102 protein-coding genes, 5 tRNA genes, 2 pseudogenes and 3 other annotated features (1 of these 112 running past the window's edge) are annotated in these 115,343 nt (G+C 28.5%); of the genes and pseudogenes, 20 read left to right on the forward strand and 89 right to left on the reverse strand.

Annotated elements, in window-relative coordinates; genetic code table 11:
* Positions 1-35 precede the first annotated feature (35 nt).
* The 24 genes from ACTNAO_RS01040 to purR form a co-directional block, all read right to left on the reverse strand.
* Positions 36-111 (reverse strand) — tRNA-Met (locus ACTNAO_RS01040).
* 45 nt (positions 112-156) lie between these two features.
* A tRNA-Leu gene (locus ACTNAO_RS01045) sits at positions 157-245 on the reverse strand.
* Positions 246-248: 3 nt separating this feature from the next.
* Positions 249-325: transfer RNA gene (locus ACTNAO_RS01050), tRNA-Met, on the reverse strand.
* A gap of 6 nt (positions 326-331) precedes the next feature.
* Positions 332-407 (reverse strand) — tRNA-Met (locus ACTNAO_RS01055).
* 44 nt (positions 408-451) lie between these two features.
* Positions 452-540: transfer RNA gene (locus ACTNAO_RS01060), tRNA-Leu, on the reverse strand.
* A 154-nt stretch (positions 541-694) separates the two neighbouring features.
* Positions 695-1,099: a S1 domain-containing RNA-binding protein gene (locus ACTNAO_RS01065; protein ID WP_441025677.1), complete on the reverse strand. Its 405-nt coding sequence runs from the start codon at positions 1,097-1,099 to the stop codon at positions 695-697.
* 70 nt (positions 1,100-1,169) lie between these two features.
* Positions 1,170-1,445 carry an FtsB family cell division protein gene (locus tag ACTNAO_RS01070; RefSeq protein ID WP_441025674.1) on the reverse strand — a complete coding sequence of 92 codons (276 nt, stop codon included), beginning with the start codon at positions 1,443-1,445 and terminating at the stop codon, positions 1,170-1,172.
* Positions 1,446-1,523: 78 nt separating this feature from the next.
* Positions 1,524-1,913 carry a spore cortex biosynthesis protein YabQ gene (gene yabQ, locus ACTNAO_RS01075; protein ID WP_441025672.1) on the reverse strand — a complete coding sequence of 130 codons (390 nt, stop codon included), beginning with the start codon at positions 1,911-1,913 and terminating at the stop codon, positions 1,524-1,526.
* A 9-nt stretch (positions 1,914-1,922) separates the two neighbouring features.
* Positions 1,923-2,195, reverse strand: a complete 273-nt coding sequence (yabP, locus tag ACTNAO_RS01080; RefSeq protein ID WP_441025669.1) for a sporulation protein YabP — start codon at positions 2,193-2,195, stop codon at positions 1,923-1,925.
* 51 nt (positions 2,196-2,246) lie between these two features.
* Positions 2,247-2,507, reverse strand: coding sequence for an RNA-binding S4 domain-containing protein (locus ACTNAO_RS01085; RefSeq protein ID WP_441025666.1), 261 nt, complete (start codon positions 2,505-2,507; stop codon positions 2,247-2,249).
* A gap of 59 nt (positions 2,508-2,566) precedes the next feature.
* Positions 2,567-2,842 carry an HU family DNA-binding protein gene (locus ACTNAO_RS01090; RefSeq protein ID WP_441025663.1) on the reverse strand — a complete coding sequence of 92 codons (276 nt, stop codon included), beginning with the start codon at positions 2,840-2,842 and terminating at the stop codon, positions 2,567-2,569.
* Positions 2,843-3,023: 181 nt separating this feature from the next.
* A complete protein-coding gene (gene mazG / locus ACTNAO_RS01095) occupies positions 3,024-4,466 on the reverse strand; it encodes a nucleoside triphosphate pyrophosphohydrolase (RefSeq protein ID WP_441025660.1) in 1,443 nt (480 codons plus the stop codon).
* 22 nt (positions 4,467-4,488) lie between these two features.
* Positions 4,489-6,021, reverse strand: a complete 1,533-nt coding sequence (locus ACTNAO_RS01100; RefSeq protein ID WP_441025657.1) for a putative polysaccharide biosynthesis protein — start codon at positions 6,019-6,021, stop codon at positions 4,489-4,491.
* A 67-nt stretch (positions 6,022-6,088) separates the two neighbouring features.
* Positions 6,089-6,640, reverse strand: a complete 552-nt coding sequence (spoVT, locus tag ACTNAO_RS01105) for a stage V sporulation protein T (RefSeq protein ID WP_441025654.1) — start codon at positions 6,638-6,640, stop codon at positions 6,089-6,091.
* 141 nt (positions 6,641-6,781) lie between these two features.
* Positions 6,782-7,783, reverse strand: coding sequence for a SurA N-terminal domain-containing protein (locus tag ACTNAO_RS01110; protein ID WP_441025652.1), 1,002 nt, complete (start codon positions 7,781-7,783; stop codon positions 6,782-6,784).
* Positions 7,784-7,897: 114 nt separating this feature from the next.
* A complete protein-coding gene (gene mfd, locus ACTNAO_RS01115) occupies positions 7,898-11,404 on the reverse strand; it encodes a transcription-repair coupling factor (protein WP_441025649.1) in 3,507 nt (1,168 codons plus the stop codon).
* A gap of 14 nt (positions 11,405-11,418) precedes the next feature.
* On the reverse strand, positions 11,419-11,997 hold the full coding sequence (pth, locus tag ACTNAO_RS01120; RefSeq protein ID WP_441025646.1) for an aminoacyl-tRNA hydrolase: 579 nt from the start codon (positions 11,995-11,997) through the stop codon (positions 11,419-11,421).
* 17 nt (positions 11,998-12,014) lie between these two features.
* A complete protein-coding gene (locus ACTNAO_RS01125) occupies positions 12,015-13,121 on the reverse strand; it encodes a S1C family serine protease (RefSeq protein WP_441025643.1) in 1,107 nt (368 codons plus the stop codon).
* 23 nt (positions 13,122-13,144) lie between these two features.
* Entirely contained in the window at positions 13,145-14,557 is a 1,413-nt protein-coding gene (locus ACTNAO_RS01130; protein ID WP_441025640.1) for a HAMP domain-containing sensor histidine kinase, read from the reverse strand.
* A gap of 1 nt (position 14,558) precedes the next feature.
* Complete coding sequence (locus ACTNAO_RS01135) at positions 14,559-15,245, reverse strand: response regulator (RefSeq protein WP_441025637.1); 687 nt, start codon at positions 15,243-15,245, stop codon at positions 14,559-14,561.
* Positions 15,246-15,404: 159 nt separating this feature from the next.
* Positions 15,405-16,364 (reverse strand): ribose-phosphate diphosphokinase, encoded by a 960-nt coding sequence (locus ACTNAO_RS01140; RefSeq protein ID WP_441025634.1) that lies wholly within the window; start codon positions 16,362-16,364, stop codon positions 15,405-15,407.
* A gap of 109 nt (positions 16,365-16,473) precedes the next feature.
* Positions 16,474-17,841, reverse strand: coding sequence for a bifunctional UDP-N-acetylglucosamine diphosphorylase/glucosamine-1-phosphate N-acetyltransferase GlmU (gene glmU, locus ACTNAO_RS01145; RefSeq protein WP_441025631.1), 1,368 nt, complete (start codon positions 17,839-17,841; stop codon positions 16,474-16,476).
* Between the two features lie 251 nt (positions 17,842-18,092).
* Positions 18,093-18,380 (reverse strand): septation regulator SpoVG, encoded by a 288-nt coding sequence (gene spoVG / locus ACTNAO_RS01150; protein WP_441025628.1) that lies wholly within the window; start codon positions 18,378-18,380, stop codon positions 18,093-18,095.
* A gap of 153 nt (positions 18,381-18,533) precedes the next feature.
* Positions 18,534-19,364, reverse strand: coding sequence for a pur operon repressor (gene purR / locus ACTNAO_RS01155; RefSeq protein WP_441025625.1), 831 nt, complete (start codon positions 19,362-19,364; stop codon positions 18,534-18,536).
* Positions 19,365-19,576: 212 nt separating this feature from the next.
* On the opposite strand from purR, the gene murC reads away from it, so the two are divergent.
* Together murC and ACTNAO_RS01165 are read left to right on the forward strand one after the other, a co-directional pair.
* A complete protein-coding gene (gene murC / locus ACTNAO_RS01160) occupies positions 19,577-20,953 on the forward strand; it encodes a UDP-N-acetylmuramate--L-alanine ligase (RefSeq protein WP_441025622.1) in 1,377 nt (458 codons plus the stop codon).
* Positions 20,954-21,037: 84 nt separating this feature from the next.
* On the forward strand, positions 21,038-21,739 hold the full coding sequence (locus ACTNAO_RS01165) for a metallophosphoesterase family protein (protein ID WP_441025619.1): 702 nt from the start codon (positions 21,038-21,040) through the stop codon (positions 21,737-21,739).
* Here the strand turns inward: ACTNAO_RS01165 and ACTNAO_RS01170 are convergent.
* Positions 21,705-21,905, reverse strand: a complete 201-nt coding sequence (locus ACTNAO_RS01170; protein WP_441025616.1) for a hypothetical protein — start codon at positions 21,903-21,905, stop codon at positions 21,705-21,707. The genes ACTNAO_RS01165 and ACTNAO_RS01170 overlap by 35 nt on opposite strands.
* A 44-nt stretch (positions 21,906-21,949) precedes the next feature.
* Positions 21,950-22,141 carry a hypothetical protein gene (locus tag ACTNAO_RS01175; RefSeq protein WP_441025613.1) on the reverse strand — a complete coding sequence of 64 codons (192 nt, stop codon included), beginning with the start codon at positions 22,139-22,141 and terminating at the stop codon, positions 21,950-21,952.
* Positions 22,142-22,232: 91 nt separating this feature from the next.
* Positions 22,233-22,474, forward strand: a binding site (T-box leader).
* Between the two features lie 61 nt (positions 22,475-22,535).
* Between ACTNAO_RS01175 and asnS the strand changes: the two genes are divergently transcribed.
* Positions 22,536-23,930: an asparagine--tRNA ligase gene (gene asnS / locus ACTNAO_RS01180; protein ID WP_441025610.1), complete on the forward strand. Its 1,395-nt coding sequence runs from the start codon at positions 22,536-22,538 to the stop codon at positions 23,928-23,930.
* A 172-nt stretch (positions 23,931-24,102) separates the two neighbouring features.
* On the opposite strand, the gene ACTNAO_RS01185 is transcribed toward asnS, so the two are convergent.
* From ACTNAO_RS01185 to ACTNAO_RS01225, 9 genes are all read right to left on the reverse strand, one after another.
* Complete coding sequence (locus tag ACTNAO_RS01185; RefSeq protein WP_441025607.1) at positions 24,103-24,567, reverse strand: Hsp20/alpha crystallin family protein; 465 nt, start codon at positions 24,565-24,567, stop codon at positions 24,103-24,105.
* Positions 24,568-25,243: 676 nt separating this feature from the next.
* Complete coding sequence (locus ACTNAO_RS01190; RefSeq protein ID WP_441025604.1) at positions 25,244-26,656, reverse strand: potassium/proton antiporter; 1,413 nt, start codon at positions 26,654-26,656, stop codon at positions 25,244-25,246.
* Between the two features lie 162 nt (positions 26,657-26,818).
* Positions 26,819-26,980 (reverse strand): hypothetical protein, encoded by a 162-nt coding sequence (locus tag ACTNAO_RS01195; RefSeq protein ID WP_441025601.1) that lies wholly within the window; start codon positions 26,978-26,980, stop codon positions 26,819-26,821.
* A 150-nt stretch (positions 26,981-27,130) separates the two neighbouring features.
* Positions 27,131-27,835: an ABC transporter ATP-binding protein gene (locus ACTNAO_RS01200; protein ID WP_441025598.1), complete on the reverse strand. Its 705-nt coding sequence runs from the start codon at positions 27,833-27,835 to the stop codon at positions 27,131-27,133.
* A gap of 15 nt (positions 27,836-27,850) precedes the next feature.
* Entirely contained in the window at positions 27,851-30,334 is a 2,484-nt protein-coding gene (locus ACTNAO_RS01205) for an ABC transporter permease (protein ID WP_441025595.1), read from the reverse strand.
* Positions 30,335-30,465: 131 nt separating this feature from the next.
* Entirely contained in the window at positions 30,466-30,978 is a 513-nt protein-coding gene (nrdG, locus tag ACTNAO_RS01210) for an anaerobic ribonucleoside-triphosphate reductase activating protein (protein WP_441025592.1), read from the reverse strand.
* Between the two features lie 19 nt (positions 30,979-30,997).
* Entirely contained in the window at positions 30,998-32,320 is a 1,323-nt protein-coding gene (locus ACTNAO_RS01215; protein WP_441025589.1) for an ATP-binding protein, read from the reverse strand.
* Positions 32,321-32,539: 219 nt separating this feature from the next.
* Positions 32,540-34,828, reverse strand: a complete 2,289-nt coding sequence (locus ACTNAO_RS01220) for a hydratase (RefSeq protein WP_441025586.1) — start codon at positions 34,826-34,828, stop codon at positions 32,540-32,542.
* Positions 34,829-34,964: 136 nt separating this feature from the next.
* Complete coding sequence (locus tag ACTNAO_RS01225; RefSeq protein WP_441025583.1) at positions 34,965-37,076, reverse strand: anaerobic ribonucleoside triphosphate reductase; 2,112 nt, start codon at positions 37,074-37,076, stop codon at positions 34,965-34,967.
* Positions 37,077-37,421: 345 nt separating this feature from the next.
* Here ACTNAO_RS01225 and ACTNAO_RS01230 point away from each other — a divergent pair, with 345 nt between their 5' ends.
* Positions 37,422-38,264 (forward strand): DegV family protein, encoded by an 843-nt coding sequence (locus ACTNAO_RS01230; protein ID WP_441025580.1) that lies wholly within the window; start codon positions 37,422-37,424, stop codon positions 38,262-38,264.
* 8 nt (positions 38,265-38,272) lie between these two features.
* Entirely contained in the window at positions 38,273-38,722 is a 450-nt protein-coding gene (locus tag ACTNAO_RS01235) for a PadR family transcriptional regulator (protein WP_441025577.1), read from the forward strand.
* 27 nt (positions 38,723-38,749) lie between these two features.
* Here ACTNAO_RS01235 and ACTNAO_RS01240 read toward each other — a convergent pair whose 3' ends face one another.
* The 21 genes from ACTNAO_RS01240 to pdxR form a co-directional block, all read right to left on the reverse strand.
* Complete coding sequence (locus ACTNAO_RS01240) at positions 38,750-40,690, reverse strand: hypothetical protein (RefSeq protein WP_441025574.1); 1,941 nt, start codon at positions 40,688-40,690, stop codon at positions 38,750-38,752.
* Between the two features lie 171 nt (positions 40,691-40,861).
* Positions 40,862-41,050: a ferredoxin gene (locus ACTNAO_RS01245; RefSeq protein ID WP_441025571.1), complete on the reverse strand. Its 189-nt coding sequence runs from the start codon at positions 41,048-41,050 to the stop codon at positions 40,862-40,864.
* Positions 41,051-41,113: 63 nt separating this feature from the next.
* A complete protein-coding gene (locus tag ACTNAO_RS01250; protein WP_441025569.1) occupies positions 41,114-41,968 on the reverse strand; it encodes an Mrp/NBP35 family ATP-binding protein in 855 nt (284 codons plus the stop codon).
* 18 nt (positions 41,969-41,986) lie between these two features.
* The gene (locus tag ACTNAO_RS01255) at positions 41,987-42,823 is read right to left on the reverse strand and encodes a hypothetical protein (RefSeq protein WP_441025566.1); all 837 of its coding nucleotides are present in this window, start codon (positions 42,821-42,823) and stop codon (positions 41,987-41,989) included.
* Positions 42,813-43,583 (reverse strand): prolipoprotein diacylglyceryl transferase, encoded by a 771-nt coding sequence (locus ACTNAO_RS01260; RefSeq protein ID WP_441025563.1) that lies wholly within the window; start codon positions 43,581-43,583, stop codon positions 42,813-42,815. The genes ACTNAO_RS01255 and ACTNAO_RS01260 overlap by 11 nt, the downstream gene beginning before the upstream one ends.
* A 142-nt stretch (positions 43,584-43,725) precedes the next feature.
* Positions 43,726-44,967: a hypothetical protein gene (locus ACTNAO_RS01265; RefSeq protein WP_441025560.1), complete on the reverse strand. Its 1,242-nt coding sequence runs from the start codon at positions 44,965-44,967 to the stop codon at positions 43,726-43,728.
* A gap of 74 nt (positions 44,968-45,041) precedes the next feature.
* Positions 45,042-45,884, reverse strand: coding sequence for a 16S rRNA (adenine(1518)-N(6)/adenine(1519)-N(6))-dimethyltransferase RsmA (rsmA, locus tag ACTNAO_RS01270; RefSeq protein WP_441025557.1), 843 nt, complete (start codon positions 45,882-45,884; stop codon positions 45,042-45,044).
* A gap of 3 nt (positions 45,885-45,887) precedes the next feature.
* A complete protein-coding gene (gene rnmV, locus ACTNAO_RS01275; protein ID WP_441025554.1) occupies positions 45,888-46,436 on the reverse strand; it encodes a ribonuclease M5 in 549 nt (182 codons plus the stop codon).
* 186 nt (positions 46,437-46,622) lie between these two features.
* Complete coding sequence (locus ACTNAO_RS01280; RefSeq protein ID WP_441025551.1) at positions 46,623-47,672, reverse strand: ubiquitin-like domain-containing protein; 1,050 nt, start codon at positions 47,670-47,672, stop codon at positions 46,623-46,625.
* A 185-nt stretch (positions 47,673-47,857) separates the two neighbouring features.
* A complete protein-coding gene (locus tag ACTNAO_RS01285) occupies positions 47,858-48,643 on the reverse strand; it encodes a TatD family hydrolase (RefSeq protein WP_441025548.1) in 786 nt (261 codons plus the stop codon).
* Between the two features lie 22 nt (positions 48,644-48,665).
* Positions 48,666-49,964 carry a histidine--tRNA ligase gene (hisS, locus tag ACTNAO_RS01290; protein ID WP_441025545.1) on the reverse strand — a complete coding sequence of 433 codons (1,299 nt, stop codon included), beginning with the start codon at positions 49,962-49,964 and terminating at the stop codon, positions 48,666-48,668.
* A 167-nt stretch (positions 49,965-50,131) separates the two neighbouring features.
* Positions 50,132-50,596: a DUF2383 domain-containing protein gene (locus ACTNAO_RS01295; RefSeq protein ID WP_441025542.1), complete on the reverse strand. Its 465-nt coding sequence runs from the start codon at positions 50,594-50,596 to the stop codon at positions 50,132-50,134.
* A gap of 372 nt (positions 50,597-50,968) precedes the next feature.
* Entirely contained in the window at positions 50,969-52,903 is a 1,935-nt protein-coding gene (gene metG, locus ACTNAO_RS01300) for a methionine--tRNA ligase (protein WP_441025539.1), read from the reverse strand.
* 51 nt (positions 52,904-52,954) lie between these two features.
* Positions 52,955-53,201 (reverse strand) — a binding site (T-box leader).
* Positions 53,202-53,237: 36 nt separating this feature from the next.
* Positions 53,238-54,842 carry an ABC1 kinase family protein gene (locus ACTNAO_RS01305; protein ID WP_441025536.1) on the reverse strand — a complete coding sequence of 535 codons (1,605 nt, stop codon included), beginning with the start codon at positions 54,840-54,842 and terminating at the stop codon, positions 53,238-53,240.
* A 109-nt stretch (positions 54,843-54,951) separates the two neighbouring features.
* Positions 54,952-55,299 carry a phasin family protein gene (locus ACTNAO_RS01310; RefSeq protein WP_441025533.1) on the reverse strand — a complete coding sequence of 116 codons (348 nt, stop codon included), beginning with the start codon at positions 55,297-55,299 and terminating at the stop codon, positions 54,952-54,954.
* A 15-nt stretch (positions 55,300-55,314) separates the two neighbouring features.
* The gene (locus tag ACTNAO_RS01315; RefSeq protein WP_441025531.1) at positions 55,315-56,571 is read right to left on the reverse strand and encodes an aminopeptidase P family protein; all 1,257 of its coding nucleotides are present in this window, start codon (positions 56,569-56,571) and stop codon (positions 55,315-55,317) included.
* An 18-nt stretch (positions 56,572-56,589) separates the two neighbouring features.
* The gene (locus tag ACTNAO_RS01320; protein ID WP_441025529.1) at positions 56,590-58,224 is read right to left on the reverse strand and encodes a putative ABC transporter permease subunit; all 1,635 of its coding nucleotides are present in this window, start codon (positions 58,222-58,224) and stop codon (positions 56,590-56,592) included.
* Positions 58,217-58,942 (reverse strand): ABC transporter ATP-binding protein, encoded by a 726-nt coding sequence (locus ACTNAO_RS01325; protein WP_441025526.1) that lies wholly within the window; start codon positions 58,940-58,942, stop codon positions 58,217-58,219. The genes ACTNAO_RS01320 and ACTNAO_RS01325 overlap by 8 nt, the downstream gene beginning before the upstream one ends.
* Positions 58,943-59,079: 137 nt before the next feature.
* Complete coding sequence (locus ACTNAO_RS01330) at positions 59,080-60,078, reverse strand: LacI family DNA-binding transcriptional regulator (protein ID WP_441025523.1); 999 nt, start codon at positions 60,076-60,078, stop codon at positions 59,080-59,082.
* 182 nt (positions 60,079-60,260) lie between these two features.
* Complete coding sequence (gene ileS / locus ACTNAO_RS01335) at positions 60,261-63,377, reverse strand: isoleucine--tRNA ligase (RefSeq protein WP_441025520.1); 3,117 nt, start codon at positions 63,375-63,377, stop codon at positions 60,261-60,263.
* A gap of 42 nt (positions 63,378-63,419) precedes the next feature.
* Positions 63,420-63,655: a binding site (T-box leader), on the reverse strand.
* Between the two features lie 50 nt (positions 63,656-63,705).
* Positions 63,706-65,127, reverse strand: a complete 1,422-nt coding sequence (gene pdxR / locus ACTNAO_RS01340) for a MocR-like pyridoxine biosynthesis transcription factor PdxR (protein ID WP_441025517.1) — start codon at positions 65,125-65,127, stop codon at positions 63,706-63,708.
* A gap of 117 nt (positions 65,128-65,244) precedes the next feature.
* On the opposite strand from pdxR, the gene pdxS reads away from it, so the two are divergent.
* The 3 genes from pdxS (at position 65,245) to ACTNAO_RS01355 (ending at position 67,047) form a co-directional block, all read left to right on the forward strand.
* Positions 65,245-66,120: a pyridoxal 5'-phosphate synthase lyase subunit PdxS gene (gene pdxS / locus ACTNAO_RS01345; RefSeq protein WP_441025514.1), complete on the forward strand. Its 876-nt coding sequence runs from the start codon at positions 65,245-65,247 to the stop codon at positions 66,118-66,120.
* A gap of 1 nt (position 66,121) precedes the next feature.
* Complete coding sequence (pdxT, locus tag ACTNAO_RS01350) at positions 66,122-66,694, forward strand: pyridoxal 5'-phosphate synthase glutaminase subunit PdxT (RefSeq protein WP_441025511.1); 573 nt, start codon at positions 66,122-66,124, stop codon at positions 66,692-66,694.
* 149 nt (positions 66,695-66,843) lie between these two features.
* Positions 66,844-67,047 (forward strand): (2Fe-2S)-binding protein, encoded by a 204-nt coding sequence (locus tag ACTNAO_RS01355; protein WP_441025508.1) that lies wholly within the window; start codon positions 66,844-66,846, stop codon positions 67,045-67,047.
* A gap of 33 nt (positions 67,048-67,080) precedes the next feature.
* On the opposite strand, the gene ACTNAO_RS01360 is transcribed toward ACTNAO_RS01355, so the two are convergent.
* The 3 genes from ACTNAO_RS01360 to ACTNAO_RS01370 all read right to left on the reverse strand — a co-directional run bounded on the left by ACTNAO_RS01360 (position 67,081) and on the right by ACTNAO_RS01370 (position 71,605).
* Positions 67,081-67,860, reverse strand: a complete 780-nt coding sequence (locus tag ACTNAO_RS01360) for a nucleotidyltransferase domain-containing protein (RefSeq protein WP_441025506.1) — start codon at positions 67,858-67,860, stop codon at positions 67,081-67,083.
* Positions 67,861-67,910: 50 nt separating this feature from the next.
* A complete protein-coding gene (locus ACTNAO_RS01365; RefSeq protein ID WP_441025503.1) occupies positions 67,911-70,670 on the reverse strand; it encodes an alpha-amylase family glycosyl hydrolase in 2,760 nt (919 codons plus the stop codon).
* A 173-nt stretch (positions 70,671-70,843) separates the two neighbouring features.
* Positions 70,844-71,605, reverse strand: a complete 762-nt coding sequence (locus ACTNAO_RS01370; RefSeq protein ID WP_441025500.1) for a TrmB family transcriptional regulator — start codon at positions 71,603-71,605, stop codon at positions 70,844-70,846.
* A 213-nt stretch (positions 71,606-71,818) separates the two neighbouring features.
* Between ACTNAO_RS01370 and ACTNAO_RS01375 the strand changes: the two genes are divergently transcribed.
* A complete protein-coding gene (locus ACTNAO_RS01375; RefSeq protein ID WP_441025497.1) occupies positions 71,819-72,631 on the forward strand; it encodes an acyltransferase family protein in 813 nt (270 codons plus the stop codon).
* Between the two features lie 92 nt (positions 72,632-72,723).
* Here the strand turns inward: ACTNAO_RS01375 and ACTNAO_RS01380 are convergent, their stop codons facing one another.
* Complete coding sequence (locus tag ACTNAO_RS01380; protein WP_441025494.1) at positions 72,724-74,037, reverse strand: aspartate kinase; 1,314 nt, start codon at positions 74,035-74,037, stop codon at positions 72,724-72,726.
* A gap of 198 nt (positions 74,038-74,235) precedes the next feature.
* Between ACTNAO_RS01380 and ACTNAO_RS01385 the strand changes: the two genes are divergently transcribed.
* Positions 74,236-75,417, forward strand: a complete 1,182-nt coding sequence (locus ACTNAO_RS01385) for a class I SAM-dependent rRNA methyltransferase (protein ID WP_441025491.1) — start codon at positions 74,236-74,238, stop codon at positions 75,415-75,417.
* 136 nt (positions 75,418-75,553) lie between these two features.
* Positions 75,554-76,231: pseudogene (locus ACTNAO_RS01390) on the forward strand (IS3 family transposase).
* A 69-nt stretch (positions 76,232-76,300) separates the two neighbouring features.
* Here ACTNAO_RS01390 and ACTNAO_RS01395 read toward each other — a convergent pair.
* Positions 76,301-76,840: a hypothetical protein gene (locus ACTNAO_RS01395; protein ID WP_441025488.1), complete on the reverse strand. Its 540-nt coding sequence runs from the start codon at positions 76,838-76,840 to the stop codon at positions 76,301-76,303.
* A gap of 149 nt (positions 76,841-76,989) precedes the next feature.
* On the opposite strand from ACTNAO_RS01395, the gene ACTNAO_RS01400 reads away from it, so the two are divergent.
* Positions 76,990-77,880 (forward strand): tetratricopeptide repeat protein, encoded by an 891-nt coding sequence (locus tag ACTNAO_RS01400; RefSeq protein ID WP_441025485.1) that lies wholly within the window; start codon positions 76,990-76,992, stop codon positions 77,878-77,880.
* Position 77,881: 1 nt separating this feature from the next.
* Here ACTNAO_RS01400 and ACTNAO_RS01405 read toward each other — a convergent pair whose 3' ends face one another.
* Positions 77,882-78,808: a TIGR01212 family radical SAM protein gene (locus ACTNAO_RS01405; protein WP_441025482.1), complete on the reverse strand. Its 927-nt coding sequence runs from the start codon at positions 78,806-78,808 to the stop codon at positions 77,882-77,884.
* Between the two features lie 117 nt (positions 78,809-78,925).
* Between ACTNAO_RS01405 and ACTNAO_RS01410 the strand changes: the two genes are divergently transcribed.
* Complete coding sequence (locus ACTNAO_RS01410) at positions 78,926-79,987, forward strand: YkvI family membrane protein (RefSeq protein WP_441025479.1); 1,062 nt, start codon at positions 78,926-78,928, stop codon at positions 79,985-79,987.
* A gap of 1 nt (position 79,988) precedes the next feature.
* On the opposite strand, the gene ACTNAO_RS01415 is transcribed toward ACTNAO_RS01410, so the two are convergent.
* Positions 79,989-80,516, reverse strand: a complete 528-nt coding sequence (locus ACTNAO_RS01415; protein ID WP_441025477.1) for a YczE/YyaS/YitT family protein — start codon at positions 80,514-80,516, stop codon at positions 79,989-79,991.
* A gap of 244 nt (positions 80,517-80,760) precedes the next feature.
* On the opposite strand from ACTNAO_RS01415, the gene ACTNAO_RS01420 reads away from it, so the two are divergent.
* The 3 genes from ACTNAO_RS01420 to ACTNAO_RS01430 are packed head-to-tail and all read left to right on the forward strand — an operon-like array spanning position 80,761 to position 82,129.
* On the forward strand, positions 80,761-81,024 hold the full coding sequence (locus ACTNAO_RS01420; RefSeq protein ID WP_441046063.1) for a Crp/Fnr family transcriptional regulator: 264 nt from the start codon (positions 80,761-80,763) through the stop codon (positions 81,022-81,024).
* 11 nt (positions 81,025-81,035) lie between these two features.
* A complete protein-coding gene (locus tag ACTNAO_RS01425; protein ID WP_441025474.1) occupies positions 81,036-81,209 on the forward strand; it encodes a helix-turn-helix domain-containing protein in 174 nt (57 codons plus the stop codon).
* Positions 81,210-81,223: 14 nt separating this feature from the next.
* Entirely contained in the window at positions 81,224-82,129 is a 906-nt protein-coding gene (locus ACTNAO_RS01430; RefSeq protein ID WP_441025471.1) for a radical SAM protein, read from the forward strand.
* Positions 82,130-82,135: 6 nt separating this feature from the next.
* On the opposite strand, the gene ACTNAO_RS01435 is transcribed toward ACTNAO_RS01430, so the two are convergent.
* The 11 genes and pseudogenes from ACTNAO_RS01435 to murI all read right to left on the reverse strand — a co-directional run bounded on the left by ACTNAO_RS01435 (position 82,136) and on the right by murI (position 94,558).
* Complete coding sequence (locus ACTNAO_RS01435; protein WP_441025468.1) at positions 82,136-83,488, reverse strand: peptidoglycan-binding protein; 1,353 nt, start codon at positions 83,486-83,488, stop codon at positions 82,136-82,138.
* A 313-nt stretch (positions 83,489-83,801) separates the two neighbouring features.
* Positions 83,802-84,017: a hypothetical protein gene (locus ACTNAO_RS01440; protein WP_441025465.1), complete on the reverse strand. Its 216-nt coding sequence runs from the start codon at positions 84,015-84,017 to the stop codon at positions 83,802-83,804.
* A 112-nt stretch (positions 84,018-84,129) separates the two neighbouring features.
* Positions 84,130-87,687 carry a S8 family serine peptidase gene (locus ACTNAO_RS01445; RefSeq protein ID WP_441025462.1) on the reverse strand — a complete coding sequence of 1,186 codons (3,558 nt, stop codon included), beginning with the start codon at positions 87,685-87,687 and terminating at the stop codon, positions 84,130-84,132.
* 169 nt (positions 87,688-87,856) lie between these two features.
* Positions 87,857-88,618, reverse strand: a complete 762-nt coding sequence (locus ACTNAO_RS01450; protein WP_441025459.1) for a DMT family transporter — start codon at positions 88,616-88,618, stop codon at positions 87,857-87,859.
* A gap of 78 nt (positions 88,619-88,696) precedes the next feature.
* The gene (locus ACTNAO_RS01455; RefSeq protein WP_441025456.1) at positions 88,697-89,845 is read right to left on the reverse strand and encodes an iron-containing alcohol dehydrogenase; all 1,149 of its coding nucleotides are present in this window, start codon (positions 89,843-89,845) and stop codon (positions 88,697-88,699) included.
* A gap of 37 nt (positions 89,846-89,882) precedes the next feature.
* Positions 89,883-90,925 (reverse strand): annotated as a pseudogene (locus tag ACTNAO_RS01460) (aminotransferase class III-fold pyridoxal phosphate-dependent enzyme).
* Positions 90,926-91,084: 159 nt separating this feature from the next.
* A complete protein-coding gene (locus ACTNAO_RS01465; protein ID WP_441025453.1) occupies positions 91,085-91,957 on the reverse strand; it encodes a PucR family transcriptional regulator in 873 nt (290 codons plus the stop codon).
* Between the two features lie 136 nt (positions 91,958-92,093).
* Positions 92,094-92,795 carry a helix-turn-helix domain-containing protein gene (locus ACTNAO_RS01470; RefSeq protein WP_441025450.1) on the reverse strand — a complete coding sequence of 234 codons (702 nt, stop codon included), beginning with the start codon at positions 92,793-92,795 and terminating at the stop codon, positions 92,094-92,096.
* A gap of 31 nt (positions 92,796-92,826) precedes the next feature.
* Positions 92,827-93,183, reverse strand: coding sequence for a DUF3783 domain-containing protein (locus ACTNAO_RS01475; RefSeq protein WP_441025448.1), 357 nt, complete (start codon positions 93,181-93,183; stop codon positions 92,827-92,829).
* A gap of 20 nt (positions 93,184-93,203) precedes the next feature.
* Positions 93,204-93,722: a peptidylprolyl isomerase gene (locus ACTNAO_RS01480; RefSeq protein ID WP_441025445.1), complete on the reverse strand. Its 519-nt coding sequence runs from the start codon at positions 93,720-93,722 to the stop codon at positions 93,204-93,206.
* A gap of 59 nt (positions 93,723-93,781) precedes the next feature.
* Complete coding sequence (gene murI, locus ACTNAO_RS01485) at positions 93,782-94,558, reverse strand: glutamate racemase (RefSeq protein WP_441025442.1); 777 nt, start codon at positions 94,556-94,558, stop codon at positions 93,782-93,784.
* A 233-nt stretch (positions 94,559-94,791) separates the two neighbouring features.
* Here murI and ACTNAO_RS01490 point away from each other — a divergent pair, with 233 nt between their 5' ends.
* Entirely contained in the window at positions 94,792-94,917 is a 126-nt protein-coding gene (locus tag ACTNAO_RS01490) for a hypothetical protein (protein ID WP_441025439.1), read from the forward strand.
* A 181-nt stretch (positions 94,918-95,098) separates the two neighbouring features.
* On the opposite strand, the gene ACTNAO_RS01495 is transcribed toward ACTNAO_RS01490, so the two are convergent.
* On the reverse strand, positions 95,099-95,227 hold the full coding sequence (locus ACTNAO_RS01495; protein WP_441025437.1) for a hypothetical protein: 129 nt from the start codon (positions 95,225-95,227) through the stop codon (positions 95,099-95,101).
* A gap of 411 nt (positions 95,228-95,638) precedes the next feature.
* Here ACTNAO_RS01495 and ACTNAO_RS01500 point away from each other — a divergent pair, with 411 nt between their 5' ends.
* Positions 95,639-97,540, forward strand: coding sequence for a glutamine synthetase (locus ACTNAO_RS01500; RefSeq protein WP_441025434.1), 1,902 nt, complete (start codon positions 95,639-95,641; stop codon positions 97,538-97,540).
* Between the two features lie 53 nt (positions 97,541-97,593).
* On the opposite strand, the gene carB is transcribed toward ACTNAO_RS01500, so the two are convergent.
* Complete coding sequence (gene carB / locus ACTNAO_RS01505) at positions 97,594-100,803, reverse strand: carbamoyl-phosphate synthase large subunit (RefSeq protein WP_441025432.1); 3,210 nt, start codon at positions 100,801-100,803, stop codon at positions 97,594-97,596.
* A gap of 13 nt (positions 100,804-100,816) precedes the next feature.
* Positions 100,817-101,866 (reverse strand): carbamoyl phosphate synthase small subunit, encoded by a 1,050-nt coding sequence (locus tag ACTNAO_RS01510; RefSeq protein ID WP_441025430.1) that lies wholly within the window; start codon positions 101,864-101,866, stop codon positions 100,817-100,819.
* A 473-nt stretch (positions 101,867-102,339) separates the two neighbouring features.
* On the opposite strand from ACTNAO_RS01510, the gene ACTNAO_RS01515 reads away from it, so the two are divergent.
* A complete protein-coding gene (locus tag ACTNAO_RS01515) occupies positions 102,340-102,543 on the forward strand; it encodes a large ribosomal subunit protein bL28 (protein ID WP_441025427.1) in 204 nt (67 codons plus the stop codon).
* 80 nt (positions 102,544-102,623) lie between these two features.
* Here ACTNAO_RS01515 and ACTNAO_RS01520 read toward each other — a convergent pair whose 3' ends face one another.
* The 10 genes from ACTNAO_RS01520 to ACTNAO_RS01565 form a co-directional block, all read right to left on the reverse strand.
* Positions 102,624-103,136, reverse strand: a complete 513-nt coding sequence (locus ACTNAO_RS01520; RefSeq protein ID WP_441025424.1) for a putative ABC transporter permease — start codon at positions 103,134-103,136, stop codon at positions 102,624-102,626.
* 75 nt (positions 103,137-103,211) lie between these two features.
* Positions 103,212-103,991 (reverse strand): SDR family NAD(P)-dependent oxidoreductase, encoded by a 780-nt coding sequence (locus tag ACTNAO_RS01525; protein WP_441025421.1) that lies wholly within the window; start codon positions 103,989-103,991, stop codon positions 103,212-103,214.
* A gap of 139 nt (positions 103,992-104,130) precedes the next feature.
* Positions 104,131-106,254, reverse strand: coding sequence for a ferrous iron transport protein B (gene feoB, locus ACTNAO_RS01530; RefSeq protein ID WP_441025418.1), 2,124 nt, complete (start codon positions 106,252-106,254; stop codon positions 104,131-104,133).
* Between the two features lie 9 nt (positions 106,255-106,263).
* Entirely contained in the window at positions 106,264-106,491 is a 228-nt protein-coding gene (locus tag ACTNAO_RS01535; protein WP_441025415.1) for a FeoA family protein, read from the reverse strand.
* 371 nt (positions 106,492-106,862) lie between these two features.
* Complete coding sequence (locus ACTNAO_RS01540; RefSeq protein ID WP_441025413.1) at positions 106,863-107,009, reverse strand: hypothetical protein; 147 nt, start codon at positions 107,007-107,009, stop codon at positions 106,863-106,865.
* 118 nt (positions 107,010-107,127) lie between these two features.
* Positions 107,128-108,372 carry a glutamate-5-semialdehyde dehydrogenase gene (locus ACTNAO_RS01545; protein WP_441025411.1) on the reverse strand — a complete coding sequence of 415 codons (1,245 nt, stop codon included), beginning with the start codon at positions 108,370-108,372 and terminating at the stop codon, positions 107,128-107,130.
* A gap of 15 nt (positions 108,373-108,387) precedes the next feature.
* The gene (proB, locus tag ACTNAO_RS01550; protein WP_441025408.1) at positions 108,388-109,197 is read right to left on the reverse strand and encodes a glutamate 5-kinase; all 810 of its coding nucleotides are present in this window, start codon (positions 109,195-109,197) and stop codon (positions 108,388-108,390) included.
* Between the two features lie 63 nt (positions 109,198-109,260).
* Complete coding sequence (gene deoC / locus ACTNAO_RS01555) at positions 109,261-109,914, reverse strand: deoxyribose-phosphate aldolase (protein WP_441025405.1); 654 nt, start codon at positions 109,912-109,914, stop codon at positions 109,261-109,263.
* Between the two features lie 22 nt (positions 109,915-109,936).
* Entirely contained in the window at positions 109,937-111,640 is a 1,704-nt protein-coding gene (locus tag ACTNAO_RS01560) for an ABC-ATPase domain-containing protein (RefSeq protein WP_441025403.1), read from the reverse strand.
* On the reverse strand, positions 111,641-112,222 hold the full coding sequence (locus ACTNAO_RS01565; RefSeq protein ID WP_441025400.1) for a DUF1836 domain-containing protein: 582 nt from the start codon (positions 112,220-112,222) through the stop codon (positions 111,641-111,643).
* A gap of 209 nt (positions 112,223-112,431) precedes the next feature.
* On the opposite strand from ACTNAO_RS01565, the gene trhA reads away from it, so the two are divergent.
* On the forward strand, positions 112,432-113,079 hold the full coding sequence (trhA, locus tag ACTNAO_RS01570) for a PAQR family membrane homeostasis protein TrhA (protein WP_441025397.1): 648 nt from the start codon (positions 112,432-112,434) through the stop codon (positions 113,077-113,079).
* Positions 113,080-113,190: 111 nt separating this feature from the next.
* Here the strand turns inward: trhA and ACTNAO_RS01575 are convergent, their stop codons facing one another.
* The gene (locus ACTNAO_RS01575) at positions 113,191-113,373 is read right to left on the reverse strand and encodes a hypothetical protein (RefSeq protein WP_441025394.1); all 183 of its coding nucleotides are present in this window, start codon (positions 113,371-113,373) and stop codon (positions 113,191-113,193) included.
* A 63-nt stretch (positions 113,374-113,436) separates the two neighbouring features.
* Positions 113,437-115,343, reverse strand: partial view of a DNA polymerase III subunit alpha gene (gene polC, locus ACTNAO_RS01580; protein WP_441025392.1) — the end only. Its footprint extends 2,461 nt past the window's final position; only the last 1,907 of its 4,368 coding nucleotides appear in the window; its start codon lies off the right edge, out of view; the stop codon is at positions 113,437-113,439.

The following is a 115,343-nucleotide window of genomic DNA, read 5'->3' on the forward strand; positions in this document are numbered from 1 at the left end:
AATGCTCTAGCCAGCTGAGCTATTCCGCCAAATTATGGTTGCGGGGGCAGGACTCGAACCTACGACCTTCGGGTTATGAGCCCGACGAGCTACCAACTGCTCCACCCCGCGTCATTAAATTTTAATTTTGTTTCTAGTGTTTAACAAAATAAACTTTGGTGCCGAAGACCGGAATCGAACCGGTACGGTGTTTAACCACCGCAGGATTTTAAGTCCTGTGCGTCTGCCAGTTCCGCCACTTCGGCACATGGTAGCGGAAATAGGACTTGAACCTACGACCCTTCGGGTATGAACCGAATGCTCTAGCCAGCTGAGCTATTCCGCCAAATTATGGTTGCGGGGGCAGGACTCGAACCTACGACCTTCGGGTTATGAGCCCGACGAGCTACCAACTGCTCCACCCCGCGATATTAAATAATTTTAATATTTATTAAATAAACAAAAAGAAACTTGGTGCCGAAGACCGGAATCGAACCGGTACGGTGTTTAACCACCGCAGGATTTTAAGTCCTGTGCGTCTGCCAGTTCCGCCACTTCGGCAAGTTCTAAATGCTATCACTAGCGACAAAATTTATTATATAGTAACTTTTTTATACTGTCAACATTTTTTTAAAAGAAAATGAAAATTAACATAAAAAAATTACTATACAACATATATTATATAGTAATTTTTGTCATTAGTTAATAAAATTCACTATTTGCTTTTGCTATTTTTACTTTTGAATTCTTGATGTCTTTTAACATCTTGCATTTTTTCTTCACTATCTTTTAAAAACTTAGAAATTTTATCTTCAAAATTCGCTGAAGCTTGAGTTTTATTTTTTTCAATATTCCAATCAAATTCTGCTGGTTTTGCTGATTTTTTGTGCACATTAGCTTGTTTAATTGATAAACTTATTTTTCCATTATCATCAATAGATAAGACTTTTACCTTAACCTTATCTTGTTCTTTTAAGTGCTCCCTTATGTCCTTTACAAATGAATCTGCAACTTCTGAAATATGAACTAATCCTGTTTTTCCTTCTACTTCAACAAAAGCTCCAAAATTCGTTATGTTTACCACTGTTCCTTCTAATATGTTTCCTGCCGCTAAGGTCATTTTTAAACGACTCCTCCTTATATTCCTAAAATATATGTTATTATTATTATAACCAAATAATTTGTTAATTTTATTTACTTGTCTTATTAACAACTGAGAATTCACCATTTTTTATCATGCTAAGCTTCTCTCTTGCAAGTTTTTCAAGATATTCATCTGTTTGCGCTTTATCATTTTCTTCTTTTAATCTTTGAGTGTCTTGTTGTAAATTTTCTAGTTTAATTTCTTGCTGTTGTTTTTCCTTTGCAATCCTATTCATAGTCTTTCCCTGTTTTACAAGGTTAAACACAAAAACAATTGCAATTACTAAAAAAATTATTTTTTTTAGCCTTATGCTTTTATTCATGCTAAACACCCCAAATCAATCTATAAATACATTTTAAACACTATATCAACTTTATTCAAGTAATTTTTTAATCACATATCATTTTTTTGAGTTTATTTTCCACAAAAACAATCTTAATGGGTAAAAAATATTTTTAACTGCTACCCTAAATACTGATATAAACATATTTAATACTCTTCTTATTAATCTATACAAAACCCTACTAATAAATTTAAAATAAATTATTAGAAAAAGGATTATAAATACATAAACATACAACCCAAAATATGCATATCCTGAATATAATAGTAGTGTAAATACCATAATCCCGCATAAAATGAAAAATAAAATATCTTCTATGGCAATAATTATTCTAGGTATTTTTATACCTCTAATTATTCTATAAAAATCAAATAAAATCCCCATAAGAAATCCAGAAATACTTGCATAAAAAATTATTTTAAATTGAACTTCTAAATCTAATGGCATATTTATTACCTACTGAAATAATTTTTTTAATATGCTTTCTTTATTTTTAGTAATTTCCTTATCTATATAGCTTATAGAGATTATTGTTCCAGTTATTATAACATCACCATTTTGAACGTCTAATTTATTCATCTTCATATCATTTCCCTTGATATGTAGGTTCCCTAAGGTAGTAGTTAAAAGTATTTTATCTTCTTCAAAACTAACAACCTCTGTAACACCAGTTAGTGAAAGTTTTTTTCTATCATTAAGTTCTAAGCTGCTTTTTTTAAGCTCATCCATATTTCTACCTCCATATATCTTTATTCACAATATATGAAGTAAAATATAATTTTATTCTTTGTCTTCAGTTCCTTCTAAAATTAGATACATCTCTTTAGCTTCTTCTTTTCTAACATGTGCAGAAATATTTACAACTTTTGCTTTTATAGTTCTATTAGCAAATGAAATTTCAATAATATCATCTTCATTAACTTCAGTAGATGGTTTTGCTACTTTGCCATTAATTATTACTCGTCCACTTTCACAAGCTTCTTTAGCCACTGTTCTTCTTTTTATAATTCTTGATACTTTAAGATACTTATCTAATCTCATAACATATAACCTCGCAAATAATTTTTTTATAAAAGAACCCGAGCAATCTCGGGTTCATATTACTTATTAACTTTTTCTTTAAATTCTTTTCCTGCCTTAAATACTGGTACAGTAGAAGCTGGTATTTGAATTTCTTCTTTAGTTCTAGGATTTCTTCCTGTTCTAGCTGCTCTTTCTCTTGTTTCGAATGTTCCAAATCCTACTAGTTGAACTTTTTCTCCATTTTCTAATGCTTCTTCAACACTTTCTACAAATGCTTTTAATGCTGCTTCTGCATCTTTTTTTGTTAAATTACTTTTTTCTGACATAGTTGTGATTAATTCTGATTTATTCACTATTACATCCTCCTTAATATTAAGTTTATAAAATCTAACTTTTATTATGTACTATACCTACATTCTCCTATTATATAACCACTTTACCCTGTAGTCTACACTTTTATATCATAATTAATGTTGGCTATAGCAACTACATAGACTTATTCTTCAAAAATGATTAAATTCCTTCTTTATGACGCTATTTTTCTATTTTTTTTGCTTTTTCCCACAATACATTCATATAATCTAAAGATACGTTATTAAAATTATTACCCTCTTTGATAATTTGAGATTCTATAAAAGAAAACCTAGCTATAAATTTATCTACACTTTTTCTAAGAGCTTCTTCTGAATCTATCTTTAAAATTCTAGAAATATTAACTACTGAAAATATTAGATCACCTATCTCTTCAGTTATTCTTGCCACATTACCACTATTATATACATCCATGACCTCATTAAGCTCTTCAACAACTTTATTTGCAGCCTCCTTTGCATCTTCAAAATCAAATCCAACCTTACTTACTTTCTTTTGAACTTTTTGAGCTCTAATAAGGGAAGGTAAGTATTTTGCCACAGCATTTATTTCATCTGTTTTGGTATCTAGAGACTTTTCTTTTTTCTTTAATAAGTCCCAATTCTTTAACACTTCCTCTTCATTATCTGCTGATACATTTCCAAATACATGAGGATGCCTATAAACCATCTTATCGTATATACCACTTATTACACTTTGAAAATCAAATGTATGCTTATTACGTTCTAATGATACATGAAATACTATTTGAAAAAGAACATCACCAAGTTCTTCTTCTAAAGCCTTAATATCTTCTTTTTCTATAGCATCTACCACTTCATATGCTTCTTCTATCATAGAATTTTCTATGCTTTTGTGTGTTTGAACTTTATCCCATGGGCAACCACTTTCTCCTCTTAATATTTCTACAAGTTTAAATAAATCATAGATATCTCTAGTTTGTCCCAATTTGTTATTGTCAGCTTTTTTAGGTATATATATACACTCAAAATTGCCGTTAAATTCAAAGGATATATCTCTTAATGATTTTTCACTATAATTATCATTTTTAAAATAATAAACTTTTGTAAATTCACCATAATACCTTTTTAAAGTGCCAATTATAATATTAAAATTATTAATATTTGAAATACCTGTAATTATTGTATTTTCTCTTTTATTAAAAATATATTCATTAATATTATTTTCTTTTATAATGTTAACTCCATGAAGCAAATTATCATCAAATTGAGTAATAACATTATCTAAAAAACTCTCTGCAGAAAACACTTTATATGGTATACCTCTTTGTTTACATTCCTTTATTAAATATACTGCCAAAATATCATCTGACATAGGATTTCCAGCAACTCCATAAATCACATCTTCATTTTTTAGCAAAATTCCATCTATGATATTTTTAGTCAAAATTTCTATAGGCATATTTTTATTTAATTTGTTTACTATTTCATAAAATGAAACAAATTTATGTTTAAATTCAATCATTTTATTAACTATTTCATTATTAAAATTAGTATATATCTTATTACATTTTTTTAATTCCATAATATTTGCATTACTTAAATTATGAATATTACCATTTCCTAAACCTACTATCTTTATCACAATTATCTAACCTTTCATCTTATTAACTATCCATCTTACTTTTAATCTCTTTAATTGAAAAAATTTTTAATACTACAATGGCAAGTATATATATTATACCACCTATTGATATGGACAATAAACACGCTATACCATTACTACCAGTGTAAGTATATAATTGCATATAGCATATTAATACTGTAATTATCATAATAACTGATGCAAATAATGGTTTAATAAAATTGTTGAATATATCTATTCTAATGTTTATTTTTCTTTTGATTCTTATTACATTGAGAATTGCAACTATAACATATGCAACTATTGTAGCTATAACTGCTCCATATATATTAATATTACTTTGCCTAACTAAGACAATTGTTAAAATCATCTTTATAATACACCCAATAATCAAATTAATTACAGGCGAAATATACCTTCCTATTCCTTGTAATATTGATGTAGTAACTTGTGTCACAACAATAAAAGGAATTACAATTGATAAATATTTTAAAATATCAGCTCCATCAGCCCTTCCTGGGAATATAAGATTCATTATCGGAGAAGCCAAGAAAAATAATCCTAGCGTACAAGGAATTGATATTATCTGTGATATTTTAATGGCAGTATTGACCTTTTTTCTTAATTGATCTCTTTTCTTTAATACAAATAATTCAGCTATTATTGGTAATAATGATGTGCAAATTGCAATAGATAGAGTAAATGGAATGTTTATAATTACAGATGCTTTGCCTGTTAATTGAGCATATAAAATAGTGGCATTTTTGCTACTTAATCCTGCCTTAATAAGATTGTTAGGCACTAGTATTGAATCCATTAAATTCATAATACTGCTTGCAGTAGCCCCTAGGGATATAGGAATAGATATTTTTAATATCTTTCCTAACATTTCAGTATTACATTGTATGTTTTTTATTTTATACTGCCTTTTTACCTTAATATATTTAAAATATAAATATATTAGAGCTATTAATCCACCTGCAGCTGCACCAAAAGCTGCTCCTCCTGCAGAATACTCAATTCCTTTTGGAAGCAATAGAACTGCTAAACCCACTCCAAATACTACTCTTCCAATTTGTTCAAGAATTTGTGATATAGCAGGATAAGTCATACTTTGAAATCCTTGAAAAAAACCTCTAAATGCCATTAATAACGATACAATAAGTGGTGCAAAAGAAATGCCCACTAATGAATAATATGCCTTGCTATCCCAATTCAAAAAAACTATTATTGATTTAGAAAAGAAAAACAAAACAAATGATGTTCCGAAACCTAACATAATCATTAATATTATAGTTTCTTTAATAACCTCAAAATTTCCTTTTATGTTATTAATAGCATTATTTTCAGAAATTAATTTTGAAACAGTTATAGGTATTCCAGATGCCATAGCAACAAAAAACATATATAAAGGATATGACATTTGATAATATCCTATTCCCTCATCTCCAATAAGCATAATAAGAGGCCACCTGAAAAATAATCCTAAAAATCTTGTTACTATGCCTGCTATACCTAAAATCAAACTACCTTTTATTAAGGATTGTTTTTTCATTTAATACCTCCAAATTTAATAGTATATTTATTACTATTTTCTATTTAGATGTATTATTACAATAATTTTATTGTTCCATTTGCTTACCTAAAAATGCTGTTGCTGTTTCTGCAAGTTTCATTTCCATATCTCCAAACCTATTTCCTTCTTTTGATAATATTATAAGAGCTCCTATAGCATCGCCTCTTGCTATAATTGGTGAAATTACTTGTGATGAATACTTTTCTTTATATTCATCATCATCCTTATGTAATGATATAACTTCTGAACTACCTGTTAACTTTACTATTTTTCTAGAATCCATTATATTTTCTAAATCATTACTTATTTTTCTTTCTAAATAATCCTTTTTTAAACATCCACTTGCTGAAATAAACTCATCCCTATCGCATATTAATATGATATTTCCAATAACCTGCTGAAGGCTTTCTGCATATTCCTTAGAAAAATTAGTAAGTTCACTAATAGGAGAATACTTTTTTAAAATTATGCCCCCCTCTCTATCTGTAAATATTTCAAGTGGGTCCCCTTCTCTTATTCTTAGAGTTCTTCTTATTTCCTTTGGAATAACTACCCTTCCTAAATCATCTATTCTTCTAACAATACCTGTTGCTTTCATAAAAAACCTCCTAATAAATTAACTAACAATATTATTATTTGATTTATTAGAAATTTTATGCACTATAACCATGACAAATTTAAGCGTAAAAAAGGATATTTGCCAATAGCAAATATCCTCTTTCAATTTATAAAATGTCAATTAAAGCTTATCTTCATAAGTTTTAGTTTTATACTTTTCTTTGTATTCTTCCATTTTATTATTATATTCGTCTTGCTTTTTAGTACTTAATACCTTTTCCTTTACTTCATCTTTTACTTCATCAAGAGTTGGAGTTTTTTCTTCAGTATTAACTTTTGTATTATAAATTATATGCCATCCATAACTTGTTTGTACTGGATCTGATACTTGACCAGCTGGTAATGCTTTAAATGCATTTTCAAATTCTGTAACTAATCCACTGTTTTCAAAGTTTTTATGGCCTAAATCTTCATAAGAACAAACATCTTTAAATTCATCCATCTTAGAAATATCTTCTAAAGACTTACCATCCTTTGCATATTCTTTAGCTTTTTTAGCATTTGCTTCTGCATTATCACCAGTAAATAAAATATGAGTAACATAAGCTCCTGGTTGTTCCTTATATGAATCTATATTATCATTATAATATGTTTCTATTTCATCATCAGTAGCATCTACATCTTCAACCCATTTATCTATAGCTGCTTGAACTATGCATTGCTTTTTAAGATATTCTTTAAATGAATCAACAGTAAATCCTATACTGTCAAGATATTCTTCAAATTGATCTTCATCATCATTATTATATTTTTTATATTTATCCATTTGTTCTTGAACAAATGTATCAATATCACCATCAGATGGTGTAACTCCTAATTCATCTGCTGCTTTTAATAATACCTTTTCTTCTATTAGATAATTTAAATAATTTTGTCTAGCTTCTTTTAATGTGTCCTTTAATGAATCATTACTTTCATAATCATCACCATAATAAGACTTATATTGTTCTAGTACAGCTTTCATTTCTTCATCTAAATCTGCTTTTGTTATTTTATCTCCATCAACTTTAGCAAGTACAGTTTTTCCAATTGATTCTGGAGTTCTTTCAATTATATTACACCCTGCTATTGATAGTGCCATTACTCCTACTAATGCAACTGACATATATTTTTTTATATTCATTAATATTTCCCTCACTTTGTTAATTAATTACTAATAGGTTAATCACAAATACTAGTATAACAACTTTTTACTAAGAATTCAAACATTATATAAAATTTAATGCAATATTTTACATTAGTCTACCATATATTCTAAAACTTCCTTAATTATATTAAGTGTTTTTTCGTTATTAATCTTATTTTTCTTTATTGTAAAAGATGGTTTATTTCCAAATTTTAACACTACTAGTTCTTTATATTTTTTATTAAGTTTTTTCAAACTTTCAATATAATAAACTTCAGAATCAGCAAAATTAAATGCTATTCCAAAATCATCTTCTTTAATTTCTTCAATTCCTATCTTTTGAGCATCCTTTTTCAAATAAGCAATATCCATTAAATTGTATACAGATGGTGGTATAACAGAATATCTGTCTTCTAGTTCTTCTTTAATATCTTCATATTCTTCTTCATTTTCAATAGATGCTATTTTTTTATAAACTTCAATTTTTTGAATCTCATCACTTATATAATCTGATGGAATATATGCATCTATTTTTAAATCCACAGATGTTTCTATTGGTTCTTTAACTTCACTATCACTATTTTTAATAGCTTTAATAGTTTCTTCAAGCATTCGGCAATAAAGATCATATCCTATTGCAGCCATATGTCCATGTTGAGAAGCTCCTACCATATTACCTGCTCCTCTTATTTCTAAATCTCTCATAGCAATTTTAAATCCAGAACCAAGTTCTGTAAAATCTCTTAATGCCTTTAATCTTTTTTCGGCTATTTCTGTTAGTATTTTATCTTTAGTATACATAAGATATGCATATGCTATTTTATTTGACCTTCCAACTCTTCCTCTAAGCTGGTATAATTGCGAAAGTCCCATCTTATCAGCATCATTAACTATTATTGTATTAACATTTTGAATATCCATTCCAGTTTCAATAATTGTTGTGCATACTAGTATATCTGATTCTTTTGCCATAAATGAAAGCATCTGCTTTTCTAGTTGCCTCTCAGACATTTGTCCATGAACAACTGATACTGTACATTCAGGAACAAGTTCTCTTATATAATTTGCCATTTTGTCTATTGTTTCTACTCTATTATATACAAAGTAAACTTGACCATTTCTAGATTTTTCACGAATTATAGCATCCCTTATTAATTGGTCATTTTGCTCTACCACATATGTTTGTATAGGATATCTTTCTTCTGGTGGTGTTTCTATTACTGATATATCTCTTACTCCAGTAAGTGACATGTGAAGAGTTCTTGGAATTGGTGTGGCACTTAAAGTTAATACATCTACGTCCTTCTTTAAATTTTTAATTTTTTCTTTTTGTGCTACTCCAAACCTCTGTTCCTCATCTACTATTAACAATCCTAAATCCTTAAATTGAATATCCTTCGATACTAATCTATGAGTTCCTATAAGAATATCAACATTTCCTTCTTTAACAGCCTTAAGAGTTTCTTTTTGATCCTTAGCAGTTCTAAATCTGCTTATCATATCTATTTTAACAGGAAAATCTGAAAATCTCTTTTTAGCATTCTTGTAATGCTGTTCTGCTAAAATTGTAGTTGGCACTAAAAATGCTACCTGTTTTCCTTCCATAACAGCCTTAAAAGCTGCCCTTAATGCTACTTCTGTCTTTCCATATCCAACATCACCACATAATAATCTATCCATTACTTTTGTAGATTCCATATCCTTCTTTATTTCTTCTAATGAAGAAAGTTGATCTGGTGTTTCTTCAAATGGAAATTCATCTTCAAATTGCCTCTGCCACTGAGTATCCTTTGAAAATTTATGTCCTTTTATAGAAGCTCTAGTAGCATATAATTTTACTAAGTCTTCGGCAATTTCATTTATTGATCTTTTAACCTTTGCTTTAGCCTTTTTCCATTCATTACCTCCAAGTTTATTTACTCTTGGAGTTTTCCCTTCACTTCCAACATATTTTTGTACAATATCAAGTTGGTCAACAGGTACATAAAGCTTATCTCCCTTTTCATATTCAAGATCTAAATAATCTCTCTTATGTCCAGCCACATCAATTTGCTTAATACCTTTGTATATTCCAATTCCATGATTAACATGTACAACGTAATCTCCAACTTTAAGTTCAGCAAAACTTTTTATTTTTGATATGCCCTTTTTCTTGCTTTTTTTGTTCTTAGTTAGTTTTCTTTTAGCTTCACCAAAAACATCCTTATCTGAAATAACACATATCTTTAATTCACTACATTCAAAACCTTTTAACAAATTTCCAAATGTTATTACAACTTCATTTGGTTTAATCTCATCAATTTTATCATTATATCTACTTTCAATATCTCTTTCTCTTAATGTATTTACAAGTCTTTCGCCCCTAACTCTTGTTCCTGATAATATTATTGTTTTATAGCCTAATTCTTTCTTTTGCTTTATATCATCAATAAGAAGTTCAAGCTGCCCTTGATATCCATTTAACTCTTTCGTATCTATTGAAACTTTATTATTAGTTTTTAAATTTTCACTATTAGAAATTAATGATGTTAATACTACATTAGTCTTTTCTTCAAAATAATCTTTAACTTCTTGTTCATTAAAGAGCAAATTTAATTGCCCGGGCAATATATCTCCTCTTTCCAAAAACATAGAATAGTTTTGGCTAAACTCTGTATATATACTTTCAAGTTTTCCAAAAGCCCTGTCTTTTTCAGCTACTATAACAAAATAATTGCTTAAATAGTCAAAAAAACTATTTGCTTTATCATAAAAGAATGGCAAATAACTTTCTATCATTTGAAAAGTACCAAATTCATCAAGATCACTTAAATTTTTTCTTATATTATTTTCTAATTTCTTATTTCTATTCTTGTCTTTGCATTTAGATAAAACTTCATTAAGTTCAATTTGTATATTATCTTTAGCTAATATTTTTGCATTTTCATCTATTATAACTTCTTTAGCCGGAAATATTTCGATCTTATCTACGTTATCAATACTTCTTTGAGATTCGGCATTAAATGTTCTTATTGAATCTATTTCATCTCCAAAAAATTCTATTCTATATGGATATATAGAATCTGGTGGATATACATCTAATATGCCTCCACGTACTGAAAATTCTCCTTTTGATTCTGTCATTTCTGTACGTTCATAACCACTCTCAACCAATAATTTTATAAGATTACTAAAATCTATTTGCTCACCAACTTTTAATACTTTTGTATGTTTTTTAAATAATTCTTTAGGTGCATATCTTGATGCAAATGCATCTATAGATGTTACTATTATATTTTTTCTTTTTGATAATATTTCTTTAATTATCTTTAATCTAGCCCATCTCAAATCACCTGAAATAGCATCTATATTATAAAATACTATTTCCCTCGCTGGGAAATAGTATACATTGCTCATATATAAATTCATATCTTCATATAAATTTTTAGCTTCTAAATCACTATGAGTAACTATTACTATAGATTTATTTAGTACATCATATATGCTACTTATTAGGAAACTTTTTGCAGGTTCCGACAATCCATTAACTTCTATAAGTTTATTATTGTTTATACTTGATTGTATAGATTTAAATTTATCACTAGTAATTAAGGGGTCCATCAATCCCTTCAGTCTCATTTTATGCACCGTCCTTAACTTTTAGATTTACTTGAAATAAAACCATTAAACTTATTCATAGCATCCTTTGTTCCTGATTCAATAATTGTCTCTGTTGCAGAAACAACTGTATCAAGAACATCATCTAATATTTCAAATTCTTCTTTTGGAAATTTACCTAATACATGACTTACCAAATCTCCTTTAGGTTGCCCAACACCAACCTTTATCCTTGAAAATTCATCATTTCCTAAATTTAATATTATATTTTTAATGCCGTTGTGACCACCAGCGCTACCTTTTTCTCTAATTCTAAGCCTTCCAATAGGAAGACTTATATCATCATAAATAACTATTATATCCTTATTAGAAAGCTTATAAAAATCCATAACAGCTTTTACACTTTCACCACTAAGATTCATAAAAGTTAACGGCCTAAGAATCATAACTTTTTCACCTTTTATAATTCCTTCACCATATTCACCCTTAAATTTTTCCCTATTTATACTAATATTATACTTTTCAGCAATACAATTAACACAATTAAAACCGATATTGTGTCTCGTATTCCTATATTCTTGACCTGGATTACCAAGTCCAACTATGAGAATCATTTTCGCTAACTCCTTACTTAAAAATCTATATTAATTTCAATCTGTTGCCTATTTCTTAGTATAACACAAACAACACTGTCTCCCACCTTTTTATCCTTAACAGCCTCATATAAATCACTATTATTCTTTACTTTTTTATCATCTATGCTTATAATAATATCACTTGACTTTATGCCAGCTTTAGCTGCATAACCATCTTGAATTACCGATTCAACATATAATCCAGTAATTGAAGAATCTATCTCAATTTCCTTACCCATTATTCCAAGGGTAGACTTAAGTCCGATTATATTATTTATTACATTTTTTATATTTATTGCACTAACTCCATAAAATAAATTTTGCTTATCATACTTGTCAGTTAAACTCTTGCTGGCAAAGCCTACAAGTTTACCATCCATATTACAAATAGGGCCACCAGTATTCAATTCATTTATTATTGCATTTGTTTGTAAAAAAGTATATTCTACTTCTTCTAATTTCTGCTTTTCAACAGTAGTTATTATACCACTAGTGCATATAGTTGCATAATCCCTTCCATAAACATTTCCAGCAACTAGTATACTATCTCCCATCTTAATTCCATCATCCTGCTCTATTTCAATTGGTTCTAAATTGCTGTAATTGATTTTAAGCACTGCTATATCTGCACCTATGTCTTTTCCTACTATTTCTGCTTCCATGGCAGGAGCACCTTGCGATGGTATTTTTATATATATTTTTTCAAATGATTGAATAGTAGAATAATTAGTCAAAATATAGCCCTTTCCATCTACAACTACCCCAGTAAAATTAGAATCATCATACTGAGATTTTTGAAGATTTTCAGGACTATTTGACACTGTAACTAATGATTTAGATATTTTAGATAATATATTGGAATATTTATTATTTTCTCCATAACTCTTATGATCAACAACATTGTTTGATATATTAATATCTTTTAGATATCTATCTACAATAAATTCTGCTCCTATTGCACCACTCATTAACGATATTGTTACAAGACATAATATCATAACTATATTACGCATTTTAAAATATCTATATCTTCTTTTTATCTTTATTCTCATGTTAGGGTTATTGTTTTTGTTGTTTCTATTAAACTTATGTCCTATTCTCATAACTTGAATACCTCCGGACTATATCATACAATTGTTAATGTAAATGTAAATTCCACCCCATCTTTTACATTTTTAACCCAAATATCCTCTCCATGTTGCGTTAAAATAAGTCTAACTATTGGCAATCCTAGCCCTGTACTTTCTTTGTTAGTACGCGACTTATCTGATTTATAAAATCTATCCCATATTCTTATTATTTGTTCTTCAGACATTTTATTTCCATTATTAAGAATACTAACATAAACTTTATTAGCCTTAACTTTTGTATTGACTTTTATAAATCCACCTTCATCGGTATATTTAACTGCATTATCTAAAAGATTTGTAACTACTTGTATAATTCTATCCATATCGGCAAATACAAATTGATGTTTATTTTCAAGCAAAACTTCAACATGCAAATCCTTACCTGCAATTTTACCTTCTAAATTTGCAAGGCATAATTTAATAACAGCATTTATATCCATTTCAGATTTACTTAGCTTAAATTTTCCTGCTTCCATAGCAGAAATATCTAATAAATCATTAACAAGTCTTGATAACCTACTTATTTCATCATGAACTATTTTTAAATAATAATCTTCTTTATCTTTTTGAATTACTCCATCTAAAATTCCAGAAATAAATCCATTAATAGATGTTATTGGAGATCTTAGTTCATGTGATACATTAGATATAAATTCTCTTCTATTTTTATCTACTTTTTCTAGTGATTCTGCCATCATATTAAATGATTGTGCAAGTTCCCCTATTTCATCCTTTGAATTAATAACAACTTTTTTATCAACATCACCTTTAGCTAACTTTTCTGCTGCAACATTAATTTCATTTATAGGCTCTATAATAAGTTTCTTAGCCACATATGAAATAACAATAGCAGATAATATAACCGCTACCAAAACTGATATCCATATAATTTCATTAACTCTTGTAAGAGCACTTTGAATGTTTTCATCTGATGCAAAAATAATAATTGCACCTCTATAATCATCACCATCAATAATAGGTTTTATATAGGCCCCTCTATCACTATTAATTTTTTCAAGTTTAACATTTTGAAGAGGGTTACCTTTTTTTAATGTATCCTTATCATCATCAGACAATGAAATATCTATAACCTTATCACCTAAATAATTATTTGATGATGCATAGGCAAATTCATTAGAATCTACCACTATAATATCATAATTACAATCATTAGCAATATATGTTATGGTTTCTTGTAACTTTTTAAAATCACCATTATCTGAAGAATCAAGGTATGTTTTTGCTACAAAAGAAATATTTACACATTGACTATTTAATTCTTCCTTTTGCTCATTTTCAAAATATGTTCTAAACCAAAATGATAGCACTACTGCGAGAATAATTAAAATAACAGCTAAGATACCTGAAAATACAATTATAAGCTTATTAACTAAGCTGCCTTTTTTCATTTTATCTCACCTCAAATTTATAGCCTACTCCCCAAACAGTTTCAATTTGCCAGTTTTCCCCACCTGTTAATTTTTCTCTAAGTCTTTTTACATGAACATCTACAGTTCTTGAATCTCCTGGGTAATCATATCCCCATACTTCACATAAAAGTTGTTCTCTAGTAAATACTTTATTTTTATTGCAAGCCAAATAATATACTAATTCAAATTCCTTTGGTGGCATCTTAATTTCTTTACCTTTATAAATAACATTGTAAGAGTTTGCATCTATCACTAAATCACTATAATGCAATACCTCCTTACTTGTTGTATCGACTGTATACCTTCTCATTACAGCTTTAACTCTAGCAAGTAACTCCTTTGGTTCAAAAGGTTTTACAACATAATCATCAGCCCCGAGTTCTAATGCTAAAACTTTGTCAAAAGTATCTCCTTTTGCTGTAAGCATGATTACAGGTGTAGTGCCTTCCTTTCTAATCCATTTCAATACATCTACTCCGTCAATATTAGGTAGCATTACATCTAACAATACTAAATCAGGCTTATACTCCCCAAAAGCATCTTCAGCAGCCCTTCCATCATTTACCACTTTAGTATCATATCCTGAGCTCTGTAAATACATGTTAATTACTTCTGCTATATTTGTATCGTCATCTACTATTAGAACCTTTCCTAAATTTCCTTCCATCTTTTTACACCCCTTTTAACGTCTATAATATAAATTTAACACTTTTTTTATTTTATTTATATACTTTAATAGAAATGTTACAAATTATTCACCTTTATAAAGTCATATTGCAAAAAAGAGCCTCACAAAGTAAGCAAGGCTCTCTTTTTAATATGTAAATTAAACTTCAAATAATTTACTTATAGGTTCATCATCATAAATTCTTCTTATTGCTTCTGCAAATAGTGGAGCAACAGAAATTGATGTAAACTTACTTAAATCAGCACCTTCTGGTAAAGGAATAGTATTAAGAACTGCTAAATCTTCTATGGCAGAACTATTAATTCTTTCAAGAGCTGGTCCTGAAAGTACTCCATGAGTACATCCTGCATATACAGCAGTAGCTCCTAAATCTTTTAATGCATTTGCTGCATTTGTTATAGTTCCTGCAGTATCAATCATATCATCAATTAATATACATCTCTTTCCTTTTACTTCACCAATTATATTCATAATTTCTGAAACATTTGGTTTTGGTCTTCTCTTATCTATAATAGCAATTGGAGCATTTAATCTATCTGCAAATTTTCTTGCTCTTGTAACGCTACCTAAGTCTGGTGAAACTACTACTACATCATCTTGATCAGCTAATCCCTTTTGTTTGAAATGTTCAGCAAGTATTGGAGATCCTAATAAATGATCAACTGGTATATTAAAATATCCTTGGATTTGTGCTGCATGCAAATCCATTGTTAAAACTCTGTCTGCACCTGCTGATGTTAATAAGTCTGCTACTAATTTTGCAGTAATTGGATCTCTTGATTTTGCCTTTCTATCCTGTCTTGCATAACCATAATATGGTATAACAGCTGTTATTCTTCCTGCTGATGCTCTCTTAAAAGCATCTATCATAATTAACAATTCCATTAAATTATTGTTTACTGGAGAATTAGTAGATTGTATTATAAATACATCTGTACCTCTTACAGTTTCTTTAATATTAACAGATATTTCACCATCGCTAAATGTAGATACTGTAGCATCTCCTACTGGAACGCCTAAAATCTCAGCAATTTCATTTGCTAAGGAAGGATTGGAATTACCAGTAAAAATCTTTATACTTTTTCCATGACTTAACATAAATATAAGGACCTCCTTAAATTTTTCAATGATTAAGCAATAATTTAATTGCTTAATCGATTTTTGTAAAATAATTTTAGTCTTTTGGTATAATTTTAGTATATATAAATTATTTCATTAAACCCTTTTTTTCAACCCAACCAGGAATATTTCTTTGTTTTGCTCTAGCTATTGATAAATTGCCTTCTGGAACTTCCTGTGTAATTGTTGAGCCTGCTGCTATATAGGTATTATCTTTAACTTCTACTGGTGATACTAAATTAGTATTACACCCAATAAAACTATGATTTCCTATAATAGTCTTATTTTTAACTTTTCCATCATAATTAACAACTACAGTACCACATCCAAAGTTACATTCTTCACCAACTGTAGCATCTCCTATATATGTCAAATGAGAAACTTTTGTTCCATTTCCTATAGTAGATTTTTTAATTTCTACAAAGTCACCTATTCTAGCATTATTTCCTATTGTTGTTTCTGGTCTAATATATGCAAAAGGACCAACTGTAGTATTTTTCCCTATTTTACTATCTAATATAACTGAAGATTGAACATCTGTACCATCTTCTATTATGCTATCTTTTATTCTTGAATTTTGGTACAAAATACAATTTGAACCTATCTTGGTATTTCCTTCTAATATATTGCCTGGATATACTATAGTATCTTTTCCTATTTCAACATCTATGCCAATGTATGTATTTTGAGGATCAATTATTGTAACTCCATTATCTAAATGCTTGTTATTAATTCTTTTTCTTAAAATACATTCAGCTTCTGCTAGTTGTGCCCTTGAATTTACTCCTATAGTATCTTCATAATCTGTTACTAAAGAACCAACTCTTTTATTTTTTGATTTTAAGATGCCAATAACATCTGTTAAATAATATTCTCCTTGAGCATTATTATTTGATAATTCATCTAATGCTAATAATAACTCATTTATATTGAAACAATACATTCCTGCATTCATTTCGTTTATTTTAAGTTCTTCCTCTGTACAATCTTTATGTTCTACTATCTTTATAACTTCGTCTCCTGATCTTACGATTCTTCCATATCCAGTAGGATCATCAACATATGCAGACATAAGAGTTGCTGAATTTTTCTTTTGTTCATGTTCATTAAATAATTTTTCTATTGTATCAACTTTTGTAAGTGGAGAATCTCCTGTAAAAACAGCTACTACACCATCTTTACCTTTTAAGAATTCTTTGGCAGCCTTTACTGCATCACCTGTTCCAAGTTGCTCTTTTTGCACTGAATAAGTTACATTTCTATCTTTTGTTCCTTCTTTGACAAGTTCAGCACCTTTACCTATAATTACATTAATATCATTTATACCAGCTTTTCTAATGTTATCAATAACATGATTAACCATCTCTTTACCACACACTTTATGTAGTACCTTTGGTATATCAGATTTAATTCTCTTACCTTGACCTGCTGCCAATATTAGTGCACATCTATACACAATACCACCTCTATTAATTTTTAAAATATTATATTCTAAATTTTAAACAAACTATTACAAATTTTAACACAAAATTTAGTCATACCTACTATATTATATTTGATAGCGCATTTCATTTCAACCTTTCCTCCTAATTTTTATTAATAAAAAATTATTTTTACAAATCAATCAATAGAAACAATGTGCTTACTTTTAAATTAGGCAAAAAAATAAAGGGAAAATTATCCCTTCATTTTTTTGATTATTCAAGATTATTCAGTTACAGATTCATTTTCTGTATCTTCAACTTTTGCTTTTTCATAAGCTTCTAAAATTGAAGTTTGAATTTTCTCTCTTGTTTCTGTGTTGATAGGATGAGCTATATCCTTAAACTCTCCATCTGGTGTTTTTCTACTTGGCATTGCAATGAATAATCCATTTTGTCCTTCTATAACTTTAATATCATGCACTACGAATTCATTATCGAAAGTAACAGATACTATGGCTTTCATTTTTCCGTCAGTAGCAATTTTTCTAATTCTAACGTCTGTGATTTGCATTTCACTACACCTCCAGTTGTTTATATTTTATTTATTCTCCACTACTTTCCATAATCCTTCTTTTTCCTTAGAAAAATTTTAGAATTATAACATTTTTTTATATTTTATATCATTTTATCTTATTTTTTTATCTTTTTTGTATTTTTTTATAAGTTAATTAAAGTACTTTGAAGGATGCATTTTAATTTCACATTTTTTGCTTAATGTTTCATATTTTACAGAATTAACTTCTATAATGGAAATATATTCATCTATAAGTTTTTCATGTACTTCATTACTTTCAACTAAAACTCCAATTCCAACAAGTTCACAATCGAACTCCATAAGAAGTTCTTTTATACCTTGAGCTGTTCCCCCACCTTTTAAAAAGTCATCTATAAAAATACTTTTTGTTTTAGGTTTCATAGACTTTTTAGCCAAAGACATTTGTTGCAGTCTTCCATTTGTACCAGATACATAATTAATAGTAACTGTAGAACCTTCCGTTACCATTGCAGATCTTCTTGCAATTACAAGTTCAACTCCTAGGTTTTTTGCCACTTCGTATGCAAGAGGGATGCCTTTAGTTTCAACTGTAATAACATAATCTACATCTATATCCTTAAAATATGAAGAAAGAATAATTCCAGCCTTGTTTATTATAGAAGGACTATACATAATGTCTGTCATATATATATAATTTCCGGCAATGATTCTTGAACCATCACTTAATGTATTGCAAAGTTCTTTTGCAAATTCTAAGCTCTTGTCTTTATCTATAACTGGGACATATTTAACTCCCCCAGCAGCTCCTGTTATAGTTTCTATTTTACCCATTCTTAACCTATCTAAAGATGCTCTTATAATAATTAAATCTTCACTAATTGTAGATTTAGCTGCATTTAGCAAATTGGAAAAATAATTAAGCCCCATTATCTTATTTGGATTTTCCATAAGTATTTTAGTTATAGCGACTATTCTGCTATTCCTAGTTAACTTATTCATTTATTTCACCTACTTTTAATATTTGACAAACATTAAATAACTATTTGGCTTTTAACGTTCATTATTTATTATATATTCTTAGAAATAAATAAACAATTATTCAATGTTTTTTTCCTATATTCTATGTTCATTTTTAAAAAAATGTATATAATTATAGGTATGTATATAATTATAGGTATGTATATTATTAAAATAAAAAGGGGTTGTTTAGCTTGTCATTTGATTTTTTAAAAGATAAACACATGAAAATACATTTTATTGGTATTGGTGGAATAAGTATGAGTGGTCTTGCTGCTGTACTTTTAAATAACGGATACAAAGTATCAGGATCAGATTTCAAAGAATCAAAAATAATAGAAACTTTAAGAAGCAAGGGTGCTGAAATTTACATAGGACATAGTGCTGAAAATTTAAAAGATGTAGATTTAGTAGTTTATACTGCAGCAATTCCTTCAGATAATCCTGAAATTTTAGAAGCCAAAAAAAGGAATCTAATTCTTATGGATAGAGCAGAATTTTTAGGTTCTATAATGAAAGGTCATAAATATAATGTAGCTATATCTGGAACTCATGGTAAAACAACATGTACATCTATGCTTTCTAGCATAACACTAGAAGGTAATCTTGATCCTACTATACTTGTTGGTGGAGAACTTGATTTAATAGGTGGTAATTATAGAATTGGAAAAAGTGATTACTTTATCACTGAAGCATGTGAATACAAGGCCTCATTTTTAAAATTCTTCCCATATGTTGGAGTAATACTTAATATAGATGCTGATCATCTAGATTATTACAAGGATATTAATGATATAAATGATACTTTTACTAAATTTTCAAAACTTGTTCCAAATGATGGATACCTAGTAGGTTATGGAGAAGATAAAAGAGTAAAAAAAATACTAGACGAAGCTTCATGTAATACTATAAGTTATGGTTTTACTAACGAAGATTTAACAGCAACAGACATTTCTTACAATAATAAAGGTTGTGCAACATTTACTGTTTGTGAAAAAGGCACAAAATTATTTAACATAACATTAAATAACCCTGGAAAGCATAATATTTTAAATGCATTAGCAGCAATTGCAGTAGCTTTAATATTCAATGTTCCAAATGATAAGATTATAAATGGTCTTAAAAAATGTAAGGGTGCTCACAAAAGATTTGAATATAAGGGCGAAATAAATGGAATTACAGTAATAGATGATTATGCACATCATCCAACTGAAATTAAAGCAACTTTAAGTACTGCTTCAAAAATTCCACATAAAAAAGTATACTGTGTATTCCAACCACATACTTATACAAGAACAAAAGCATTATTTACTGAATTTAGTGAAGCCTTTAAAGATTGCGATGAACTTATACTAATGGATATATATGCTGCAAGAGAAAAAGACACAGGTCTTGTATCTTCTGATGAACTTGGAGATGCAATAAGAAATAAAGGATATAAATGTACAAATGTACATTCACACGATGAAGCTTGTAATTACTTAAAATCAAAAATCCAAACAGGTGATGTTGTATTAACTGTTGGTGCTGGTGATGTTGTATTAGTTGGAGAAAAACTTCTACAAAAATAGCTTAAAAGGTATGTTTTTCTTTTAAACATACCTTTCTTTTTTACAAAATTATATAAATATTTAACAAAATGGTGGTGTATACTTATGAAAATAGCAATCATTTCAGATATTCATAGCAATGTTTATGCTTTAATGAATGTTTTTGATGACATTGATGACCAAAAAGCAGATTTAATTGTATGTTTAGGAGATTTAGTAGGTTATGGGCCTCATCCTAATGAAACAATTTCATATATAAAAAGAAAAAATGTATTATGTTTAAAAGGAAATTATGATGCTTCTGTAGTAGATAATGATTTTTCTTATATAAGACAAACAGATATAAATTCATTTACTCTTCCATGGACTGTAGCTGAACTTAGAGCAGCTAATAAATATTATTTAAATGGTCTTCCAGAAAATTTAACATTAAATTTTAATAAAAAAAGTATAAAATTTGTACATGGCAGTCCAAATAAAATAAATGAATACTTATTTGAAAATGAAGAAAACACAAAACAAGTTATGGCTGATTTAAAAGAAGATATTTTAATTTGTGCACACACCCATATACCTGCTGTAAAACAATTTGGGAATAAATTATTTATAAATTGTGGAAGTGTAGGCAAACCAAAAATAGGATCTCCTAATTCTACTTACTGTTTATTAGACATTGATCCTTTAGGAAAAGTAACTCCTCAAATAAGGCAAGTTTCCTATGAAGTCAAAAAAATAATTAAGGATATGGAAATGTTAAATTTCCCATCTTCACTTATAAGAAGCTTTGAAGAAGGTCAGGAATATTAAAATGTACAACAATTCTTATGTTAACAATAATGGGCAAAATTCTATGTATAACAATCCTTTCTTTAATATCACTTATATTTAGTATATTAGCTGTATGTGTATTCTTTAGTAAAAGTTCTTCAAGTACACCTATACTTATACTTGATTTTGTAAGTGCTTTTTTCACTTTTAAAAATATGGCATCCAAAACACTTTGGATGCCTTCTTATATCAATCTTTCATATCACCTTCTTCATTATCTTCTTCGTTAATATCTTCTAATACTAATTCTATATCTTCTACTGCTTCCTTAATGTCTTCTACAATATCTTCTTTACTAGTATTCTCATCCCTTGATACAAGCCTGCCTTTCAATATGTTTACTTTTTGTAATTTCTTATTTAAAATTTTTTGACCTTTCATTTAATCCTCCCAAAAAAATATATGTATTAGTATATGATGAAACAGTTGCATTTGCGCTAAAAGTATTGTAAAATCGAATTAATGTTATATTTTATAAACTATGATAAGAAGAGTAAGTTTAGAACTACGTCTTAGCGAATAAGGGATGGTGTAAGCCTTATACAAAGTCTATTCTGAAAAACATCTTTGAGTTTCTAACCGAAAGTTAATATTTTAATTAGTAGGCTTAGACGTAATTGACGCGTTAAGTTATAGGGCATTTAATAAATGCCTGTTTAAGTGGCTTTTTAGCAAATTAGGTGGTACCGCGAATATATATCATTCGTCCTTTTTATAGGATGAATGATTTTTTATTTAAGTAATAAATTTTATATCTGTAAATGGAGGTAAATTAATGGAAAAATCTATATTAGTAAAATCTATATTTAGAGAAACAGAAAAATATGTATCAAAAGAAGTAAGAATATCTGGTTGGGTAAGAACTTTAAGAGCTTCTAATGCATTTGGTTTTATTGAAGTTAATGATGGTTCTTTCTTTAAAAACATTCAAGTTGTATTTGGTAATGAACTTTCAAATTTTAAAGAAATATCAAAACTTGCTATAAGTTCATCTATAACTGTAATAGGTACTTTAGTTGAAACACCAGAAGCTAAACAACCCTTTGAAATTCAAGCAAAAGAAGTTATATTAGAAGGAAATTCAGATTCTGATTATCCTCTTCAAAAGAAAAGACATACTTTTGAATACTTAAGAACTATAGCTCATTTAAGACCTAGAAGTAATGCTTTTTCCGCTACATTTAGAGTTCGTTCAGTAGCTGCTTATGCTATACATAAGTTCTTCCAAGATCAAGGTTTTGTATATACAAATACTCCAATACTTACAGGAAGTGACTGTGAAGGTGCAGGTGAAATGTTCCAAGTAACAACTTTACCTCTTAATAATGCCCCAACTACAGAAGATGGAAATATTGATTACAAACAAGATTTCTTTGGTAAGGAAACAAATCTTACTGTATCAGGTCAATTAAATGCTGAATGTTTTGCATTAGCTTTTAGAAATGTATACACATTTGGTCCAACATTTAGAGCAGAAAATTCAAATACAGCTAGACATGCTGCTGAATTCTGGATGGTTGAACCTGAAATTGCATTTGCAGACCTTGCAGATGATATGGATCTTGCAGAAGCAATGTTAAAGTATGTTATAAAATACGTTATGAATGAATGCCCAGAAGAAATGGAATTTTTCAATAAATTTGTTGATAAGGGCTTACTTGACAGACTAAATCATGTTGTATCTTCAGATTTTGGAAGAGTTACTTATACAGAAGCTGTTGAAATATTAAAGAAAGCTAAAAAAGATTTTGACTATCCAGTTGAATGGGGTATAGACCTTCAAACTGAACACGAAAGATACTTAACTGAAGAACACTTTAAAAAGCCAGTATTTGTTACTGACTATCCAAAGGATATTAAAGCATTCTACATGAGAATAAATGATGACAATAAAACTGTTGCTGCAGCAGACTGTTTAGTTCCAGGAATAGGAGAGATTATTGGAGGAAGCCAAAGAGAAGAGAGACTTGATGTATTAAAGAAAAGAATGGCTGAACTTGGACTTAAAGAAGAGGATTATTGGTGGTATCTAGAACTTAGAAAATACGGAGAAACAAAACATGCTGGATTTGGTCTTGGTTTTGAAAGACTTATTATGTATATAACTGGTATGTCTAACATAAGAGACGTTCTTCCATTCCCAAGAACAACAGGTCAATCAGAATTTTAATAAAAAAAATTGCGAACTAGCTTAAATGCTGAGTTCGCAATTTTTTTATTTGTATATTATTCATAAATATTTTTCTTTTTAGCTTTTGCCTTTGCTTGTTTTTTCTTTAAAGGATGCTTTGGATTTTTATCTGACATATTTATCGCCTCTTTTCTTTTTTACTTATATGTCATTATCCTTCAATGGCAATATATTTCTTATTTTCTACTTCTGGTTTTGCTTCTTTCTTAGGAACAAATAATTTCAAGATACCATGTTTAAATTCACCTTTAATATCTTCTTCTTTTAAGGCATCTCCTACATAAAAGCTTCTTTCACATGCTCCTGTATAACGTTCCTTTCTAATATAATGACCACTATCCTTTTCTTTTTCGTCCTTATCTAGACCTTTTGCTGCACTGATAGTTAAATATCCATTTTCAAGACTAGCCTTAATTTCTTCTTTTGTGAATCCTGGTAGATCCATCTCTATTTCATAGCCATCTTCTTTTTCTTTAATATCAGTTTTCATAATTCTATTAGCTTTCTTTCCATATAATTTCTTTTCTACATTCTTCATATCTTTATCTTCGTAGAATGGGAAATCATTAAAGAAATCATCAAACAAATTTTCTCCAAAAATACTAGGCATTAACATAAGTCATCTCTCCTTTTCATAAACATATATTGTTTACCTTGTTTTTTTTGGAACAGGGATGTTTCAAGAACTTCACAGGATTTTCTATCCTTTTTATTGTTCCCTTCCTTTGTTCTTAACTATGTTATAACACTCTTTATTAGCACTGTCAAGTGGTGAGTGCTAATTTTTCTATTTTTTATATACTTTCACTTTTTTTTAAATCTAATATATATTTTAAGGTAGATTTAAGCAAACTGTTTAATAATATAATCATAGACAGAAACAAAAATACATTTAAATACTTACTCCCCCTAGTAAATATTTAAAAAATGTTTCTCATATTTTATTTATCCCCTAAGAAAAGATGCAGATTCTCCTCATTATCTGCATCTTTTTGTTTTGCTAAAAAATCTTAATTACATGTAAAGCTCATGGAATTCATTACCTTATTTTAAACTAAATTTAAAGTAAAAGAAATCATAATTAAATTAAACTATTACTTAAATAATATTTAGGAATAATTTTTTTCAATATATACTATTATCATAAGAAAAGACAAAAGGAATTTTTAGAAAGGAGATGTTTAATATGATTTTTGCTGTAACTGCTCTTTTAACTTTTATTGCTTTAGGTGCATATACATTATTAGCAAATTAATATATATTTATATAAAAAGTTGCAGCTAATATAAAACTTAGCTTGCAACTTTTTTATTGCTATTATAAATAACAACTATATCATTTTCTTTTATCTTACTTCTACCTCTTGGGATAATATTTTCATCGCCTCTCTTTATCATCAAAGCTAATGAATCTTTTGGTAATTGTATTTCTTGTAAAGTTTTATTTTGCCAATGATGTCCATTAGGAATAAACACCCTCATTAATGTCATATCTGATTCTTCTTGATAGTCGTTAAATGTTTTTCTAATATCAAATTTTTCATCCACCATATTCAATTTAGAAGCAACCAATGATAAAAGAGATCCTTGAATTAGAACTGACATAAATGCAACTAACAAAACTATATGATATATATTGTTTTGAATAGATGTATTACTTGCTATTATCATAATTGAAAAAACAATAGATGATGCACCTCTAAGTCCAGACCACGATACAAGCATACATTTATCATTACTACATTTAAATATTTTTAATATAACAAATACTACTGCTGGTCTTGCTATTAATGTTAAAAATATACAAATATAAACTCCTATTAAAAAAATTCCTGGTATCTCATGAGGATTTGCAAGTAATCCTAACAAGAAAAATATTAATATCTGAGATAAGCCTGTAATTCCGTCAAAAAAATGAACTAAATTTATCTTATTACCTATAGAACTGTTTCCTAGCAATATTCCTGTAATATAAACGCTTAAATATCCATTTCCATCTATCATCACAGACAAAGCAAAAGACATTAATGCTATAGCTATAACAAATATACTATCTAATTCATCATTAATTCTTTTTACCCTTTTCATTACATAAATGCTCATTATGGCAATTACTATTCCTATTAATATACCAAAGAAAATCTGCTTAAATATTAAAGGTAAAATAGAAATATTACTATCATTGTTTAAAAAACTTAATCCAATTATCACAAGCATATAAGCTATAGGATCATTACTTCCACTTTCAAGTTCTAAAATGGATGCTGTGTTATCTTTTAAGTTCAATTTTTTTGATCTAAGTATAGAAAATACAGATGCTGCATCGGTAGGACTTAATACTGCTCCTATTAAAAATGATTCTATATAGCTAAAAGATAAAACATAATGGCAAAATAAGAATACAAGAAATGCAGTACCAAAAACACCTAAAGTAGATAAAAGTATTGATTCTTTAGCAACACTTTTTGCCACTTTCCACTTAGTACAAAATCCACTATAAAACATTATAAATATAAGTGCTATTGAACAAACTTTTTCTGTAATATCATAATTATCATAATTTATCTTAAATATTCCATCTGCTCCAAATATCATACCTATTATCATAAATAATACTAATGAAGGTACTCCAAATTTATATGAAAACTTATTAGCAAGTATACAACTTAATATTACTATTGCACAAAGAAATAAATTAAACTCCAAAGTTATCACCCCATTTTTTGTATATATAGTAATTATATATTATATACCTATACTCTTAAATATTTTTGTCAAAATTTCTAATAATATTAAATAATTTTATTTATTAATATTATTTTTAAATTAATAAATAAAAATAGAACTATCTATTATTAAAAGATAATTCTACTTCGTAAAACTACAGTTTGAAAAAGTAACTTCTCTCCCAATTGCTATACCACTGTTTTCTGAATTGCTTTTGCCACATATAATATTGAGAATACATATAAATAACAATGCAGCAATAAACGCAACAATTATAGTTGATAAAAAGGTTTTTCCTGGCATCTTCCTCACCCCTCTTACAAGATTATGATAATAAAATAATGTAAAATTCATATACAAGCAATTGTAAAATCTTATTAATCTTATTGTTAAATGCTATTAAGCAAATAAAAGCAGTTTATGACAAAAATCATAAACTGCTTTTATTATTTGCTATGATGCTTCGCTTTCATCTACTACTTCTTCTCTTCCAACAATTTGTCCGTCTATAAGTTTTACAATAGATGTTCCATAAAGAGCTGATTCATATGAATGAGTTACTTGAACTAATGTTTTACCATATTGTTTATTAATCTTTTTAAATAATTGCATAATATCTGTCCCAGTTTTTGAATCTAGATTACCAATAGGTTCATCTAGGAATATTATATCAGGATCAAAAACTAAAGCCCTTGCTATAGCAACTCTCTGTTGCTGACCTCCTGAAAGTTCTCTTGGAGTCATTTTTCTTTTTTCTTTCATTCCTATAATATCAAGTATTTCTTCAAGCTTATCTTTATAATCCCTTACTTTCTTGCCATCTAATATAATAGGAAGCATTATATTATCTTCTACTGACAAATTAGGTACCAAATTATAAAATTGAAATACAAAACCTACTTTAGTTCTTCTTATTTTGCTCATTTCCTTTTGCTTTATTTTGCCTAAATCTTTATTATCAAGTATAACCTTACCTGATGTAGGCTTATCAAGACCACCTAAAAGATAAAGTAATGTAGATTTACCTCCACCAGAAGGTCCCATTATTGATATAAACTCTCCTTTTTGTATTTCTAAATTTATATCCTTTAATACATGTACTTTTTCTTTTCCCACTTGAAATGATTTATTTAAATTTTTAACACTTATTATACTCATATGCTTTTCCCCCAATTATTCATATTTTAATTCACTTATTATTGATAGCTTTCTATTTTTAAATATTACTGGTAATGTAGCAATTAAAATAATTATTAATGTTCCAATTAAGTATTGTGGTACAATGCTAAAGTCCATTTTAGCTTCTAAAGGTAATTTTATTACATTTGAAAATCTACTTACAAGTTTCATTATTAATATACATAATGGCATGGTTATTACAAATGACCACATTACAGATAATATTGATTCAAACACAAGCATTAAATTTCTTCTTCCATTAGACATTCCTATAGATGTTAATACTGCAAGTTCCCTCTTTCTTTGTAAAAATCCTATTATTATATTATTTAAAATACCAAGAGCCGCAATTATTATTGACATATATGAAAATATTGATAAAACATTTATAACCATTTGATTGTTTTCTTCATCTATTTTTTTAATTTCATTTTTAGTAGATATATTTACACCATACTTCTTTGTAAGAAATTTCAAATCATTTTTAACATCTTCTGCGTTTCTTGTAGTAGAAAACACTAATTCTTGTCTGCCCTTCATTCCAAATTCATTTTCAAGAGTAGAATTTTTCATAAACATCGTATATCCCATGTTAAAAAGCTTACCATCATAAGTTCCAATTATCTCTAAATCATTTGATTTACCATTTAATTCAATAGTTACAATATCTCCAACTTTTTTATTAATTTGCTCAAGTACATTTTTAGAAACAATTATAGATTTTTCTTTATCCTTAAATTTATTAAACATATCTATATTTTTGTCTGATTTAAAATCTAAGTACTTATTATAATCAGCATAGCTATCCTCATCAATGCATGTAATTCTTTCATCTTGTCCATCTATATTAACATAATCATTATATTCTTCACAAAATGTAGATTTATCAATTCCATCTATTTTTTCTAAGTCTTTTTCTATTAATTTAACTACTGGTTCTCCATCTTCTTTAATAGTTGAAATATCTTGTATATTTATATCAACCTTTAAATCTTCATAACATCCAACAAGCATATTTTTTATACTTGTACCTAATGAAGTAATCATAAAAATTGAACTTAAAGCCACTATCATTAATGATATATTTCCAAGTAGAACTTTAGATGTTCTTAAATTATTAATTGAAAATACTAAGCTTTTACTTCTTCCTTTTAATAATTTGTATAACCCCCTTGATAATATATCTACGACCTTTTGATATACACAAACTGCACCTATTATTGATGTTAATATTGCAATTGAACCAAGTTCATCAAATTCTTCTCCATTAGCAAATGCTACCACTATTGAAAAAAGAAGTAAAACAATTCCAATTATAAATTTTCCCCATCCAATATGTGTTGAAACAGCAACATTATTTAATATTACTTCTTTTACTTGAAGTCTTCTTACTTTCAATACTGGAATTAATGCTGATACAACAGCCAGAATTATTGAAAATATCATTCCAAAAACAAGAGTTTCTATATTAATATCAACTTTTTCAATTATTCCATAATCCTTTAATGGGGATATAATATAATTAATTAATTTAAGTCCTCCTATGCCTAGTAAATTTCCTATAATACCTCCAAAAACTCCATATACTACACTTTCTAAAAGCAATATTTTTTCAACAGTTCCTACAGTAGCACCTTGACTTAAAAATGTTCCTATAACAGGTAGCCTTTCTGTTACTGTTAATTTAAATGAACCATATATTATAATTGCACTCATAACAACAACTATTACAAGCATTGCATAAAGCATAGACGTAAATGAAGACATTTGCTCTTTTACTTCATCTGCATCAAATAATTTTCTAGCGCTAAAATTATCATTAGCATCATTAAAAGCATCTATACTATCTTGTAAAGAATTTTTAGAACTATCAGCCATTATAACACTATATTTTCCTTCCACCCCAAGTTCCTTACTTAAATATTCATAAGGAATAATAACTGTAAATGAATTAATAGTATCTGTATAAAAAACATTATTCGTTGCTGATATTGCTGATACTTCTAATTCCTTATTTTGTCCTGCAATTATAAGTTCTATTTTATCTCCCTTTTTAATATTTTTTTCTTCGCTAGTTCTTTGAGATATTATACATTTTGCTCCTGAAAAGCCATCTAATGAACCCTTAAGCAATAAACTTTCATTTATGTATTCATCTTCTCTTCCAAGTAATGTTATATTAATATTTGAATCATTATCTATATAACTTCCACCTAAATATATTTCTTTTATTAGATTTTTTATTCCATCTTCTTTTATATTATCTGCATCAAAAAAAGTTTCATCATTAGAACCACTTACTATAATATCTTTATTTTCATAGCTTTCTATAAAGGGCCTAGTTGAAGACTTTATTCCTATGTCTATTACTCCACTACTTGCAACAAACAAACCTACACTCATTGCTATTGCAATTAACAGTAAAATTAATCGTCCTTTCTTTTCCATCATAGACTTTAATATATACTTTAAAAACATTATCAAATTCCCCCTTTGTGATAATAATATATTATTCCTCTTTTCTTTATTCTCTATTAATTAAACATTAAAATTAGATTAAAAATAAAACTCAGAAAGTAAAAATTACCATCTGAGCTTAAAATTTATAATTAATCAAAATTTAATATCTGTATTACACCTTTTTTGAGTGTTTCTTGAACATCTATAATTCGTTGATTTGAAGATCCTCTAAATCTCAATCCATCTTGCTTTTTATCCTCTTCAAATTTTCCATCAACTAAAACATCAATATTATTTAAAAGATCATTCCAACCTTTTTCTTTATGTTTATTTTCTAATATATATTCAAATGTATACCCTGTATAACTCCAAATATTAAGTCCATTTTCTCTTAATTTTTTTGCTATATATGCAAATTTATCTGCCTGTTCCCATGGATCACCACCTGAAAAAGTAACTCCCTTAAGCATTGGATTATCTAATATATCTTCTATTATTTCATCCATATCCATAAGTGAACCACCATAAAAATCGTGAGTATCTGGATTAAAACATCCCTTACACTTATGGCTGCAACCTTGAGCAAATAAAACTCGTCTAAGGCCTGGTCCATTTACCAAGCTCTCATATGCTATTCCTGATAATCTCACCATTTTGTCCATGAAAATTCATCCTTTCTTATTACTTATCTTTATTTTTAAGTTCACCTTCAAGCCATGCAATAAATTGTCTTGCAGATCTTGGAGAACGTCCATTATGCCATTTTTCCCATTTTAATGCTTCACTATGAAGATATTCTGTATCAACTTCAATTCCTTTTTCTTTTACTATTCCATCAACTATTTCTAAATATTCCTTTTGATTTGGTGGGAAGAAACTTATTGTTATACCAAATCTATCAGCAAGGGATAATTTTTCTTCTCTGGTATCTCTTGAATTTATTTCATCTTCATCTGAGAATTTTTCTTGTACTAAGTGTCTTCTATTTGTAGTTGCATATATTAATATATTTTCAGGTCTGTTTTCAACTCTACCTTCTAGTATTGTTTTAAGAGCTGAATAGCTTGCTTCATTTTCTTGGAATACTAAATCATCAACAAATATAATAAATTTTTGCTTTTTATGTTTTAGCAATCTTATTATTCTAGTAAAATCACTTAATTGTTCCTTATCAACTTCTATAAGCCTTAAACCATCTTTAGCATATTCATTTAATATTGCTTTAACTGTTGAAGATTTACCAGTACCTCTTGAACCATAAAGTAATAAATTATTTGCTGGAATACCATTTAAAAATTGCTTTGTATTATCTATTATATCCTTCTTTTGAAGTTCATATCCAACAAGCTGATCAAGCTTAATAGGATCTGGTTCTGCAATTTCCCTAAGTCTTCCTTCATCATCATTTTCAAATCTCTCCCAAACAAAAGCACTATAGGCAGTAGCACGTCCAGTCCCATTTTCTATGTGAAATTTTACTATATCATCTGTATACTTTGTCCAATCATCAGAATCCATTAATTTCTTTTTTAATTTTTCATAATCACCATTATTTTTTTCTATGTAATTTTCCTTATCTTTGCCCCAGTCTAATAAGCCATTTATTTTTCTTTCTACAATTACATCATCTGCAAACCTTGATAATAATATTTCTTTAATGTCATCACTTGTAATTTTAAGAATATTTGAAAGAGAATCTAACTCGTTTTTTAATCCAATCTTTACAAAGTCTGAAACATCTCCATATTTTTCAAGTCTTAATGTAAATGGATTAGTTGCAAGAAGCATTTCATCTACCAAGTTTTCCTTAAATGAAAGTTTACTATTATTTTTGTATAAAGCATATACAAATTCATTATATGCCACAATACAATCTCCAAAGGAATCCTCATTAGATATTTTATTAACAAGAGTTGTAAATTTTTTTCCCACTGAATCTTTAAATATCTCGTTATATATACATATAGATTCTAAATTTAGCTTCAATTTTTCTTCTTTTCTCATTGAAAATAGCCCCCAATTTATTAAATATCTAAAGTCTATTATACTACAAAATAATGATTAATTTTACATTCTAAATATTTTTTCTGCATATATTATGATTTTTTTGTATATTTTCCACATTATTTTAATTAATTAAGTAAAAAAGAAACTGCCACATTAACAATTTTACTTGCTAATGTAACAGCATCAATTATATAAAGTACAAATATATTTAATAAATTATGCTCTATTATAATTTATTAAACATCCATCTAAAATAATTTCTCTTTCTTTATCTGTAAGATCTCCAAGTCTTAAATCAAACTCTTTCATATCTTTATTTACAACATAAGCTTTTATTACATCAGCTTTATCTTTTACAGCCTTAGCAATGTTAGGAATAAATAAATAATCTCCATTATCAAAGCAAATATCATCTTGTTCATATACAAATGGAAGCATACCCCAGTTTATAAGATTTGAACGATATCTCTTAGTTGCATATTCCTTAGCAATATTAGCCCAGCCACCTAAAACTTTTTGACATGAAGCTGCTTGTTCACGAGCTGAACCATCTCCAGGTTTAACAGCATATATTGTACTACCTATTCCTATAGTATCTCTGCTTATATTGTAGGTTTCTTTTATCTTATCCATTATTGGCTTTAATTCATCATTACCTTCACAAGGGCATTTTCCTTCACGTCTTTTTTCTTCCATTGCCTTAACAGCCTTAGCTTTTCCAACATATGAAGGATCCTTACGTGATAATGTAAACTCAGCAAGGCCAAGTGGATTTGAACGATAAGATGAAGTTTCTCCTGATGGTATTAATTCATCAGTAGTAGTTACTGGATCATGTATAACAGATACTACTTTTAATAAAAGATTGTCTGTTAATGGTACCATTGTTGGCCAATCCTTTATGTTTGGTCCAAATTTAATTTCAACAGAAGGATCTGCTTTTCCAAGTCCATTGTAAACTCTCTTATCATAAATTGCCTTGTCAAAGAAATATTTTGGCTTTGTAAATTCAACATCAACATCTGTTGCTGGAGTTAAATATCCCTTATTAGCTGCTGTTGCTGCAATTGAACGTGCATCCATAAGTGCAACAGAAGCAATTTGACCATTTGTAATCTTAGATCCTTCTCTGTTAGGGAAGTTTCTAGTAGAATGACGTATACTTAATCCATTATTAGCTGGTACATCTCCTGCTCCAAAACATGGACCACAGAAAGCTGTACGAACAATTGCACCAGTTTCCATAAGATCAGCTATTCTTCCATTTTTAACAAGTTCCATAAATACTGGTTGAGATGCTGGGTATACACTTAATGTAAATTCATCGCTTCCAATTGAAGTACCTCTTAAAATGTCTGTTGCATCACAGATGTTTTCAAAACCACCACCTGCACATCCTGCTATAACACCTTGTTCTACATAAAGCTTACCATTTCTAACTTTATCCTTTAATGAGAATTTAACATCATTATTATCAAGACTTACTTGTGCTTTCTTTTCTACATCATCTAATATATCTAAAAGATTATTGTTTAATTCTTCTATTGTGTATACATTACTTGGGTGGAAAGGCATTGCTATCATTGGTCTAATTTCAGATAAATCTACATAAACCATTCCATCATAATATGCTACATCCCCAGGATTTAATTCTTTAAATTCTTCTGGTCTCTTGTGAATTTCATAAAATTCTTTAATTTTACTATCTGTTTTCCAAATCGAAGAAAGACATGTAGTTTCTGTAGTCATAACATCAATTCCGATTCTATAATCAGCACTTAAGTTTTCAACTCCGTCTCCTACAAATTCCATGACTTTATTTTTAACATATCCATTTTTAAATACTGCTCCTATTATAGCAAGTGCAATATCTTGAGGTCCTACACCTTTAACTGGCTTTCCAGTTAAGTATACACCTATAACTCCTGGCATGTTTATATCATATGTTTGGCTTAATAATTGTTTAACTATTTCAGGACCACCTTCACCTACTGCCATAGTACCAAGTGCACCATAACGAGTATGACTGTCTGAACCTAAAATCATTTTTCCACAGCCTGCTAACATTTCTCTTGCAAATTGATGAATTACTGCTTGATGAGGAGGAACATAAATTCCACCATATTTTTTAGCACAAGAAAGGCCAAACATATGGTCATCTTCATTAATAGTACCACCAACAGCACATAGACTGTTATGACAGTTTGTTAATACATAAGGAACTGGGAATTTTTCAAGCCCTGATGCCCTTGCTGTTTGGATAATTCCAACGAAAGTAATATCATGAGAAGTTAACTTATCAAATTTTATTTTTAACCTATCCATGTTATCAGAAGTATTATGAGATTTTAATATTCCATATGCTATTGTATTCTTAGCAGCTTCTTCTTTACTTGGATACTTGTCCCCTAATTTGCTTTTTAAAATAGCAGCTTGATCAGCACCATCTTCGACAATCTCTCTGCCATTTAAAAGGTATGCTCCTTTTTCAAATAATTTTACCATTAATTATAATCCTCCTTAATCCATATTCTTTCAATATTTTATCATATTTTTCTACTTTGAACAATTTTTATATTAAGATCAAAAAAATAAACCTAAAATTCATAAATTAATATAAATTTTAGGTTTATTAAATTCATTAAATATAATTCTTAGTATGAGTATCAGTATGAGTTATTCTATCTTTTCTCTCATTATATTTACCAGGTCCAAATCTTTCATCCAAACTTAAATATCCAGTAACTCTTGATATTCCTTGAATATTCGTACTATTACATTTTGGGCATTTTTGTTCATGATTTAAAAGTTGAGCACCACAATCTTTACAATATCTAATGTGGAAATTTACTCCCATGTAACTTATATTAGTTTTCTTATAAGCATAATCCAATATATCCATAATTGTTTGACCTGTTGGATTATCATCAACTTCTATGTAACTTATATGACCACCATTACAAAGCTTATGATAAGGAGCCTCAATATCAATTTTTTCCTTTATTGATATTGGATAACCAACTGGCACATGAAAACTATTTGTATAATATTCTTTATCTGTTACACCTGGTATTTTACCAAAAACTTTTTGGTCTTGTTTTATAAACTTGCCAGATAATCCTTCTGCAGGAGTTGCATAACAACTCCAATTTAAATGAGTTTCTTCTGTAAGTCTATCAACATTTTCCCTAAGAAATGTAACAATTCTAAGACCAAGTTCTCTTGCTTCTTTACTTTCACCATGATGCTTTCCTATTAATGCTACTAAGGTTTCTGCAAGACCAATAAATCCAATTCCCCAAGTCCCTTGCTTTAAAATTGGTTCTATTGAATCATCTTGTGACAAGTTTTCAGAACCCTTCATTAAATATTGTCCTGCTACAAATGGTAAATCCTTAACCTTTAATCTCTTTAATACATCATATCTATGCATTAATGATTCCTTAGCTAAATCTATTCTCTTTTGAAAAATATCAAAGAATTTATCAATATTACCCTTTGCTTGTATACCTATTCTAGGCAAGTTAATTGTTGTAGGGGCAATATTTCCTCTTCCTTTACAACCAGGCTCACCATTAACATTTTTCATTATGTAAGTTCTACAACCCATTGTAGCTGGCATATATCCCTTATCATAATATTCTTTATTAAAATCAGCATCTAAATTCATAAATGTTGGATTCATTCTTCTTGCTGCGACCCTACATGCAAGTTCATATAAATAGTAATAAGGATCATTTTTCTCTCTATTTACACCTTTTTTTACTCTAAATATTATATTAGGAAATATTGGTTGCTCACCTTTTCCAAGCCCCTTTTCATATTCTTCTAAGAAAACTTGACATACAAGTGCTGCATCCTTTGAATGAGGAATTCCTATATTTACTGAACTAAATGGAACTTGAGATCCTGCTCTGCTGTGCATTGTATTTAAATTGTATACAACACCTTGCATAGCTTGATGCACTCTATTTAATAATTTTTTATGAACAAGTTCATCCATTTTTTCTTCAGCTATTCCTAGTTCTTTAAATTCATCAATTATTTCTTGCCTTGTTGGTTCTACAAATACAGCCATATCATTATCAAAATCAGGATGAGACTGACCACCAAACATATCGTTTTGTGTTGATTGTAAAAGAATGCATGAAAGTTCAGCTGCACTTTCTATTCTTTTAGGTCTTTTTATTGTTCCATATCCTGTATTAAAACCGCTTTCTAAAAGTTCTCTAGTTGGAATATGCAAACAATTAACAGTTAAGTTATAACTATCCAAATCATGATAGTATAAATCTCCAACTTCATGAGCTTTTGATAAACGCTTTGGCATAGTAGAAAGATTATGCCATTTATTAGATTCAGAAGCTATTCTTAAAAGCTTAGAACTAAAATTATTACCTACATTGGCATTATCTCTATCTGTTTCAACACCAATTTGCTTTATAGCTTTCATTAAATCTGATTTTATATCTCTTACCTTCGTTCTTTCTCTTCTGTAGTTAGAATAAGCAATAGCTACGTCTTGATGACCACTGTCCTTTAGTGCTTTTTCTACTAAATTTTGAATTTCTTCTACTGAAATTTTTGCTTTTTCAGATAATTCTATATAACTTATAACTCTTTGAACTGAATCTAGCACTTGACTTGTTCTTAAGTTTAATCCTTCTTCAGTAGCCGCCCTATTAATGGCATGAGCTATTTTGTCTGCATTAAATTGTACTTCTCTCCCATCCCTTTTAACTACATATAGCATTCCAAAATCACCACCACACAATATATAGTGTCTTAAGACACGTTCATATTATACTTCATTCCATAATATATATCAATGCCATTTTTAATTATATTTTTGTTATATATGATATTTATTATAATATTAGTCCGATTTGCTCCTTTTTTTGCATTACTTCAAAGTTGTTTATATTATTATTTAATATTGATTTTTACTTAATATTTTTTGTTTGTTAATTATATTTAATTTTACATTTTTTGTTGAATAACCCTATCAGTTCTGATATAGTTAATTATATCAATACTGATATAATTAACTATATCAATAGTGGTATGTTTAATTTAATAATCAAGGAGGCATCTTTTAATGGAAAAAATAGCACTAATAACTGATAGCGCTGCTGATTTACCAAAGGAAATAATAAATAAATATAATATAAATGTTTTACCTTTTAGAATAATATATTCTAATGGGGAATATAAAGATGGTGTAGATATAACACCAGATGAAGTATATAGTTCCTTAGAAAAAGAAATTCCAAGCACATCACTTCCAAGTATGGAAGAAATGGAAAATCTTTTTTCTACACTAGAAAAAGAAGGATATACTCATGCAATATGCATTCATATATCAAGTACCCTTTCAGGTACAGCAAATTCAATAAGACTTGTTGCAGAAAATCATCCCAATATTACATCATATATATATGATACAAAAACATTAACAGGTGCACAGGGTGATATTGTAATAGAAACTGCAAAAAGCATTGAAAATGGTTCTTCTTACGAAAATATAATAAATATGTTGCCAGAATTACGAAAAAAAGTACATTGTTTCTTTACCATTGATACCTTGTTATATTTAAAGAAAGGTGGCAGAATTGGTCGTGTTGCTGGTACTATTGGTGAATTGTTAAATCTTAAACCTATTATAGAAGTAGCAGATGACGGAATATATAATACTTATGCAAAAGCACGTGGAAGAAAACAAGCAATTAAAAAATTACATGAAATTTTAGATAATTTTTTATCTAAAGGGAAATGTAACATCGCCGTTTTACATGGTCATGCCAAAGAAGATTGTATAGATTTCTATAATTCAATAAAAGATAATCCTAATATATTAGATATTAGAACAGGAGAAATAAGCCCTTCCCTTGGAATCAATACAGGAGCAGGTCTTATAGGTCTTATTATTCAAGAGGTTTAAATTTGCTTATGGCAAGGAATAATTTAGATTACAATAACATCAAAGAAGAAGAAAAAAGATTATATAAAGAATATAAAGAAAATCTTGCAAAACTTAAAAAAGTAAAACAGGAAAGAGAAGCTGTTGGACAAATTTTCACTAAAGGTTTGCTTCCTATATATGTTCTATATATCCTAACCCTATCTCCATCAAATGGAAATGATATTTCAAAAAAAATAGGAGAAAGAACTTCTGGCTTATGGCTTCCTAGCACTGGTGGAATTTATCCACTTCTAAAAAAATTTGAAAAAGAAGGCTTTGTTGTAGGCCAGTGGGATGACCCAAAGAAAAAATTTAAAAAAATATACACTCTTACTGATAAAGGAAAGGAAGAGTTTAAAAATAAAAAAGATTTATTAAAACCAAGAATAGAAGAATCACTTAGGGTATTTGAAATAATTTATAATGATATATACTAAAAAGGCTGCCAGTTAGCAGCCCTTTTTTTATTTCTCACTTTTCTTTTTTAATATTAATGATTGTGATAAACCCAAAATAGCAAATCCAATAATTTTAGCTAAATTTGAACCATCTGATGTATGAGATTTATCTTCTTTACTATCTTTATCACTATCAACAGTTTCATTATCTTTTCCTTCTGTTTCTTCAGATTTATTATCCTGATCTAAATTGTTGTCTTTTTCATTGTCTGTTTTATCATTGTCATCTGGTATAATTATTTCCTCATTATCCTTTGGTGTACTTGTACTCTTATCTTCGTCTTCCTTTGGTGTGCTTGTACTTTTATCTTCATCACCCTTTGGTGTGCTTGTGCTCTTATCTTCGTCTTCCTTTGGTGTGCTTGTACTTTTATCTTCATCACCCTTTGGTGTGCTTGTGCTCTTATCTTCATCATCCTTTGGTGTGCTTGTGCTCTTATCTTCATCACCCTTTGGTGTACTTGTGCTTTTATCTTCATCACCTTTTGGTGTGCTTGTACTCTTATCTTCATCATCCTTTGGTGTTGTTTCTGGTTTATTATCATCTTCTTGATATTCAAAACCACTATCATCATTATAATTAAAAATAACTGAATCGTAGCCATATTCATTTTTTACTGTAATTTTTAATTTTTTTATGTATTCAAACTCTATATATCTTTCGTCATCTTTATTGATGATATTGCTTTCCTCACTCCAACTTAATGTACTTTCTTTAGAAAAATCTCTAACTAATTTATATGGAGTAAACTCATCTGCCCAATATCCGCTAGGTGCATTACTCTTTTCTAATGATAAAGCTTCAATTTTATATTCATTATTTTCTCCATAAGCTTCTATTGCGCAATTAATATTTCTTACGCTATTTTCATCTGTACTATTTAATGAAACCTTTTTGATTTTAGGTGCTTTTTCATCTTTATCAGAAATTGTAATATGCATATTTTTCTCTGCTCTTGCTGCACCTTCAGGTTCACCATTACTATTATAACCAACTACCTTAACATTATAATCTCCAGCCTTATCGGGTTTCCAATTAAGATAATTTGATCTATATTCCATGTCTATTAATTTATCATTAACATACAATTCGTAATATATATATCCCCTTTCACCTTTAAATTCAAGAGAACTATTAGTATTAAATTGCAAGTTATTTGAATCTACAATCTCTTCATTTATTGAAGTTTTAAGATCTTGTATTTTTTTATTATTTGCAGGTTCTGCTGAAAAATTATATTCTTTAGAATCATAGCCATATTCATTTTCAGCAATTACCTTAATTGAATATCCAACTACCATACCTTCTTCTGGTAAAACCCTCATCTGATTCCAAGTGATATTATTATTATCTATAAAATCAGATATATTATGATAGCAATATAAAGGTGTAATTTCATTATCACCATCTTTAGCTACTTGAAATTCTCTTACTTGAAATTTATATTTAACATTATCTCCTGATGTATTTGCTACACACTCTAAATCAAAGTTTGCTTTACTAAAAATATCTATATTTCGTATTTTAGGTGCTCTATAATCTTTTTCTAACGCTTCAAAATATATATCCTTTTCTTCAAAAGTATCATCATTTGAATTTTCACCTACTAATTTTACTTTATATGCTCCTTCTTCTTCTGGATTCCAATAAAAAACATTAGTATCTGAGCTTTCTTCTAATAAATTATCATTTACATATATCTTGTAATTATCCCATTTATTATCCACAGTAAATTTTATTTTTGCCCCAACATTTACTTTAATATTGCTATCATAATTTAAATCATCATTAACTGAAACCTTAAGATTTGAAATTTTGTTATCTTCCTGAAGTGTCACATTACTTTTTGAAAAAATAGATGATGCATTAACAATATTATAACCAGTAGTTGATAATATCATCCCCATTGTAGCTATACATATTACTCTTTTTATTGTTTTATTCACTTAAATCCCCCCAATAGACAATATACAATAAAATTATTGCTATTTTCATTATGGCACATTGGCTTGTAAATGTCTACAACCAAAAGAACTATTACAAATAAAAGAGCATGCTACAATAATTAAAAAATTAATCATTTTGCAGCATGCTCACTCCGCTTAAATATTAAAACTCTAATGTGCACTTATAGCATTTACAGGGCAACTTGCTTCAGCATCCTTAACATCATCTTCACAATCACTTGGTACTTCAGATACTATTACCTCTGCTTTACCACTATCACCCATTTGAAATACCTTATCACATATAGTAGGACATAAACCACATGAAATACATGTATCTTGATCTACATTTGCTTTCATAAAAAAACCTCCTTAAAAAATACTTATTCTAAAATATTTTAACCAATAAGGAGATTTTTTATTCTAATATAATCCCTCAAATATTGATGAATATAATGGACTATCCTTAACATATTCTTCAGCCTTACCATTTTCTAAGGCAGCTGTAAACTCCATATCTATAGGAAGTTCACCAATTAGAGGCAATCCTAAATATTCCGCATGTTCATCTGCACTCTTACTGCTAAACACACGCAATTTCTTTTGACAACTATCACACATTATGTATGACATGTTTTCCACTACTCCTCTTATTTTAACCCCAACTTTTTCAGCCATAATAACTACTTTTTTTACTATCATAGAAACCATATCTTGAGGAGTAGATACTATTATCATTTCCTTTAATGGTATGTCTTGCATTACTGTCAAAGCAATATCTCCAGTTCCTGGAGGCATATCAATTAATAAATAATCTAAATCTCCCCACTCTGTATCTACATACATTTGATTTAATACTCCTGTTATAACAGGTCCTCTCCAAATGACAGGTTGATCTTCAACTTGTGTTAAAAGGTTCATTGAAATAACCTTTATTCCACTTTCTGTTTCAACAGGTTGAAATTTAACATTGTTATCATCAATAGGAATTATATTACCTCTTTTTGTATTTATCCCAAAAAATCTTGGCATTGATGGTCCTGTAATATCAGCATCAAGCACTCCAACTTTGTATCCTTTCTTATTCAACTCAGATGCAAGTATTCCTGTGACAGTTGACTTTCCAACTCCACCTTTACCACTTATAACACCTATAATATTTTTTATTTTTCCATACTTAGGTAATACCTTAACTGCAAATTGAGTTTTACCTTTTGAATCACATGATTCAGATTTACAAGTTCCTTTACTAGGACATTTGTCACAACTACTACTCATTTAAATTTCTCCTTTCTTTTACCAGTTATCTGGCTTTTCATTAGCTTCACTTACTGTAATTTTCCAACCTTTATATTCATAAGATCCTGATACATAATATGTCTCATAGACCTTATCTTTTTGATTGTCTACTGTTATTGTTGTTTTAAATATCTTTGTACTATATCCTGCATTTTTAACTGTTATTATAGTATCAAAATCTGATAAATTATTATTAGTTAATTGTATATTTGAAATTTCTTTTTGCATTTTATTTTTGAAATCCAACAAATCCACTGAAAACATATATTTTAAACAATTAACATCACCTGATATATCAATTCCAACTTTATGTTCGGAATCATCAAGCTGATCTTTATCTTTTTTTAGAACCTCTATTATAGAATCATAATAAATCTCTTCAAAATTTTTAGGTTTACTAATAAATGATAAATTTTGCCTTATTGTCTGATCTAAATCATTTGATATATCATAAATATTATCATCATTATAAAAATTTCCCACACCATTTTCATCAACATTAACTACATACTGATATTTTTTAACCTCATCACCAATATATACTTCTAAAACGTAATCAGGATCTAATGATGTTTTCTCTTCTCTAATTTTTCCCTTTTTTAATATGTCATATATATCCCTTATTGCACTATTATCTGTAACTATAAATCTAAATCCAGGATCCCTTGAATTTTGTATAATAATTTTATCAACATTTTCTTGTATTATATAGTCAAAATCTTGATTTTTAATTTTAAGTTTTACTTGAGCAGAATCTAAAATATCACATCCAACGAACGAATATGTAAATATTATTAATAAAGCTATTAAAATTATGTTTTTACTATGCTTCAATATTGTTCACTCTTCCTTTTTTATTTGACCAAATAAATAATATAACTCCTAAAATCAAAGTACCTATAGCTATCCATTGTGATGTAGAAAGAAGCCATAATGCTCCTCTTTCATCATCTCTTAAAAATTCTATTATAAATCTTCCTATACTATAAGATATAACATAAGCTGATGTAAGCTTTCCAGATTTAACATTAGTGTTTCTTGAATAAATTATTAAAAATGCACCTAAAATAAAATCAAATAGTGACGAATATAATTGTGTAGGATGAAGAACTATACCTGATGGTGCTAAAGAATCAACGGGAAATGTAACTCCTAAAAATAAATCTGTAGCCTTTCCATAACAGCATCCAGCTAAAAAGCAGCCTATTCTTCCAAAACCTTGTGCTATGGCTAGTCCCGGTGCAATAATATCAGTAATACTAAAAAAATCCCATTGCTTTTTCTTAGTATATATATATACACATAAAGCTCCTAAAATTATAGCTCCATAAACTACAAAGCCTTCTCCAAAATTATAAAGAAGTGATGGATCATTTATAATATCCTTTATATTAACCAATATAAAAAGTAGTTTACCTCCAACAATTCCAGAGATAACTGTTAATATCATTAAATTTGTAAGATTGTCTTCGTTATATCCCTTTTCTTTTCCTTTTCTTAAAAACATTAGTCCAGCTATTATAATTCCTATTGCAATCATTAATCCATAACTATAAACTTTTATTCCAAAAATCTGAAATAATACCATTCTCATTGCTATCGTATCCTCCAATTTAAAATATTATATTTATATAACATTTTAGGAGAAGCTTAATTTAGCTTCTCCTATAACTAATTAGATTATAATACTTTATAGTATTAATAGCAAACTATTCTTAAAATTTGCTATTATATGACTATTCCTTTGCTGGGACAACAACCATAGACTTTTTATAATCATAAAACATAAGCCAAAGACCTGTTTTTTCATTTTCTGTCTGCATCCATGTTACAAATCCAGTTCTGCCACCATATGGTTGGTTTTGTTTTCCTTTGCCTCCAGGAACACCATAAACAATATATTTTAAATTTCCCTTTTCATCACATTTATAGCCCATTACAAAATATCCATATTTTTTTATATAAGGATAATAATTTATCATAGGATAATATGCTATTGTATATTTATTATAATTTGATGTGTCACACATGTCTTCTATTGATGAAACTTGGGCTTTATACCATTTACAATATTTTATTTCTTTATATTTGTCTTTTAATAAAGTAAAATCACTTACTACTTTTTCAAAAAATTCTCCAAGCTTGCCTTTTAGGTTAAAATCATAAGGATCTATTTTTTCGTCTTTTCTATCTTCAATTTCTTTTTCATATTCTTCAAATTTATTACGTTTTAATTCTCTATCGCATTTTAATTCTTTATTACATTTTAACTCTCTAGAACACTTTAAACACTCTTCACATTCAGGTTCAATTTTCTTACATTCGCATTTAATATCATCTTTCTTATTTTCAACTTCTTTGCTAACTTCTTTTTCCTTGCAAGACTTTGACTCTTTATGTTCTTTTTTTTGTTTACACTCAGTTTCATCTTTACAGTTATGACTCTTTTCTTTATGTTCACAGAATTTAGAAGAATTATGTTTGTCTTTATCCTTCTTATTGTCTTTATTTTTGAGTTCTACAAAATCTTTAGGAATCTCTTCTTCTTTATAATTACATACCTTGCATTTTTTCCAATCGTCGCCAACAGATTCACTATTATTAAATCCATAAAGCATAAATGATATGTTATCATCTACCATTTTGAAAATTCCCGCACCAGATATATCTTCATAATTAACATTTAATCCCGCAATATTATTTATATAATATTCTTTCATGCACTGACCCTTTAATGAATCATCTATTTTTATAGGACCTAAGTTAATTATTTTTCTGTTATCCTTTTTATAACAAATAAGAACCATATAATACTTTTCTGTAGATTCTAAATTTTGAATGTAAAAAGAAATTTTGCACCTATCTCCCTTTGCTTCAATTTTAGCATATCCTGATATCTGTTTAGATGATACTTCATTTTTGTTATCTTTATCTGCTTGTAATATTATAAAATTTCTATATAATTTATTATGCCCCAAATAAAAAACCTCCACACATACTTTTTTAATACAGTATATGATTAGATTCTTACATTATTCCAAAAGCAATTATTTTATCTAAGCTTAATTATTTCTTCAGTTAAATTTCTAAACTCTTCAAGGCTTAATGTTTCACCACGCCTTTTAGGATCAATTGATGCATTTTCAAATGCCTTTAATATATCTTCTTTTTTCATATTTAAGAATTTAACTCCATTTAATAAAGTTTTTCTTCTCATATTAAATGCATTTCTAATTATTTTAAACATCAAATCTTCATCTGTAACATCTACTCTAGGTTTTTCTAATCTATCTAACCTTATTACTATAGAATCTACCTTAGGTTGTGGAATAAATGCACCTGGAGATACTCTTTTTATAATCTTAGTATTACAATAGTATTGAACAAGTAATGAAAGAGAACCATATTCTTTACAATTAGGTTCTGCATCGATTCTTTCAGCTACTTCCTTTTGTATCATTATTGTTAAGGACTTAAAATTATATTGTTCTTTTAATAATTTTACTATGATAGGTGTAGTTACATAGTAAGGCAAATTAGCCACAAGTTTTACACTTTTATGATCCTTTATAATTTCTTTAAAATCCACCTTTAATGCATCATCATGTATAAGTGTAAAATTCTCTTCTTGAGAAAGTTCATTTTCCAAAATAGGTATTAAATCATTATCAAGTTCTATAGATACTACTTCAGCTGCTTTTTGAAGAAGCTTTGCTGTAAGAGAACCTACACCAGGCCCTATTTCTATAACTAAGTCATCCTTACATACATCTGCACCTTCTACAATACTATCTAAAATACTTTCATCGTGAAGGAAATTTTGTCCAAGGCTCTTTGAAAATTTAAAATTATACTTTTTAACAATTTCTTGAGTACTATAATTTTTTATATCCATTCATTATTCTCCTAATTCTTTTTGTATAACATCTATAGCTTTTATAAATTCTTCTTTAGATATACCATAATTATTTAATCTTGTAACAATTTGAGCTGCATTTCCATATCCTATTCCAAGTTCTTTTCCTAAAATAATTCTTCGCTTTTTAGAATCTGGATTTCCTGCTAACTTAAAATGATACATATCTTGCATATTATAAAATTCAACTTTATCTTCTAATGTTACCTTTGCATTTTCTAATGCCTTAATTATTACTTCTGGTGTTGCGTTCTCAACTCCAATATCTCCGTCTTTAAAACCATCTTCTTGTGATATATATGCATGTCTTACACCTTTTACTCTCTTAGAAATAATACTTCTTATTTTTTCACCTGCAAAGTCAGGATCAGTAAATACAATAACTCCTTTTCTTTTTTGTGCTTCTTTTATTCTAGCTATTACTTTAGCATTTATTCCAAATCCACCTACTGCAATCATTTCCGCATCAACAGCTTTCTTTACCGCAGCAATATCGTCCCTTCCCTCTACAACAATAACTTCTTTTATCAAAATAATACTTCCTTTCAAAATCATTTTTGCAAATACTTCTTATTATAATTTATCATATTTATAATGAAAATCAAAATGTACACTTTCCTTAAAGAAAAAAGAATGCAAAAGTATGTAAACGTAATCTTTTTTCTCAAGGAAAATTTCACGTTATTCATAAATTTACATTCTAATAATTTTTATATTTTACCATTCACCTGGATATGCTATTATTCCAACTTCTATATCGTACTTTCTACCCCAACTGCTACATTCTGACGATGAGTTAAGATACACATCTATTATGTTGCCTTTTATTGCTCCGCCAGTATCAGCTGCTATAGCTTTTCCATAACCACTTACATATACTAAACTTCCAAGTGGTATTACTCTAGGATCGACTGCAATTGTACCAATTACACCATCTGAAGCCTTTACAGGTTTTCTACCTGTTGCAGTAGTATTATGCCCTGAATATGCAGTTGCTTGCATTGAAAGTTTTTTCTTTACTTTTATTTCGCCGCCTCTACTTGCAATAAACTGACTACCACCTTTTGTTACAACTTCATCTTGAGTAGGCTTTGTAGGTCTTTGGCTTATTTCATCCTTTGATATTATTTCGCCATCATGTTTAACAACTTTATATGTTACTTCTTTCTCACCATTTATGCCAGGTGTTGTAACTTCCTTAAAGGATATATCTTTGTCATAATCAACTACCTCTGAAGAACTATAAGGCATTACTTGTGTTTCCACTACTTCTTCCACATCAACCTTTGTTATTTTTATATCCATTCCAGAATCCAATTTAGTTTCTTTTTCTGGTGAAACTATATCTTCATTTTTGAATTCTATACCATTGCTTTTTAAATATTCTTCCTCAGCAACTAACATATCTTCTACTGTATCTTCTGCTGTGTCTAAACTTACTTCTTTACCCGAAACTGTAAGGTTTACTGGCACGGCTCTTTTTATATTTACTTCTTGATTACTTTTTATCTTAGTACCTAGTGCAGGTTCTATCTTGTCCTTTTCAGATATCTCAATTCCCTCTTCCTTAAGCAGATCATCAACTGTACTCTTATAAGTAATGTAAGTTTGTTCTTCTCCGTCTATGTTAATCTTTATACTTTTTCTCATTGCAACTATTGTTCCCGTTACAATACAAGCTATTACAATTATGCCTAATATTATCTTTGCTTTGGGATCCTTAGAAAAACTTTTCACAAAGTAATTCTTAAGATTTCCTTTTTTCATAAAATAATAAACCTCCTTTGGTAAGAGCTCATGAGAATTATATATCTATTTTATGCATTCTGTCAAATTTGACATTTTGAAAGTTTTAAAAAGTTAGTATTTTCAAGGCTTTCAGCCTATTCTTCATGAAACTCTTTATATATATGTTTTACCATATTTTTCCAAAGAAGTCAACTCTCTATATTTTAGTGTGAAATTTTACTCATTAATCTAAATAAATTTTCATTAACTTGTTTATTTAAATCTCTGCCATCCACATTTTTAATTTCTGCTATTTTATCTAATACAAATTCAATATAATCTGATCTATTAGTCTTACCTCTATTAGGTTCTGGAGCCATATAAGGGCAATCCGTTTCTACAAGAAGCCTATCAAGCGGAACATTTTTCACAACTTCTCTTAGCTTTTTTGAATTTTTAAAAGTTACTACCCCAGTAACTCCTATATAGTATCCAAGTTTCAAGCATTCCTTAGCAAATTCTACACTACCAGAAAAGCAATGAACAGTTCCTATTACGCCTTCAAATTCCTTCATAATTTCTAATGTATCTTTATGCGCATCTCTATCATGAATTATTACAGGTAGCTTTAACTTCTTAGCTAGCTGCATTTGTTTTCTAAAAACATCTTTTTGAATTTCTCTAGACGGATTTTCCTCCCAATAATAATCAAGTCCAATCTCACCTATAGCAACAATCTTTTTGTTGTTTTTTATAATATCTTCAAATTCCTTGATGCATTTATCGCTAAATTCATTTGCATTTTCAGGATGAATTCCTACAGCTCCATAAATAAAATCCCATTTATTTACAAGTTCACATGTTTTACCTACACTTTCATAGGATGAAGAACAGTTAACAGCACCAATAACACCATTTTCCTGCAATTCTTTTAAAAGTTCATTTCTATTTTGATCAAATTTCTCATCATCATAATGAGCATGGCTATCAAATATTGCATATTTATTCATATCAAAAACTCCTAAAATATTCTTAAAGTTCATTTATTTTGATTGTTTCTTGCTTACCAAGCACCATGTCTTTAATTGTAACTTGTTCATTTGATACTTCATCTTCACCTATAATTACTACCTTGTTAATACCTAATTTATTAGCATATGACATCTTTTTCTTAAACTTATCTTCCTCTAAATAAATTTCTGCACTATATCCTTTTTCTTGAAGTATATTGCAAACTTTTGTACAATACTCAAAGTTTTCTCCCATAGGTAAAATTAAATAATCTACTGAATTATTAAGTGCATAATTATCCACAAATCCAATTTCACTTAGGACAAAAAATAATCTTGTTAAACCAATAGACATTCCAACCCCAGGAAGTAAATTATCAGTATAATTTTGAGCTAAATTATCATATCTACCTCCTGAAGATATTGAGCCATATCCTTCATTTCCTACTAATAAAGTTTCAAAAACTGTGCCTGTATAATAGTCTAAGCCCCTTATTATTTTTAAATCTATTTTTAGGTTGTCCTCATTTACACCAAATAATTTTAAGCAATTTACTACCTTTTCAAGTTCATCTACTCCTAATTCAAACAAATCATTTTTTATGTCAATAGATCTTAAATTCTTAATTATAGTAGAATTGTCACCTGATATTGCCATAACATCCACTATAGTTTTGCTTTTTTCTTCACCTACAAGTTCTTTTAATTCTGATTCAAAGGTTTCTTTACCTATTTTGTCATATTTATCAATAAGAATCATAACTTCCATTTCGTTTTCAATTTGTAATTCCTTTATAACACCTTTTAAAATCTTTCTGTTACTTATTTGAATCTTAAAGTCATTTATTCCTATAGCTTTTAGTGCTTTATATACTGTACTTACTACTAAAGCATCATTTTTTTCATCAAGCTTTCCATTTCCTACAATATCAACATCACATTGATAGAATTCTCTATACCTTCCTCTTTGATTCCTTTCGCCTCTATATACCTTTCCTATTTGATATCTTTTAAATGGAAAAATTAAATCATTATAATGTTGAGCAACATATCTTGCAAATGGAACTGTCAAATCAAATCTTAAAGCAAGTTCTTTACTTCCCTTTGTAAATTGATATACTTGTTTTTCTGTTTCTCCTGCAGATTTTGCAAGAAGCACTGATGCTTTTTCAATTACTGGTGTATCTATTGGTAAAAAACCATTGTCTCTATATACCTTTGTTATTTTTTTTACCATATCATCAAATATAACTTGCTTTTCAGGAAGTAATTCCATAAATCCTGGCAAAATGCTTGGTGTAATTTTTTTATTATTTTTCATTATTCCACTCCTTAACAAAACAATAAGACAAATATACTTATATTATTGAATATTTCTATATACTAAGATTAGTATACATTTTTGTAATAAATTAATCAAACATACAATGAAAAATGGAAAATGGTATTCATAAAAAACGAATTCCATAATCCATATATTAAATAATTTTATAACCACTCTTTAAGTTTTCTCAAATTATTATCATAATCTTTAATTACTCCACTTATGGTATCCTTTAAATCATTTTCAAAATAATCATGTTCTTTTAAAAACTTATTAGCATTTTTCATGCCCATTTCCATAGCCTTTACAGCTTGCTGTACTATTTCTTTGTCTTCATCAGCTGGAATAAGTTTAATTTTCTGAAAAACTTCACCCATAAGTCCTGTCAAACCAATTGAATCTGTAGGTTCACCCCCAAGTTGTTGAATTTTTCTAATAATAGCTTCTTCATGACCTTTAAAGGAATTTATTATACTTTCTATATCCTTTTTTATAGGCATTGCGTGAGCCTTTTCGTAGTAATCCTTAAAAGATATTATTCCCATATAAATGCCCTTTAAAAATTTATTCATTTCATTAATAATATCTTTATTATTATTATCTTGTGAATATTTCTCATTATTGTCCATAAAAATCACCTCAAATTATATTTTTCCCTGAATTATATTCATTATTCATTTAATATAATTTAAATAATAATTATTTTACTCTTATTTATTAACTAATAATGTATATTTTGTAATATAATTACACTGTTTTTCTTTAAACAATCAATATTTTTTTGTTTTTTTATTTCATATGCGATTTTTGTCACATTATTGTCACAAAACTAATATATTATAATAAATGTAAAGTAGTTAAAGCATTATTTACCCCTTATAACCATCCTATTTAGTATGGTTATCAAGGCATTTCTCCCCCCTATTGGAATGCCTTGGTTTTTTTATTTATAAAAATAGCCTATTACATTAAAATTTTAATGCAATAGGCTATTTTAATTTTTATCTTACAATACTTCCTGATTCTAAATCTCCTGGATCTACAACCTTTAATACACTATCATCATCAGTTGCTGCTGCAAGTATCATACCCTGTGATAATTCACCTCTTAATTTAACAGGCTTTAAGTTTGCTACAAGAACAACATTTTTACCTATTAAATCTTCTGGTTTATAATATTTAGATATACCAGAAACAACTTGACGCTCCTCTCCACCTAAATCTATCTTTAATTTTAGTAATTTTTTTGCTCCTTTTACAGGTTCACAATCTTTAACCTTTACTACTCTTAAGTCTATTTTTTCAAAATCATCAATTGTTATTTCATCTTTTATAGGCTTTATAGGTTTTCTATTTTCAGCCTTTTTAGCTTCTGCTATTTTCTCTAATTCTTTTAATTTTTCTTCTACATCTATTCTTGGGAATAAATTTTCACCCTTTTTAACTTTTGCATCTAAAATTGTTCCATTAAATTCTTTTAATGAATCCCAAGAGTCATTTGTTATATTTAATTGTTCTTTTATTTTAGAAGCTGTTTCTGGCAAGAATGCTGACAAAATAACTTCTACAAATCTTAAACTTTCAGCAAGATTATATAAAACTGTTCCTAATCTTTCCTTTTTACTATCATCTTTTGCTAATATCCAAGGTGTTGTTTCATCAATATATTTATTAGCTCTGCCAACTAAATTAAATACATTTTCTAAAGCTTCAGGAATTCTTAAATCATTAATACATCCTTCTACCTTCTTTGGAGTACTTAATGCTAAATCAATAAGTTCCTTATCTATATCTTCAAGTTCTCCTTGTTTTGGCATATTACCATCAAAATATTTTTCAATCATTGCAACTGTTCTTGAAACTAAATTTCCAAGGTCATTACAAAGATCAGAATTTATTTTTTTGATAAATACTTCATTGTTAAATATTCCATCTGATCCAAATGGTATTTCCCTAAGTAAATAATATCTTACAGCATCTGTGCCAAATATATTTACAAGAACTACTGGATCTACAACATTTCCCTTTGATTTTGACATTTTACCGCCATCTCCAGCAAGAAGCCATCCATGTCCAAATACTTTTTTAGGAAGTGGTAATCCTAAAGCCATTAACATTATTGGCCAATAAATTGTATGGAATCTTATAATATCCTTTCCTACTAAATGAACATCAGCAGGCCAATATTTTTCTAGTTTTTCTGTGTTATCGCTACCATATCCAAGAGCTGTTATATAGTTAGACAATGCATCTATCCAAACATATACTACATGCTTTTCATCAAAAGTTACTGGAATACCCCAATCAAAACTTGTTCTTGAAACACAAAGATCTTGAAGTCCTGGCTTTAAGAAATTATTAAGCATTTCATTCTTTCTTGATTCTGGTTGTATAAAATCAGGATGATCTTCTATATATTTTATTAATCTATCTGCATATTTACTCATTTTAAAGAAATATGCTTCTTCTTTTGATTTTTCTACTGGTCTGCCACAGTCAGGACACTTTCCATCTACCAACTGAGTTTCTGTCCAAAATGATTCACAAGGTGTGCAATACATTCCTTCGTAAGAACTCTTATATATATCTCCTTGATCATAAAGTTTCTTAAATATTTTTTGAACTGCTTTAACATGATAATCATCTGTAGTTCTAATAAATTTATCATAGCTTATATTAAGCATTTTCCAAAGTTCTTTTATACCTGCAACAATTTCATCAACATGTTCTATTGGTTTTATTCCCTTTTTTTCAGCTATTCTTTGTATTTTTTGTCCATGTTCATCACTTCCAGTTAAGAACATAACATCATAACCACTTAATCTCTTAAATCTAGCTATAGCATCTGCTGCTACTGTTGTATAAGTGTTACCAATATGAAGATTTGCTGATGGATAATATATTGGTGTTGTAATATAAAAAGTATCTTTACTCATTTTTTTACCTCCATTATATAAAAAAACCTCTATATAAGAATTTTTATCTTACATAGAGGCGTAATTAACGCGTTACCACTCTACTTTTCTTTTATTTCACAATAAAAGACTCATTAAGTGACTTCTTCAAAAAATCTATCACCCTACAATATAACGGTTGTAACCGTAATCTCCTTACTAAAAAGCTCAAAGATTCTGCTCACGAGGCCATATTCATAAAATTTATGCTACTGACTTTCACCAACAATCAGCTCTCTAAAAGCTTCAATTTTATTACTCTTCTCATCACTGCATTTATTTTATAATAAATCAATTAATTTATAATGTCAAATATCTACTTTTTCTTGCTATTTTTCTTCATCATAGCTATTAAAATTATTATTCCAAGTAAAGCTGAAACTATATACCCTATAAGTCCTATTATAGAAAGCCCCCTGTATGTAGGACCAACTCTACTATTTATCATAAGTGATGATCCTATTACTATAGATGCTACAATAACTCCACCTGTTATTCTATTTACCATTTTATCTGCTTGATCTATAATATCGTCAAGTCTCAGAATCTTAAAATTAATAGTCCCCTTTCCATTTGACATCTTATTCAAAACCTCTAATGTTTTAGTTGGAATTCTTAAAGAATCTCTTGTAAATTCATAAATACTCATTACTAATTCTTCTTTATCTATTTCTTTTAATAAGCCAAACTTTCCTTTTAATTTTGCAAAGGATATAACAGCGTTTATTATTTCAAAATCAGGATCTATCTCTGCAACTACACCCTCTAATATAATTAATCCTCTTATAAGTATTGTAAGCTCTGTTGGCAATTGTATATTATTTTTCTTTGTAATTGTAAATATCTCTTGAAGCATAATTGCAATTTTTATGTTTTTCAAGCTTGTAGTAAGATAATTATCAACTAAATATGAAACATCTTCATATAAATCGCCTCTATCAACTCTTCCTTTTTTTATCCCAATAGCAAGTATACAATCTACAAGCTTGTTTTTATCTCTTGTAGCTATAGCAATAACTGAAGAATTAAGCCACTGTTTAAGTGATTCATCTAATTCACCCATTATTCCAAAATCAAGGAAGCATATTCTATTATTGTATATAAACAAATTTCCAGGATGAGGATCCCCATGAAAAAAGCCATCTTCAAAAACCTGTTTACAATATGACAATGCAAGCTTATTAGCTACATCTTTAGGCTCATATCCTTCGTTTTTAAGCTTTTTCAAGTCAGTAATCTTAAAACCATCTATTTTTTCTAATATTAATATTTTTTTGCTCCAAATTTCTGTTATTATTTTAGGCGCACATATTGAATTTACTTCTTTATTATTTTCACTGAATTTAAGAATATTTCTTCCTTCATTAATAAAATCTAATTCTTTTACTGTAGTCTTTTCTATTTCATCTAAAACTTCTAACGGATCTACTATTCCTATATTTATTCTTGTATTGGTAAATTTAATTATTCTTTTTAAAATAGAAATATCCATTTTCATTTTTTCATCTATTTCAGGTCTTTGAAACTTAACTACTACTTGTCTTCCATCATATAAAACAGCTTCATGTACTTGAGCAACAGATGCGCATGCTAAAGGTTTTTCACTTAAATATTTGAAACATTCATCCATATTTTTAGAGGTAGTTTCCTCAAAAACCTTGCGTAAATTTTCCATACTTTCCTTAGGAGCCGAGTCCTGTAATTTAGAAAGTTGTTTTATGTATTCTTCAGGTAAAATATCTGTTCTTGTACTTAATATCTGGCCTATTTTTATGAAAGTTGAACCTAGTTCTTCTAGTGCTTTTCTAAGATTTTCAGGTGATTTTTGATTATGCTTTTTTTTGTTTTCTACCATATATCCAAATCCATAATATGCAAAAACTTTTACTATTTCTTTGAATCTATCTCTAGATTTACCCATAAAAATTCTACTCCTTGTATGCCAATCGAAATTTACAATAAAACACCTTATAGTATATGAAAAATTCAGCAGCAAAACAATAATTATTTTGCTGCTTTTCTATGTATATTTACTCTTCTTCTTTTTCGTCTTGTTTTGACACTTCATTTAGTCTATTTTCTAAAATTTCTACTTTTCTTTTTAATTCTAAAACATCAGATCTAGTAGCAAAATTCATTTCCTGCAACATTTCTCTTAAACCATCTTTTGTTATAGGCATTAAGCTATCTACAGTTTCTTTAACTTCAGTACCTTTGTTTGTAATATTTCTCTTTAATTCTTCTGTTAATTCTTTTCCGTCTTCCACTGTAAGTTTTCCTTTTTTTACCCATCCAGTTATAATATCTGAAGCCTTTTCAATTGTTAGAGCTGCAGCTCCTACTCCAGCTAAAAGAATATTACCTGCTTCTTTTTTCATATTAACCATCTCCTATTAATTCTCTTTATTGTTCATAAAATTTTCTATGTCTTGTATACATTTTATCATATTTTTAGTTAAAATGTCTGCACCATTTGAAGTTACAAGTACATCATCTTCAATTCTTATTCCAATAGATTCTTCTTCAATATATATACCAGGTTCTACAGTCCATACCATTCCTTCTTTAAATATTGTATCTCTATTTTCTGAATCAATATCATGAGTATCAAGACCTAAACTATGACCAATACTATGCCAATAATATTTAGATACATCTTTTTTATCTTTTATAAGACCAAGTTTTATACATTCTTCTGCAATCCAGTCTTTTGCTTTTAAATTTAATTCCTTATATTTAACTCCAGGCTTAATTTCTTTTATAACTTTTTCATTTACTCTTAAAACAGCATTATAAACTTCTTTTTGTCTTTCTGTAAACTTACCATTTGCCGGAAATGTTCTTGTTATATCCGCATTGTAATAATTATTTTGTGCCCCTAAATCAAAAAGAACTAAATCACCATCTTTTATAGTACTATTATTATCAACATAATGAAGAATAGTTGCATTTTTACCTGATGCAGCTATTGTTTTAAATGCATAATCTTTTATACCTCTATTTCTGCATGCAAATTCAAAATAAGATTCTGCTTGGTATTCTTTCATGTTAGGTTTAACATTTTTCATAATACTTTCTACACCTTCAATTGTTATTTCAATTGCCTTTTTTATTTCCTCTATTTCTTCATCACTTTTTACTAATCTGAGATCTTTTATAGTAGGTCTTAAATTTTTTATCCACACATTTGGATACTTTTTATTAATTTCCTGTGCAAAACTTTGAACACTTGTGCATAAACCATCATAATCATCATTTTCTAAATCAAGATATAAAATTAAATTTTCACTATTTACAAATAATTTATTAATCTCATTTTTAAATTCATTCATATATCTTATATCTGATACATTGGAAATTTCCTTAGCTTCATAATCTCTTAAGGTTTTCCCTACCCATCTTTCCCTTTCTTCATCAATTTCCTTTAAAAATAATATTTCTTTTACATCATTATTTATTTTTGAAATTAAAATAATATGCTCTTCTTCGTCTATTCCAGTAAAATAATAAAAATTTCTGTTAGGTGTAAATTGATAATTTTCATCTGCTGATTTTTTAGGAGCCTTTCCTGCAAATAAAACCACAAGAGAATTGTTAGGAAGCTTTTCCATTAACCTTTTTCTATTTTTACTAAAAACAATTTTATTCATTTTAAAACCATCTTCCTTTTAGTTTGAATATATATTTTCAGCTAGTTTATTAATTTTTTTGTAAAAAATATTGCTAGCTATTATATTTACAGCAAAAATAATTAAAAATATCAAGAAATAATTTTTAATAAACAAACTCATAACTATATAAATACCTCCAATTACCATTAAAAGAATTGCGATAACTGCTGGTACATAATTACCCTTAAATATTTGTTTTTCATCTTCCCAATCTAGATTAGGTGACTTAAAATCAGTATACATACCAAATAAAGAAACAAGTATAATTGTTGATGCAGAAATAATTGCACTTAAGATAAATAACAAAATATTTATTTTTAACCAAACAAGTAATCCTATAATAATAATTAATCCTAAAGAATTAATAAGTAGTGATGTTATAAGTTTTGACTGAACTTGAATTTTATAACCTATTGGAATATATTTAGATACCTTAAAATCTTTACCTTCTCTTGATATAGATGAATAGGATGTACCAGCACTACAAATAAATAAGCTTGTTGCTAAAAACACTATAGCAATAACAAACCTATATCTTTCACTACTAGCAGAAATAAATTCTGACAACTTACTTATAGAACCATTTGAAACAAAAACCACTATAAAAATTGCAGGCATATATATAAGCATTGCTACACAATTAATAAAAAATTGTGGTGTTCTAAAAATAATTTTTAAGTCCTTTTTTACTAATGCTTTTCTTGGTGAATTTGCTATTAAATTACCTTTAGAGCCTTCATTAAAAACATTTTTTCTTTTACTATATGTTTCGGACATGCCAATTACACTTTTTAAATATAATTTATTTCCTAACACATAATAAATTACAACCAACAATATACTTATTAGTATTGCCAAAATAATATTTAATAAACCTTGTAAATTATTAGAATTTAAAAGTGAATTAGCACATAATTTATTCACTATAAAAAATCCATTTATACTTTGCATTATACTATTATCGCCTTTAGACATAAGCTGTACCATATAATCTGTATGAGAACTTTCATCGTTGGCATTTCCTTGTAAGAAAACATTCAATCCTACAACAAGCACAAGTGATAAGCAACCTGTAACAAGCTTTACTGCATCTTTATGTTTAGTTAAAGGAACTACCCTCATAATTAAAAGACATATTATAGAAGCAAGTATAAGTGGAACTACAGTCACTAACAAAATAGATATTACTACATACACATAATATAATATTCCACTACCACTACATATTCCAAAAGTAATTAATGGAATAATTAATAATGTTGAATATATCACCATATCTGTAAATGCAGCTATAAATTTACCAATTACTATTTCACCACTTTTAAATGGTAATGGTAAAAAATCTTGAATATCCTCTGAAAAATAAAATATATTTAGAATTGTAAATATCCCAAAAAATAACATTATAGCTGTTCCAGCTAAATATATCATTGATAAAAGTATACCTTCTTGACCTACTCCCTTTAATGGTTCATATAGGGCACTAACCATAAGCGCAAAGGGAGATGACATTAAAATTATAAAAACAAGCATAAAAATTGTTGTTTTTAATGCATTATACTTATCACCTTTAAACATACTTTCTAGTGAATTTTTTATAAAATATTTTGATAATAAAACTAATCTATTCATTTTCTGTAATCTCCAAAAACATTTCTTCTAGTGATTCACTAGACTTAAATTTATTTCTCATTTCTTCTAGTGTTCCTACAAAAATAACATGCCCTTTATTTATAATTGCTACTCTATCACATACCTTTTCAGCAACTTCTAACACATGAGTAGAAAATAATACAGTATTAGATGCATCTGCATGTTCTCTCATCATTTCCTTTAATATAAATGCTGACTTAGGATCAAGACCTGTTAATGGTTCATCTAGAATCCATACCTTAGGATTATGAACAAGCACCCCCATTATTATTATCTTTTGCCTCATACCGTGAGAATAACTTTGTATTTTATCACCAAGAGCATTTTCCATTTCAAATCTCTTTGCAAGTTCCTTAATTCTATCTTCTCTTATATCTTTTTTTACACCATATACATCTGACATAAAATTCAAATATTCAATTCCTGTAAGCCTCAAAAACATATCAGGACTATCTGGTACATACCCAAATTGTTCTTTAGCCTTTAAAGAATCCTTATTTATATCTAATCCATTAATTGTTATATTCCCAACAGTAGGTGCTATTATACCAGTTATCATTTTTATTGTAGTAGTTTTTCCAGCACCATTTGGTCCTAATAATCCAAATATCTCTCCATCTTTTATTTGAAGATTTAAATTATTTACTGCTGAATAAGTTCCATTATACGTTTTTGTAACATTTTCTATGTTTATCACACAAATCCCTCACCTTCAAAATATAGTAATAACTTAATTATTCTTTACTTTTAATTTTTTTCCTTTTTTTATATTAATTCTTAAGGTTATTTTAATATAAAAAAGCATAAACCTAAATAGATTCATGCTTTTTTATATTATTTTGTACTTTCTCTCTTTATTAATTCATGTGATAATACAAAGTGTTTTTCATCTAATTGCTTATTACCAAGTAATTTAATAAGCATTCTCATAGCAACTGATCCCATATCATAACTTGGCTGAGATATTGTTGTTATCTTAGGGTAGAAAATAGATGCTGCATAGTTGTTATTAAATCCAATAACACTAACATCCCTTGGTACTTTTATTCCTTGTTCCCTCAATGTATTAATTGCTCCCATAGCAATTTCATCAGAAGCACATATTATAGCTTCAAACTTTTTACCGCTCTTAACAAATTTTTCAGCGCCTTCACATCCAGACTTAACTCTCAAACTATCAAAATGAATCAAATCTTCATCTATGTTTAATCCTGCTTCTTTTAATGCTTTTTCAAAACCTATGTATCTTTCACCCCATGCATTCATAGTTGAACCATTTACACCAATAAATGCAAAATTCTTAATTCCTTTATCTATTAAATATTTAGTTCCATCATAACAAGCCTTGATATTATCTATTGTTACACTAGGGAATAATCCTTCCTGGTCCTTTGTTTCAACTAAGATAGTTTTTAAGTCTAATTCATTAATCAAATTTAATATTTCATCGTTTAATGAACTACTCATATATATTACGCCATCAACCATTTTTTCCTTAAGAACTCTTAGATATTCCTTTTCCTTGTCTATATCAAAATCAGAATTACATAAAATAACGTTATAATCATAGATATTTGATACATCTTCTGCACCTCTAACTATGTCAGGATAAAATTGACTTGATATATCTGGAATTAATATACCAATTGTTTTTGTTCTTTGTGTTTTTAAACTTCTAGCTATTATATTAGGTCTATATCCCAATTCCTTAATGGCATCTAGAACCTTTTTCTTTGTGTCCTCGTTTACAACATCAATGTCGTTTAGCACTCTTGAAACAGTAGCGATTGATACTCCTGCTTCCTTTGCTACATCTTTAATAGAAGTTGCCATATACACTATCACTCCATTTTCATTTTCATTATTTAATTTAATTATACCTATATGTAAACTTAAAAACAAGTATTTACATGACTTCAAGAAAGAATTTTACTATTTAAATAAAACAAGCTGTTTCAAAATTATATACATTTCAACTTTGAAACAGCTTATTTAAAATTAAATTAATAAAAAACTTATTTTACTACTTCAACATCCATATTAAGTTTTTCACCATTTATATTTACTTCTGTGTAATTTGCAGAAGCATCATTAAATTTTATTTCTACAGTTAATGTTTCTTTCTTAATAACATCTGCAAATTTTTCAGCAATATTATTTAACATTTCATTTCCTGATAAATAAAGGTTAATCTTATCAGCAACTTCAAAGTCCTTTTCTTTTCTCATATTTTGAATTTTAGATATCATTTCTCTTACATGACCTTCTTCTCTTAATTCATCTGTTATATGAGTTAAAAGTACTACTCCAAGTTCACCTTCTCCAGCAAATGCATATCCTTCAATACCTTGCATTGTGACTAAAAGATTATCAGAATTTAATTCTATTTCTGTACCATTAACATTTATTACTTCAGTTTGACCATTTCTAATTTTGCTTGCTAATTCCATTTGATTTTTTGAAGCAATTTCTTTTCTTATTGCTGGAATTAGTTTACCATATTGTTTTCCAAGTACAGGTAAGTTTGGCTTAATTTCAAAGTTAACATGTTCTGATAAATCAGCACCAAATTCAATTTCTTTAATATTTAATTCATTTGTAATAATGTCTCCATAATATTCTGGAAGACTTGAAGCAGAAACAAGTATCTTAGAAAGTGGCTGTCTATTCTTTATGTTTGCTCCATTTCTTGCACTTCTTCCAAGCTTAACTATAGAATAAGCTAAATCCATTTCTTTTTCTAAATCTTTGTTTATTAAGCTTTCATCTACCTTTGGCCATAAGCATAAATGAATACTTTCTATAGCGTTTTTATCTAAGTTTACAACTAAGTTTTGATAAATCTCTTCAGTTATAAATGGTACAAATGGTGCAGCTACTTTTGCTAATGTTACAAGAACATTATATAAAGTTACATAAGCTCCTATCTTATCATCAGTTAATTCTTGAGTCCAATATCTAGCTCTATTTCTTCTTACATACCAATTTGATAAACTATCTGTAAATTCTTCGATTTCTAAAGCAGCATTTGTTATATCGTAAGAATTTAATTTTTCATCAACATCCTTAACTAATGTGTTAAGTTTTGACATAATCCACTTATCCATAACATTTTCTGACTTAAAGTCTTTATATTCTAATGGATTAAATTTATCTATATCTGCATAAAGCACATAAAATGAATATACATTCCATAAAGTACTTAAGAACTTTCTTTGAGATTCTGCAACATCATCTATTGAGAATCTTGTAGGAAGCCATGGTGCACTTGCTGTATAGAAATGCCACCTTGTAGCATCAGCACCTTGAGACCCTAATACTTCAAATGGGTCTACAACATTTCCCTTATGCTTAGACATCTTTAATCCTTTTTTATCAAGAACATGACCTAAAACAATACAGTTTTCAAATGGATTCTTTCCAAATATTGAAGTTGATACTGCAAGTAATGTATAGAACCATCCTCTTGTTTGGTCAACAGCTTCTGATATAAATTGAGCTGGGAAGTTCTTTTCAAATAATTCTTTATTTTCAAATGGATAGTGAAGCTGAGCAAATGGCATTGAACCTGAATCAAACCAGCAGTCTATAACTTCTTTTGCTCTAGTCATTTCCTTGCCACACTTAGGGCATTTAAGTTTAACATTATCTATATAAGGCTTATGAAGTTCTATATCTTCTGGAACATTTATTCCTTTTTCTTTTAATTCAGCTATGCTTCCAATACATTCCTTATGGCCACATTCACAACTCCATATTGGAAGTGGTGTACCCCAGTATCTGTCTCTTGAAATACCCCAGTCTATAACATTTTCTAGGAACTTACCAAATCTTCCTGTTCTAATGTTATCTGGATACCAATTAATCTTATTGTTATTTTCAAGAAGCTTGTCACGTTGCTTACTCATTGCAACAAACCAACTTTCTTTTGGATAATAAAGAAGTGGTGTATCACATCTCCAACAATGTGGATATGAGTGCATATGTCTTTCTGATTTAAATAACTTGTTATTTTCTTCTAACCATTTACAAATGCTTTCATCACACTTTTTAACAAATTTACCTGCCCATGGAGTTACATCAGAAACAAATTTTCCTTCTTTGTCTACTAAGTTTACAAATGTTATTCCATTTTGTTTTGCAACAAAACTATCATCTTCACCATAAGCTGGTGCTATATGAACAATTCCAGTACCATCAGTTAATGTTACATAATCGCCATGAATTACTTCAAAAGCTTTTCCTTCAACTTTTGCAAATGGCATTAATTGTTCATATTTAATTCCTAAAAGTTCAGTGCCTTTAAATTCTTTTACTATTTCATAAGAATCTTCTCCTAAAACTTTATCTGCTAAATCTTTAGCTAAGATATAAATATTATCTTCAACTTTTGCTTCAATATATGTATAAGCTTTATTTACACATAATGCAAGGTTTGAAGGTAATGTCCAAGGAGTTGTAGTCCATGCAAGTATATATTTATTGTCTTCTCCTACCACTTTAAATTTAGCTATACAAGTTAAATCACTAACATCTTTATATCCTTGAGCGACTTCATGTGAAGAAAGAGCAGTTCCACATCTTGGGCAATATGGCATAACCTTGTGACCTTCATATAAAAGTCCCTTATTCCACATTTGTTTTAATGCCCACCATACTGATTCAATATAATCATTGTGGTAAGTTACATATGGATCATCCATATCAACCCAGTATCCAATTTGGTTTGTCATATCTTCCCACATTGAAACATATTTAAATACACTGTTTTTACATTCCTTAACAAATTTTTCAACGCCGTAATCTTCTATTTGTTGTTTTCCTGAAATTCCAAGTTTCTTCTCTATTTCAAGTTCTACTGGCAATCCATGAGTATCCCATCCAGCTTTTCTTATAACTTTATACCCCTTCATTACCTTATATCTTGGAATAATATCTTTCATAACTCTTGTAAGTATATGACCTACATGAGGCTTTCCATTTGCAGTTGGAGGTCCATCATAAAAAGTAAAATACTCACCATCCTGATTCATATCAAAATTCTTTTTAACAATGTTTCTGTTTTTCCAAAGGGCAGCAACATCTTTTTCCATTCCTACAAAACCATTTTGAAGTTCAACTTTTTTGTACATTTAAAGATACTCCTTTCTTTATATAAATAAAAAAACTCCATCCAAAAGGACGAAGTAAAATTTCGCTATACCACCTATTGATTCACCAAAGTGACTACTTTAAGTACTTTCATACTCTATCTCTATAACGTGAGAACACGGGGAAAAACTACTAAATTATAAATCTTTCGAATCCCAACTCCTAGGTGATTTTCATAAGGGCTATTTACAGTTTTGCACCATACAACTGCTCTCTAAAAAATAGGTTCCTAACTACTTTTCCTAATCTTAGCTTTTACCTTAACAGTATATAACAATTTTTCTGCATTTGTCAAACATTCCTAAGCTTTTATTTATTTCTTTTTATACTTTTTAGAAGTCTTTTTACTGCTTCTTCAATTTTATCATTTTCAATTCCTGAATAATTTATAACAATAATATGTTTTTGGGCATTTTCATTATTATAATAATACTTTGAAAGACAAGAAATTCTAATATCATTGTCCCTTGCAGACTCAATAAGTTCATCATCTGTCATGTCAGTATCTACTTCTAACAAAAAGTGAAGTCCTGCATCCTCTTCCTTTATTTTTACAGATGCTATATCTGAATATTTATTTATATTTTCAACCATATAATCTCGCTTATTTCTATAAAAATTACGCATTCTATTTATATGTTTTTCAAAATATCCTTCCTTAATAAATCTTGCTAATGTATATTGTTCAAAATTCGAAACCGTACAGGAATAAAACCCAAGTTTTGAATAAAATGTATCCAAAAGATTTTTAGGAAGAACCATATAACTTATACGTATAGTTGAAGCAAGACTTTTGGTAAATGTATTCATATATATTACTTTTTCCATAACATCTATACTTTCCATAGATGGAATTGGTTTACCAAGTAATCTAAACTCACAATCATAATCATCTTCAATTATATATCTAGAATCACTTTTAGATGCCCATCCTAGTATTTCATATCTTCTGCTTATAGGCATTACTTTTCCTGTGGGATAATGATGTGATGGAGATATATGAATTATATCAGCCTCTCTATCCTCTAGTTCCTTAACACTAATTCCTTCATCATCTAAGGGAACAAACTCACATTTTATTCCATTACTTTTATAAATTTGACTTATCTTTTTATACCCTGGATCCTCTACTGCAAAAATTTTATCTCTTCCAAATAGCTGAATCAAAAGCCCGTAAAGATACTCTGTCCCAGCTCCAACTATTATCTGATTAGGACTTACTTTCATTCCTCTAAATTGCCACAAATAATCAGCTATAGCTTCTCTTAATTCTAAAATTCCACCACCTGGTGGTGACACTAAAAGTTCATCGTTTTTCTCAGAAATAACTTCTCTCATAAGCTTCGCCCATATAGAAAACGGGAAATTATCCTTACTTGTTCTATTACTCAAAAAATCTGCAAAATAGTATCTACTATCATTAATAAAGCCTTTATCATCACTTTTATAATTAGTCTTTATTGTTGCTTCATTATCAATTAAATTTTTTGCAATATCACAAACAAAAAATCCTTTTTTCGGTATTGAATAAATATATCCTTCTGACATAAGCTGAGCATATGCATTTTCAACAGTAATTGTACTTATGTTCAGATTCTTTGCAAAATTTCTCTTAGATGGCAATTTATCTCCAACCTTTAAAACCCCTTTAATAATGTCATTCTTTATACATTTATACAAATGTTCATATAAGCTGTCTGACCCTATGTCTACAAATGAATACGTAAGCATCCTATCACATCCTAACTGATCTGACCATTCTGAATATATCTAAATTGATTATTTTAATATGGTCAATAATGATTATAATCAGTACTATAAAGTTTGTAAAGGAGGCTTTTATTAAAAATGGATAATAAAAGATATGGATTAAATAAAGAATTAGCTCAAATGCTAAAAGGTGGAGTTATAATGGACGTTACAACACCTGAACAAGCAAAAATAGCAGAAGAAGCTGGAGCATGTGCTGTTATGGCCCTTGAAAGAATTCCTGCTGATATAAGAGCTGCTGGTGGAGTTTCAAGAATGAGCGACCCTAAAATGATTAAAGGAATTCAAGAAGCTGTTTCAATTCCAGTTATGGCAAAATGTCGTATAGGACACTTTGTAGAAGCACAAATATTAGAAGCTATCGAAATAGATTATATAGATGAAAGTGAAGTATTATCACCTGCTGATGATCTTCATCATATAGATAAAACAAAATTCAATGTTCCATTTGTATGTGGTGCAAAAGATCTTGGAGAAGCTCTTAGAAGAATAAATGAAGGAGCTTCAATGATAAGAACTAAAGGTGAACCTGGTACTGGAGATGTTGTTCAAGCTGTAAGACATATGAGAATGATGAACAAGGAAATTGCAAAAATAACTTCTATGAGAGAAGATGAACTTTTTGAAGAAGCAAAAGAACTTAGAGTACCTTATGAACTTGTAAAATACGTTCATGATAATAAGAAACTTCCAGTTGTAAACTTTGCTGCTGGTGGTGTTGCAACTCCTGCCGATGCTGCTCTTATGATGCAACTTGGAGCTGAAGGTGTATTTGTAGGTTCTGGTATATTTAAATCAGGAAATCCAAAGAAAAGAGCAGAAGCTATTGTAAAAGCAGTAACAAACTATAATGACGCAAAAATGATTGCAGAGCTTTCTGAAGATTTAGGTGAAGCTATGGTTGGAATCAATGAACAAGAAATTGAAATTTTAATGGCTGAAAGGGGCAAATAAAATGAATATTGCAGTACTTGCAGTTCAAGGAGCCTTTATAGAACATGAAAATATCATAAAAAAGCTAGGTCATAATGTAATAGAACTTAGACAAAAAAAAGATTTAGACAATGATTTTGATGGCCTTATACTACCAGGCGGTGAAAGTACAGTTCAAGGTAAGCTTTTAAAAGATCTTGATATGTTTGATATATTAAAAGAAAAAATCGAAAATGGACTACCTGTTTTTGCTACATGTGCCGGCCTTATATTACTTTCTGAAAGTTTATCTAATGATAATAAAAAGCACTTTGCCACTCTTCCAGTAACAGTAAAAAGAAATGCCTATGGAAGACAGCTTGGAAGCTTTCATACAGTTGAAAAGTTTGGAGATATAAAAGACTTTCCAATGGAATTTATAAGAGCTCCTTACATAGAAAAGGTAAATAATGATGATGTAGAAATATTATCAAAAGTAAATGATAATATAGTAGGTGTTAAATATAAAAATCAAATAGGAATTTCATTTCATCCTGAACTTACACAAGATACAAGAATTCATGAACTGTTTTTAGAATTAACAAAAAAAGAATAATTTATTTTTTATATATCATTAGATGAATAATAATTATTATCTAACATTGACTTTTACATAAATTCATGTTTTAATTTATACAGGTTTATAATAATATTGCATTTTTGCTCTTACAATTTATATAAATAATTTTGAAAGGATATTTAGTTATGATCAATAATCTAAATGATGATATAAAAGATAAATTAACTAAGGTATGCGTTTGCAAATCCATAACTAGAAAAAGTATAAAAGATTCCATTAATAATGGAGCAAAAACTGTTGATGAAGTTAAAAATATTACTGGTGCAGGAACTGGTAGTTGTAAAGGATGTAGATGTGTACCTAAAATTAAAGAACTTTTAAAAAAGTAAAGTTTGGTGCTGAAATTTCAACACCAAACTTTTTTATTTCATCCAAGATTTAAGATTCTTTAGTATACTTTCAAGTGCATAATTTATAACTTCAGGACTATATAGATTTGAAAGAAGAAGTTTGATATTTTCCTCAAAATTTTCTGGAAGACTCTTGCACTTTCTTATACAATTTTCTATCATCCTCTTTTCTCCAGGATGAGTTACTTTATTGTATGCAAAAACTAAATCAAAATAACTAGCTAAAAATTCAGTTATCCTATGATTAACACTTACAATATCTCCCCTTTTACCTGCCTTTTTTATTTGTTTTGAGAAAGATGGTATATATCCATCAAGAAGTTCTAAATTCTTTTTTACAATATTATTTTTAAGTTTTTCTGGATAAGGAATATCATATTTCTTTTTTAATTCTGTAAGTTTATTATTTCTATCAAATAAAATCTTACAACTTAGTAAATTATCCCACATACATGTAGTATATCCATTATAAGCATTTCCATCTATTAAAACACTTTTAATTACATCTTCAAATCCTTTTATATCTCTATATATAAATTCTACTACCACACCATTATTTAATATACAGTCATCTTCCGTTTCCCAATATGTATTCTCTATCTCCATATACTTGCAATATTTTCTTAGAACTTCTCTTCTCTTTTCCTTATCTATAGGCCTTTCACTATAAACACATATATCATAATCAGATAATTTATCATCTAGATTTATTGAGCGTGATCCAGCTAATGCTATAGATTCTATTTCCTTTATTTCACTCATTTCTTCAATTAACTCTTTAATAACATTCATGCATAACCCCCCTAAATATATTATTTTTTAATTTAAATCTTTTGCAATTACTACATATTCCTTTTTCTTCTTAATGCTCCTAATAATGTTGCTCCAAAAGTACCTGCTAATAATAATCCATATAAACTATTATTATCTCCTTCTTCTGAATTTTGCTCATCTACAATATTGAATGTCTTTTGGCTACTAGTTTTAGTTTCTTTACCATCATCTACAGTAACAGATATTGTATATTCACCTGAAGTTTTAGGTGTCCATGTATAAGTTGAACTATCACCATTATCTATTTTCTTATCATTTATTTTAAATGTATAGTTATAATCTCCTGAGCCTCCTACTACCTTTGCTGTAAATTTTATTTTTGTATTTACTTGTTGATTTCCTGACTTGTCAGCACTTAATGATATTGATAACTCTTTTGGCTTTTCTGTATCATCTGAAACAGTAATATCTAGTTCATCACTTTCTTTTGTAGTATCTCCATCATTTACTTCAACAGTTACTTTATAATCTCCTGCCTTATCTGGTGTCCATGTATATGATGATTTTGATCCACTATAGATTTCTTCTCCATTTGCCTTAAATGTATAAGTATATTTTTCTGTTCCTCCTGTTGCCTTTGCAGTAAGTTTTACACTTGAATCTAATTCTATTTTAGTTTCATCAGATGTAAGAGTTACAGTTAACTCCTTTTTATCATCTGTTTTATTTGGATCATCATATTCTTTCCATGATGTACCATCACAAATCATTGATCCTTCACACTTAAGTCCCTCTGCATCAACTTGTGTAGCAGTATCTGCTGGATATTTTTTTGTACCCTCTTTCACACCATTAGTAAATATAATAAGTGGATTATCATATCCTTCATCTTCTCCTGGCATTTCATATTTATACAATCCATCTGATACCTTTGTCATTTCAACTCCTGGCCATGCTGCATTTTCCTTTACTGCAGAACCTTTAGGTGCTGTAGGATCATCATTATAAACATATGCATAAGCTTTATCCCATCCTGCAGGTAATTTTAAATACGCTATGTTAGCAGCATTTGGATCTTTCTTTGTATAAGTATATGTTTCTGATGCATCATCACCTTCATTTGCTATACCCTTTAACTTTAATGTAAACTTATCACCAGGATTGGCACCTTTTCCTATTGTAACTTTTGTACCATCTGTAAATTCAGTTTCATCTTCTCCATTTATGCTATAAGTAGCTTTCTTTGTATTTGAAGTATTTAATGTAACGCTTATTCCATCCTCAGTAAATGAACGGCTTGAAACTGACGCAGAAACTTTTGCAGCTGTTGAAGGTTTTGCATTGTAAACTACAGCTACCTTATATTCATCTAAATGACCTGATATCTTACCACCAGACACCGTAAAGTCTCTTCCACTTACTTGATCTTTGTAAGTTCCATCTTCAAGTGTAGTTTCAGAAGATAACTCTGTAGCTCCCCCTAAATTAACAATTACTACACCTTTTTTACCACGTTCTACCATAGCAATTTTAGTATTACCATTAGGATTTCTTAAATACTCGCTTTCACCGATCATTGCATTTCTAAAATTATTTACAGCTGCAACTTCAGGAGCTTTAAATTCTTCACTTCCAACTTCACCTAGTTTATTTTGACCAGGGAATCTATTATGATTTCCATCAGCGCCTTTTGGTCTTGCATAAAATAAGCAAGTACCATCTTTTCTAGCAGCAATAAATGCCCATACCATTCTAATGTTAGCTTGAGATGCCCAAGATGATTCATTATATTTATCATCATTAGGGTTATTTGCAAATGTATCATGTGATTCTGCCCATACAACTAATTTATCAAGTGGTGCACCTTGTGAATTATAATTTGAAATTTGACTTACATCCATAGTACCATTACTTCTAAGCTTGTCTCTCACTGTTGCCGAATACCAATTTGCTGTTAGATTGACATATTTTGCATAAGAATCATACATTACATAAGTATCTTGAAGTACTTCTGCATATACAAACTTATTATTAATATCATTAACAGAAGATCCCATTACTGTAGGCCAAAAATCTGAACCACATCCATTAATAGAGTCCTCTGGAACTGCTATGTGCTTTGCAGTATCATATCTAAATCCGTCACATCCACATGCAATTAATTTGTTTAAGTATTCGATAAACATTTTTTGATAATCCTTATTTTCTGTGTTCATATCTGCTAATGAACCACAGGCATCATTTTGTGTACAATCTTTTCTGTCGTTATAATTAGAGATACCTCTTCTATTTCCTCTCCAAAATTGCTTTAATGCAGGATCAATCTGTGAATCATGACAATAATCTGCAGTATGATTTGGAACAACGTCTACTATTATCTTTATTCCATATTCATGAGCTTTTGTACATAACTCAGTAAAATCTTCTTTCGATCCAATCATGTAATTACCTATTTCTAACTTTGTTGGCTGATATTGTGTCCACCACTTATCAACACCTTCTCCTTCACTTGGAATAATATTATTACATGGAATTGTTTGAATAGCAGTATATCCTGCAGCTGCAATATCTGGTAATTGACTTATTATTGCCTTTGCTGACCAACACCAAGCATGAAGTATTGCGCCACCCTTAACCTTTTCAGGTAAATTATAATCATTTGATTTTACACTTGAAACAGTATCATCCAATTCACTTACTGAAAGATTTTGATTTTGTATATCTTGTTTCACCTCCATAGCTTTTGGATTAGCCTCATCGATATCGATTACAAAAATTCCAGCTACAAGTACCATGGCTAAAATTCTGTTAATAATATGACGTTTCATTATATACCCCCTTAAAATAAATAAATTTCAACTAATACAAATTTATTATTAGTAGAATATTTTATACTACTATAATATCCCGCGTCCCATTTCTTGTCAAGAAAAAAACTACCTTTTATGCACATTTTTGTACTAAAGTGTAGTTTTTATCATTAATTAATATAAGTTAAAATTTATCTAAGTTCAATCATGGAATTAAGTCTAAATCCATTATTCTCTATTTTTCTCCCTCTAACATCATAAATATCATGCAATATGTGCTCTGTCACAATAGATGTAAATAAAGTATTATTAGTTAACGTACCAAGCCATGTACCTCTTGCCTTATATGTATCTGCAACAAGTGTCAATTTACAGTCTGACACCATCATTATGCGTGTAGGTTCACTACATTCATCTTGTTCATTTAAATAACTTTCTATATTTAATCCATCACAATTTTGATGTATAAAAGAAAATAGTATTACTCTAACACCCTTTTCTGTAGCGCTATTAATTTCTTTCTTAAATGTCTGTATATCTATATCTGTATTTATGCAAATTTCTTTTTTAGATGATTTTATTACTTGCTTTGCATTAGAAATTACTGTTTCAAATCCTTTTATGTTAGTAAACTTTTCTTCAAAATCCTGTTTATAATGTTTCATAAGTTCTTCCTCAACTTCTTTAGATGTATTAATATATTCTTTTCTTAATCTTTCAAATAATGTTTCAGGACTCTGAGCCGAATAAACTTGTGCCCCCTCCATTCGTGATAACACAATTCCCTTCTCATACATTGGTTCTAAAGCTGAATATACTGAAGACCTTGATATATTTATCTTTTTAGCAATTTGATATCCAGACATTTCACCATCTCTAATTAAAGTAACATATATCTGCGCTTCTAATTTTGAAAAATACAGTTTGCATAATTTATCGATTATTTTGTCCATATATCCTCCTATAAATTCATTTTCTTTTATTTCAAATTTTATTCCCAATTTTTTATAGTGTCAAATTATTTTATTATTTAATGGTTTACAATTTCCTATTGACAAAAACATAATAAACATTTAGAATAGTGGCACAGAATATACAACCATTTTAATGAAGGGCCTAAAATTAATTTGCGTTTTATATATTTAATAATTACAAGGGGAATATGTATGAATAAATACTTAAGTTCAAAGATTAAAATTATTTCATTCATATGTATAATAATGGTTGTGTTCTTACACTGCTATAATTTTACTGACAATTTTCTTTTACCCCAAACTACAATTAGTGAAGGGTTAAACATTGCAACATTTATAGAATTTTTTCTATGCAATGGATTTACAAGAATAGCTGTACCAATATTTTTTATGATTTCTGGATATTTATTTTTCTTAACATATAAATTATCTATAGAAAAATATTTTTATAAAGTTAAAAGCCGATTCTTATCCTTAATGATTCCTTATTTAATTTGGTCAATCATTGGAATAGGATTATGCTATCTACTAAAAAATATAGATATAATGCCTATAAATGATATGAAAACAAACTACAGTGATGGAGGCTTTTTTAATGTTTTATATAATCCACCAAATTTTCAATTTTGGTTTATAAAACAATTGTTTATATATACTATTTTGTCTCCAATAATTTATCTTTTAGTAAAATATAGCAAAATAAGCAAAAACAAAATTATAATAAGCCTAATTTTATGGCTTGTAATTTTATGTTTAAAAACTGTACTGGCTGGAATCTTTACTCAAGATTTTATTTATTGTTTTCACGAACCCTTATTAGATATTGTTATACAGTATACACTAGTATTCTTAGCAAACTCATTTGCTTTTAATCTAGTTACATACTTTATATATCCTACTTGTGCCATTTTAATTGCTATACTACTTAGTAGTATTCTATTAAAATATGCTCCTTCTCTTCATAATATACTTACAGGAAACCGAGGCACAAGAAGGAAAAAATAAATTAAGCCCCTCAAATAATACAAATAGGGTACTTATAAAAATGATTGATTAAAAATCATTTTATAAGTACCCATTTAATTTATATATAATAATTAATTAAAAGCATTATATATAGCTCTTATTCCTTTTTCAAAATCATCATTTTCTATTCCTACAATTACATTAATTTCTGATGAACCTTGATCTATCATTCTTATATTTACTCCACTTAATGATAATGCACTACATATTCTTCCTGCTACACCTTTATTTTTAGCCATTCCCTTACCAACTGTAGCAATTAAAGCCATATTAGGATGAAGTTCTATAGAATCCGGATCACAACTTCTCTTTATTTCTTGAACAATTCTATCTTTCTTATTTTTAAGTTCAGAATCTGAAATCACAACTGATACTGAATCTATTCCTGAAGGCATACATTCAAATGAAACACCATTCATTTCAAGAACTCCAAGTACCTTTCTGCAGAATCCAAGTTCAGAATTCATCATAGCCTTTTCTATTGCAATTACAGTAAAATCTTTCTTACCTGCAACTCCTGTAATTGTCTTAGCTAAATTTTGATCATCACTATTTTTAACTATCAATGTACCATCATCTTGTGGTTTATTAGTATTTTTTATATTTATAGGAATTCCAGCTTCTCTAACTGGGAATATTGCATCTTCATGTAATACTGATGCTCCCATATATGCAAGTTCTCTTAGTTCCTTATAAGTAATTGAACTTATTGCCTTTGGATTTTCAACTATTCTTGGATCTGCCATTAAGAATCCTGAAACATCTGTCCAGTTTTCATAAAGCTTGGCTTTAACTGCTGCAGAAACTAAAGCCCCTGTTACATCTGATCCACCTCTTGAAAATGTTACTATATTTCCGTCTTCATCTGCTCCATAAAATCCTGGAATAACTGCTCTTTCTATATCTTTTAATTTAGTATTTAATGCTTTATTAGTGGCTTCACTGTTTAACGAACCGTCTTCTGTAAATACAATTACATCTTTTGCATCTACAAATTCATATCCTAAATAATTAGCAAGTACTAATCCATTTAAATATTCACCTCTACTTGCTGCATAATCTTTTGAAGCTCCATTTTCAAGATCTTTTTTTACAACATCTAAATACTTCTTAATGTTAAAGTTTAATTCTAAGTCATCTACTATTCCTTGATATCTATCTTCAACGTATTTAAATACATCATCTAAAGATATTCCTGCTTCAGCATGTGCATGACAAAGATATAATAAATCTGTTACTTTAGTATCTTTTTTGTTCCTTTTACCAGGTGCTGATGGCACAACGTATTTTCTGTCAGGATTTGAAGTTATAATCTCCTTAACTTTTTTAAATTGAGAAGCATCTGCAAGTGAACTTCCACCAAACTTTGTAACAATAATACTCATTTTAATATTGCCCCCATTTTCAAAATTATTATGTACTAAATAACATTCTATCAATTTTCAGGATATTTTCAATAGTTTTCATTACTTTTTGTCTATTTTTTATTTATTCCCTGTTTTCTTGAAAATTAATATATAATTATCTAACAAAGAATATATGATATAATGACAAATAAGAACAAAGTAGAGGAGACTAAGTATATGTGTAAATTTTATTTATATAAAGGAAAAGATAAAAAAGCAGTAAACGGAAGACCTTGGATATACACAGATGAAATAGAAGAATATGATGGTGAATATGAAAATGGTGATATTGTTGAAGTATACAATCACAAACATTACTTTATTGGCAAAGGATATATAAACGATCAAAGTAAAATAGCTATAAGAATTATGACTAGAAATGAAAATGAAGAAATAAATAAAAACTTTTTCTTAAAAAGATTTGCTGATGCATTTGAATATAGAAAAACTGTAATTGATACATCATCATGCAGAATAATATTTGGTGAAGCTGATGGTCTTCCAGGACTTACAATAGATAAATATGAAGATTATTATGTTATTCAAATATCTACTCTTGGAATGGATAAATATAGAGATTTAATTGTAGATATACTTGTAAATAATTATAATGCAAAAGGTGTTTATGAAAGAAGTGATATAAAAACAAGAGAAATAGAAGGTTTAGAACAAAAAAAAGGTTTTTTAACAGAAGAATTTGATACAAATGTCCAAATAGTTGAAAATGGTGTTAAATACATAGTAGACCTTGCCAACGGCCAAAAAACAGGATTCTTCCTAGATCAAAAGGAAAACAGAGCTGCTATACACAGAATATGCAAAGGTAAAGTTGTATTAGATTGTTTTACTCATACTGGTTCATTTGCACTTAATGCCGGAATAAGTGGTGCAAAATCAGTTTTGGGTATTGATGTTTCTGAACATGCTATAGAGTGTGCAAAAGCTAATGCAAAACTTAATAATCTTCAAGATATAGTTAAATTTGAATGTCATAATGCTTTTTATGTTTTAGGCAACTGGTCAAGAGAAGGAAAACAATTTGATGTTGTAATACTTGATCCTCCTGCTTTTACAAAATCAAAAAACACTATTAATGCTGCTAAAAGAGGTTATAAAGAAATAAATCTTAGAGGTTTAAAAATGGTAAAACCAGGTGGATACTTTATAACATGTTCATGCTCACATTATATGAGTGAAGAAATGTTAAAAGCAACTATATGGGAAGCTTCTCTTGATGCACACAAGATGCTTCGTCAAGTTGAATTTAGAACTCAATCAGCTGATCATCCTATCTTATGGAATAATGATGAAAGTTATTACTTAAAATTCTACATTTTTCAGGTTGTTGAGGGAAAGTAAGAACTGTAAATTGGTAGAATCGCTTGAATTGCAAGGAATCGAAAGAATTTGGCATTTACATGGACTGGTTATAATTAATTAGACATAAATTATTCGGTGGTGATATAATATTAAAAATTATACAAGGAGAAATATTATGGCTAGAAAATCAACAAATTACACTGATGAGTTTAAAAAGCAAATAGTTGCATTAAAACAAAATGGCAAATCTACAGCAGACATTTCAAGAGAATATGACATAGCAAAATCTACAATAAATAAATGGGTAAAAGATTATAACAATTCTGGTTCTTTCAAGGCCAAAGATAATCGTACCGATGCAGAAAATGAACTAATACGTTTAAGAAAAGAAAATAAACAATTATTGATGGAGAATGATATTTTAAAGCAAGCAGCGCTGATAATGGCACGAAAATAGAAATTATTTTATCAAATAAAAAAAGTACAGTATCAGCGCAATGTGCAGAGTTTTAAATATTCCTAGAAGTTTAGTATATTATAAAAGAAAAATTAGAGTATGCAATACTAAACTTGAAAGTGCAGTTATTTCAATATTTAGAGAAAGTAAAAATAACTATGGAACAAGAAAAATAAAAGTTGAACTTAAAAAGCAAGACAAGATATAATAGCTTCAAGAAGAAAAATACACCAAATAATGAAGACTGAATTTGCATTTGATAGGATTTTTGAAAGCTTGGAACAATTAAAATTAGAATTAAGAAGTTATGTTCTATGGTATAACAACAAACGCATACATAGTGCTTTAGGTTATATGACACCAGTGGAATATAGAATTTCTAATATGACCGAATAATAACTGTATAAAAAAGTGTTGACAATCCATATTTATAATACAAGCTGAAGTTAACTCTAAGTCAATACCTTATTTGCAATTTTTATCCATAAACATATCCAGTTTATTGAAAGCCTCTTCTAAGCCACTAACCATATTGTTAAATTCCTCTTGAATATTTTGAGCAACTTTGTCATTAGATCCTTGCATATTTTCTATTACATTTCTCCCCCTATTCTCTACATCCTTTAAAATACTTTGAACATATTCAATTTTTTCTCTATTTTTCAACTGAATTTCTTCGCTTTCAAGTTCTTTTCTATGATTTTGGATTTCTGCATTTACAATTTCTGAATGTAGCATACCTATAGTACATTCATATGATTGAGCTTTAACCCCCATATTTACAAATACTGATATAAAAAATATTGTAATAAAGATTATAAATAAACAACTTATTATTATTAATTTTTGTATTGATAAACCACTTTTCATAATATTCACTTGATATTTACTAATTTCAGTTAATGCCTCATTAAACCTTGTATAAAATACACATGAAATACATATATACAAAAATGCCATTACCATTCCTATAAATATAATTAACCAGCTTTTCTTATTTTTCATTATTAGCTCCTTTAAAATGTTTATAAACTTCCTTATTATAAGTTTATTCATTAAATCTTTATATAAGACAATATTTTTTAGTTTATATTGACAATGTAGCAAATAAAATTCTAAACTATATAAAAGATAATAACTAGGAGGCATTATCCTTGAAAAACAATGAATATTTATTTAATAATTATATAAACTTAGCTGAAAACTCATTAATGAATAATGACCATACAAAGGCTTTAAAGTTCTACATAAAAGCCTCTAAGCTTACTTTAGGTAAAAAAGATCTAGACCTTCTGCTAGATATAGCTCTACTTTATGACGAACTTGGCTTTAAAGATCTTTCCATAGAAAAGTATAATGAAATTATCTCAATAGATGAAGAATGTGCTAATGCATATTATGGTCTTGCTATCATTTATGATGATAAAAAGGATTTAGAAAAAGCTATACACTATTACAAAAAGGCAATTCATTTTAATCCTAATTATGATACTGCTTATTTTTATCTTGGATGTATTTATGATGATTTAAAAAACTTTTCATGTGCAATAAGGTGCTATAAAAGTGCTATAGAAATAAATTCAGATTATCTTTGGGCTTATGGAAATATTGGTTCTATTTTAGAAAAGCAAAATAAAAATGAAGAAGCACTAAATTACTTTAAAAAGGCTCTAAAAATAAACCCTTCTGAGTATAGAATTCTTTATAATATGGGAGTTGTTTTAAAAAAACTTAATAGATCTAAAGAAGCAGAAAAGTTTTACAAAAAATCAATTAAAATGAACAAATCATACCCATCAAGCTATTTAAACTTAGCTGTTATGTATAAAGAACAAAATAATTTTGATACTGCTATATACTACCTAAGTGAAGGCATAAAAAACAACCCCTCAGTAGCTTATCTTTACTACAACAGAGGTTGTACTTTTGCTAAAATGAAAAAATATGACCTTGCTAAAAATGATATAAATAAAAGTATTGAACTTGATAGTTTTTTTATTGAATATTCAAAAAAAGATTCAGAGTTAACTTGGCTTTATACTTAAATTATTTAAAGTTAAGACCTTGATATAAATTATCATTTTTCATTTTATTATCAATAGCATTTAAAATTTCCCACTTTTTAAGGCTCCACATAGGACCTATTAAAAGTTTTCTTGGTGCATCTCCTGTAAGCCTATGAACCACCATATCCTGTGGAAGTCTAGTTATTGATTCACATATAAGATTTATGTATTCGTCCTGTTCTAAAAATTTAAGTTCACCTCTTTCATAAAACTTTACAAGAGGTGTATCCTTCATTAAATGAAGAAGGTGAAATTTTATTCCTTTTGCACCTGAATGGGCTATATAATCTACAGTTTTTATCATGTCTTGCTCATTTTCACCAGGAAGTCCAAATATAGAATGCACAACAAAATCTATATTTCTTTTCTTTAAATTTAATATAGCATTTTCAAAAACATCTAATGTATATCCTCTATTTATTATTTTTGCTGTATCATTATTTGTTGTTTGAAGCCCAAGTTCTACCCATACATAATATTTTTTATTAATTTCCTCTAAAAGATCTAAAACATCTTCCTGTAAACAATCTGGTCTTGTAGCAATAGCAATAGCTACAACATTTTCTTCCTTTAATGCTTCATAATATTTTTCTCTAAGAATATTAACTGGTGCATAAGTATTTGTATACGCTTGAAAATATGCAATATACTTTCCATGCTTCCATTTATGTGCCATCATTTCTTCTATATCAGTAAATTGCTTATGAATAGAAAAATTTCTATCTCCAGCAAAATCTCCAGAACCTCTTTCACTACAAAATACACACCCACCTGTACTTATAGTACCATCTCTATTAGGGCATGAAAAACCTGCATCTAGTGATATTTTAAATACCTTTTCTCCAAATTTATTTCTTAAGAAATAATTTAAACTATGATATCTTTTGCCATTCCATTCCTTGCACATATTAATCTCCTATACTAAATTTTTTATTATCTTTCATAATTATATCATTAATATTAGTATATTTTGTTAAGTATTTTAATATACTTTACTAATTAATAATCTTTGTGGTGAAAGTAATTGAAAAATGATTTATTAAAAACTTTTCAAATAGCTGTTGTATTTATAGGAACAATTGTAGGTGCTGGCCTTGCTTCAGGAAAAGAAATAACTGAATTTTTTACTATATTTGGAGCAAAAAGTTTTATATTTATTCCATTATGTGGGGCATTTTATATTATAATCGGAAGTATCTTAGCAAAAATAGGTTATACTTATAAATTAAATTCTTATAGTGATGCAATAAAAAAAATAAGCCCTAATATTTTAGGAAAATTAACAGGCGTTATAACAACCCTTTACCTAATATCAAGTGCTTCAATAATCCTTGCTGGCAGTGGTGCTATAATGAATCAGTTTTTTTCTATTCCTAAAATAATTGGCTCTATTATTATGCTTATTGTAGCTTATATTTTTTTACTTAGAGGTACTAATGGTCTAATTGAAGTTAACAGCCTTATTGTTCCTCTTCTTTTAACCTCAATAACTCTTATAGTAATTTTGTATTTTGCATTTTTCAAAGATCAAATATCACTTCAAAATATAGTATTATGCCATCCCAAAAAGAATGGAGTATTAATTTCTACTATTCTTTATTCAGGCTATAATGTTTTATGTTGTTCTGGTGTTATTATTCCCTTAAGCAATGAAACAAATAATCATAAAATTATGAAAAGAGGAATAATACTTGGTAGTATATTCCTTACACTTCTTTGCTTAATGATAAACTTACTTCTTACAATAAATACTCCATATATATATGAATATGAAATTCCTTTACTTTATGTAGCTCATAGATTTGGTCCAATTATCCAAGCTATACTTGTTATAGTAATACTTCTTGAAATGTTTTCTACAGAAGTATCCGATGTATATTCTATAAGTAAAACTTTAGAGCAATCATTTAATATAAAATTTAAAAAAGGAATATTCATAATTCTTTTTACTGCCCTTTTAATATCTCAAATAGGATTTACTAATTTAATTACTACACTTTATCCTATTTTTGGACTTTTAAGCTTAATATTTATTACTCAAAGTATAATTTTTTATTATAAGAACAATCTTGCAAAAAACAAGTAAATTATGCTACTGCCCTTTGATGTTCTTCTTTTTTTATACTTTCACCATTTAATCCCATAAATGATAGTATCTTTTTCTTGAAAAGCCTTGTAAATACTCCAAGCATTACACCTTCTCCTGCTAATGGAACAATATCACTTGACATATATAAAAGAATTCCTATTGCTACACACATAATGCTTATGGCAAGAAATACAAGTCTTATAGGATAACTTGTAATTTCAGGTACAAAGGACATAAGAAAATTAGAAAAAGTAGTAAAATATCCAAACATAAATGCAACTGCAATTTGCAAAAAATCTTTCTTTTTAAATGCCTTTCCCAATATTAATATTTGAACAAAAATAAGTGCTATATGAAATATTATAGTAGCCTTACCCATTTCTATTCCTAAAATTAATGTCATAGTATAAGGTATTGTACTTACAGGCGAAACTCCAAGATCAGACTTTACTGAAAATGCTATTCCCACAGACATAATAAAAAGTCCCAAAACATATAAAAATATTCTTTTAAAATTACTTTTCAAAAGAAATCCCTCCTAAAAATAATTTATTTCACTACAATTTTATCAAATATCTATATTTATAAATGTTAAGTACTTAACATTTCAAATTAAAAGTAATATACTTTTTTTATAAGTTTTGTTTATATTAAAATGGGGCTGATAGTATGTACAATATAAAAAAATCCCAGGCTATAAAAATATAGATGAGCTTTTAAAAATACTTGAAAAATACAAGAAACCACGATTATTTTTAAAAGGTCAATACATATTTCATCAAGGTGAAAAATCCAATAATTTTTATTTCTTAGAATCTGGAGCAACAAAAATATTTTCAGCATCAAAATACGGCAATGAAAAAACAATTTTTATTTTAAGAACCAAAGGAATATTTGCTGCTTCTTCTTTTTTTAGTGGTGATATAAGACGTTCCTCCTGTATTGCTTTAGAAAATTCAGAAATAATAGTCATTGATAAAAATTTAGTTAATTCTATAATATTAGAAGGACCTAATTTTGCCTTAAATGTATAAAAGATAATTTAATGAATATAAATTATACACAAGAAGAATTATCTAAAATAATAGGCTTATCCAGACCTACCATAAATAAAGTATTAAATAATTTTAAATCATTAGGTTGGATTAATTTAGGTTACAAATACATAATTATTTTAAATTACGATAAAATAAAAAATTACATAAAAAAATTCTATTAAAATAGGAGAAAAAAATGAAATATAAAGAATACTTACAAAACTGTACTTTATGCAATAGACATTGCAATGTAAATAGATTAAAAGGGGATCTTGGTGCTTGTAATGCTTCTTCAAAGGTTTTAATTGCAAGGGCTGCACTTCACTTTTTTGAAGAACCACCTATCTCAGGTAAAAAAGGTTCTGGTGCAGTATTCTTTTCATGCTGCAACTTCAAATGTGTGTTTTGTCAAAATCACGAAATAAGCCAAGAATTTAAAGGCAAAGAAGTATCAATAAATCACTTAGCAGAAATATTTTTAAATCTTCAAAAACAAGGAGCAAACAACATAAACCTAGTAACACCAACTCATTATGTACCACAAATAATAGAAGCTTTAGATATTGCAAAATCAAGAGGCTTATTAATTCCTATTTTATACAATACAAATGGCTATGACTCATTAGAAACTATTGAACTTTTAAAAGGATATATTGATGTATATCTTCCTGATTTTAAATATTTTGATGATAAATATGCAGTAAAATATTCTAAAGTTAATAATTATAAAGAAAATTTAATGCCTATTTTAGAAGAAATGTATAGTCAAGTAGGAAGTCCTAAATTTTATGAAAATGGCATAATAAAAAAAGGTATGATAATACGTCATCTAATGCTTCCTGGTTTATTATTTGACTCTAAGAAAGTAATAGATGCCATATATAATACCTTTAAAGACAATGTATACATAAGCATAATGAACCAGTATACACCCATGTTTAATGCAAAAAAATATCCCGAAATAAACAAACCTCTTAATGAAAAACATTATGAAACATTAATTGATTATGCAGCATCAATTGGCGTTAAAAATGGTTTTATTCAAGATACTGGCTCAAACACTACTGAATTTGTTCCAAGTTTTAATTTTGAAGGTCTGTAAAATAAACTAATTAAGAGGATACGTAAATCTTGGAGCCTTATTGCTGCTTCTAAAACCAAGCATATCAGTTGGAGGAATAAATATATTATCACCTCTTAGTTCTGCTATTTTACTTACTCCAACGTATATGTTTGATATTTGATACCAAGTAGCATAATCTATCTGACCAGTTTTTGGCAAACTAAAAATATCTTGAAATACTCTTACAGCCTCAGCTGTATTTTCTCCATATACACCATCTACAGCAACAGTAGGAATTAGAGGATAATTTTTAGCTATTCTATTTAAATATTCCTGAACATTCCTTACTGATTCACCAGTTGATCCTATAGTTAGTGTATATCCAGGATAAGATGATGGACTTCCTGTTACTTGACTAGCCCTTTTAAGCTCTATATCATCTCCATAATAATAAGTTAATATATCATAAGGAACCTTTCCTTGATCTCCTAAATACTTGCTACCCCATTGACTAAGCCATTCAGGACACTGAACATTTTTCCCATCACAATATTGTGTTAATAAAGGTTGTTTTCTATTAAATCTTTTAATATATGTTGAAAAAATCTCATCTACAACATTACTTATATTTTCATAAATATTTCTTCCATAATTAAATGCATGATCATAAGCAGTGGAACTTGTTATATCATAATTTTTCCCCTTACCTCTATACCATTCTGTATATATTCTATTTAAGGTAAAAGATATTATACAATATATATTTGCCCTTATAGTACTATCTGGCCATGTTGAATATATCTCACAAGATGCTACATTTTTTATATAATCTTTATAGTATACTTTATAATTAGGTGCAGTATTATCATTAGGACTTCCCTGATGCACAGTTACAAATTCGGGCACCACAGGCTGTTGAAGCACGACTCCACTAGATGGTGGTGGTAATGGCTTTTCAGAAGCCTCTGGTATTTTTTCCGGATAATCGCCATTTAATGTATTAGGAAGTATTAATATATCATCATTTCCTGTCTGCCTCTTTTTCTCACTTCTTGTATTTAATTCTGGCATACTTACATTTTGAATTGCCAACTGCTCTGAAAATATTTGAACTCCCTTTATAAATACATCATCAAAGCCATTTCTTTCAATTTTAAGATTATATAAACCATAAGGAGTTACATCATCTAAAGGACTTTGAGAATATGCCTTTGGTGGTGCTGCTAAGTCAATTACTTCACTTAATCCGGAAGAATCTGTTGTAAGAATAATATTAGTATACTTAGATGCATCTTCCTGATTTGTAGAAGATGGATTAACTGTAATCTTACATTTATCAACAGGTATATAACTCTCTCCATTAAAACATTGAATTCTTAATCTTCCTATTTCAGCCATTTATTTCTCCATAAAAAATGCTATTACTTTATATTATATTTTAAAGTTTATAACTTGTTACTTATATTAAAGAAAAATAAAAAACACCAGGATACCCATTCCTGATGTTTTTCTCATTAATTCTTTTACCTTTTATACCCCAAGACTAAGTCTTGATTTTTATAAAAACAAGCGTAATGCTTGTTTATGTCTAATTTCTTACCACAAGTTTATTATAGCACATTTTTATAATTATAATATGAATATTGTGTTAACTTTTACATTGTTTATTCCAAGCAATTCCTTATTTCCAACTATAACTATATAATTCCTTTTAAATCCCTATATTTTTTATAGTTAATAATAAACTCTTTTCTTTATATATAATTAGATAATGTGCCCCTTCTACTTTTAGTCCATCTTTAAGTGTTAACAATCCACTAAGCCAAAAATCTATAAAAGACTCTAATTTGCTTTGCTTTTTCTTTCTTAATAATTCATACACTTCTAATGAATCATTTAAATATTCTTGTAATTTTCTATCTACCACAATTGTTTCCCCCCTAAAAATGCTTATTATATATATTCTTTTTAAATATAAAAGAAGCCTCAATATATGTCAATATTTTATATCTATGTTTTATTATTACTTTTTACCTTTACTAACTACTTGGAATTCTAACAAAAAGATTATTTACAAAATACTCTTTATATCCATTTAATGCTCTGTAATTTCCCCTAATAGCTTCAAAAATATAATCAACATTAACCATTCCATAGCCCCAATATTCATTAGGATATTCATCTCCTGTTCTTGTTTTAGCACCACGAATTATATATGCAAGAATATCATCCACATAAATATTAGGATTATTTCCATTTACTATAGCCCATTCTAAAATCATTGCACATACTCCTGCCAAAACAGCTACGGAAACAGAAGAACCACTTGCAGTACCTGTAACTCCTCCAGGCTTAGTAATTTTTGCATTTATTCCCCCTGCTGCAATATCAGGTTTTATTCTATTATCCCATGTAAACCCTCTTCCTGAAGATCCTACAATAGAATTATTGTTTTGATCATAATATGCAACAGAAATACCTTTTCTTGTGGTAGCATTATCTGATAATGTTATACTTTGGCTTGATTCTAAAAAATTGGTACCTTCACACAAAAGTTTTGATTGTGGAAGCCATGAGGAATATTCTCCATCTACAATAAATTCCCCATGTAAGGTAAATTTCCATATTCCAGGCTTTAAACCAATAGCTCTTATTAAAATAGCTTGGCACCCATTTTTTTCATTTGAAAGAATATACTTAACTGACATTAATGTTTTTTCAAATACAAATCTTATATTTCTTTCCTCTCCAACTTTTATAGGTATTTTACTTATACGTTCTCCTGTTGGTGAAGAAATTTCTATGGCCATTACGCTAGGCTTCTTTACCCATATAAAAAATGCTAATGAATTCTGATTATTACCTACTCTTATTTCTATAACATCAGTATCCTTAGCCTTCTCTATTCTTCCCTCCTTATGAGTCTCTTTATTTCCTTCATTTCCAACACCAGTTACTATTACGTTTCCTAATACATCTACATACCTGTCAATAACTTGACATATTAAACTAGTTCCATCATGAGCACCTCCATTAGTTTCAAGAGGAATAACTATAACAATTGGCTTTTTTTCCCTTGAATTAATATTTACAAAATATACCATAGCCGATATTATACTAACTTCACTAAATGCAAGTACATTTTCCTTTGTAACACCAGAAACTTCTAACCTATCTTTACCTTCTGGTCTTAATTTAACTACTGCAATATAAGAATCAGGAGCAATTCCCCTTACTTCCTTGTTATACCCCTTTGCTGCAGCAACAGATGCAACCATAGTTCCATGTCCATTGTAATCTCTGCTTGCAACTACTTCATAAGGATCTTTTCCTTCATTATTTGCCCTTATAGCATCATTTATCTCATTACTATTAAACTCTCTTCCAATATTTAATCCCACTACAGGTTCAATATTTTCAAGTGTTTGATCCCAAATAGATATTATTCTTGTAGTTCCGTCTTCATTTTGAAATTCCTTATTTAAATAATCTATCCCCGTATCCATTATGCCAATTATTACTCCCTTTCCTCTTAAATCAAGAAGCTTTCCATTTTGATATGATATGGCTTCACTTGCCTGCAGGGGACTTGTTTCCGACAAAGTAAGCAGAGATTCAACTTCATCAAAAATTAATTTTTTTACATTTCTTCTTACCTCTTCAAGTTTATTAAAAGGCATATATACAATTCCATAAGTATTGCTTATTAAAATAGCTGAAACCCCTGGAATTTTATTAATTTCATTTACTTGAGAAACAGAACTAAATTCAAATGCAGCATCTACTATTTCATTTGAATTATTAATTACACCTTTTATATATTCATCAAAATTTGAATAATTATTTGTATCTATTATTCTCCTATCATTTCTGTATACATTTCCTAATGTAATGCCTAAGGAGTCTATAAGATTTTCCATAGAATTATAAAGACAAAGTTCTCCATATCCCCATGAATTATTAGGATATTCTAAATCCCTTCTTTCTCTTCTTGAAGAAATAATCATATAATATTTTAATCTTTCCCCATAAAGATATGGATCATTTCCATTTACTATTCCCCATTCCATCATTAATGCACATGCTCCAGATACGTGAGGTGTTGCCATAGATGTTCCTGTTTTTCTATCATAAGAATTATCTGGTATAGGTCCAATAATCCCCTGTCCTGGTGCAACTATATCTGGCTTTATATTACTTTCTTTTAAATCAAAAATACCTCTTCCACTAAAAGAAGATATCCCTCTTGTTTTATAATCATAGCTTCCTACTGAAATAACATTATATACTGTTGCCGGAATTCCTAGAGTATTTGAAATTGTAGGCTTTAAAAATTTTGTACTCTTGTTTAATCCTTCTGCTGTTGGAAGCCACATATCATATATACCTCTATACTCATTTAATATATTTATTTCAATTGTCCAAAGTCCTGATAATATTTCTTTGCCACTATTATTTAATGATATTCCAATTTCTCCCGTTAAATCAAAAGGTTTAGGTCCAGAATTGTATATTTGATATTTATTACCAGATACTACCCCTTCTGTATATCCTTCTTTAACCTCTATACTTCCTGTAGATTTACCCGTTGGTGTTATTATATTAATAGATATTATTGGCAGTATAGATTTATATAAATTAATTACAACATTAAATTCTCCTTTAGAAATTTCAAATTTCACATTTGTATTATTTTCAAGGTTACCTCCTATATGATTAGATGTATCACCTTCATTCCCAGCAGCTGCAACAATTGTTAATCTATTTAGATCTGCTATTGTACTAACATACTTTTCTAAAATACTTTTTCCATCATGTGCTCCATCATTTGTACTTAAACTCATATTAATTACAAGGGGCATGTTTAATTCAACAGACTTATCTACTAAAAATTTAATTCCTCTCATAATATTAGTACTTAAAGAATAATAACCTCTGCTACTTTTAACCATAATTATAGATGCTTTAGGGGCTACACCATAATAATCTATGTTAATATTTCCACCTGCTGCAGCTATACCTGCTACATGAGTTCCATGACCAGTAGTATCATAAACAGGGACAATACTATAAGGATCACTGTTTTTTAATGCCATGTTTATATCATTTTCTGTATACACTTTTTGTTCATTTATACTTAAATCATATATATATTTTACTCTTGTATCTCCATTAAAATCCAAAAAGGCAGGATGAGTATAATCAATACCAGAATCAATAAAGCCTATTATAACGCCCCTTCCTTCAGTATTAAAAGTATTTCTTGACTTTATAATACAAGCAGCTTCATTACTTTCATAATCACTAAAATAAAATGACTTAGGAAATTCTATATATTGAATAGAAGACTCCATTGCTAATTGAGTAATTTTAGATGTATCTACTGTAATTATTGCAAAATTATATCCTAAATCTTCAAATTTTCCTTTAAGATTATTAACAGCTTCTTCTGCTTTCTGTTTATTAGAATAAATAACTACAATTTCTAACGTATCTCCTAAGCTTGATGTACTAGTCATGGATATATTAAGCTTTGTCAAAACTTCTTTAGGTATATTTGTAAGAAGACTTCCTATATTTTCAGCTATAATTATCATTCCTTAAAAATTGCTTTTATAGTATATGAATAAAAACTAGTTTCTGTGTATAATTTTATAAATAAAAAAAAGGTGGATATTCCACATACACTTATAATATCAGAGGTCTAAATTAGAAACAATATTAAGTAAACTAAAGATTTTTATGTTTTTTTGTGCAACTGCACATTTAATTATTTTTCAATTTACTTTCCTGTAATGATTTATATGCTACTAATTCAACTGCAGAAATTATGAACAAAAATCCTACTATGTCAATTATCTTAAAACTAGTTTTTAGAATAAAAAAGGCTAATATGGCGCTGCAAATTGGTTCTACAGTAACAAATAAGCTTGCTCTTATATTACCCAAAATTTCAACTCCTCTTCCATATATGCAAAAGGGAACCAATGTACCAAATACAGCTATTAACAAAAATATAACACTTGAATTCATATTAATTGTTACCTTTTGTGCATATGCATTAGTTACAATTAACAAAACTACTCCTCCTACTATAAATGCCCATCCCATAGTTTCTAGCAGTCCAATTTTCTTATAGATCTTTTTAGGATACATAGTATAAAATACAAAACAACAGGCAGAAATTAACCCCCAAAAAAGTGCACTTGGTGAAATTGTTAATGAATTCAATTTGCCATGTGTTGCAATTAATACTACTCCTAAAAATGCCATAATAATCGCAACAATTTCATATGGGTTAGGGCTTTTTTTAGCTAGTACAGATGTACAAACTAATACTAATATAGGATAAGTATATTGTAATACAGTTGCAGTAGCTGCATTAGCTGCATTTACTGCAGCAAAATAAGTATATTGCACAGACATAAGTCCAAAAATAGATAACATCTCTCCTAAAACTCCACTTAACCCCCACATAGCACCACATAATAACACTATTATCATTCCTAATTTTTCCTTAGAATTCATAGATACACCTCCTTAAGCAATATATGAAAAAAGGCACACACATAAATGCGTACCATCTCTCATTAACATTTTTTATTTTTACAACTTTAAATAGATATTTTTTAAATCCTCTTTTGTTAGATCTTTAATAGTATTGCCAGGACTTCCACTAGCTATTGCATCATTTACCATCTTATCAATAACACTATTAAATTTTGTCATATTTACTCCATACTCCTTTAATGTAGGTATTTCGCATACAACACATAATTTTTCTAGTGCAATTAAAAATTCCTTTGCAGCTTCCTTATCACTCATTGTATCATCTGCTACATCGATAGTTCTTGCTATATCTGCAAACTTATCGTAACATCCATCTAATGCATATTTCAAACATTCAACAATAAGCATTGCATTAGATATTCCATGAGGCACATGGAATAATGCTCCTATTGGTCTGCTCATTCCATGAACTAATGTAACTGATGCATTATTTATACATACTCCAGCTTCAAATGCGGCAATAGCCATTTGCTCTCTTGCTTTTTCATTGCTACCATCATTATATACAAGCGGCAAATTTTTAAATATCCTCTTAATAGCAGATATGGCATATACATCTGTTAATGCATTTGCTTTTCTTGAAGTATAACTCTCTACTGCATGAGTTAATGCATCCATTCCAGTAGCTGCAGTAATACTTTTAGGTGCTGTTAAAGATAACTTATAATCTATTACTGCTAAATCTGGCAATAAATCTTCACCCTTTAATAGCATTTTTACATCTTTTTCTGTATCTGTAATTACTGTAAATTTAGTTGTTTCTGACCCTGTCCCTGCTGTAGAAGGAATTAATACTAATGGTGGAAAATCTCCCTTTATTTCTTTTCCCATATAATCAGATATCTTGCCACTTAAAACACTCATTGCAGCTATAGCCTTAGCACTATCAAGGGGACTTCCTCCACCAATACCAATACAAAAATCGCAATTGGTATCCTTATATACCTTAACACCCTCTTCAATCATTTTATCTGTAGGTTCTCCTATTATTTCATTGTACACTTGAAACTCCAGTCCTGCATTTTTCAATAAATCTGTAAACATAGCAATAGTTCCATTTTTAGTCATTACCTTACCACATACTACTAAAGCTTTTGTACCATAATCTTTCATTATGTTAACACTATCTAATAATGCATCCTTGCCCATTATTGTTCTTTTAGGTACTGTAAATTGATATGACATATTTATATCCCCTCCTTACTTAATTATATTACTACCATTAAATAAACTCTTTATCAACTACTGCTAATACTTCTTCTAACTTAACAAGCTCTTCTAATAATTGCTCTTCTGTTATTATTAATGGTGGAGATACAAAAATCATATTTTCATGTGAGTATGTCATAAATCCTTTAGCCTTTAACATCCCTATTATTTTACCCATTATTCCTTCAGGATCTTTTCCATATGGAACTAAAGCTTCTTTTGTTTTCTTATCTTTAACTAATTCTACTGCTGAGAAAAGTCCTATAGAACGAACATCACCAACACATTTAAATTCTTCTTTAAATTCTTCTAATTTTTTCTTTAATACTGCTCCTACTTTATTTACATTTTCAAGAATATTAGCTTCTTTATAATAATTAACACATGCTACACCAGCTGCACAAGCTAATGGATGCCCACTATATGTTAAACCACATGATAAAAGATGATCATCAAAATATGCTGCTATTTCTTTACTTACAACACATCCTCCAAGTTGAACATAACCACAAGTTACACCTTTAGCAAAGGTAACAATATCTGGTTTTACATCAAAATTTTCAAAGGCAAACATTTTACCAGTTCTACCCCAGCCAGCCATTACTTCATCACAAATCATCATTATTCCAAATTCATCACAAATTTTTCTTACACCAGGCAAATAATTTTTAGGTGGAATGTAAACATTCTAGCCATTTTTATTGCATTTTCATTAGCATCTGCACCTGCATTTGTAAAAAATACTTTTCCCATATTATCTGGCATAAGGTCTATAATCATTTTTGCAAGCTTTGCTCTAGGCTCTGTAGCATAACTAGGTGCTATAAAACAATATTTATCTACTTGCTCCTTAATTGCATCTGCTATTTTTTTATTTCCAAACCCTACATTTAAGTTTACTAATTGTGAGCACATATCAGTATATCGATTTCCATCATAATCCCACATATATATTCCATCTGCTTTTTCAATAGGAATAGGATTTAATCCCTTTTGTTTACTCCATGATTGTAAATTATACTTTAATGACATTTCTTTAATTTCTGCTCCATTCATAACACTTTATCTCCTTTCATTAACAATAGAAAAAGAGCCACATTAAAATATATAGCTCCTTTGCTATCTCTTTACTATTTATTTTATGAGATAATTATAGCATTATTTTTTATATGTAAATTTTTCAAATGCCTAATTTTAATTGTGCTTATGCACAAATCATAATATGTTTTTAATATAAGTACATAACAAGAAACTTAATTTAACTTCTAAATCTCCAAGATCTTTTCCTGTTATTTTTTTTATCTTATTAATCTGATAATTAACAGTATTTCTATGTACAAACATTGCTTCAGCTACAGCTTGTACGCTTCCATTGTTTTCTAAGTATTTTTTTATAAATTCAATCATAGATGTATTATTTTCTTTATCATATTTTTCTATTGGTTCTAATATATCCTTATAAAAATCATTTAATACATTACTTGCCTTTGCTTCAAGAAGTATTTTATATATGCCTATTTCATCATAATAAATAACATTTTTATCTGTTTTGTTACCTAATTTAACTACCTCTATGGTCTTTTTAAATTCCTTACTAATATCACCTAAATTTATTTTTAATGAACCTACACCAATTACATAATCTTCATATTCAAATATCATATCTTTAAATATACTTACAATATTTTTTTCGATATTTTCATTATTTACTATCTTTCTACAGAAATCTCTCGTAACTTCTTCTATTCTTACTTCCCAAGGCATTGTAAAAATAGGCACTGATTTTTCATTACAATAATCAATTACATCTTTAGTTACTTCATGTATATGAGGACCTATATTAACAATTATTGCAGATACATCACACTTATATAACATCTTTACAAAATCTAATAATGAATGTCCATTATCACATGCAATACCAGTTGTTAATATTATTTCATTGCCTCCTAAAAAACTATTCATATTATATTCTTCTACAACATGAACCCATTGCACGATATTTTTTAATCCTTTTTCTCCTGCAATTAATTTCATATTATATAAATTTTGCGAATCTTTAATAACTTTTTCTAATACTATACTCATATTTTTTGTCGCACAAGGCGACTGCCTCCTTTTTATTCTTGGCTAACATATATATAATCAAATATACAATTTATAAAATATTAATACAATATAATATTAAAAAAACTAAAAAAGCCAGCATATGCTGACTTTTTCATTACAAATTAAACTCTACAGACTCAAGTTTTGCAATAATTTTAATGCTATGGATATCTGTTGTTTCAGTTTGAACACTATTTTCATTTTTTATAAGAAGTATTTTGCTACCACCTAAAGATTTTACTTGTCTTATCACTCTTTTACCTTCAAATTCTATTAAGTATATTCCAGATGTACCTATAAGCTCTTTCATTAAATGACCAAAAGCAATATCATCTTTCATGATTCTAAAGCCTGCCATTTCATTATCTTGTACTTTTATATATAATACTTTATCTGCTGGATACCCACATACCTTGTTAGAATATACAGGTAAATCTTTTTTACCAAAAACATTCTTAAGATTATAATCATATATATTTATAGTTTTTAAAACTGATGAAAAGGCTTCTGTCCATACTTCAGATGTTTCTCCTAATATTCTTGCTTGCTTCTTAGATTTTAAACTTTCCTTATTTGCCTTTACTTCTTGCTTTCTTTCCTCCATTAAGGCTTCATCAGTTACTACCATATTTATATCATTTAAATCAACCTTAAGTATTTTTGCAGCTCTATCTATAAAACTTTCTTGAGCTACTTTTCTGCCTAGTTCAACTTCATTTATATATTTTTCAGCAACTCCAAGCTTTTTAGCTAATGCTTTTTGAGTAAGTCCTGCTTTTTCTCTTGCACTCTTTATCTTTTCCCCTACTCTACTCACTTTTGTCCTCTCCCTTATTAATTTATTCTTACTATTTCTGCATATTTTTAAACCATTCACGTTCTTCTATTAAATGATTTATTAAATATTCAAATGACCATTCTCTTGAAGTTTCAGTTACAACTGCAAGAATGCCGCCTTTTACAAATTTTCTAATTTCTTTTATACTTTTTTGAAGTTTGTTATCTTCATAATTATTAAATAATATCACCTTTTCTGAAATATTAAAATTACTTGGTTCACTAGACTTTAATCCACTTAAAATATCTTTTATTTTTATGTTTAACATTTCTTTTGTAATAATTATAAATTTAATTTTTCTTTTAGTAAGCTCTATTATTTCAGCATTCTCCAATCCATAAACTAGAATGCACTTATTATTTTTCAAGTAATCACTCCTAAAAATTATTACATTGTTTCTGGTTCGTTATAATTTTCACCAAAAGTTTCAACTTCCATTGTTTTTATAACTTGATCTTCATATGGTTTATCATTATAATCAGTTTTTGTATTTACAATTTCATCAGCAACTTCCATACCTTCTATTATTTTTCCAAATGATGCATATTGATCATCTAAATGAGGAGCATCTGCCACCATTATAAAGAACTGGCTTCCAGCTGAATTAGGCATCATAGTTCTTGCCATTGATAATACACCTCTTGTATGTTTTAATTCATTTTTAAATCCATTTCTAGAAAATTCACCTTTAATAGAATATCCAGGGCCACCCATTCCAGTTCCATCAGGACATCCTCCTTGAATCATAAATCCTGGAATTACTCTATGAAATATTATTCCATCATAGAATTTTTTATTTATTAAACTTATAAAATTATTTACTGTATTTGGAGCTACCTCAGGGTAAAGCTCTGCTTTCATTGTTTTACCATTTTCCATTGTTATAGTTACTATTGGGTTTTTCATTTTTTTAATCCACCTTTCATGTACAATAAATTATATTTATTATTATGATTTTAACAAAATTACTTAGAAAACAAAAGTCTATTAGATATATCCATAATTTCTTTAGTATTTAATGAATTATAAATTTTTACGCTACCTTTTTCTTTTGATTCACTTAAAAGCCCTGCTACGGATAATCTTCTTTTTATTTCCCTGCATGTTCCCATGCCACCATCTATTATAGGAATATCTTCTCCTACTATTTTACTTAATGTATCTTTAATAAATGGATAATGTGTACATCCTAAGACAATTGATGCTATATCATTTTTATTATATTGTGCAAATTTTTCTTTTAAATACTCTACTGTTTCTTTTCCATTAATATTACCTGCTTCTACAAATTCCATAAGTCCAGCACAAGGCATAGGAATGATTTCTGCTTCATCTTTATATAAATCTAATAGTTTATGAAATTTTTCAAGCTTAAGTGTAACTGGTGTGGCCATTATAATTATTTTACCAGGTCTTTTTAGTTTAACTGCTGGCTTAACTGCCGGTTCTATCCCCACAATAGGTATTTTAGGATATGTTACTCTAAGGGCTGCCACAGCTGCGCTAGTAGCCGTATTACATGCTATTACAAGCCCCTTTGCTCCTTTACTTAATAAAAATTCTACTGCTTCATATGTAAGAGCTTTAACTTCTTTAAAATCTTTTACTCCATATGGCGCATTTTTTGAATCTCCAAAGTATATATAATTTTCATTTGGCATGATCTTTAAAGCTTCCTTTAATACACTAAGACCACCTACGCCTGAATCAAAAAAGCCTATAGGCATATTTTTTTTGTCCAAAATACCTCAACTCCACTCCCAATTAAAAGTTTATTTATATAAGTTTTACTGAATATATTTGTATAATAATCATTTTATTACTTTATACATAAAAAATCTAGCATATATAAATTTAAACCATATTATTACAATTTAGAACAATTTTCATAAAAATATGTACACTATTACTTTCTCAATGAATAGTATATTACTATGTTTATAAATTATTTTTTAATTAAGAAGTTATTAATAATATGGGAAAAAACAAAGATATAATACCTAATGAAATTGATACCCCTAAAATAGCATCTTCCTGCCCTACTGATTGCACAAGCGAAATAAGTAGAATCGTTAATTTTTGCTGTAATAATTCAGTATGAAATACTACAGTAACTTTTAATACTACAACACAAGACAGTTGTGCTAATAGTGCTACAAGCTTCTTAAAAATTTCAGGTTACTTCACATTACCATCTTGTCTAGCATAAAAACTTAAATTTAATAATAAAAAACTCCCCTTAAGCAGATTTAATTACCTGCCTAAGGGGAAATTCTTATAACTTATGCAGCTGTATTCCATTTTCTTGCAATTCTTTTAGATTCCTTATCAATATTAACAGCCTTATTTGCTGCTGCAAGAGAAATTGCAACAATTCTACTTTTAATATTTTTACTACTCTCTTTTCTCATAAACTCATTTCTCCTTTTATAAATACATTTTATTTTCGTTATGATATTAGTATAGCTTGAGTAGTAATACTTCTAAATATCTTTTAAATTATACTTTAATTTAATTATGATTTTTTTTATTTAAAATTTAGTTTAAAAATTTTAAAAGTAATTTAAAAATATAATTAGAATAATTTACACTAAAGAATTATTAAAATCATATATTTTAGCAGTTTCCCCCTTATTATTAATCTGTACCTAAATTATACTTATAAATATAACAGATAAATAATATGTTATTGAAAAAATATTAAATTGATATATTATTGACAGTTTAAGTTCAATAATATAGAATTTTTGGTGTGTTATATTAATTATTTAAAGGAAAGGATGTGAGCAAATTCTGCTAAATTATTTAGTAGAATTACCATTATGATTAAAGATTTGATTTATACAATCGACAAAGATAAACATCAAAGCGAAGACATAAAAGCTATATTAAAAAATCATCCTGAAATAAAATTTGTATCTTGCATTGGTATAGATTTATCAGGAAATGCTACAGATGAAAAAATCCCTGTAAAAGCATTTATAGATGATATAGATACATTTTTACATGGTGTAGCTGTTCAAACAGATGGATCATCTGTTGTGTTACCAAAAATAGCAACATTAAACAATGCTAAAGTAGATATGGTAGCAGATTTAAATTGCAAATGGTTTATTGATTACAATTATGACTTCATTGATGAAGATACTAATAAACCTATAGGAACTCTTAGAATTCCTTGTTTCTTATATCATGATGGTGTACCTGTTGATTCAAGACATATTCTTTCTTCAGCAGTAGACACATTCAAACAAGAATTAAATAATATTTTTGATACTAAACCTGAAGTATTAAAAGCTTATGGAATATCAAAAGATGATATAGAAAAGATAGTTATAACTTCTGCTACAGAACTTGAATTCTGGGTTAAAACACCTAACGATCAAGCTGAAATAGAAGAATTATCAACATCTCAAGAACTACATGAACATTATTGGACTAGAACTAAAGGTTCTGTAAGAACTGCCTTAGAAGAAACTCTACTTCTTTTAGAAGCTTATGGCTACGAACCTGAAATGGGTCATAAAGAAGTTGGTGGTGTAAGAGCTAAATTAGATTCTACTGGAGAATTTAATCATATAATGGAACAACTTGAAGTAGACTGGAGATTTGATGAAGCAGTTCAAAGCGCAGATAATGAATTATTTGCAAAAATATTAGTTAAAGAAACCTTCAGAAAAAGAGGTCTTGATGTTACATTTATGGCTAAACCTATAGATGGTGTTGCAGGTTCTGGAATGCATGTACATTTAGGTGTAAGTTTAAAATTAAAAAATGGAAAGAGAATAAACTTATTCCATGCAACAAAGGATGATTTCTTAAGTATATGCGGATATGGAGCTGTAATGGGACTTCTTAAAAACTACGAAATTATGAATCCATTTATATCATCAACTACTAATGCTTTAAAGAGATTAAAACCTGGATTTGAAGCTCCTATATGTACAGTTACTTCTCTTGGTTTAAGTCCATCAAACCCATCTAGAAATAGATCTGTTCTTGTTGGTTTAATAAGAGATTTAAAAAATCCAGCTGCTACAAGATTTGAACTTCGTTCACCAAATCCACATAGTAATGTATATATAACTATGGCAGTTTCATATATGGCAATGCTTGATGGAATTGTTTATGCAACAAATAGTGGTAAAGATGAAGCTGCTCTTTTATCTGAACTTTCAAAGAAGTCTGGAGAAGAAGCTGATTATTTAGAAAAGAATCGTGCTTACAGAAGTGAAGAAGATGTTTTCGAACATTATACTGAATCTGAAAGAAATACTTACTTTGGTAAAGCCCCAGCAACAGTATATGAAAACTTAACTGCAATAAACAAATATCCAGAAAAGCTTACAATATTAAAAAGAAATTCTGTTATGACTGACAAAATAATTGAAAGTTATAAAACAGGGGCACTTGAAAGATGGGCAACTGATATAGAACATAGAATCCTTACAAAATATATAGATGAAGTAAGAACATTTAGACCTCTTCATTCTAATTCAAAGGCACTTGATCTTGATGTATCAAATTGGATGAAAATAGACGATTTAAGACATTATATAGTTAAAGATACTTATAATTCAAAATCTTTAGCTACACGTCTTAAAAACGCTTTCCATGCAGAAGATTATGAACAAGCATCAAGACTTTATATAGAACTTGATGAAAAAATGGAAAAGCTTAGAGCTTTATATGATGAATATAAAAAGAATTTATTAGACATATAATTATAAAAAACTGCTTTAGAAGATACTATCTTCTAAAGCAGTTTTTATCTATATTAAATTTCACTTATATTGAATACTTCTAAATCCTTATTATTTTCAAGGCCTTCTTCTTTTACATCTACTATAGCTCTGAATGTATCAAGCGCAGTTATAACACCTATATTTCTTTCTACAGCAGCTCTTCTTATATAGAATCCATCTCTCTTAGAATCATTTGCTTTTGAAGGAGTATTAACTACAAGTTCTACTTCCTTATTCTTAACTATATCTAAAATATTTGGATTTTCTTCTTCACGCTTTCTTACTACTTCTGCCTTTATTCCTTCTGTTGCTAATAATTCAGCAGTTCCCTTTGTTGCTACAAATTGATATCCAAGTTTTGCAAGTCTAGCTGCTATTGGCAAGAATTCTTTCTTATTATGCTTATCTATAGTTGCAAGTATTTTTCCTTTACCTGGTAACATCTTAGCAGCTATGAATCCTTTATATAGTGCTTCATTTAAAGTTCTACCTACACCTAAAACTTCTCCTGTAGATCTCATTTCAGGTCCAAGAGATACTTCAACATTTGGAAGTTTTTGAGTTGAGAATACTGGTACCTTAACTGCAACAACATCATCAGGTTCTTTATATATATCTACTCCATATCCTAAATCCTTAAGTTTTGATCCAAGCATTACCTTAGTTGCTAAATCAACTATTGGAACTCCGCTTACTTTACTTATATATGGTACTGTTCTTGATGCTCTAGGGTTAACTTCTATTACATAAAGTTGTTTTTCATATTCAATAAATTGAATATTTATCATTCCCTTAATTCCTATTTCAAGAGCAAGTTTCTTAGTATATTCTAATACCTTATCCTTAATTTCCTTACATATATGTTGACTTGGGTACATTGTAACACTATCACCAGAGTGAACCCCTGCTCTTTCTAAGTGTTCCATAATACCTGGTATTAATACATCTTCACCATCAGAAATTGCATCTACCTCTATTTCTCTACCCATTAAGTACTTATCTATAAGAATTGGATTTTTCTTATCCTTCTTAAATGCATTTTCAAGATAAAATGTTAATTCTTCCTCATCATGAGTTATTTCCATACCTTGACCACCAATTACATATGAAGGTCTAACAAGTACTGGGAATTTTAATCTTTCAGCTTCTTCTAATCCTTCTTCTACAGACCAGATACCTTTTCCCTTTGGTCTTGAAATCCCAAGTTTTTCAAGCAACTCATCAAATTTTTCTCTATCTTCTGCCATATCAATTTGTTCAGCAGTAGTACCAAGTGTTGGAATATTCTTTTCTTTTAAGAAATTTGCAAGCTTAATTGCTGTTTGACCACCAAATTGAAGAATTACTCCATCTGGATTTTCTTTTTCAATTATATTTAATACATCTTCTTCTGTTAATGGTTCAAAATATAACTTATCAGAAATATTGAAGTCTGTACTTACTGTTTCTGGGTTATTATTTACTATTATAGTTTCAATACCAAGTCTCTTAAGTGCAAGAACACAATGAACTGATGCATAATCAAATTCAATACCTTGACCTATTCTTATTGGTCCAGAACCTATAACTACAACCTTTTTATTATTAGAAACTTCAACTTCATCATATTCTTCATATGTTGAATAATAATATGGTGATAAAGCTTCAAATTCCCCTGCACATGTATCAACCATCTTATAAGTAGGTTTAATGTTCCAAATTTCTCTTAATCTATTTATATCTTCAGGGCAAACTCTAAGCATATCTGCTAATGCTTTATCTGAAAATCCTTTTTTCTTTAATAAATGTAACCAGTCTCTATCTAAATCTTCTACTGTACTTAATTTTAATCTTTGTTCTTCATCTACAATCCATTTTATTTTATTTATGAAGAATTTATCTATGCCTGTTATTTCAGCTACCTTTTCAACTCTGTAATCTCTTCTAAGCATTTCTGCTAAAGCAAATAATCTTTCATCATCTGGTGCAACTACTATTTCCTTTAATTCCTTCATGCTATATTCCTTATATTTTTTATGATCTAAAGAATACTTTCCAATTTCAAGACTTCTAATACCCTTTAGTAATGCTTGCTCAAAGTTAGCACCAATTGCCATTACTTCTCCTGTTGCCATCATCTTAGTTCCAAGTTCTCTATCTGCACCAAAGAATTTATCAAATGGCCACTTAGGTATTTTACATACTACATAGTCAAGTGCAGGTTCAAAGCATGCATATGTCTTTTGAGTAACTGCATTTTTAATTTCATCTAATCTATATCCAAGAGATATCTTAGCTGCAAGTTTAGCTATTGGATATCCTGTTGCTTTTGAAGCTAATGCTGAACTTCTTGAAACTCTAGGATTTATTTCAATAACAGCATATTGGAATGAATCTGGATTTAATGCAAATTGAACATTGCATCCACCTTCTATTCCTACTGCATTAATTATGTTAATTGATGCAGTTCTTAACATTTGATATTCTTTATCTGATAAAGTTTGAGATGGTGCTACTACTATACTATCTCCTGTATGTATACCAACTGGATCTATGTTTTCCATGTTACATACTGTAATACAGTTGCCAGCTGAATCTCTCATTACTTCGTATTCTACTTCTTTCCAACCTTTAACTGATTTTTCAAGTAAAACTTGACCTATTGAACTTAATTGAAGACCTGATGCTAATATTTCTCTTAATTCTTTTTCATTATCAGCGATTCCTCCACCAGTTCCACCTAGTGTATAAGCTGGTCTAACTATTACTGGATATCCTATCTTGCTTGCATATGCAACTCCAGCTTCAAGATCAGTAATAATATCTGATTCTATAACAGGCTCATTGATTCTATTCATCATATCTCTGAATAGTTCTCTATCTTCACCCTCTTTAATTGATTCTATTGAAGTACCAATTACTTTTACATTATATTTATCTAAGATTCCTTTATCATAAAGTTCAACTGCAAGATTAAGTCCTGTTTGGCCACCCATTCCTGCAAGTAGACTATCTGGTCTTTCTCTCTTTATTACTTTTTCTACAAATTCTAATGTTAATGGTTCTAAATAAATTTTATCTGCTATTTCTTTATCAGTCATAATAGTAGCAGGATTTGAATTTATAAGTACAACTTCAATTCCTTCTTCTTTAAGTGCTTGACATGCTTGAGTTCCTGAATAATCAAACTCTGCTGCCTGACCTATAACTATAGGTCCTGATCCTATAACTAAAACCTTTTTTATATCATTTCTTAATGGCATATTCTAAAACCTCCTATAGTGCATACTCTATGAATTTATCAAATATATATTCACTGTCTTTTGGTCCAGCACTTGCTTCTGGATGGAATTGAACTGAGAATATAGGTAATTCCTTATGTTTCATGCCTTCTATTGTTGTATCATTAATATTTGTATGAGTTACTTGCATATTATCTGGCAATGTTTCTACCACATAACCATGATTTTGAGAAGTTATTGTTACTTTTCCTGTTTCTAAATCTTTTACTGGATGGTTACAACCTCTATGTCCAAATTTTAATTTCTTTGTAGTACCGCCTAATGCTAAAGCTAATAATTGATGTCCTAAACATATTCCCACAACAGGCTTCTTATCTACTAAGATTTTTATATTTTCTATAGCTTCTGGTAAATCTTGTGGATCACCAGGTCCGTTTGATAAAAATACTAAGTCAGGGTTAACTGATAAAACTTCTTCTGCAGTAGCTGTTGCTGGGAAAACTGTAAGCTTGCATCCTCTTTTATTAAAACATCTTAATATGTTAGTTTTTACACCAAAATCCATAACTGCAACATGCTTTCCAGGTCCATCAATAACATACTTTTCTTGAGTTGTTACATTCATAACAGCATCCTTATTAGTAAATGATTTTATCTTACTGTTGATTTCTTGTTCATCTAACTCATTTACTGTAATAACACCTTTCATAGTACCTTTATTTCTTAATACTTTTGTTAATGCTCTTGTATCTATTCCTTCAATACCTACTATTTTATTTTGCTTTAAGAATGTTTCTAATTCTAATTCACATCTAAAGTTATTAGGTAAATCACATTTTTCTCTAACTACAAATCCTCTTACTTGCGCTGACTTTGATTCCATGTCTTCTAAATTTATACCGTAATTACCTATTAGAGGATATGTCATTGTTACTATCTGTCCATAATAAGATGGGTCTGTTAAAACTTCTTGATATCCTGTCATTCCTGTTGTGAAGACTACTTCTCCAACACTGTCTTTTAGGTATCCGAAGGCTTTTCCTTCAAAAACCATGCCATTTTCTAATATAAGCTTTGCTTTCATGCTTAGCCCTCCTCTATTTATTAGATATATACACTTTGATATCACTTGCTCTATGCTAAAATAAACTTACTTTTAAGAATTATTTTACCCGAAATAAAAGGATACTAAAGAGAGTACATAATAACTAATTATTATACTCTCCTTACTATCCCATATTTTTATTATTCTTATTTAAAAAAGCTATAAGCTTTATATGACTTCTAGATAACATAGCTCTGTTGACTCCTTTCTGGCCTCTCTGGACCAAGTTAAAGTGTATCTATATTTTTTACTTACCTATTATTTTAAGATAATCAACTAACACTGTCAAGAGAATTTATTTTCACTTGCCACATTTTCATAAAATTATTACAAAAAACAATAAATATGTATTTTTTATTGATTTTACTTAATAATCATGGTACAATAATTTTTGGTTTATACGCTAATTTAAAATTAGGGTATCACCGCTTAATATTAAGGAGGTGTAATAGATGGCAGGATGTGATATTTGTGGAAAAGGTGCTATAAAAGCAAGAAAATATAGCTATAGAGGTAGCAGCCAAGTTACTAAAAGAGCTTTAAGACACCAAAAACCTAATACAAAGAAAGTCAAAATAATTGAAAACGGAACTCCTAAAACAGTCTCAGTATGTACTAGATGTTTACGTTCTAAAAAAGTTATTAGAGCTATCTAATGCATTTTGATAAATTATTTGATGCATCAATTGAAATATAATAGGAACCATTAATTTTATTATTAATGGTTCCTATTATTTTATTTTTGCACAACAAAAAAATTTTTTAGAGTATATAAAAAATCAATAAACACTATTGCTGTTATTAAAGGAACTAGTATTGATACTAATAACTGATACTTATTAAATATATAATCAGTTATTGGAACAATAAATTTAGTAACAAACAAAATAAGAACAAACCAGTAAAAACAAAATCTAAGACATACAAAACCATTTATATTATATTTTAATCCTTCATAAGACCAATATACTTTATTGAATATTTTCTTAAGTCCATAGCCACTTACATATTCAACTAATGCTGGCACGATAAATGCTATTATCATTTTTTCTATTAATCCCATATCATAAATTTTAAAAAGACATATAATAATTGCCATAGCAATTCCATACATAGGTTTAATAGGTCCTATTAAAAAACCATCTTCTTTAAATCGGCCTACTATTATGTAAGAATAAACTTCTTCAATAATCCATCCAATAAATGAATATATGATAAAGTTATATTCAATATAATATATCCAGTTCATAATACTAATACCACCTCTAAATAGAATAATTAGTATTAGTATTCCCATTATCTACTGATTAAATTCAAAAAATACTTATTTATTTGTCATCATAACAACTTTTCTACTTAACGCTCTAGGAATAATTTTATTAAAAAATACAATTATTTTATTTTTGTACCCAGGTATTATTGTAGTTTTATTCTTTTTAAATTGTTTATATGCTATTTTTGCAACATATTCTGCATCCATTAAACATTTCTTTGCACCTTCTGACTTCTTTATGCCAGCCTTTTTTTGAAAGTTTGTTTTTACTGGCCCAGGGCAAAGGCAACTAACCCTTATGCCAAGGGGTTTTACCTCTTCATGAATAGCTTCTGTTAATGAAAGAACATAAGCCTTTGTAGAATAATAAAGAGCCATTTTAGGACCAGCTGTAAAAGCTGCTGTTGAGGCAACATTTAGTATGCCACCATCACCATTTTTTATCATTGATTTAAGATAATGCTTTGTTAATTTTGTAAGAGATATAATATTCAACTTTATAATTTTATCCTCAAATCCATCCTTACAATCAGCAAAGTACCCAAAGGATCCTATCCCTACATTATTAATTAAATTATCCACAGTTATATTATAGTTATCCACAATTTCTGTTAATTGTTCACAGGAATTATCCACAGATAAGTCTAAAGCTATTGTCTTTACCTTGATTCCATAGTCATGTGTTAACTGATCTTTTACATTATGTAACTTTTCTTCATTCCTAGCCACTATAATAAGATTATGATTATCCTTTGCAAAAAGCCTTGCAAGCTCCAATCCAATGCCTTCAGTCCCCCCCGTAATTAGGGTATATTTATTATTAATATCCATTAATTCTCCTCTTAAATAGCAAAAAATCTTTATATTTTACATATAAATATAATATATATTTTTTTGTTTAAAAAAACAATAAAGAGTGTAAAATTATCCACAAATTCACACCCTTTACCAATATATTATACACAACTTTTTATACAACTGCTCTCCATATTTGTGTAACAATAAAACACACAATAATTCCCATTATAGTAGGAATTAAAAATGAAGCTAAAGTCCATTTAAAACTATTAGTTTCTTTTTTTATTGTAACAAGAGTAGTAGCACATGGATAATGTATTAAAGAAAAAATCATAATATTTACTGCTGTTAAAAGTGTCCAACCGTTATTTATAAGAAGCAGTCTAAGTTCCTCTAAATTATTCATTTCTACCATTGTGTTTTTCTTTAAATAACTCATTATTATAAGTGGCATAACTATTTCATTTGCAGGAAAACCTAATAGAAAAGCCATTAAAATATATCCATCTAATCCTATTAAATGAGCAAATGGTTCAAGAAAATTTGCACATATAGTTAAAAGACTGTTATCACCAACAAAAATATTAGCAAATATCCATATTATAATTCCAGCAGGTGCTGCAACAGAAATAGCTCTTCCTAAAACATATATTGTTCTATCAAAAAGAGATCTTACTATTACCTTTTTTATTTGAGGCTTTCTATAAGGTGGCAGCTCTAGTATAAAATTAGATGGAATTACTTTCAAAATAGTTTTTGACAATATTCTTGATACAATTAATGTCATCATAACACCTATAATTATTATTATTGATACTACTATTGCTGATAATATCCCCCCTGCTACACTACTTTGAGTAAAATTTGCTGCAATAAATATTGTAGAAATGCTTATAAGTATTGGAAACCTTCCATTGCATGGCATAAATACATTTGTAAGTATAGCAATAAGTTTTTCCCTTGGAGAATTAATTATTCTACATCCTACTACTCCAGCAGCATTACATCCAAGTCCCATACACATTGTAAGTGCTTGTTTGCCACAAGAACAACATTTTTTAAAACACTTATCTAAATTGAAAGCTATTCTTGGTAAATATCCAAAATCCTCTAATAAGGTAAACAAAGGAAAGAAAATAGCCATTGGCGGAAGCATTACTGATACAACCCATGATAGTGTTGTAAAAACCCCATCAATAAGCATACTTGAAAACCATAAAGGAAATTGAAAATACTCTACAAAACATATGAAATATTCTCTAATTTTTGAAAAAAACAATGTTAAAATCTGTGATGGATAATTGGCTAATGTTATTGTAATCCACAGTACAATAATTAATGTTAATATCATTAATGGAATACCTGTTATCCTTGATACAGCTATTTTATCCATACTTTTTTGAAGCTTTAATGATTTTCCATTATTTATAACAACACTTTTATATACTTCTTCAGATTTAGTTATTATGGATTTTGCTAATTTATCATTGATATCTATATATCCTAACTCATTTTTTACTATTGATTTTATTTTTTTTAATACTTCATGATTAATGCCAAATACTTTGCTTATTGACTCTGTTAATTTTTTATTATTTTCTAACAATCTTAGAGCAATCCATCTAATTTTATGATCATTTTCATTTTTTTTAATCTTGCCCTTAAGTTCATATTCTATTTTTTTTATACATTTCTCTATTGAATCTTCATAAATTATATTTTTTTCTTTTTTGCATATTCTTTTTGAATACTTTTCAATTTTTGATTTAAGCTGCTCAATCCCTATTTTTTCTCTTGCAGAAACAAATACTACAGGTGCATTTATTTCATTTTCTAACTTGTTCAAATCAATTTCTATTCCTCTTTTATTTGCTTCATCAATTAAATTTATGCATAATACCACATTATCTGCAATTTCATATACTTGAAAAAATAAATTCAAATTTCTCTCTAAAGATGTAGCATCAGCCACAACAACTATAACATTTGCATCTCCTAAACATATATAATTTCTTGCAATTTCTTCTTCTTCAGAATTAGACAAAAGTGAATATGTTCCAGGTAAATCTACCATTTTAATTTTTTTATCCTTATATTCATAATAGCCTACTGCACTTTCTACAGTCTTTCCAGGCCAATTTCCTGTATGCTGATTCATTCCAGTAAGTTCATTAAAAAGCGTGCTCTTACCAACATTGGGATTGCCGGCAAGAGCAACTTCATAATCTACATGTGAGTTTTTTTTATCTTTAAATGATAATATTTTTCTACCTGTAGATTTATTAGTCAACCCCATAAAAGCCTCCTATAAATTACTATCAACAATAATATTTTTGCTTTCATCACCTCTCATAGCAATTATTGTTCCTCTTATATAATATGCCCTTGGATCCTTAAAGGGACTTTCATACAATACTTTTATATTTGTTCCTTCAACAATTCCTAAATCAAAAAATCTTCTTCTTAATTCTCCTTGAGCCCTGATTTTAACTACTTTTACTGTAGTTTCAAGCTCTGCTTCACTAAGATTCATAATTTTTCTCCCTTTGTGCCTTATTTAGTTATTAATATAATACGAACTACTCTAATATAATGTTCTTAAAATAAAGAAAACTGCTATATTAGAAGTTTTTAAATTTCTAACATAGCAGTCTTTTAATTAAAATTATAACTAACTTTACTTATTATTTAACTTTCTATTCTTCATTAATACTAATGAACCTAATGACAATGCTCCTAATAATGCTAAAGGTGCACTATCTGCTGTAGGAGTATTTGGTTTATCATCTGGTTCCTCATTGTCATTATCATCAGGTACTTCATTATCCCCTGGTGTTGGAGTTGGAGTAGCTGGCTTTTCTAGAGTTGAAGTAGCTGGTTTTTCTGGTTTCTTTTCTTCTATAGTTAAAACCTTTTTGCCTTTACCTTTCCAAAAACTTCACTGCCAGCTCCTTTAGGTCTACTAAAGAACAATGGTGTTCCAGCTTTTTTTGCTCCAAATACAACATACTCAATCTCACAAACTTCAAATTTACTTACAAATCCCCACAAATGTAAGCAATACCCTCTTATCTAGCTAATAACACTAGCTTTTACAGAAATCAACATCTTACATTTACCTAAAAAAGTCATCTTTAATATTTTACCATTAAAGATGACTAAAAAATTGTTATCTTACTTGTCCATTTCCATAAATAATATATTTAGTAGTTGTTAGTTCGTTTAACCCCATTGGACCTCTTGCATGAAGCTTTTGTGTGCTTATTCCAATTTCTGCACCAAATCCAAATTCACCACCATCTGTAAATCTAGTAGAGGCATTTACATATACAGCTGCAGCATCTACTCTTTGAAGGAATTTTTGTGAATTATTATAATCTTTTGTTATAATCGCTTCTGAATGACCTGTACCATACTTATTAATATGATTAATAGCTTCATCAATATCTGAAACTATCTTTATTCCTATAACATAATCAAGATATTCTTTGCCCCAATCTTCTTCTGTTGCTTCTTTTAAATTATCAATAATAGCACGTGATTTTTTGTCTCCTCTTATTTCAACATTATTTTCGTGTAATGCCTTTACAATTATAGGTAAAAACTTATCAGCTATTTTTTCATTAATAAGAAGTTTTTCTTCTGCATTACATACTGATGGTCTGCTAGTTTTTGCATTAATAACTATATTTTTAGCCATTTCTAAATCAGCATATTCATCAACATATACATGACAATTACCTGTACCAGTTTCAATAACAGGTACTGTTGCATTTTGCACAACAGCTTGAATAAGTCCAGCTCCACCTCTTGGAATTAGAACATCTATAAATTCATTAAGTTTCATCATTTCATTAGAAGTTTCTCTACTGGTATCTTCTATAAGTTGAACAGCATCTTCTGGAAGTCCAGATAACTTAATTCCTTCTCTTAATGCATTAACTATTGCAATATTAGAATTTATAGCTTCCTTGCCACCTCTTAATATAGTTACATTTCCAGATTTTAAACAAAGTGCTGCTGCATCTGATGTAACATTTGGTCTTGCCTCATATATAATTCCTATTACTCCAAGTGGAACTCTTTGCTTGCCTATTTTAAGTCCATTTGGTCTTACAGTCATTCCTAAAACTTCACCTATTGGATCATTTAAAGATTTAACTTGTTTTAACCCGTTTGCCATATCTAAAATCCTATCTTCAGACAATGAAAGTCTATCTAACATAGCCTTTGATGTGCCATTTTCAACTGCTTTTTCTAAATCTTTTTTATTGGCTTCTAATATACTTTTTTTATTATTTATTAAACTATCAGCCATCTTTAAGAGAGCATTATTTTTTTCTGTAACAGTAGCATTCATAAGTATGTAAGAAGCTTCTTTTGCTTTTATTCCTTTATTAACTAATTCACTCATTAATAAAACCCCTTTTTATTTTTTTCCTTTAAATAGAGTTCCTATATTTTTGCCATTTAGAATTTCTCTTAATATTTGAGGATTTTCTCCATTTGCAAGTATCATATCAACATTATATTTTGCAGCAATTTTAGCAGCAGCAAGTTTTGTAATCATTCCCCCTGTTCCAAATTCTGAACCTGCTCCTCCAGCGCACTCTTCTAATTCTTCTGTAACTTCATCAATTTCTTCTATAAATTTTGCATCCGGATTTTCATTTGGATTTGAATCATAAAATCCATCAATATCTGAAAGTATTATAAGAAGATCTGCGTCTACAAGTGCTGCAACAATAGCTGAAAGCTTATCATTATCACCAAATTTAACTATATTTTCAATTTCATCTATGGCAATTGTATCATTCTCATTTACAATAGGTATTACACCTTTTTTTAACAATATCTTAAATGTATTACTAACATTTTTTCTTATATGTTTATCTTCAATAACATCTTTAGTAAGTAAAACCTGACCAACAACATGACTATATTGTGCAAAAAGCTTACTATAAATATGCATAAGTTCACATTGACCAACTGATGAAACTGCTTGCTTTTCTCTTGTAGATTTAGGTTTTGATTTAAGCTGTAATTTACTAGCACCTACAGCAACTGCTCCAGATGAAACTAATGTTAATTCTTTTCCTTGATTAACAATATCTGATAATACCCTAGTTAGCTTTTCCATCCTGTCAAGATTAATATTTCCATTTTCATATGTTAATGTTGACGTTCCAACCTTAACTACAATTCTCTTTGCTTGAGCTATTTTATCTCTAGTTGACACTTTATAGGCCTCCTATTTTTAATATTACTTATATCTTACTACACCTTATTTGTTATATCAACATTATTTACTTATAATGTCTATTGATGCAGATGTTCCTATTCTATCTGCACCACTTTTTATCATTTCTATAGCATCTTCATAAGTTCTTATACCACCAGAAGCTTTAATTTTTATTTTATCTCCTATTGTTTCTCTTATAAGAACAATATCTTCTTTTTTTGCTCCTTCTCCTGAAAATCCAGTAGATGTTTTAATAAAATCAGCACCTGCATCTCTTGCTAATATGCAAGCGGTTCTCTTTTCATCATCTGTTAAAAGACATGTTTCTATAATTACCTTTACTAGTGCTTTTCCTCTTGAAGCTTCTACAATTTCTTTTATATCATTATAAACATATTCTAAATTACGATCCTTAAGCATCCCTATATTTATTACCATATCTATTTCATTTGCACCATCTATTATTGCTTGTTTTGCTTCCATTTTCTTAGAAACGGTGCTAGATGCTCCTAAAGGGAATCCAACTACTGTACATATTTTAACATTTGATCCTTCTAATATTTCATGTGCAAGAGAAACCCTTGAAGAATTAACACATACTGAAAAAAAGCCATATTTTTTTGCCTCTTCACATAAATTTATAACATCAAACATTGTTGCCTCTGGTTTAAGTAATGTATGATCTATCATTTTTGCTAATTTATTTTTCTTCATAAATATCACCCTTTTTTAAAATTTATTTTATCTTTAATCTTCTGTACCTATTAAATGCAGCCATTATTTCATGCTTACGAACCATTGCAAGGTTACCAAGTCCACCTTTTGTATTACATATAGAAAGCATGCCATTTTTACTTATAAAATTAAAAATTGCATCTGCAACCTCAGTTAATGTTTTCTTTCCATCTATGACATTGTCTTCAGCCCATTTCATTATTTCTCCAATAAAATTAACTTGTTCTCTATCTACAAGCTGCTCAACAGCCCTTAAATTTATTTCATCTCTATTTATACTTAGTCCATCTACACCTAACGTCTTAATTTTAATGCCTTTAGGTCCTTTTTCAATACTTCCATTTTTTATCGTTCTATTAAAATCAATATTTAAATCTATTTGCCCATTTTTTATTTTCTCTTTTATCCGACCATGAGATAATTCTTTTGCTCTTTTTGTTACATCTTTTGCTTCATATGAATCCATTTGTATAACACTATCTGATATATCAAAATAATCTCCAGAACTCCCTACTACTATTATTGTTGAAATACCCCTTTTCTCATATAAAAATTTAACTACTTCAATAAACGGTGTTATTGGTTCTTTTTCTCTTGAAACTAATTGTTGCATTAAATTATCTCTTATCATGAAATTAGTTGCTGATGTATCTTCATCTATTAAAAATAATTTTGTACCACTTTCTATTCCTTCTATTATGTTAGAGGCTTGTGATGTACTACCACTTGCATTTTCACTATTAAATTTTTTTGTATTTTTCCCATTAGGAAGGTTATTTATAAATAATGATATATCCTCATTATTTATTACTCTTCCATCTTCAGCTCTAACTTTCACAGCATTATTATTTGTAATTACATATTCCCTTCCATCCCCTTCTATATGGTTATATACTCCAAGTTCTAATGCCCTTAACATTGTAGATTTTCCATGATAACCACCACCAACTATTATGCTTATACCTTTTTTTATGCCCATTCCTTTTATTTTACCCTTGTTAGGTAAATTCATTACTACTTCTAAGGATTCTGGTGATTCAAATTTAACTGCATCTTTAAGTGGTTTTGTAGATACTCCACTTTCTCTTGGAAGTATTGAACCATTGGCAATAAAAGCTACCAAATTTTCTTTTTCTAATTGGCTTCTTATAAATTCTTGATCTTCTACAAGCTTAACCCTATTTATAAGTCTGGTTTTATCCAAATTATCATATATTAATGAGTTCTTTACTATTTTAGGTAAAAATTCATATAATATTTTTTCTAATTCTTTAGATAATACACTTCTTCCTCTTGCAGGAAATCCAACTTCAAATCTTGCTTCAATCCCTTTATCATCTATAATTACTGCAGTTCTTTCAAGTATTTCTTCATCACATTTACTTATAGATATAACACCACTTTTCCCTGATCCAAAAACCTTTGAACTATAGATGTTTATATTTTTATAAAAACACCTTGTCAAAAAATCTTCTACTGCAATTTTTTTGTATTTTTTATCAAAAATTTCATATGGAAACTTAGAAATGTTAGACTTTACTATTACTCTTACCCTTGAAGGTGATGCAAATGGATCTCCTTGAACATGATCAATACTTAATATATAAGTTTTAAAATCATATTGTCCTTCTAAATCTTTATATGCCTTATACCCTTTTCCGTTAATTCTATTTAATTCTCTTTTTAAATCATTAAAATCCTTCATTTATTTTTTATCCTCTTTTCCAAAAAACTCATCAATCATAGTTTCAGCCATACGCCTATACATATTACTTAATGATACTACAGTTGTTATTAAAAGAAATTTTTGTTTGTATGAAAAATCTTCTTCTTCTTTCCCATCAAAAAAATAATCAAGCCTTTTTAATAAATGATCTTTTATAAAATCACTTTCCTGATCTGTTATTTTTACATATTCATTATAAAGACCTTCTAAATCAAAATCCTTACCATCTTCTTTACTTTCAACAATTTCATTTAAAAGAGTTTTAGTATCATTTATTGAAAGGACACCTTTTAATTCATAAATAAGACTCATAAGAATTAAGTGCTCTTTAGTATATTTTTTATTTTTTATTTTCATAAATAGTTTTGCCTTAGCATAATTATTTATCATTGTTTTTGTTAAAATCTTATCATCCTTATTTCTTTTTAATGATGATAATTTACTTTCAAATAACTGAATAACTTGATCCATATATAAATCTATTTCTGGAAATTCAGATATATCTATTTTTTGCTGAAATATATCATCTTGTACAAGTTTTGAAATTTCATCCTTATTCATTCTTAATCTCCTTGCATAGTTAAACTATTTAATATATTAATTTTAATAGTATTTATTTCTTTCTTCAAGAAAATACTATTTATAAATATTAAAAAATTTGTCAATAAAAAGACCTAAAAAACAATTGACATTATATAACCACTGTATCATAATATAAATATATCAACAAGTAGTTTCGAAAACTACTTGCCGTATTTCGGAGGTGCATCATGAGAAAATATTTGAGAGAACCTGTAAATGGAATTACACATTTAATAGGTGCAATATTATCATTATTTGGACTTATAGCAATGATAATAAAAATTTCAACAATTGGAGGAAATCCTTTATCATATACTGCAATACTAGCTTTTGGCATTGGTAGTATATTACTCTATTCAGCATCAGCAACATATCATTCAGTTATTTCTACTAAGAAAGTAATTATGCTTCTTAAGAGAATAGATCACTCTATGATTTTTGTTTTAATCACAGGATCTTACGCTCCTTTTTGTTTATTAGCACTTCATAATACTGCTGGATATGTATTATTTGGATTTGTCCTAGTAGCCTCTATAATAGGAATTGCATTTAAAATTGCATGGGTTACTTGTCCTAGATGGCTTAGCAGTATTATATATATTGGTATTGGATGGTTTGCTGTATTTGCAATATATCCTATTTCCAAAGTTCTTCCAATAGGTGGATTGTTTTTACTACTATTAGGTGGAATTATGTATACTGTAGGCGGCATTATATATGCTCTTAAAAAAGACAAGATAAAAATTGGTGCATTTGGAACTCATGAAATATTTCATATATTTATTATGCTTGGAACATTATGTCACTTTATAGCAGTTTTCAAGTATGTTTTATAACTTTGCTACTATCTTCATGGTTAATCCCTAAATATATACTTAGTTAACCATGTTATATAAAAAGAGGCTAAAAAATTTTGTTAAGACAATTTTTTAGCCTCTTTTATTTCATTATTTTAACCCAAATTGCCCAACAATAAATACTAATGCATATGATATGAGCACTGCTACTCCGCAACTTATAGTTTTTTTTAAGATACAAAGTGCTACCCCCACAATCAACCAAATTTGACCATATGATCCCATTATATTTGTAAGTAATAAAATAAAATCATCTAATACAGAATTTCTCATATTCTGTATTGCATAAAGAATAGAAAATTACATAACCATACCCCTCTTTATTTTATCTTTTTGTTAATTTATCATATCAAAAAAGCTTACTTGATCACTTTCTTGAAGTCCATTTAAACAGCCAAATTTTCTTAAAAGGTCTGCAGTTGAATTACCAATTTTAGCACGTTTTTTTAAATTATCTATGGAGCTTATTGGTGTTTCTTCATGACATACTTTATATATAGATTCAGCTGCTACGTTTCCCATACCTGATATACTATTTAATGGTGGCCTTAATCCTTCTTCTTCTACCTTAAATTTTGTAGCTTCTGATTTGTATAAATCTATTGGAAGGAATTTAAAACCTCTTTCATAAAATTCTAATATTATTTCTAGATCATCATACATGTCTTTGTCCTTAGGTGCTGCAGAATTTCCTTGAGCTGTTATTTCTTTCATTTTTTCTATAACTTTTTCTTTCCCAAATATCATATATTCTGCATCAAAAGCCTTTGCCCTTATTGTAAGATAAGCAGCATAATAAGCTTTTGGTATATGTACCTTAAACCATGCTATTCTAAAAGCCATCATTACATAAGCTGCAGCATGAGCCTTAGGGAACATATATTTTATTTTTTTACACGATTCTATATACCACTCTGGCACATCATGTTTTCTCATTAATTCTTCATATTCAGCCCATTTTTCAGGATCTTTTAAGGCTTTACCCTTACGAACAGTTTCCATTATCTTAAATGAAGTATCTTTAGGCAATCCTTTTTTAATAAGATAAACCATAATATCATCTCTACAACATACAGCATCACTTATACTTGTAATTACACCTGAATCTATTAAATCTTTAGCATTTCCAAGCCATACATCTGTTCCATGAGAAAGTCCAGAAATACATAATAAATCAGCAAAGTGCTTTGGCATTGTATCTACAAGCATTCCTCTTGCAAATTTAGTACCAAATTCAGGTATACCATATGTCCCCACTTTAGAATGTATTTGTTCAGGAGTTACTCCAAGTGCATCCGTTGAATAAAATAAGGACATAGTTTCTTTATCATCAAGAGGTATCTTATGTGGATTTACACCAGTTATATCTTGAAGCATTCTTATTACAGTAGGATCATCATGGCCAAGTATATCTAATTTTAAAAGGTTTTGATCTATAGAGTGATAATCAAAATGTGTTGTTATAATATCTGAATCTGGATCATCAGCAGGATGCTGAACTGGGCAAAACTCAAATATTTCCCTTCCTTTAGGTACAACTATAATTCCCCCAGGATGCTGTCCTGTTGTTCTTTTTATTCCTGTACATCCTTTTGCAATTCTAGTTATTTCAGCTTTATTAATTGGCTGATTTTTATCTTCATAATATTTTTTTACATATCCAAAGGCTGTTTTTTCTGCAACTGTACCTATTGTTCCAGCTTTAAATGTAGTACCCTTTCCAAATATAACTTCAGTATATTTATGAGCTTTTGCTTGATATTCTCCAGAAAAATTCAAATCTATATCTGGTTCCTTATCTCCATTAAATCCAAGGAACGTTTCAAATGGTATATCCATTCCATCCTTATCAAGCTTCTCGCCACATACAGGACAAGTTTTATCTGGCAAATCAAATCCATTATTTATTCCGTAATCCGTAAAATCAGAATATTTACACTTAGGACATCTGTAATGAGGCTGAAGTGCATTTACTTCTGTTATTCCAGTCATATATGCAACAAGAGAGGAACCAACAGATCCTCTAGATCCTACAAGATATCCATCTTCATTTGATTTCCATACAAGCTTTTGAGCAATAATATACATAACTGAAAATCCATTTTTTATAATAGAATCAAGTTCTCTATCAAGTCTTTCCTGTACAATTTCAGGAAGTGGATCACCATAAAGTTCATTAGCTTTATTATATGCAATATCTTTAATTGTCTGCTCACATCCATCTATATGAGGTGGACATTTTT

Origin of the sequence: Clostridium sp. HCP1S3_C6 (assembly GCF_052066735.1) — a bacterium.
In the GTDB taxonomy this organism is placed as follows: domain Bacteria; phylum Bacillota; class Clostridia; order Clostridiales; family Clostridiaceae; genus Clostridium.

Coding starts and splice junctions, on each gene's coding strand:
- ACTNAO_RS01065 (WP_441025677.1), bottom strand. CDS start 1,099: ATGACCTTAGCGGCAGGAAACATATTAGAAGGAACAGTGGTAAACATA.
- ACTNAO_RS01070 (WP_441025674.1), bottom strand. CDS start 1,445: ATGAATAAAAGCATAAGGCTAAAAAAAATAATTTTTTTAGTAATTGCA.
- yabQ (WP_441025672.1), bottom strand. CDS start 1,913: ATGCCATTAGATTTAGAAGTTCAATTTAAAATAATTTTTTATGCAAGT.
- yabP (WP_441025669.1), bottom strand. CDS start 2,195: ATGGATGAGCTTAAAAAAAGCAGCTTAGAACTTAATGATAGAAAAAAA.
- ACTNAO_RS01085 (WP_441025666.1), bottom strand. CDS start 2,507: ATGAGATTAGATAAGTATCTTAAAGTATCAAGAATTATAAAAAGAAGA.
- ACTNAO_RS01100 (WP_441025657.1), bottom strand. CDS start 6,021: ATGAAAAAACAATCCTTAATAAAAGGTAGTTTGATTTTAGGTATAGCA.
- spoVT (WP_441025654.1), bottom strand. CDS start 6,640: ATGAAAGCAACAGGTATTGTTAGAAGAATAGATGATTTAGGAAGGGTA.
- ACTNAO_RS01110 (WP_441025652.1), bottom strand. CDS start 7,783: ATGAATATAAAAAAATATATGTCAGTTGCATTAGTAGGAGTAATGGCA.
- mfd (WP_441025649.1), bottom strand. CDS start 11,404: ATGAGACTGAAGGGATTGATGGACCCCTTAATTACTAGTGATAAATTT.
- pth (WP_441025646.1), bottom strand. CDS start 11,997: ATGATTCTCATAGTTGGACTTGGTAATCCAGGTCAAGAATATAGGAAT.
- ACTNAO_RS01125 (WP_441025643.1), bottom strand. CDS start 13,121: ATGAGAATAGGACATAAGTTTAATAGAAACAACAAAAACAATAACCCT.
- ACTNAO_RS01130 (WP_441025640.1), bottom strand. CDS start 14,557: ATGAAAAAAGGCAGCTTAGTTAATAAGCTTATAATTGTATTTTCAGGT.
- ACTNAO_RS01135 (WP_441025637.1), bottom strand. CDS start 15,245: ATGGAAGGAAATTTAGGAAAGGTTCTAATAGTAGATGACGATACAAAT.
- ACTNAO_RS01140 (WP_441025634.1), bottom strand. CDS start 16,364: ATGTTAAGTCATGGAAAAAGTATAAAGATTTTTACTGGTAATTCCAAT.
- spoVG (WP_441025628.1), bottom strand. CDS start 18,380: ATGCAAATCACAGACGTTAGAATTAGAAAAATTGCTACTGACGGAAAA.
- purR (WP_441025625.1), bottom strand. CDS start 19,364: ATGAATAAGTTAACTAGGAATAGCAGAATAGTCGCTATAACTAAAATA.
- ACTNAO_RS01165 (WP_441025619.1), top strand. CDS start 21,038: ATGAAAATAGCAATCATTTCAGATATTCATAGCAATGTTTATGCTTTA.
- ACTNAO_RS01175 (WP_441025613.1), bottom strand. CDS start 22,141: ATGAAAGGTCAAAAAATTTTAAATAAGAAATTACAAAAAGTAAACATA.
- asnS (WP_441025610.1), top strand. CDS start 22,536: ATGGAAAAATCTATATTAGTAAAATCTATATTTAGAGAAACAGAAAAA.
- ACTNAO_RS01185 (WP_441025607.1), bottom strand. CDS start 24,567: ATGTTAATGCCTAGTATTTTTGGAGAAAATTTGTTTGATGATTTCTTT.
- ACTNAO_RS01195 (WP_441025601.1), bottom strand. CDS start 26,980: ATGCCAGGAAAAACCTTTTTATCAACTATAATTGTTGCGTTTATTGCT.
- ACTNAO_RS01200 (WP_441025598.1), bottom strand. CDS start 27,835: ATGAGTATAATAAGTGTTAAAAATTTAAATAAATCATTTCAAGTGGGA.
- ACTNAO_RS01205 (WP_441025595.1), bottom strand. CDS start 30,334: ATGTTTTTAAAGTATATATTAAAGTCTATGATGGAAAAGAAAGGACGA.
- nrdG (WP_441025592.1), bottom strand. CDS start 30,978: ATGGACAAAATGGTGAGATTATCAGGAATAGCATATGAGAGCTTGGTA.
- ACTNAO_RS01215 (WP_441025589.1), bottom strand. CDS start 32,320: ATGAGAAAAGAAGAAAAATTGAAGCTAAATTTAGAATCTATATGTATA.
- ACTNAO_RS01220 (WP_441025586.1), bottom strand. CDS start 34,828: ATGGTAAAATTATTTGAAAAAGGAGCATACCTTTTAAATGGCAGAGAG.
- ACTNAO_RS01225 (WP_441025583.1), bottom strand. CDS start 37,076: ATGCTATATGTAGTTAAAAGGGATGGGAGAGAAGTACAATTTAATGCA.
- ACTNAO_RS01230 (WP_441025580.1), top strand. CDS start 37,422: ATGGAAAAAATAGCACTAATAACTGATAGCGCTGCTGATTTACCAAAG.
- ACTNAO_RS01235 (WP_441025577.1), top strand. CDS start 38,273: ATGGCAAGGAATAATTTAGATTACAATAACATCAAAGAAGAAGAAAAA.
- ACTNAO_RS01245 (WP_441025571.1), bottom strand. CDS start 41,050: ATGAAAGCAAATGTAGATCAAGATACATGTATTTCATGTGGTTTATGT.
- ACTNAO_RS01250 (WP_441025569.1), bottom strand. CDS start 41,968: ATGAGTAGTAGTTGTGACAAATGTCCTAGTAAAGGAACTTGTAAATCT.
- ACTNAO_RS01260 (WP_441025563.1), bottom strand. CDS start 43,583: ATGAGAATGGTATTATTTCAGATTTTTGGAATAAAAGTTTATAGTTAT.
- rsmA (WP_441025557.1), bottom strand. CDS start 45,884: ATGGATATAAAAAATTATAGTACTCAAGAAATTGTTAAAAAGTATAAT.
- ACTNAO_RS01280 (WP_441025551.1), bottom strand. CDS start 47,672: ATGAAAAAAGGAAATCTTAAGAATTACTTTGTGAAAAGTTTTTCTAAG.
- ACTNAO_RS01285 (WP_441025548.1), bottom strand. CDS start 48,643: ATGAATAAATATGCAATATTTGATAGCCATGCTCATTATGATGATGAG.
- hisS (WP_441025545.1), bottom strand. CDS start 49,964: ATGAAAAATAATAAAAAAATTACACCAAGCATTTTGCCAGGATTTATG.
- ACTNAO_RS01295 (WP_441025542.1), bottom strand. CDS start 50,596: ATGGACAATAATGAGAAATATTCACAAGATAATAATAATAAAGATATT.
- metG (WP_441025539.1), bottom strand. CDS start 52,903: ATGAGTAAAGATACTTTTTATATTACAACACCAATATATTATCCATCA.
- ACTNAO_RS01305 (WP_441025536.1), bottom strand. CDS start 54,842: ATGGGTAAATCTAGAGATAGATTCAAAGAAATAGTAAAAGTTTTTGCA.
- ACTNAO_RS01310 (WP_441025533.1), bottom strand. CDS start 55,299: ATGAAAAAAGAAGCAGGTAATATTCTTTTAGCTGGAGTAGGAGCTGCA.
- ACTNAO_RS01315 (WP_441025531.1), bottom strand. CDS start 56,571: ATGAATAAAATTGTTTTTAGTAAAAATAGAAAAAGGTTAATGGAAAAG.
- ACTNAO_RS01320 (WP_441025529.1), bottom strand. CDS start 58,224: ATGAATAGATTAGTTTTATTATCAAAATATTTTATAAAAAATTCACTA.
- ACTNAO_RS01330 (WP_441025523.1), bottom strand. CDS start 60,078: ATGGCAACTTCTATTAAAGATGTAGCAAAGGAAGCAGGAGTATCAATC.
- ileS (WP_441025520.1), bottom strand. CDS start 63,377: ATGTACAAAAAAGTTGAACTTCAAAATGGTTTTGTAGGAATGGAAAAA.
- pdxR (WP_441025517.1), bottom strand. CDS start 65,127: ATGCTTACGTATTCATTTGTAGACATAGGGTCAGACAGCTTATATGAA.
- pdxS (WP_441025514.1), top strand. CDS start 65,245: ATGGATAATAAAAGATATGGATTAAATAAAGAATTAGCTCAAATGCTA.
- pdxT (WP_441025511.1), top strand. CDS start 66,122: ATGAATATTGCAGTACTTGCAGTTCAAGGAGCCTTTATAGAACATGAA.
- ACTNAO_RS01355 (WP_441025508.1), top strand. CDS start 66,844: ATGATCAATAATCTAAATGATGATATAAAAGATAAATTAACTAAGGTA.
- ACTNAO_RS01360 (WP_441025506.1), bottom strand. CDS start 67,860: ATGAATGTTATTAAAGAGTTAATTGAAGAAATGAGTGAAATAAAGGAA.
- ACTNAO_RS01365 (WP_441025503.1), bottom strand. CDS start 70,670: ATGAAACGTCATATTATTAACAGAATTTTAGCCATGGTACTTGTAGCT.
- ACTNAO_RS01370 (WP_441025500.1), bottom strand. CDS start 71,605: ATGGACAAAATAATCGATAAATTATGCAAACTGTATTTTTCAAAATTA.
- ACTNAO_RS01375 (WP_441025497.1), top strand. CDS start 71,819: ATGAATAAATACTTAAGTTCAAAGATTAAAATTATTTCATTCATATGT.
- ACTNAO_RS01380 (WP_441025494.1), bottom strand. CDS start 74,037: ATGAGTATTATTGTTACAAAGTTTGGTGGAAGTTCACTTGCAGATGCT.
- ACTNAO_RS01385 (WP_441025491.1), top strand. CDS start 74,236: ATGTGTAAATTTTATTTATATAAAGGAAAAGATAAAAAAGCAGTAAAC.
- ACTNAO_RS01395 (WP_441025488.1), bottom strand. CDS start 76,840: ATGAAAAATAAGAAAAGCTGGTTAATTATATTTATAGGAATGGTAATG.
- ACTNAO_RS01405 (WP_441025482.1), bottom strand. CDS start 78,808: ATGTGCAAGGAATGGAATGGCAAAAGATATCATAGTTTAAATTATTTC.
- ACTNAO_RS01425 (WP_441025474.1), top strand. CDS start 81,036: ATGAATATAAATTATACACAAGAAGAATTATCTAAAATAATAGGCTTA.
- ACTNAO_RS01430 (WP_441025471.1), top strand. CDS start 81,224: ATGAAATATAAAGAATACTTACAAAACTGTACTTTATGCAATAGACAT.
- ACTNAO_RS01435 (WP_441025468.1), bottom strand. CDS start 83,488: ATGGCTGAAATAGGAAGATTAAGAATTCAATGTTTTAATGGAGAGAGT.
- ACTNAO_RS01445 (WP_441025462.1), bottom strand. CDS start 87,687: ATGATAATTATAGCTGAAAATATAGGAAGTCTTCTTACAAATATACCT.
- ACTNAO_RS01450 (WP_441025459.1), bottom strand. CDS start 88,618: ATGAATTCTAAGGAAAAATTAGGAATGATAATAGTGTTATTATGTGGT.
- ACTNAO_RS01455 (WP_441025456.1), bottom strand. CDS start 89,845: ATGTCATATCAATTTACAGTACCTAAAAGAACAATAATGGGCAAGGAT.
- ACTNAO_RS01465 (WP_441025453.1), bottom strand. CDS start 91,957: ATGAGTATAGTATTAGAAAAAGTTATTAAAGATTCGCAAAATTTATAT.
- ACTNAO_RS01480 (WP_441025445.1), bottom strand. CDS start 93,722: ATGAAAAACCCAATAGTAACTATAACAATGGAAAATGGTAAAACAATG.
- ACTNAO_RS01490 (WP_441025439.1), top strand. CDS start 94,792: ATGGGAAAAAACAAAGATATAATACCTAATGAAATTGATACCCCTAAA.
- ACTNAO_RS01495 (WP_441025437.1), bottom strand. CDS start 95,227: ATGAGAAAAGAGAGTAGTAAAAATATTAAAAGTAGAATTGTTGCAATT.
- ACTNAO_RS01500 (WP_441025434.1), top strand. CDS start 95,639: ATGATTAAAGATTTGATTTATACAATCGACAAAGATAAACATCAAAGC.
- carB (WP_441025432.1), bottom strand. CDS start 100,803: ATGCCATTAAGAAATGATATAAAAAAGGTTTTAGTTATAGGATCAGGA.
- ACTNAO_RS01510 (WP_441025430.1), bottom strand. CDS start 101,866: ATGAAAGCAAAGCTTATATTAGAAAATGGCATGGTTTTTGAAGGAAAA.
- ACTNAO_RS01515 (WP_441025427.1), top strand. CDS start 102,340: ATGGCAGGATGTGATATTTGTGGAAAAGGTGCTATAAAAGCAAGAAAA.
- ACTNAO_RS01520 (WP_441025424.1), bottom strand. CDS start 103,136: ATGAACTGGATATATTATATTGAATATAACTTTATCATATATTCATTT.
- ACTNAO_RS01525 (WP_441025421.1), bottom strand. CDS start 103,991: ATGGATATTAATAATAAATATACCCTAATTACGGGGGGGACTGAAGGC.
- feoB (WP_441025418.1), bottom strand. CDS start 106,254: ATGGGGTTGACTAATAAATCTACAGGTAGAAAAATATTATCATTTAAA.
- ACTNAO_RS01535 (WP_441025415.1), bottom strand. CDS start 106,491: ATGAATCTTAGTGAAGCAGAGCTTGAAACTACAGTAAAAGTAGTTAAA.
- ACTNAO_RS01545 (WP_441025411.1), bottom strand. CDS start 108,372: ATGAGTGAATTAGTTAATAAAGGAATAAAAGCAAAAGAAGCTTCTTAC.
- deoC (WP_441025405.1), bottom strand. CDS start 109,914: ATGAAGAAAAATAAATTAGCAAAAATGATAGATCATACATTACTTAAA.
- ACTNAO_RS01560 (WP_441025403.1), bottom strand. CDS start 111,640: ATGAAGGATTTTAATGATTTAAAAAGAGAATTAAATAGAATTAACGGA.
- ACTNAO_RS01565 (WP_441025400.1), bottom strand. CDS start 112,222: ATGAATAAGGATGAAATTTCAAAACTTGTACAAGATGATATATTTCAG.
- trhA (WP_441025397.1), top strand. CDS start 112,432: ATGAGAAAATATTTGAGAGAACCTGTAAATGGAATTACACATTTAATA.
- ACTNAO_RS01575 (WP_441025394.1), bottom strand. CDS start 113,373: ATGAGAAATTCTGTATTAGATGATTTTATTTTATTACTTACAAATATA.